Annotated in this window: 115 protein-coding genes, 1 other RNA gene and 1 riboswitch (1 of these 117 running past the window's edge); of the genes, 65 read left to right on the plus strand and 51 right to left on the minus strand. The window is 58.1% G+C overall.

The window, feature by feature from the left end:
* The first annotated feature begins 57 nt into the window (after positions 1-57).
* The 6 genes from QMP16_RS14410 (at position 58) to QMP16_RS14435 (ending at position 3,746) form a co-directional block, all read left to right on the plus strand.
* A complete protein-coding gene (locus tag QMP16_RS14410; RefSeq protein ID WP_282152944.1) occupies positions 58-339 on the plus strand; it encodes a rod-binding protein in 282 nt (93 codons plus the stop codon).
* Positions 323-682, plus strand: a complete 360-nt coding sequence (locus QMP16_RS14415) for a flagellar biosynthesis protein FlgN (protein ID WP_282152945.1) — start codon at positions 323-325, stop codon at positions 680-682. The genes QMP16_RS14410 and QMP16_RS14415 overlap by 17 nt, the downstream gene beginning before the upstream one ends.
* A gap of 211 nt (positions 683-893) precedes the next feature.
* Complete coding sequence (locus tag QMP16_RS14420; RefSeq protein WP_282152946.1) at positions 894-2,105, plus strand: flagellin; 1,212 nt, start codon at positions 894-896, stop codon at positions 2,103-2,105.
* A gap of 77 nt (positions 2,106-2,182) precedes the next feature.
* The gene (flaF, locus tag QMP16_RS14425; RefSeq protein ID WP_282120341.1) at positions 2,183-2,557 is read left to right on the plus strand and encodes a flagellar biosynthesis regulator FlaF; all 375 of its coding nucleotides are present in this window, start codon (positions 2,183-2,185) and stop codon (positions 2,555-2,557) included.
* Positions 2,557-2,955: a flagellar biosynthesis repressor FlbT gene (gene flbT / locus QMP16_RS14430; protein WP_109310643.1), complete on the plus strand. Its 399-nt coding sequence runs from the start codon at positions 2,557-2,559 to the stop codon at positions 2,953-2,955. The genes flaF and flbT overlap by 1 nt, the downstream gene beginning before the upstream one ends.
* Positions 2,955-3,746 (plus strand): DUF1217 domain-containing protein, encoded by a 792-nt coding sequence (locus tag QMP16_RS14435; RefSeq protein ID WP_282152947.1) that lies wholly within the window; start codon positions 2,955-2,957, stop codon positions 3,744-3,746. The genes flbT and QMP16_RS14435 overlap by 1 nt, the downstream gene beginning before the upstream one ends.
* An 86-nt stretch (positions 3,747-3,832) precedes the next feature.
* Here QMP16_RS14435 and QMP16_RS14440 read toward each other — a convergent pair whose 3' ends face one another.
* The 3 genes from QMP16_RS14440 to QMP16_RS14450 form a co-directional block, all read right to left on the minus strand.
* Complete coding sequence (locus QMP16_RS14440) at positions 3,833-5,404, minus strand: DUF427 domain-containing protein (protein ID WP_282152948.1); 1,572 nt, start codon at positions 5,402-5,404, stop codon at positions 3,833-3,835.
* A gap of 107 nt (positions 5,405-5,511) precedes the next feature.
* Positions 5,512-6,213 (minus strand): winged helix-turn-helix domain-containing protein, encoded by a 702-nt coding sequence (locus QMP16_RS14445; protein WP_282152949.1) that lies wholly within the window; start codon positions 6,211-6,213, stop codon positions 5,512-5,514.
* Positions 6,185-6,469, minus strand: coding sequence for a hypothetical protein (locus QMP16_RS14450; RefSeq protein ID WP_282152950.1), 285 nt, complete (start codon positions 6,467-6,469; stop codon positions 6,185-6,187). The genes QMP16_RS14445 and QMP16_RS14450 overlap by 29 nt, the downstream gene beginning before the upstream one ends.
* A gap of 177 nt (positions 6,470-6,646) precedes the next feature.
* On the opposite strand from QMP16_RS14450, the gene QMP16_RS14455 reads away from it, so the two are divergent.
* The 4 genes from QMP16_RS14455 to QMP16_RS14470 all read left to right on the plus strand — a co-directional run bounded on the left by QMP16_RS14455 (position 6,647) and on the right by QMP16_RS14470 (position 10,579).
* Entirely contained in the window at positions 6,647-7,114 is a 468-nt protein-coding gene (locus QMP16_RS14455; RefSeq protein WP_282152951.1) for a hypothetical protein, read from the plus strand.
* A 110-nt stretch (positions 7,115-7,224) separates the two neighbouring features.
* On the plus strand, positions 7,225-7,842 hold the full coding sequence (locus QMP16_RS14460; protein WP_282152952.1) for a ribonuclease HII: 618 nt from the start codon (positions 7,225-7,227) through the stop codon (positions 7,840-7,842).
* A gap of 106 nt (positions 7,843-7,948) precedes the next feature.
* Positions 7,949-9,052, plus strand: a complete 1,104-nt coding sequence (locus QMP16_RS14465; protein WP_282152953.1) for a site-specific DNA-methyltransferase — start codon at positions 7,949-7,951, stop codon at positions 9,050-9,052.
* A 144-nt stretch (positions 9,053-9,196) separates the two neighbouring features.
* Positions 9,197-10,579, plus strand: coding sequence for an adenylate/guanylate cyclase domain-containing protein (locus QMP16_RS14470; protein ID WP_282152954.1), 1,383 nt, complete (start codon positions 9,197-9,199; stop codon positions 10,577-10,579).
* 84 nt (positions 10,580-10,663) lie between these two features.
* Here the strand turns inward: QMP16_RS14470 and QMP16_RS14475 are convergent, their stop codons facing one another.
* Positions 10,664-11,800 carry an alkane 1-monooxygenase gene (locus QMP16_RS14475; protein ID WP_282152955.1) on the minus strand — a complete coding sequence of 379 codons (1,137 nt, stop codon included), beginning with the start codon at positions 11,798-11,800 and terminating at the stop codon, positions 10,664-10,666.
* Between the two features lie 59 nt (positions 11,801-11,859).
* A complete protein-coding gene (gene mutY / locus QMP16_RS14480) occupies positions 11,860-12,915 on the minus strand; it encodes an A/G-specific adenine glycosylase (RefSeq protein ID WP_282152956.1) in 1,056 nt (351 codons plus the stop codon).
* Positions 12,916-12,996: 81 nt separating this feature from the next.
* Here mutY and QMP16_RS14485 point away from each other — a divergent pair, with 81 nt between their 5' ends.
* Together QMP16_RS14485 and QMP16_RS14490 are read left to right on the plus strand one after the other, a co-directional pair.
* Positions 12,997-13,503, plus strand: a complete 507-nt coding sequence (locus tag QMP16_RS14485; protein WP_108861099.1) for a DUF721 domain-containing protein — start codon at positions 12,997-12,999, stop codon at positions 13,501-13,503.
* Between the two features lie 14 nt (positions 13,504-13,517).
* A complete protein-coding gene (locus tag QMP16_RS14490) occupies positions 13,518-14,180 on the plus strand; it encodes a DsbA family protein (protein ID WP_108861100.1) in 663 nt (220 codons plus the stop codon).
* A 38-nt stretch (positions 14,181-14,218) separates the two neighbouring features.
* On the opposite strand, the gene lpxK is transcribed toward QMP16_RS14490, so the two are convergent.
* From lpxK to QMP16_RS14515, 5 genes are all read right to left on the minus strand, one after another.
* Positions 14,219-15,217, minus strand: coding sequence for a tetraacyldisaccharide 4'-kinase (gene lpxK, locus QMP16_RS14495; RefSeq protein ID WP_282152957.1), 999 nt, complete (start codon positions 15,215-15,217; stop codon positions 14,219-14,221).
* Positions 15,204-16,439: a 3-deoxy-D-manno-octulosonic acid transferase gene (locus tag QMP16_RS14500; RefSeq protein ID WP_282152958.1), complete on the minus strand. Its 1,236-nt coding sequence runs from the start codon at positions 16,437-16,439 to the stop codon at positions 15,204-15,206. The genes lpxK and QMP16_RS14500 overlap by 14 nt, the downstream gene beginning before the upstream one ends.
* The gene (locus tag QMP16_RS14505) at positions 16,436-17,236 is read right to left on the minus strand and encodes a 3'(2'),5'-bisphosphate nucleotidase CysQ (protein WP_282152959.1); all 801 of its coding nucleotides are present in this window, start codon (positions 17,234-17,236) and stop codon (positions 16,436-16,438) included. The genes QMP16_RS14500 and QMP16_RS14505 overlap by 4 nt, the downstream gene beginning before the upstream one ends.
* Positions 17,223-18,569 (minus strand): TldD/PmbA family protein, encoded by a 1,347-nt coding sequence (locus tag QMP16_RS14510; protein ID WP_282152960.1) that lies wholly within the window; start codon positions 18,567-18,569, stop codon positions 17,223-17,225. Before QMP16_RS14510 ends, QMP16_RS14505 begins: the two co-directional genes overlap by 14 nt.
* 175 nt (positions 18,570-18,744) lie before the next feature.
* Positions 18,745-20,268, minus strand: a complete 1,524-nt coding sequence (locus tag QMP16_RS14515; RefSeq protein WP_282152961.1) for a DUF2125 domain-containing protein — start codon at positions 20,266-20,268, stop codon at positions 18,745-18,747.
* Between the two features lie 132 nt (positions 20,269-20,400).
* Between QMP16_RS14515 and QMP16_RS14520 the strand changes: the two genes are divergently transcribed.
* From QMP16_RS14520 to QMP16_RS14530, 3 genes are read left to right on the plus strand one after another with little or no spacing between them, the layout of a single operon-like run.
* Entirely contained in the window at positions 20,401-21,150 is a 750-nt protein-coding gene (locus tag QMP16_RS14520) for an SDR family oxidoreductase (RefSeq protein WP_282153046.1), read from the plus strand.
* Positions 21,147-21,755, plus strand: a complete 609-nt coding sequence (locus QMP16_RS14525) for an enoyl-CoA hydratase/isomerase family protein (RefSeq protein ID WP_282152962.1) — start codon at positions 21,147-21,149, stop codon at positions 21,753-21,755. The genes QMP16_RS14520 and QMP16_RS14525 overlap by 4 nt, the downstream gene beginning before the upstream one ends.
* Positions 21,752-22,489 (plus strand): VOC family protein, encoded by a 738-nt coding sequence (locus QMP16_RS14530; protein ID WP_282152963.1) that lies wholly within the window; start codon positions 21,752-21,754, stop codon positions 22,487-22,489. The genes QMP16_RS14525 and QMP16_RS14530 overlap by 4 nt, the downstream gene beginning before the upstream one ends.
* Here QMP16_RS14530 and QMP16_RS14535 read toward each other — a convergent pair whose 3' ends face one another.
* Positions 22,490-22,786 (minus strand): HNH endonuclease, encoded by a 297-nt coding sequence (locus tag QMP16_RS14535; protein WP_282152964.1) that lies wholly within the window; start codon positions 22,784-22,786, stop codon positions 22,490-22,492.
* Positions 22,787-22,834: 48 nt separating this feature from the next.
* On the opposite strand from QMP16_RS14535, the gene QMP16_RS14540 reads away from it, so the two are divergent.
* Positions 22,835-24,019: a TIGR03862 family flavoprotein gene (locus QMP16_RS14540; RefSeq protein ID WP_282152965.1), complete on the plus strand. Its 1,185-nt coding sequence runs from the start codon at positions 22,835-22,837 to the stop codon at positions 24,017-24,019.
* Here QMP16_RS14540 and holA read toward each other — a convergent pair.
* The 4 genes from holA to QMP16_RS14560 all read right to left on the minus strand — a co-directional run bounded on the left by holA (position 24,016) and on the right by QMP16_RS14560 (position 28,632).
* Positions 24,016-25,044, minus strand: a complete 1,029-nt coding sequence (gene holA / locus QMP16_RS14545; RefSeq protein ID WP_282152966.1) for a DNA polymerase III subunit delta — start codon at positions 25,042-25,044, stop codon at positions 24,016-24,018. The two genes, QMP16_RS14540 and holA, sit on opposite strands and share 4 nt — an antisense overlap.
* Positions 25,041-25,532, minus strand: coding sequence for an LPS assembly lipoprotein LptE (lptE, locus tag QMP16_RS14550; protein WP_282152967.1), 492 nt, complete (start codon positions 25,530-25,532; stop codon positions 25,041-25,043). The genes holA and lptE overlap by 4 nt, the downstream gene beginning before the upstream one ends.
* Positions 25,519-28,071 (minus strand): leucine--tRNA ligase, encoded by a 2,553-nt coding sequence (gene leuS, locus QMP16_RS14555; protein ID WP_282152968.1) that lies wholly within the window; start codon positions 28,069-28,071, stop codon positions 25,519-25,521. The genes lptE and leuS overlap by 14 nt, the downstream gene beginning before the upstream one ends.
* Positions 28,072-28,143: 72 nt before the next feature.
* The gene (locus tag QMP16_RS14560) at positions 28,144-28,632 is read right to left on the minus strand and encodes a DUF3576 domain-containing protein (protein WP_108861114.1); all 489 of its coding nucleotides are present in this window, start codon (positions 28,630-28,632) and stop codon (positions 28,144-28,146) included.
* Positions 28,633-28,915: 283 nt separating this feature from the next.
* Between QMP16_RS14560 and QMP16_RS14565 the strand changes: the two genes are divergently transcribed.
* A complete protein-coding gene (locus QMP16_RS14565) occupies positions 28,916-29,941 on the plus strand; it encodes a porin (protein WP_282152969.1) in 1,026 nt (341 codons plus the stop codon).
* Between the two features lie 101 nt (positions 29,942-30,042).
* Positions 30,043-30,702: a YggS family pyridoxal phosphate-dependent enzyme gene (locus QMP16_RS14570; RefSeq protein WP_282152970.1), complete on the plus strand. Its 660-nt coding sequence runs from the start codon at positions 30,043-30,045 to the stop codon at positions 30,700-30,702.
* On the opposite strand, the gene QMP16_RS14575 is transcribed toward QMP16_RS14570, so the two are convergent.
* A complete protein-coding gene (locus QMP16_RS14575) occupies positions 30,686-31,186 on the minus strand; it encodes a L,D-transpeptidase family protein (RefSeq protein WP_282152971.1) in 501 nt (166 codons plus the stop codon). The two genes, QMP16_RS14570 and QMP16_RS14575, sit on opposite strands and share 17 nt — an antisense overlap.
* Entirely contained in the window at positions 31,183-32,277 is a 1,095-nt protein-coding gene (gene ribA / locus QMP16_RS14580) for a GTP cyclohydrolase II (RefSeq protein WP_058272568.1), read from the minus strand. The genes QMP16_RS14575 and ribA overlap by 4 nt, the downstream gene beginning before the upstream one ends.
* A gap of 161 nt (positions 32,278-32,438) precedes the next feature.
* On the opposite strand from ribA, the gene QMP16_RS14585 reads away from it, so the two are divergent.
* The gene (locus QMP16_RS14585; RefSeq protein ID WP_058272567.1) at positions 32,439-33,125 is read left to right on the plus strand and encodes a response regulator transcription factor; all 687 of its coding nucleotides are present in this window, start codon (positions 32,439-32,441) and stop codon (positions 33,123-33,125) included.
* 321 nt (positions 33,126-33,446) lie between these two features.
* Here QMP16_RS14585 and QMP16_RS14590 read toward each other — a convergent pair whose 3' ends face one another.
* Positions 33,447-33,818, minus strand: a complete 372-nt coding sequence (locus QMP16_RS14590) for a hypothetical protein (protein ID WP_282152972.1) — start codon at positions 33,816-33,818, stop codon at positions 33,447-33,449.
* Here QMP16_RS14590 and QMP16_RS14595 point away from each other — a divergent pair.
* The 4 genes from QMP16_RS14595 to QMP16_RS14610 all read left to right on the plus strand — a co-directional run bounded on the left by QMP16_RS14595 (position 33,817) and on the right by QMP16_RS14610 (position 36,450).
* Positions 33,817-34,605: an exodeoxyribonuclease III gene (locus QMP16_RS14595; protein ID WP_282152973.1), complete on the plus strand. Its 789-nt coding sequence runs from the start codon at positions 33,817-33,819 to the stop codon at positions 34,603-34,605. The two genes, QMP16_RS14590 and QMP16_RS14595, sit on opposite strands and share 2 nt — an antisense overlap.
* A gap of 76 nt (positions 34,606-34,681) precedes the next feature.
* A complete protein-coding gene (trxA, locus tag QMP16_RS14600) occupies positions 34,682-35,599 on the plus strand; it encodes a thioredoxin (RefSeq protein ID WP_282152974.1) in 918 nt (305 codons plus the stop codon).
* 27 nt (positions 35,600-35,626) lie between these two features.
* A complete protein-coding gene (locus QMP16_RS14605) occupies positions 35,627-36,268 on the plus strand; it encodes an LON peptidase substrate-binding domain-containing protein (protein ID WP_282152975.1) in 642 nt (213 codons plus the stop codon).
* Positions 36,265-36,450 carry a Trm112 family protein gene (locus QMP16_RS14610; protein ID WP_282152976.1) on the plus strand — a complete coding sequence of 62 codons (186 nt, stop codon included), beginning with the start codon at positions 36,265-36,267 and terminating at the stop codon, positions 36,448-36,450. The genes QMP16_RS14605 and QMP16_RS14610 overlap by 4 nt, the downstream gene beginning before the upstream one ends.
* Here the strand turns inward: QMP16_RS14610 and QMP16_RS14615 are convergent.
* A complete protein-coding gene (locus QMP16_RS14615) occupies positions 36,447-37,709 on the minus strand; it encodes an FAD-dependent monooxygenase (protein ID WP_282152977.1) in 1,263 nt (420 codons plus the stop codon). The two genes, QMP16_RS14610 and QMP16_RS14615, sit on opposite strands and share 4 nt — an antisense overlap.
* Before the next feature lie 54 nt (positions 37,710-37,763).
* On the opposite strand from QMP16_RS14615, the gene QMP16_RS14620 reads away from it, so the two are divergent.
* The 4 genes from QMP16_RS14620 to QMP16_RS14635 all read left to right on the plus strand — a co-directional run bounded on the left by QMP16_RS14620 (position 37,764) and on the right by QMP16_RS14635 (position 43,931).
* The gene (locus QMP16_RS14620) at positions 37,764-39,092 is read left to right on the plus strand and encodes an amidase (protein ID WP_282152978.1); all 1,329 of its coding nucleotides are present in this window, start codon (positions 37,764-37,766) and stop codon (positions 39,090-39,092) included.
* A 108-nt stretch (positions 39,093-39,200) separates the two neighbouring features.
* Positions 39,201-40,382 carry an aminotransferase class I/II-fold pyridoxal phosphate-dependent enzyme gene (locus tag QMP16_RS14625; RefSeq protein WP_282152979.1) on the plus strand — a complete coding sequence of 394 codons (1,182 nt, stop codon included), beginning with the start codon at positions 39,201-39,203 and terminating at the stop codon, positions 40,380-40,382.
* Between the two features lie 14 nt (positions 40,383-40,396).
* Positions 40,397-43,294 carry a DNA translocase FtsK gene (locus QMP16_RS14630; RefSeq protein ID WP_282152980.1) on the plus strand — a complete coding sequence of 966 codons (2,898 nt, stop codon included), beginning with the start codon at positions 40,397-40,399 and terminating at the stop codon, positions 43,292-43,294.
* A 40-nt stretch (positions 43,295-43,334) separates the two neighbouring features.
* Complete coding sequence (locus tag QMP16_RS14635) at positions 43,335-43,931, plus strand: LolA family protein (RefSeq protein ID WP_282152981.1); 597 nt, start codon at positions 43,335-43,337, stop codon at positions 43,929-43,931.
* A gap of 12 nt (positions 43,932-43,943) precedes the next feature.
* Here QMP16_RS14635 and QMP16_RS14640 read toward each other — a convergent pair whose 3' ends face one another.
* Together QMP16_RS14640 and QMP16_RS14645 are read right to left on the minus strand one after the other, a co-directional pair.
* Entirely contained in the window at positions 43,944-44,525 is a 582-nt protein-coding gene (locus QMP16_RS14640) for a hypothetical protein (RefSeq protein ID WP_058272557.1), read from the minus strand.
* A 60-nt stretch (positions 44,526-44,585) separates the two neighbouring features.
* The gene (locus tag QMP16_RS14645) at positions 44,586-45,467 is read right to left on the minus strand and encodes an AEC family transporter (RefSeq protein ID WP_282120309.1); all 882 of its coding nucleotides are present in this window, start codon (positions 45,465-45,467) and stop codon (positions 44,586-44,588) included.
* Between the two features lie 80 nt (positions 45,468-45,547).
* On the opposite strand from QMP16_RS14645, the gene hspQ reads away from it, so the two are divergent.
* Complete coding sequence (gene hspQ, locus QMP16_RS14650) at positions 45,548-45,874, plus strand: heat shock protein HspQ (protein ID WP_058272652.1); 327 nt, start codon at positions 45,548-45,550, stop codon at positions 45,872-45,874.
* A 34-nt stretch (positions 45,875-45,908) separates the two neighbouring features.
* Here the strand turns inward: hspQ and QMP16_RS14655 are convergent, their stop codons facing one another.
* From QMP16_RS14655 to QMP16_RS14665, 3 genes are all read right to left on the minus strand, one after another.
* Entirely contained in the window at positions 45,909-47,486 is a 1,578-nt protein-coding gene (locus tag QMP16_RS14655) for a gamma-glutamyltransferase family protein (RefSeq protein WP_282152982.1), read from the minus strand.
* Positions 47,487-47,700: 214 nt separating this feature from the next.
* Positions 47,701-48,144, minus strand: coding sequence for an ATP-binding protein (locus tag QMP16_RS14660; RefSeq protein ID WP_282152983.1), 444 nt, complete (start codon positions 48,142-48,144; stop codon positions 47,701-47,703).
* A 28-nt stretch (positions 48,145-48,172) separates the two neighbouring features.
* Positions 48,173-48,511, minus strand: coding sequence for an STAS domain-containing protein (locus tag QMP16_RS14665; RefSeq protein WP_282152984.1), 339 nt, complete (start codon positions 48,509-48,511; stop codon positions 48,173-48,175).
* A 102-nt stretch (positions 48,512-48,613) separates the two neighbouring features.
* On the opposite strand from QMP16_RS14665, the gene QMP16_RS14670 reads away from it, so the two are divergent.
* Both QMP16_RS14670 and QMP16_RS14675 read left to right on the plus strand, forming a co-directional pair.
* The gene (locus tag QMP16_RS14670) at positions 48,614-49,786 is read left to right on the plus strand and encodes a thiolase family protein (RefSeq protein WP_282152985.1); all 1,173 of its coding nucleotides are present in this window, start codon (positions 48,614-48,616) and stop codon (positions 49,784-49,786) included.
* 53 nt (positions 49,787-49,839) lie between these two features.
* Positions 49,840-50,292 (plus strand): GAF domain-containing protein, encoded by a 453-nt coding sequence (locus QMP16_RS14675; protein WP_282152986.1) that lies wholly within the window; start codon positions 49,840-49,842, stop codon positions 50,290-50,292.
* Between the two features lie 50 nt (positions 50,293-50,342).
* Here QMP16_RS14675 and QMP16_RS14680 read toward each other — a convergent pair whose 3' ends face one another.
* Both QMP16_RS14680 and QMP16_RS14685 read right to left on the minus strand, forming a co-directional pair.
* Positions 50,343-50,732, minus strand: a complete 390-nt coding sequence (locus tag QMP16_RS14680) for an SHOCT domain-containing protein (protein ID WP_058279764.1) — start codon at positions 50,730-50,732, stop codon at positions 50,343-50,345.
* A 111-nt stretch (positions 50,733-50,843) separates the two neighbouring features.
* The gene (locus QMP16_RS14685; protein ID WP_282152987.1) at positions 50,844-51,125 is read right to left on the minus strand and encodes a DUF1294 domain-containing protein; all 282 of its coding nucleotides are present in this window, start codon (positions 51,123-51,125) and stop codon (positions 50,844-50,846) included.
* A gap of 117 nt (positions 51,126-51,242) precedes the next feature.
* Between QMP16_RS14685 and QMP16_RS14690 the strand changes: the two genes are divergently transcribed.
* From QMP16_RS14690 to rarD, 10 genes are all read left to right on the plus strand, one after another.
* A complete protein-coding gene (locus tag QMP16_RS14690; protein WP_282152988.1) occupies positions 51,243-51,812 on the plus strand; it encodes a helix-turn-helix domain-containing protein in 570 nt (189 codons plus the stop codon).
* On the plus strand, positions 51,812-52,435 hold the full coding sequence (locus QMP16_RS14695; RefSeq protein WP_282152989.1) for a LysE family translocator: 624 nt from the start codon (positions 51,812-51,814) through the stop codon (positions 52,433-52,435). The genes QMP16_RS14690 and QMP16_RS14695 overlap by 1 nt, the downstream gene beginning before the upstream one ends.
* Before the next feature lie 4 nt (positions 52,436-52,439).
* A complete protein-coding gene (locus QMP16_RS14700; protein WP_282152990.1) occupies positions 52,440-52,820 on the plus strand; it encodes a GFA family protein in 381 nt (126 codons plus the stop codon).
* A 15-nt stretch (positions 52,821-52,835) separates the two neighbouring features.
* Positions 52,836-55,286 carry a GcvT family protein gene (locus tag QMP16_RS14705; protein ID WP_282152991.1) on the plus strand — a complete coding sequence of 817 codons (2,451 nt, stop codon included), beginning with the start codon at positions 52,836-52,838 and terminating at the stop codon, positions 55,284-55,286.
* A gap of 18 nt (positions 55,287-55,304) precedes the next feature.
* On the plus strand, positions 55,305-55,781 hold the full coding sequence (locus QMP16_RS14710; protein ID WP_282152992.1) for a cupin domain-containing protein: 477 nt from the start codon (positions 55,305-55,307) through the stop codon (positions 55,779-55,781).
* Positions 55,782-55,783: 2 nt separating this feature from the next.
* A complete protein-coding gene (locus QMP16_RS14715; protein WP_282152993.1) occupies positions 55,784-56,836 on the plus strand; it encodes a zinc-binding dehydrogenase in 1,053 nt (350 codons plus the stop codon).
* Between the two features lie 12 nt (positions 56,837-56,848).
* The gene (locus QMP16_RS14720; RefSeq protein WP_282152994.1) at positions 56,849-57,742 is read left to right on the plus strand and encodes a homocysteine S-methyltransferase family protein; all 894 of its coding nucleotides are present in this window, start codon (positions 56,849-56,851) and stop codon (positions 57,740-57,742) included.
* Positions 57,743-57,752: 10 nt separating this feature from the next.
* The gene (locus QMP16_RS14725; RefSeq protein ID WP_282153047.1) at positions 57,753-58,727 is read left to right on the plus strand and encodes a GlxA family transcriptional regulator; all 975 of its coding nucleotides are present in this window, start codon (positions 57,753-57,755) and stop codon (positions 58,725-58,727) included.
* A gap of 89 nt (positions 58,728-58,816) precedes the next feature.
* Positions 58,817-61,270 (plus strand): GcvT family protein, encoded by a 2,454-nt coding sequence (locus QMP16_RS14730; RefSeq protein WP_282152995.1) that lies wholly within the window; start codon positions 58,817-58,819, stop codon positions 61,268-61,270.
* Between the two features lie 145 nt (positions 61,271-61,415).
* Positions 61,416-62,321 (plus strand): EamA family transporter RarD, encoded by a 906-nt coding sequence (rarD, locus tag QMP16_RS14735; RefSeq protein WP_108861142.1) that lies wholly within the window; start codon positions 61,416-61,418, stop codon positions 62,319-62,321.
* Here the strand turns inward: rarD and QMP16_RS14740 are convergent.
* Both QMP16_RS14740 and QMP16_RS14745 read right to left on the minus strand, forming a co-directional pair.
* Positions 62,312-63,022, minus strand: a complete 711-nt coding sequence (locus QMP16_RS14740; protein WP_282152996.1) for an SGNH/GDSL hydrolase family protein — start codon at positions 63,020-63,022, stop codon at positions 62,312-62,314. The genes rarD and QMP16_RS14740 overlap by 10 nt on opposite strands.
* Positions 63,023-63,024: 2 nt before the next feature.
* On the minus strand, positions 63,025-63,435 hold the full coding sequence (locus QMP16_RS14745; protein ID WP_108861144.1) for a nuclear transport factor 2 family protein: 411 nt from the start codon (positions 63,433-63,435) through the stop codon (positions 63,025-63,027).
* Positions 63,436-63,532: 97 nt separating this feature from the next.
* On the opposite strand from QMP16_RS14745, the gene QMP16_RS14750 reads away from it, so the two are divergent.
* A complete protein-coding gene (locus QMP16_RS14750; protein WP_282152997.1) occupies positions 63,533-64,180 on the plus strand; it encodes an RluA family pseudouridine synthase in 648 nt (215 codons plus the stop codon).
* A gap of 2 nt (positions 64,181-64,182) precedes the next feature.
* Here the strand turns inward: QMP16_RS14750 and QMP16_RS14755 are convergent, their stop codons facing one another.
* The gene (locus QMP16_RS14755) at positions 64,183-64,368 is read right to left on the minus strand and encodes a hypothetical protein (RefSeq protein WP_058272537.1); all 186 of its coding nucleotides are present in this window, start codon (positions 64,366-64,368) and stop codon (positions 64,183-64,185) included.
* Between the two features lie 103 nt (positions 64,369-64,471).
* On the opposite strand from QMP16_RS14755, the gene QMP16_RS14760 reads away from it, so the two are divergent.
* The 4 genes from QMP16_RS14760 (at position 64,472) to QMP16_RS14775 (ending at position 67,449) form a co-directional block, all read left to right on the plus strand.
* On the plus strand, positions 64,472-65,161 hold the full coding sequence (locus QMP16_RS14760) for a helix-turn-helix transcriptional regulator (protein ID WP_282152998.1): 690 nt from the start codon (positions 64,472-64,474) through the stop codon (positions 65,159-65,161).
* Positions 65,162-65,269: 108 nt separating this feature from the next.
* Positions 65,270-65,941, plus strand: coding sequence for an OmpA family protein (locus tag QMP16_RS14765; protein WP_282152999.1), 672 nt, complete (start codon positions 65,270-65,272; stop codon positions 65,939-65,941).
* 115 nt (positions 65,942-66,056) lie between these two features.
* Positions 66,057-66,599, plus strand: a complete 543-nt coding sequence (locus QMP16_RS14770; protein ID WP_108861149.1) for an NADPH-dependent FMN reductase — start codon at positions 66,057-66,059, stop codon at positions 66,597-66,599.
* 49 nt (positions 66,600-66,648) lie between these two features.
* Positions 66,649-67,449, plus strand: coding sequence for an FAS1-like dehydratase domain-containing protein (locus QMP16_RS14775; protein WP_282153000.1), 801 nt, complete (start codon positions 66,649-66,651; stop codon positions 67,447-67,449).
* Here the strand turns inward: QMP16_RS14775 and QMP16_RS14780 are convergent.
* Positions 67,441-68,481, minus strand: a complete 1,041-nt coding sequence (locus tag QMP16_RS14780) for an NAD(P)/FAD-dependent oxidoreductase (protein ID WP_282153001.1) — start codon at positions 68,479-68,481, stop codon at positions 67,441-67,443. The genes QMP16_RS14775 and QMP16_RS14780 overlap by 9 nt on opposite strands.
* Before the next feature lie 49 nt (positions 68,482-68,530).
* Here QMP16_RS14780 and mnmD point away from each other — a divergent pair, with 49 nt between their 5' ends.
* Together mnmD and QMP16_RS14790 are read left to right on the plus strand one after the other, a co-directional pair.
* On the plus strand, positions 68,531-69,196 hold the full coding sequence (gene mnmD / locus QMP16_RS14785; RefSeq protein WP_282153002.1) for a tRNA (5-methylaminomethyl-2-thiouridine)(34)-methyltransferase MnmD: 666 nt from the start codon (positions 68,531-68,533) through the stop codon (positions 69,194-69,196).
* A complete protein-coding gene (locus tag QMP16_RS14790; RefSeq protein ID WP_282153003.1) occupies positions 69,193-70,062 on the plus strand; it encodes a DMT family transporter in 870 nt (289 codons plus the stop codon). The genes mnmD and QMP16_RS14790 overlap by 4 nt, the downstream gene beginning before the upstream one ends.
* On the opposite strand, the gene QMP16_RS14795 is transcribed toward QMP16_RS14790, so the two are convergent.
* Positions 70,036-72,000, minus strand: a complete 1,965-nt coding sequence (locus tag QMP16_RS14795) for a lytic transglycosylase domain-containing protein (protein ID WP_282153048.1) — start codon at positions 71,998-72,000, stop codon at positions 70,036-70,038. The genes QMP16_RS14790 and QMP16_RS14795 overlap by 27 nt on opposite strands.
* Positions 72,001-72,133: 133 nt before the next feature.
* Here QMP16_RS14795 and dapA point away from each other — a divergent pair, with 133 nt between their 5' ends.
* The gene (gene dapA, locus QMP16_RS14800; protein WP_282153004.1) at positions 72,134-73,006 is read left to right on the plus strand and encodes a 4-hydroxy-tetrahydrodipicolinate synthase; all 873 of its coding nucleotides are present in this window, start codon (positions 72,134-72,136) and stop codon (positions 73,004-73,006) included.
* A gap of 126 nt (positions 73,007-73,132) precedes the next feature.
* Here dapA and QMP16_RS14805 read toward each other — a convergent pair whose 3' ends face one another.
* From QMP16_RS14805 to QMP16_RS14830, 6 genes are all read right to left on the minus strand, one after another.
* On the minus strand, positions 73,133-74,005 hold the full coding sequence (locus QMP16_RS14805) for a dimethyl sulfoxide reductase anchor subunit family protein (RefSeq protein WP_282153005.1): 873 nt from the start codon (positions 74,003-74,005) through the stop codon (positions 73,133-73,135).
* Positions 74,005-74,754, minus strand: coding sequence for a 4Fe-4S dicluster domain-containing protein (locus tag QMP16_RS14810; RefSeq protein ID WP_108861155.1), 750 nt, complete (start codon positions 74,752-74,754; stop codon positions 74,005-74,007). Before QMP16_RS14810 ends, QMP16_RS14805 begins: the two co-directional genes overlap by 1 nt.
* Before the next feature lie 91 nt (positions 74,755-74,845).
* A complete protein-coding gene (locus QMP16_RS14815) occupies positions 74,846-77,659 on the minus strand; it encodes a molybdopterin oxidoreductase family protein (RefSeq protein ID WP_282153006.1) in 2,814 nt (937 codons plus the stop codon).
* Positions 77,660-77,737: 78 nt separating this feature from the next.
* Positions 77,738-78,760, minus strand: coding sequence for a phosphate acetyltransferase (pta, locus tag QMP16_RS14820; protein ID WP_282153007.1), 1,023 nt, complete (start codon positions 78,758-78,760; stop codon positions 77,738-77,740).
* 4 nt (positions 78,761-78,764) lie between these two features.
* Positions 78,765-80,540 carry a sulfoacetaldehyde acetyltransferase gene (gene xsc / locus QMP16_RS14825; RefSeq protein ID WP_282153008.1) on the minus strand — a complete coding sequence of 592 codons (1,776 nt, stop codon included), beginning with the start codon at positions 80,538-80,540 and terminating at the stop codon, positions 78,765-78,767.
* Positions 80,541-80,664: 124 nt separating this feature from the next.
* Positions 80,665-82,125 carry a PLP-dependent aminotransferase family protein gene (locus QMP16_RS14830; protein ID WP_282153009.1) on the minus strand — a complete coding sequence of 487 codons (1,461 nt, stop codon included), beginning with the start codon at positions 82,123-82,125 and terminating at the stop codon, positions 80,665-80,667.
* A gap of 134 nt (positions 82,126-82,259) precedes the next feature.
* Between QMP16_RS14830 and QMP16_RS14835 the strand changes: the two genes are divergently transcribed.
* Both QMP16_RS14835 and QMP16_RS14840 read left to right on the plus strand, forming a co-directional pair.
* Positions 82,260-82,568, plus strand: a complete 309-nt coding sequence (locus tag QMP16_RS14835) for an ArsR/SmtB family transcription factor (protein WP_282153010.1) — start codon at positions 82,260-82,262, stop codon at positions 82,566-82,568.
* Positions 82,561-83,589, plus strand: a complete 1,029-nt coding sequence (locus tag QMP16_RS14840; RefSeq protein ID WP_282153011.1) for a permease — start codon at positions 82,561-82,563, stop codon at positions 83,587-83,589. Before QMP16_RS14835 ends, QMP16_RS14840 begins: the two co-directional genes overlap by 8 nt.
* 38 nt (positions 83,590-83,627) lie before the next feature.
* On the opposite strand, the gene QMP16_RS14845 is transcribed toward QMP16_RS14840, so the two are convergent.
* Both QMP16_RS14845 and QMP16_RS14850 read right to left on the minus strand, forming a co-directional pair.
* Complete coding sequence (locus QMP16_RS14845) at positions 83,628-84,017, minus strand: hypothetical protein (protein WP_108861162.1); 390 nt, start codon at positions 84,015-84,017, stop codon at positions 83,628-83,630.
* 51 nt (positions 84,018-84,068) lie between these two features.
* Positions 84,069-84,830 carry a DUF1013 domain-containing protein gene (locus QMP16_RS14850; RefSeq protein WP_058279793.1) on the minus strand — a complete coding sequence of 254 codons (762 nt, stop codon included), beginning with the start codon at positions 84,828-84,830 and terminating at the stop codon, positions 84,069-84,071.
* A 128-nt stretch (positions 84,831-84,958) separates the two neighbouring features.
* Between QMP16_RS14850 and QMP16_RS14855 the strand changes: the two genes are divergently transcribed.
* Positions 84,959-85,600 carry a ribonuclease T2 gene (locus QMP16_RS14855; RefSeq protein ID WP_282153012.1) on the plus strand — a complete coding sequence of 214 codons (642 nt, stop codon included), beginning with the start codon at positions 84,959-84,961 and terminating at the stop codon, positions 85,598-85,600.
* Here the strand turns inward: QMP16_RS14855 and QMP16_RS14860 are convergent.
* On the minus strand, positions 85,597-86,085 hold the full coding sequence (locus QMP16_RS14860) for a hypothetical protein (protein ID WP_282153013.1): 489 nt from the start codon (positions 86,083-86,085) through the stop codon (positions 85,597-85,599). The genes QMP16_RS14855 and QMP16_RS14860 overlap by 4 nt on opposite strands.
* A 103-nt stretch (positions 86,086-86,188) precedes the next feature.
* Here QMP16_RS14860 and QMP16_RS14865 point away from each other — a divergent pair, with 103 nt between their 5' ends.
* Positions 86,189-86,713: a hypothetical protein gene (locus tag QMP16_RS14865; protein WP_282153014.1), complete on the plus strand. Its 525-nt coding sequence runs from the start codon at positions 86,189-86,191 to the stop codon at positions 86,711-86,713.
* Between the two features lie 54 nt (positions 86,714-86,767).
* Here QMP16_RS14865 and recR read toward each other — a convergent pair whose 3' ends face one another.
* The 3 genes from recR to QMP16_RS14880 form a co-directional block, all read right to left on the minus strand.
* The gene (gene recR / locus QMP16_RS14870) at positions 86,768-87,361 is read right to left on the minus strand and encodes a recombination mediator RecR (RefSeq protein WP_282153015.1); all 594 of its coding nucleotides are present in this window, start codon (positions 87,359-87,361) and stop codon (positions 86,768-86,770) included.
* Positions 87,362-87,425: 64 nt separating this feature from the next.
* A complete protein-coding gene (locus QMP16_RS14875) occupies positions 87,426-87,770 on the minus strand; it encodes a YbaB/EbfC family nucleoid-associated protein (protein ID WP_108861168.1) in 345 nt (114 codons plus the stop codon).
* Positions 87,771-87,927: 157 nt separating this feature from the next.
* Positions 87,928-89,679, minus strand: a complete 1,752-nt coding sequence (locus QMP16_RS14880; protein ID WP_282153016.1) for a DNA polymerase III subunit gamma/tau — start codon at positions 89,677-89,679, stop codon at positions 87,928-87,930.
* A gap of 157 nt (positions 89,680-89,836) precedes the next feature.
* Here QMP16_RS14880 and QMP16_RS14885 point away from each other — a divergent pair, with 157 nt between their 5' ends.
* Positions 89,837-90,334, plus strand: a complete 498-nt coding sequence (locus QMP16_RS14885; RefSeq protein ID WP_282153017.1) for a protein-tyrosine phosphatase family protein — start codon at positions 89,837-89,839, stop codon at positions 90,332-90,334.
* A gap of 7 nt (positions 90,335-90,341) precedes the next feature.
* Here QMP16_RS14885 and QMP16_RS14890 read toward each other — a convergent pair whose 3' ends face one another.
* The gene (locus tag QMP16_RS14890; protein WP_282153018.1) at positions 90,342-90,749 is read right to left on the minus strand and encodes a hypothetical protein; all 408 of its coding nucleotides are present in this window, start codon (positions 90,747-90,749) and stop codon (positions 90,342-90,344) included.
* 84 nt (positions 90,750-90,833) lie between these two features.
* Positions 90,834-91,053: riboswitch (cobalamin riboswitch) on the minus strand.
* Positions 91,054-91,197: 144 nt separating this feature from the next.
* Here QMP16_RS14890 and QMP16_RS14895 point away from each other — a divergent pair.
* Positions 91,198-92,055 (plus strand): alpha/beta hydrolase family protein, encoded by an 858-nt coding sequence (locus QMP16_RS14895; protein ID WP_282153019.1) that lies wholly within the window; start codon positions 91,198-91,200, stop codon positions 92,053-92,055.
* Positions 92,056-92,063: 8 nt separating this feature from the next.
* On the opposite strand, the gene rsgA is transcribed toward QMP16_RS14895, so the two are convergent.
* The 3 genes from rsgA to QMP16_RS14910 form a co-directional block, all read right to left on the minus strand.
* Positions 92,064-93,074 carry a ribosome small subunit-dependent GTPase A gene (rsgA, locus tag QMP16_RS14900; protein ID WP_282153020.1) on the minus strand — a complete coding sequence of 337 codons (1,011 nt, stop codon included), beginning with the start codon at positions 93,072-93,074 and terminating at the stop codon, positions 92,064-92,066.
* Between the two features lie 158 nt (positions 93,075-93,232).
* An RNA gene (gene ffs / locus QMP16_RS14905) (signal recognition particle sRNA small type) lies at positions 93,233-93,331 on the minus strand.
* A 39-nt stretch (positions 93,332-93,370) separates the two neighbouring features.
* Positions 93,371-95,200, minus strand: coding sequence for a bifunctional 2',3'-cyclic-nucleotide 2'-phosphodiesterase/3'-nucleotidase (locus tag QMP16_RS14910; protein ID WP_282153021.1), 1,830 nt, complete (start codon positions 95,198-95,200; stop codon positions 93,371-93,373).
* A 207-nt stretch (positions 95,201-95,407) separates the two neighbouring features.
* Here QMP16_RS14910 and nudC point away from each other — a divergent pair, with 207 nt between their 5' ends.
* From nudC to QMP16_RS14925, 3 genes are read left to right on the plus strand one after another with little or no spacing between them, the layout of a single operon-like run.
* Entirely contained in the window at positions 95,408-96,388 is a 981-nt protein-coding gene (nudC, locus tag QMP16_RS14915) for an NAD(+) diphosphatase (RefSeq protein ID WP_282153022.1), read from the plus strand.
* Between the two features lie 40 nt (positions 96,389-96,428).
* Positions 96,429-96,896 (plus strand): SRPBCC family protein, encoded by a 468-nt coding sequence (locus tag QMP16_RS14920; RefSeq protein WP_282153023.1) that lies wholly within the window; start codon positions 96,429-96,431, stop codon positions 96,894-96,896.
* 26 nt (positions 96,897-96,922) lie between these two features.
* Complete coding sequence (locus QMP16_RS14925) at positions 96,923-97,390, plus strand: GNAT family N-acetyltransferase (RefSeq protein WP_282153024.1); 468 nt, start codon at positions 96,923-96,925, stop codon at positions 97,388-97,390.
* A 12-nt stretch (positions 97,391-97,402) separates the two neighbouring features.
* On the opposite strand, the gene QMP16_RS14930 is transcribed toward QMP16_RS14925, so the two are convergent.
* Positions 97,403-98,236, minus strand: coding sequence for a prephenate dehydratase (locus tag QMP16_RS14930; RefSeq protein WP_058279807.1), 834 nt, complete (start codon positions 98,234-98,236; stop codon positions 97,403-97,405).
* 119 nt (positions 98,237-98,355) lie between these two features.
* On the opposite strand from QMP16_RS14930, the gene QMP16_RS14935 reads away from it, so the two are divergent.
* From QMP16_RS14935 to QMP16_RS14955, 5 genes are all read left to right on the plus strand, one after another.
* Positions 98,356-98,862 (plus strand): c-type cytochrome, encoded by a 507-nt coding sequence (locus QMP16_RS14935; RefSeq protein ID WP_058272647.1) that lies wholly within the window; start codon positions 98,356-98,358, stop codon positions 98,860-98,862.
* Positions 98,863-99,036: 174 nt separating this feature from the next.
* Positions 99,037-100,941, plus strand: a complete 1,905-nt coding sequence (locus QMP16_RS14940; protein ID WP_282153025.1) for an extracellular solute-binding protein — start codon at positions 99,037-99,039, stop codon at positions 100,939-100,941.
* Positions 100,942-100,950: 9 nt separating this feature from the next.
* Positions 100,951-102,036: a microcin C ABC transporter permease YejB gene (locus QMP16_RS14945; RefSeq protein WP_058279808.1), complete on the plus strand. Its 1,086-nt coding sequence runs from the start codon at positions 100,951-100,953 to the stop codon at positions 102,034-102,036.
* Positions 102,037-103,143 (plus strand): ABC transporter permease, encoded by a 1,107-nt coding sequence (locus QMP16_RS14950; RefSeq protein ID WP_108861177.1) that lies wholly within the window; start codon positions 102,037-102,039, stop codon positions 103,141-103,143.
* Positions 103,140-104,717 (plus strand): ABC transporter ATP-binding protein, encoded by a 1,578-nt coding sequence (locus QMP16_RS14955; RefSeq protein ID WP_282153026.1) that lies wholly within the window; start codon positions 103,140-103,142, stop codon positions 104,715-104,717. The genes QMP16_RS14950 and QMP16_RS14955 overlap by 4 nt, the downstream gene beginning before the upstream one ends.
* Before the next feature lie 20 nt (positions 104,718-104,737).
* On the opposite strand, the gene QMP16_RS14960 is transcribed toward QMP16_RS14955, so the two are convergent.
* Both QMP16_RS14960 and hemN read right to left on the minus strand, forming a co-directional pair.
* Complete coding sequence (locus QMP16_RS14960; RefSeq protein WP_282153027.1) at positions 104,738-106,666, minus strand: elongation factor G; 1,929 nt, start codon at positions 106,664-106,666, stop codon at positions 104,738-104,740.
* A gap of 177 nt (positions 106,667-106,843) precedes the next feature.
* Entirely contained in the window at positions 106,844-108,199 is a 1,356-nt protein-coding gene (hemN, locus tag QMP16_RS14965; RefSeq protein WP_282153028.1) for an oxygen-independent coproporphyrinogen III oxidase, read from the minus strand.
* 64 nt (positions 108,200-108,263) lie between these two features.
* On the opposite strand from hemN, the gene fnrL reads away from it, so the two are divergent.
* Together fnrL and QMP16_RS14975 are read left to right on the plus strand one after the other, a co-directional pair.
* Complete coding sequence (gene fnrL, locus QMP16_RS14970; RefSeq protein ID WP_109310721.1) at positions 108,264-109,004, plus strand: transcriptional regulator FnrL; 741 nt, start codon at positions 108,264-108,266, stop codon at positions 109,002-109,004.
* 64 nt (positions 109,005-109,068) lie between these two features.
* Positions 109,069-109,323, plus strand: coding sequence for a GlsB/YeaQ/YmgE family stress response membrane protein (locus QMP16_RS14975; protein WP_058272498.1), 255 nt, complete (start codon positions 109,069-109,071; stop codon positions 109,321-109,323).
* Positions 109,324-109,369: 46 nt separating this feature from the next.
* Here the strand turns inward: QMP16_RS14975 and QMP16_RS14980 are convergent, their stop codons facing one another.
* Positions 109,370-110,209 carry a universal stress protein gene (locus tag QMP16_RS14980; protein ID WP_282153029.1) on the minus strand — a complete coding sequence of 280 codons (840 nt, stop codon included), beginning with the start codon at positions 110,207-110,209 and terminating at the stop codon, positions 109,370-109,372.
* A gap of 195 nt (positions 110,210-110,404) precedes the next feature.
* Between QMP16_RS14980 and ccoN the strand changes: the two genes are divergently transcribed.
* Positions 110,405-111,292: the 5' portion of a cytochrome-c oxidase, cbb3-type subunit I gene (gene ccoN / locus QMP16_RS14985; protein ID WP_108861216.1), read on the plus strand. Its footprint extends 720 nt past the window's final position; 888 of the gene's 1,608 nt are visible here — the first part of the coding sequence; its start codon is at positions 110,405-110,407; its stop codon lies off the right edge, out of view.

A 111,292-nucleotide genomic window follows, 5' to 3' on the forward strand; every position in this document is an offset into this window, starting at 1 on the left:
ATTTTAACTGCTTTCGCTTTTGATCGAAAAAGTTGGATGCAATTTTTGGAGAAAGCAATGAAGGTTTCCCCGCCTCTCTCCCCTTCTCAACCCCCCGCCTATTCCCAGAAATTGCGGGAGGCGGCCATAGAACTAGAGGCTGCGTTTCTGAGTGAGATGCTGAAATCGGCCGGGCTGGGCAAAGCGCGCCAATCCTTTGGCGGCGGTGCAGGCGAAGATCAGTTTGCCTCATTTCTTGTTCAGCATCAGGCCCGTGCGCTGGCCAGATCCGGTGGCATTGGCCTGTCCGAAATCCTGTTCCAATCCATGATGGAGAAAACCGATGCCAAAGACGCCTGAAACCGACCTAGTAAAATCACTCGAAGACGTTCTTGAGCTTGAGCGAAACGCGCTGGTGCAGGGCGATCTGGATTGCCTGCATCATACGGCTCCAGAAAAGGAAAAGCTGATCGGTGCGATTAATGATCTTGACGTCTTTGATAGTGATGAACTGATCCGCCTGCAAAGAAAGGTCGAGCGGAACCAAGCGTTACTAAACAGCGCCGCCGAAGGGATTCGCGCTGTGGCCAACCGCATGGCCGAGTTACGGCGCGTGCGGCAGGAATTCACCACCTATGGTGCGGACGGGCAGCGCAGCGAATTTGCCGTCCGCCATCAAGCCAAGCTGGAAAAACGGGCATAGATACGGGTTTGATTCAAATCCGAGGTTTCTGACCTTCTCGCTTTAGCACTCCGTTAGGGGATCGACGTCAAAGGTGTTCGGGCACCTGGACAAATCAGGTGGCGCGAACAGCCCGACGGCGGATCGCACCGATCAGAAAGACGTCAAAGCCCGCACCAGTGGCGGGGTGAGCATGGGCGCAAAGGGCCCGAACGGAAAAGGAAGAAAGCTAATGTCCAGCATTCTGACAAACAATGGCGCCATGGTTGCGCTGCAAACTCTCAAGTCGGTCAACAAAGATCTTGGGGCAACGCGGAACGCGATCTCGACCGGTAAAGACGTTGCGACTGCGAAAGACAACTCGGCCGTCTGGGCGATTTCCAAGGTCATGGAATCGGATGTCAAAGGCTTTAACGCGATCAAGGACAGCCTGGCCCTGGGTGAATCCACCGTGGCGGTTGCGCGCAACGCATCCGAAACGGTCACTGATCTGCTGTCTCAGATGAAAAGCAAGATCGTTGCGGCACAGGAAGACAATGTTGATCGCGACAAGATCAACGACGATGTCACCGCGTTGAAGGACCAGATCAACTCGGTGGTGAACGCCGCGCAATTCAACGGTCTCAACCTGGTTAACGGCTCAGCCGGATCCGCTTCGATCCTCGCGTCCCTTGACCGTGACAATGCAGGCAACGTAACCGCGTCTTCCATCACTGTTGCGGGTCAGGACCTTTCGACCGGAGGGTATACGGCAGCTCAGGTGTTCGACGGCTCGACCGGATCTTCCACCGGCAACGACCGTGTGGGTGCGACGATTGACAACGGCACAACTTCGGCAACTGCGCTGGTTACGGATGAATCCAGTGGTGCGTTTGCGGCAGGTGACAAGGTTGTGCTGGCGATCGACGATCAGGTCGTATCTTACACGGTTTCTGCAACGGATGCGGCTGCCGCGACCACGGGTGATATTGTTGCCATTGGCCTGAAGGCGAAGATTGAAGAGCTGGGTATCTCGGGTCTGACGGTCGACTACGACTCGGGCACGGCAGGCACCTTGTCCGTTGCCAATGCGACCGGCACAGACATCTCGTTCTCGGCTCAGTACGTGAACGCGGGTTCGGGTGGTCTTGGCGCGTTGACCGGCATTGACGTTTCGACCGGTGCAGGGGCAACGGCAGCGTTGGCCACAATCGAAACGCTGATCGACACATCGATCGAAGCATCGGCCGCTTTTGGTTCTTCGCAAGGTCGGATCGAGACGCAGAAAGAGTTCATTTCGAACCTGGCGGACTCGTTCAAATCCGGGATCGGCGCGTTGGTCGATGCGGATATGGAGGAGACCTCGGCACGCCTGCAGGCTCTTCAGGTTCAGCAGCAGCTGGCCACCCAGTCGCTGTCGATTGCCAATCAGGCACCGCAGTCGATTTTGTCTCTGTTCCGCTAAGTTCAGGACCATGGTCGGGGCGCGGCGACGCGCCCCGATACTAACCGCCAAATGGCGGATTACTGGAAGGATTTCACGTGACACCGCAAGCCCTTGCACAACGTGCATATGCACAGACCGCCGCGCCAACGCGTACCCCGCGCGACACTGAATACGAAGCGATTTCGAAAATCACACGCAGGCTCAAGGCCGCTGCAGCCGGTCAGCAGTCCGATTTTGGCGCATTTGTGCAGGCTCTGCATGAAAACCGGCGCCTGTGGACTGTATTGGCCAGTGGTGTCACCGACTCTGACAATGCTTTACCCAATGATCTGCGTGCGCGGATATTCTATCTGGCCGAGTTTACCGAACAGCACAGCAGTCAGGTACTAGGGAACAAAGCATCGGTTGAACCTTTGTTAGAGATCAACATGGCAGTCCTGCGCGGCCTTCGCCAAATGGGGGCGACCTGATGGCAGGATTGGTTTTGAAATTGGCGCCGAAAGAGCGGGTTTTGATCAACGGCGTAGTCGTTGAAAATGGCGACCGGCGCAGCCGGTTTTCGATCATGACGCCCGAGGCAAACGTATTGCGCCTGCGGGATGCGATTCACCCGGATCAGGTAAATACGCCGGTTCGACGCGTCTGCTACGCCGCTCAGTTGGTGCTGTCCGGCGATATGGAACCTGATCAGGCCCGCCAACAATTGTTGCGGCGCGTCGAAGAGCTGAGCCAGGTCTTTACCGACGCCGACAGTCGCCGAGTTCTGTCCGAGGCAACCCAAGCACTGCTGGACCAGCAATTTTACAAATGCCTCAAGGCCCTGCGCGCGCTGCTGCCGCGCGAAGAGCGCCTGATGGCATACCAGTAATGACGTTCCAGCCGGTCATACCTACGGGCGGGATTGTCGGTTGGCGATTTTTACAGCGCACCTATGATGCTCAGATCGACAGCTTTTCCTCATCCTCCGTCAACAAGAGGGACAGCGAGTACTTTCTGCAAAACATCAAAAAGGTCCAAACGGCAGAGGATTTGGTGTCCGACCGCCGGCTGTTGCAGGTCGCGCTTGGCGCCTTTGGGTTGGAGTCTGACCTGGATAATCGCTACTTCATCCAGAAAATCCTGTCCGACGGGACCAAGGCACAGGATGCGCTGTCCAACCGACTGTCCGACAAAAGGTATCGTCAGTTTTCCGAGGCGTTTGGGCTGGGGCCGGGCGATGTACGCAAAACCGGGCTGATCACCAACATGGAGGAGATTGCGCGCGACAATGTCGTGTCGCGTTTTGAAATCGCGGTGGGCGAGTCAGATGAAACGATGCGTATCGCTTTGTATGCCCAGCATGCGCTGGGTGATCTGGCGCAAAAGGCGGGCAGCAAAGATACCAAATGGTTCGATTTGATGAGCCTGCCACCGCTGCGGCGCATGATGGAGACGGCACTTGGGTTGCCGTCCAGCTTTGGTCAGTTGAACATCGACAGACAGTTGGAAGTATTCAAAGACAGGTTGTCAGGGTTGACCGGGTCCGACGACCTGACCCAGTTCAAGGATGAGGCCGCGGTCGGGCGGCTGACAGATCAGTTCCTTGCCCGCAGTCAGATTGCTCAGCTTGAAAGTATCATTTCCCCCGCGCAGACCGCACTTATATTGCTCGGCGGGTGAGGCATAGAACGATCTGAATGCGTGCTCGAAACGCAACCCGAAACGCAACACTCAGTGCTTTGAAACATGCAAACCGATCGCGCAAATCAAGCGTTCAGAACGGCATCCGCGGAAGTTCTGAGAGCATATGACTCGACCGGTTGCGACACGTTATGCAGCTTGACGTCGCCAAGCGGCAGAGCGTTGGCGCAGGCGGGCAAAATATCGGCTGACACGACAATCCTGTGGTTTTTGGTTTTTCCGTATTCACCCAGACGCGCAGCTATATTCGCGGCTTGTCCGATCACGGTAAAGTCCAGCCGTTCGCGCGAGCCGACATTGCCGTAGGTCACGCGCCCATAGGCAACGCCGATAGAGCAATCGCAATGCGCATCGGACCCTGACTGGCGCAACTCTCCCAGCTTTTCGACGATATCGATGGCGCTGCGTTGGGCATTGTCGCGGGCGGCTTTCGCATCCTCGCCCGCCGGAAACACGGCAAGGACAGCGTCGCCTATGAACTTCAGGACCTCGCCGCCGTTTTCATGCACGATGCCAGAAACGGTTTCGAAAAAGTCGTTCAACAGATTGATATACGCCTCGCGCCCAAGCTGTTCCTCAAGACTGGTCGAATTGCGGAGGTCGCAGAACATGATGGCAGCATCGATTTCATCGCCGTCACCACGCCGGATCTCACCCCCAAGAACGCGCGCGCCCGATCGTTTTCCGACATAGGTTTCCAGCAGGACCTGCGCGTTTTCGCGCTGCATGAAAACCTCATAGAACCGGGCGATGACCAGCGAACATTCGAAAACCAGCCCAAGGTTCTCGGTCGTGAAACCGTCCGGGTGATCACAGGTCAGGGTCAGAACGTTGGTCCGCCCATCCGAGAACGGCAACGGCATGGCGACATAGTCGGTTGCGCCTTTTTCCCGCAGGTCTTCCATGATCGGAAAGCTGTTGTGGGGGTTTTCTGCGTTCAGCCGCTGACGCACACCGCCCAGCCCGTTCGACACATGGCGCAACGGGCTGTTGATGTATGCCGGGTGGTCGTGGATTTCATAGGTCGGAACATTGGTCGAGATCTCAGCCTCGCCCTTTTGCCAAATATAGTGTTTGCCGGCGATCAAAGGGTGCAGGGACCATGTCAGAATGCTGAGGCGTTGAATGGCAATCCCGTGTTCCAGCATTTTCTCGGCCAGCGCTTTGGTGAACGCCTCAGGCGTGTTGTTTGCGGACGCCCCACGCATCAGCCAATCGATCAAAGGGCCGCTGATATTGCCGTCTTGGGGTTCCTGCAGTTGGTTGTCGCCCAAATCGATCCGGGAATAAGCATTGGGTAAAAACCCGATATGCCCCTGAATGGCAGCGCTTTCGGGCAGGGCTTCTTCATAGGCCCAAACGGAATTGGCGAGCCGTTCGCCGCCAAGAATGACGTCGTGATAGGTTGCGGTGCCCTTGAAGGGGCAAAAAGTCTGCAACTCGGTTTCGTCGCTGAGATCCACCAGCACGTCTTCGCGCGGGATGTAGATCGTCGGCGGCAGCCGTGTTTCGTACATGACTTTGGCGTTGCTGCTTTCGGCTAAAAGGGTCTGGTCCCGGTAAATCGCAATCTTACCATCTAACCGTTCGACCGAGATTCCATAGCCTTTTGGTCTTGCTGTGGCGTGGACGTTCATCTTCATCCTCCCTGGCGCGGGGTCCCTATAGGATGGGCCTTGTGAAGAGGTTTTCCAAGGGGCAGCCTCGGCATTTTTCTGCACGATAGCTGTGCGGTCCTACTGGATCAGACCATCTGGATCACGTCCTTTTCGATGGACAACATATAGCCTTTCTTGGCGATGTTCTTGACCAGCAATTCGCTGACCATCTGATTGCCCAAGGCGTCACGCAGCCGTTTTATCCGCGTCGCACCAGCGGCTTCGTCACAATCGGCGGTGCTTTTGCCCGAAATCACTGCTTCGATCTGAACGCCGGACAGGACCTCGTCATCCAGTCGGGATTCGGCAAGGACAGACAGGGTCTCCATCGCAGCCGGGGTCAGTTTGAAGTCCATGTTGTTCAGATAGACGGTGTTTTCCTCGCGACTGATCAGCAGCGAGGTCACCTGAATGCCAGTGCGTTCGATCTGTGCCATCCGGCGGTTCAGCATGACCAGCATCACCAAAAACACCAGCGCCGTCACAAGCATGGCGCTGGCAAAGACCAGCAATACGAAAATCACCATCCGATAGCTGGATAGGGTATCGGCAAAGGCGGTGCCGGATTGGGCCAAAATCTCCAACAGCCGGATTTCGGTCTGCGAGGTCAGATCGCTTTCGACAAACAGCCGTTCGACACGCGCGTTAAAGGCGTTGGCGTCCGGCAGTGTCCAGAACAGAAAGATGGCGGCTGTGACAAGAATCAGGATGATCGCCGCTATGCCTGCGCCGACCAGTCTGGTGCCAGATCGCCGGGTATCAGTAACGGAGATAGAATTGTCCGGCATTGGCCTTCCTTTTATCCAACCCTTCTGGCCCAAAGACAGACATGACATTCAACAATGTCCAGCCCGATGCGCTGAGGCGTTTTGAGGCTTCTTGCTTAGCCTGGCCTTTGTCACAGGCCGAAACCTGCATCACACCGTAATGCAGCCGCAGTGGATTATCCTGCTTGGCCTTGTAATCCGCATAGCACTCTGCCGACGCAGCAGTACCAAGCGATATCAGGGCCGCAACGGCCAGAGAAGAGAGGATTGGTTTCATAGGCTGCATCCTGCGCATGGGTTTGCACGATATTCAATAACATAAGGGGTTTGAGGGGGGTGATATCGGATAACACCCGCCCGTTATTGCTTGTCTGAAGGGAGCGGACCCAGTGTTGGGGCATCACGTTTGCGGTCTGTGCCGGATCGCCCCGAAACACCAGGAAGGACACGCATTATGCACCGGAAGTTCATCGCCCTTATCGTTGCCACCGCTATCACCATCACCGGCGTCTCAGCCTCGCAGGCGCGGGCGGCGGATGCCAAGGACATCCTTGGCGGGCTTGCTGCCATCGCGATCATCGGTGCCGGGGTCCACTACTACAACAAGGAAAAACGCAAGGACCGGACGACGCGTCATCAGACCTATACGCCTCAGCCTTATGTGGCCCAGCCCAGTTACCCAGTGCGCCCCTTGCCGCAACACGTCGCGCGGTATGATCTGCCGCAGAAATGCCTGCGCAAGTATAGCGCCTATTCGAACAATCACCCGCTTCTGGCTCCGAAATGCCTCAAGAAGCACTACAAACATGCCAATAGCCTGCCGCAAGAGTGCAAGGTCGGTTTCTGGAACGGCAATAAGGTGAACCGGGCATATGAACCCGCATGCCTGCGCCAGAAGGGATACCGCGTCGTTTACAAGTAATCACTTTCGAGCAGGAGCGGTGCCACAGAAGCGCCGCGCAGGAGAGGGTGGCACAAGCCGCCCTCTCTTTTTGTCTTGCGGTGGGGCGCGAAACGCGGTTTTCGGTTGGTATGACAACGCCAGATTATTCGATTGAACAGGCTGCAGTGGCGCAAGGGTATCTGCGCATTGCCGGTGTGGATGAAGTGGGCCGTGGGCCATTGGCCGGGCCAGTGGTTGCTGCCGCCGTTATCCTGAACCCCGAAGATATTCCCGAGGGGCTAAATGACTCCAAGAAACTGACGGCCAAACGGCGCGTTGCAATGGACGCTGCCGTTCGCGACCGGGCGGAATTCGCCATTGCCGACGCTTCGGTTGCCGAGATTGATGAACACAACATCTTGCGTGCCTCGCATCTGGCGATGGAACGTGCGGTTGCGGCCTTGGATCCGCCGCCTGACTATCTGCTGATCGACGGAAACATGATCCCTCGCGGCTTGACGATCCCAGCGCAGGCGGTGGTCAAAGGGGATGCGCATTCCGTGTCGATTGCGGCGGCTTCAATCGTTGCCAAAAACTGGCGCGATCAACTGATGGTGGATTTGGCGCAACAGCATCCAGGCTATGGATGGGAGAAGAACGCAGGCTATCCGTCAAAACAACACAGGGAAGCGCTGCAAAAACTTGGTGTGACCCCACATCATAGGCGTTCGTTCAAGCCGGTACACAATATCTTGTATCAAGAGTAAATCGTAAGCCGCTGATTCAAAAAAGAAATTGACGGCGAATCGACTTTGACTCATCCTTGTCTCAACCAAATGAGCGCAAAAGCGCCGTGGAACTTGAGGCAGAGATATGACAACGACAACCAAAAAGGGCGCAACAGCGCTCCCTTTAAACACGATTCTATCCGGGGACTGCATCGATGTGATGAACAGTCTGCCTGCGGAGTCGGTTGACCTGATTTTCGCGGATCCGCCGTATAATCTTCAACTCAAAGGCCAGTTGCACCGCCCCGATAACAGTCAGGTTGATGCGGTCGACGATCACTGGGATCAGTTTTCAAGCTTTGGCGTTTATGACCAGTTCACCCGCGAATGGCTGAAAGCGGCGCATCGTCTGCTCAAGCCCAATGGCGCGATTTGGGTGATTGGGTCCTACCACAATATCTTCCGCGTTGGCACAGCCCTGCAGGACGCCGGATACTGGATTTTGAACGACGTTGTCTGGCGCAAATCGAACCCGATGCCGAATTTCCGCGGCAAGCGGTTTACCAACGCGCATGAGACGATGATTTGGGCCTCAAAGCGCGAAGGTGCTAAGTATACTTTCAACTACGAAGCCCTGAAAGCGCTGAACGAAGGTGTGCAGATGCGCAGCGATTGGGTTCTGCCAATCTGCACCGGGCATGAGCGCCTCAAGGATGAAAACGGCGACAAGGCGCATCCGACGCAGAAACCGGAATCCCTGTTGCACCGCGTCCTGATCGGTTCGACCAACCCCGGTGATGTTATTTTGGATCCGTTCTTTGGCACGGGTACCACTGGTGCTGTCGCCAAGATGCTGGGCCGTGAATTCATCGGGATCGAACGCGAGGAAAGCTATCGCAAGGTCGCCGAGAAACGGATTTCCAAAGTCCGCAAGTTCGACCGTGAGGCGCTGGAAGTCAGCGCAAGCAAGCGCGCTGAGCCGCGCGTGCCCTTCGGTCAGCTGGTCGAACGTGGCATGCTGCGCCCGGGTGAAGAGCTTTATTCCATGAACCAACGCCACAAAGCCAAGGTTCGGGCTGACGGAACGCTGGTGGGCGACAACGTCAAAGGTTCGATCCATCAGGTCGGGGCACATCTGGAAAACGCTCCCTCTTGCAATGGCTGGACCTACTGGTGTTTCAAGCGCGATGGCAAAACGGTGCCGATCGACGTTTTGCGTCAGCAGATCAGGGCCGAGTTGCACAACTGATTTCAAGAATACCGCCGGTGCCTGTGGCCTGACACAAGGCACTACGCCTTGCCCCGCCGATCTCGGCGGGGTCTTTTGTTTTATTCTTCATTCAGTTCCGATATGAGATTCCTTGTCCTGCTGCTTACGGAAGGAACCTTGGCAATGTCGGATACCACAGCCAGCGAATCCCGATTTGGGCGGTTTTTTGTGACACAGCCAGACAAGTATGATCTGGACAACAAGTACACCGAGGCAGCGCTGGAACGGCACAAGCGCGAAGGGTTGGAACTTGCCGTCCGCGCCCGCTGGGTGGCGATGGGCCTTACCGGCGTTTTGTTGATCTACCTGAACCCCCATTGGGACGTTCTGTGGTATCACTTCATCCTGTTATTGATTTGCGCCAATGGTTGGTTGATCCGGCGGGCTGGCAGCGTGGGCCAGTCACGAGTCGAGCTTTTGCTGATCTTCGTCGACTTGCTGATTATGACTTTGGGGATGATCGTGCCGAACCCGTTCAGCGATGATGTTCGACCGCTGGCAATGCAATACCGGTTCGACAACTTCCAGTATTTCTTCATCATTCTGGCCGCGGGAACTCTGGCCTATTCGTGGCGCACAGTCGTGGCTATCGGCACGTGGACGGCGGCGATGTGGACGGTAGGCTGGATCATCGCCTGGTGGGTGGCTACGCCAATCCCGGGCATCAGTGAGCGCGTGTACGAGGCATTGGCCGGGTATCCGGATGTTGCGGAGTTGCTGGACCCCAACAGTTTCATGGTCCCTCAGCGTATTCAGCAGGTGATCGTATTCCTAATGGTCGCGGTTACGCTTGGTATCTCGATGCGGCGGCTCAATCGATTGTTGATGACAAATGCCGGGCTTGAGAGGGAGCGTGCAAACCTGTCGCGATATTTCTCTCCGAATGTCGTGGACGAACTCAGCCAGAATGATGAGCCGCTCAAGCAGGTTCGCAAAGAAGACATCGCCGTTTTGTTCATCGACATCGTGGGGTTTACCAAATTCGCGGCCGGGCGCGACCCGTATGAAGTCATCGAAGTTTTGCGTGGGTTTCACGCGCGAATGGAAACCGAAGTGTTTCGCCATCATGGCACGTTGGACAAATATCTTGGGGATGGTTTGATGGCCACATTCGGTACGCCGGTGACGACCCCATTGGATGCCAGTAACGCGGTGGCTTGCGCGCGCGATATGGTGGATGTGATTGATCGCTGGAACCTGGAGCGGCGACGGGCAGGTGAGCCGCAAATTCGTGTAGGAATTGGGGTTCACTATGGCTCGGTGGTATTGGGAGATATCGGAGCGAACCGACTGGAATTTGCGGTTATCGGGGATGCGGTGAATGTCTCCGCCAAGCTCGAAGCGATGACGCGTGACCTTGGTGTTCGCGTGGTGCTGAGTGACGCGGTCCGGGCACAGGTGATGCAGGAGGGCAATAACGCCGCTGACCTGACAGCAGGTTTTGTGAAGCATGAAAACCAGCCAGTCCGCGGGGTGCAGGGCACTTTGGATATCTGGGCGCAGTAGAACGGGCAGCTCCCGCCGATCTGACACGCATCAGAGATGCGCGTCATTCTGTTGGGCCGGGCAGCGCGCGGGCGCGCGCTGCGGTCACGAACGCGGCAACGGGTTGAGAGATCTGTTGTACGGTTTCCAATCGGTGACTTCGGGATAATATTGACGCCGCCAGGCCCGAACGCGGGGGTTCATGACGCGCCGCCAAAGCGGTGGGACCATCGCAGCGATGGTCATAACCGGATAGCCATAGGGCAGTTGCGGAGCCGCATCTTCCGAATGATGCTGCAGCAGCGGAAAGCGTCGGTTGGGTTTGTAGTGATGGTCCGAGTGACGCTGCAGGTTGATCAGCAGCCAGTTCGATGCTTTTTGCGAGGCGTTCCACGAATGGCGCGGCTGGACATGCTCGTACTTGCCATCGCCAAGGTGTTTGCGGGTCAGGCCGTAATGTTCGACGTAGTTCACCAGTTCCAGCTGCCATATGGCGACGCCCGCCTGCACCAGGAACAGGGCAACGCCCTGCCATCCCCCGACCACGAAAGCCAACGCCAGCATACCTGCCTGAAACGCCCAATAGCGCCAGAACGGGTTCGCCAGGTCGGTCCACGGACGTTGCTTGCGCGCCAGCTTGTCCCGTTCTGCGTGAAAGGCGGACGCAAGGCACTGCCACAGAACGCGTGGATAGAAGCGGTGAAACCCTTCATTGTACCGCGCAGTGACCGGATCGCGTGGTGTTCCGACGTAGCGGTGGTGGACCAGCAGGTGTTCGGACCGGAAATGAGAATACAGCACCATGGCCAGTAGAATATCACCCAGCCAACGTTCTGACTGCCCTTTCTGGTGCATCAGTTCATGGCTGTAGTTAATCCCGATGGTGCCCGAGATCACACCCATCCCGAAGAACAACCCAATCTTGCTAAGAACAGACAGGTGATCGGTATGAGTGGCGTACCAGAGCAACCCAAACAGCGTAAGAAACTGAACCGGGGCCCATGACTTGGTCAGCAGAATGTACCATTTGAGACCGCCGTCCGGCGTGGCCGGATCGGCATTTTCAAGGTTCAGCCCCGTTAACCGATCCAGAACTGCAAACGCCCACCAAGTCGAAAGAGGCACAAGCAAGACCCACCAGCCTCCGGCAACGGCGGTAAGCCAGATGACGGGGATCAGCAGGAAGGACACCCAGAAGGGCAATATCGCTTGCCAGCGTGACAAACTGTTTGATGCGATCATCGCTTCGCTCCGAGAAACTGTGGGCAGACTAGCCCCACCCGGCAATGCCACACAATGGGTTACGTCGAGCGCCAGAGATCATACGCTTTGCGCATAACAGTAGGTAGATCACTGGGGCGGAAAGCGTGTTTTTCCATGACAATCAGATCGTCATGCGACCAGCCGACCGGCAGCATGGTCGTCCAGATGCGCAGGATCAGGTGGAAGTGGGTAAATGTATGGCGTACCTCACCCGGCAGCACCTGCCATTCGCACGGAAAGGGCGGTGCCTCGGCCGGGCCGTCTGACCATTCTGACCCCGGCCAGCCCAGCATACCACCCAGCAGCCCCTTGTCGGGACGACGTTCCATCAGAAAGGCTCCGTTGTCGCCTTGGGCTATATAGACATGGCCGTATCGCGTGGGTTTGGGGTTTTTTGGAGTCTTGCGGGGCAAATCGGATTGCGTTCCAGCGGCGCGAGCGGCGCAGGGGGCTTGCACCGGGCAGATACCGCAGGCCGGAGATTTTGGTGTACAGATTGTTGCCCCTAGGTCCATGACCGCCTGCGCATAGTCTCCCGGTCGCGTGGCAGGCGTAAGTGCAGCCGCATGCTTTTTCAGTTGCGGTTTTGAACCGGGCAAAGGGTCGTGAATGTCGAAAAGTCGGGCCATAACCCGTTCCACGTTGCCGTCCAACACGGTTTCGGGTCGGTCGAAGGCGATGGCGGAAATTGCAGCGGCGGTGTAGGGACCTATTCCCGGCAAATTGAGGAGCGCGTCGTAGGTATCGGGGAACGTTCCACCATGTTGTTCGGCAACGACCCGGGCGCATTTCAGAAGGTTCCGCGCACGCGCGTAATAGCCAAGCCCTGCCCATTCCCCCATGACATGATCATCCGGGGCGGCGGCCAGTGCCTGAACTGTCGGCCAACGGGTTGTGAACCGCACGAAATAGTCGCGCACAGCCGCAACGGTGGTCTGCTGCAGCATGACCTCGGACAACCATATGCGGTAGGGGTCGGGCATCACACCCGCAGCCCGATCGGCGGGGGCTACGCGCCAAGGCATCTCGCGGGCATGGCGGTCGTACCAATCCAGCAGCGCACTGCTCACGTCAAATTCACCGGAGTCACGCAAGTTTTATCTATCTCCCTGTCGGGTTTCGCTGGCGCCTGTTGTCCTGCCCTTTACAATAGCGGCGCAGGAGTTGGAAACCAGATGCAGCGCAGACGTTCTTCGACCCGCGGGTTCAAACGCACCGCGACATTGCTGAACGACCAGATCAGGCGCGCCGGTGAAAGCCGGGGCTTTGCCGTATCACGCCTGCTGACCCATTGGTCCGAGATCGTTGGACAGGATATGGCCGCTATCGCGCGACCGGTAAAAGTGGGTTACGGGAAGGGTGGTATTGGTGCCACGCTAACGGTTCTGACCACCGGACCGCAGGCCCCGATGCTGGAGATGCAGAAGGAACAATTGCGTGGCAAGGTGAACGCGGTTTATGGCTATAATGCCATCAGCCGGGTGCGCATCACCCAGACCGCTCCGACAGGATTTGCCGAGGGGCAGGCCAGTTTCGACCACAAGCCGAAACAAGCGAAACCCAAGATCGAACCAGAAATAGAAGCCGAGGCAGACCGCGCTGCGCAGGAAGTTCACGATGGTGATCTGCGCGCAGCCCTTGAACGTCTGGGCCGTAACGTTTTATCCAAGCAAAAACGCTGAGAAAGGGCTGAGAAATGAGCCGTATTGCAACCGGAATTTGTGCGGCCGTCGCCGTGGCCGCTGGCGGTTATTGGCTGTCGCTGTCAAATTCCAACCCCGCCTATCCGCTGATTAGCAGCGCCGAGGCGCAAGAGGCCGATCTGGACACCTCGACCATCGTCGAGATGACTCTGGGCGCCGAAGACGCACCAGTCGAGATCATCGAATATGCGTCCTATACCTGCCCGCATTGTGCGAATTTCCACTCGGGAGCGTACAAGCAGCTCAAGAAGGATTTCATCGACACAGGTAAGGTGAAGTTCATCTATCGCGAGGTCTACTTTGACCGCTATGGCCTGTGGGCGTCGATGGTTGCACGCTGCGGCGGGCCCGAAAAGTTCTTTGGCATCTCCGACCTGATCTACGAAGGTCAGTCTGAGTGGACCAAAGCCGGTGGTCCTGCTGAAATCGTGGACGAGCTGCGCAAAATCGGGCGTCTGGCGGGTATCGACAATGATCAGCTTGAAGCCTGCCTGCAGGACGGCACCCGCGCGCAGACGCTGGTGGCCTGGTATCAGGAAAACGCAGAACGCGACGGTATTCAGGCGACCCCGTCCTTCATCGTGAATGGCAAGCCGGTCGAGAATCAGTCCTATGACGGCTTCAAAAAGCTGATCGAAGACGAACTGGGCAGCTAATTGCTTTTACGACCGGCTCAATCCGGGCCGGTCGTCCTTCAGGGCGACGGGGCGATCTGCAAAAGCATCTGCCTGATCTTGTCCGCCTCATCGACCTTCAGACGAACCGGAAGCGTGATGACCTTGCTGCGAAACGCAGCGGGCAGGCGAACGGCGTCTTTTTCCGTGGTGACCATTTGCGCGCGCAACAAGCGGGCTTCGTTTTCAAGACGGGTCATCAGGGCGGGTGTCAGCGGCTGGTGGTCATCCAGCGCTTCGGCCCGCAGCAAGGTCGCGCCTTGCTGGCGCAAAGTGGCAAAGAACTTCTCGGGGTGTCCGATGCCTGCAAAGGCAAGAACAGGCGTATCGCTCCAATCCATGCCGGTTTGCAGCGGCTCAACCGCGCCGGTCGCATGTGGGACGGACAGTTTTTTCCCCCAGCGTTCGGCAAACTCGATTTGGGCATCAGCTTCGCCAAGGGACAGCACCAGATCAGCGCGCCGTAATCCGACTTCCACCGGTTCCCTCAGCGGGCCAGCCGGTAAGCACTGTCCATTGCCGAACCCGCGTGCCGCGTTCACCACAATGACCGAGAAATCCTTCGCCACCGAGGGGTTTTGAAACCCGTCGTCAAGCACGATGACTGTGGCACCCGCCGCGGCGGCTGCTTTTGCGCCAGCGGCGCGGTCTTTGGCGACCCAGACATCGGCAAAAGCCGCCAGCAACAGGGGCTCATCCCCGACCTGCGCCGCGGTATGCTTGCCGGGGTCCACGCGCACCGGCCCTTCGAGCGAGCCGCCATGGCCGCGCGTGACCACATGTGTCTCATGCCAGGCATCGCGCAATTGCTCGATCATCCAGATCACAGTCGGGGTCTTGCCGGTGCCACCCGCGTTCAGGTTGCCAATGCAAATGACAGGAACACCCGGGTTAATGCCGGGTTCCGAGGCGACCCGACGCGCCGTAGCGCCAGCATAGAGCCGCCCAAGCGGTGCCAGTAGCCGTGCGCGCAGGTCGAGCCGATCTGGCGCGGTATTCCAGAAATCAGGTGCTCGCATCGTCTGCACTCCGCTGGTCCAGGTAGTCCTGAATCATGTCGATTAGGTGATCCGCTTGCGGCGCACCCTCGGTAACGATCTGCCACCCGGCCAGCGCCATATTGGCGGCCTGATCCGGTGCCAACAGTTCCACCACTGCATCGCCCAGTTCGGTGGCGGACCTGACCGTGCGCGCGGCCCCGGCCCGGTCAAGCTGATCGTAAAGCTGTTGTTGGCTGTGCACAAACGAGCCGTGGATCACAGCTGATCCCAGCGCCGTGGCGATCAGCGGATCCGCGCCCCCGGCGCCGCGTTCCAGAGAGCTGCCCATGAAGGTCACGGGCGATACCCGCTGCCAAAGGCCCAGATCCTCGGGCACGGCGGAGAGGATCACCTGAGTCATATCCTCGATCGTCCCGCTTTCATCCCAGTTGGTACAGCGCAGATCCATCGCTTCAAGCCGCCGATGCAGCGGTCCGGCTTCGGTAACATCGGCCACTTGCAATACCAACGCCAAACGCGGCAGCATGCGCATTGCCTGTCTATGGGCGCTGAGGACCGAGATGAATTCTTTGTCCTGGACCCACGCCGCTAACCAGACCGGTCGGCCAGACAGCGCATGGTTCACCTCGATCAGCTCGTCCTCGGGCCATGGGCGCGGATTTGGGCTGATATGAAGGGGCGGTGCCTCTTGCACCTTGTTCGAAGCGACGCCTAGCCGCCGAATTTGACGGGCAATTTCCGGTGTCGTGCACAGGATCGTCTGAAAACAGTCAATCGTGTATCTTGTGATATCGGGCAACCAACGGCCGCCCCGTGCGATTTTTACGTCCGCCTGTGCTTCGATCAACATCAAGGGAATCCCGCGTTCCTCGGCGCGCGTGATCACGTTGGGCATCAGGCCGCCCCCGACCCATATTCCGATATCCGGCTGCCAATGGTCCAGAAACGCGCGCGCGGCCCCGGTTTGTTCGGCGGGCAGGTTGACCAAAGGGTATCCGCTGCTGGCCCATCTTGTCAGATCTGCATCAGGTGGCGCGGTCAGAACCACCGACAGATTGGGGCGCGTCTGCTGCAACCGCTGGCAAAAATCAACAATAGCGCGGTGACGTTCCCACGCATTTATGTGCAACCACAGAACCTCGCCCTCGGGGCGCGCAATATCGCCGTTGCTGGCGGTATTCTGCATACCCCACGACAGCACGCGATAGGCGGCAAGGCTTAACGAGCGTGACTTGCTCATGGTTCGATTCCAGGGCTTTCCGGTTCGAGTTGTTCCGACAGTAGCCCATAAACACCTGAACCCGCAGCGATTACACCGTTCAGACGCGGAATTGCATTGTTGAATCGCAGAGGCAGCCCCGCGCGGTCCGAACACCGGCCGAGGGCTTCGCGTATAATCAAATCACCTGCGGCGATGTCCCATTCCCAACTGGGTCTGAGGGTCATCATCCCGTCAAATCGACCCTGTGCAACAAGGGCCATGCGATAAGCCAGCGACGGCCTGTAGTTCCGCTTGAACTCGGGCACCTGCCCCTGACGCCAGTGTTGCGGCTGCATGTTGGGTTTCGCGGCCAGAACCTGGGCGCTTTCCAACACACCGAGTTCGCTGACCCGGATATTTTCGGTGTTGAGCGTAGCACCCTGACCTTTTGCTGCGGCATATAGCAGGTTTCGCAGTGGCAGGTAGATTACAGCGGCCGTCACCTCGCCCTGTTCGGCGATGGCCAATGAATGGGCCCATGTCCGCGAGCCTTCGGCAAAGCTGCGGGTGCCGTCGATGGGATCAATGACGAAAACACGGTCTTTCGACAGCCTGTCAGCTGAATCCTCGGTCTCTTCGCTAAGCCAGCCATATCCCGGACGCGCTGCGGGCAGCATTTGCTCAAGCATCGCGTTCACGGCCAGATCAGCTTCGGTCACCGGGCCGGCGTCGTCGGGTTTATCCCAGCGTTGCGCCGTGGTCCCCGAAAACCGAGTGGCGATCTTTCCGGCCTCTAATGCGGCGTCAATCAGCAGTTGCAGGTCAGGTGCCGGCAAGTGTCATTCCTTCGATCAGGATCGATGGCACCACGCGGGATAAATACGTGCGTGCGTCATTTGCCGGAATAATCCGTTTCAGCATGTCACGCAGATTGCCAGCGATCGTGCATTCGTTGACGGGGTGAGTGATTTCCCCGTTTTCGACCCAAAAGCCTGATGCCCCACGTGAGTAGTCGCCGGTATTGGGGTTGATCGTCGATCCGATCATCGAGGTCACCAGCAGGCCGGTTCCCATGTCACGCAGCAGATCGTCCCGGCTGTGCGTGCCCTGGGTCAGGCTCAGGTTCCAGTTGCTGGGCGACGGGGGGCCAGACACGCCACGCGCCGCATTCCCGGTCGAGGTCATGCCCAGCTTCCGCGCGCTGGCCAAATCCAGTGTCCAACCAGTCAGCACTCCGTTTTCAACAACGGCCCTTCGCTGTGTTGGCAATCCTTCGGCGTCAAAGGGTCGAGAGCCTGAAATACGTGGGCGGTGCGGGTCTTCGATCAGTGACAGGTGTTCAGGCAGGACCTGCTCTCCCAGACTGTCCTTCAACCATGACGCACCACGGGCAATGGCGGCACCGTTGCTGGCGGCCAACAGATGACCGATCAGCGAAGACGAAATCCGCTCGTCAAACAGGACAGGGAATGTGCCTGTCGCGGGTTTTTGTGCCCCAATCAGCGCAACGGCGCGTTCACCTGCCGAGCGGCCAATCTCATCAGGGCTGCGCAGGTCACTTTGGAACGTGCGGCTGTCGCCGTCATAGTCGCGTTCCATCCCTGTGCCTTCGCCCGAGATGGCAACGCAAGAGGTCGAGCGGCTGCTCCGGGAATACCCGCCGGAAAAGCCATTTGTGGCAGCCAGATGCACGCGGTGGGTGCCATAGGCAGCCGCAGCGTCCGATACCTGGGACACACCCTGAATTGCCAAAGCGGCAGCTTCGGCAGCCAGCGCATCCTGCAAAAGCGCATCTGCCGACGGTTCCGGTGTCGGGTCGAATTGTTCCAGCGCCGCGATATCCCAGTCTTTTGCAAGTTGGTCGGGCGTGGCCAACCCTGTAAAAGGATCTTCCGGAGCTTCGCTCGCCATGGCCACTGCACGTTGCGCCATCGCCGTCAGCGTTTCGGGGCGGCTGTCCGAACTTGAGACGATCGCCTGCCGCTTGCCCAGAAACACACGCAGTCCCAGGTCGGTGCCTTCGGACCGTTCCGCGTGCTCCAGCGCGCCACTGCGGACTTCAACCGATACCGATGAGCCATCCAGAACGATGGCATCCGCCGCTTCGGCCCCGGCTTTGCGGGCCGCGTCCAGCAGGTTATGGCTGATTTCTTCGGGTGTGCGGGTCATGAGGCCTCCGGTCTGTGTGCATTCGACCTAGCCTTGGACCGCCGGTCTCGCAAGGCCTGCGGCTATTTTAGGTTGAGCAAACTATTGAAATGGAATTCGGCACGATCCGCCCGGTGCCGGAGTTCGCACCACGGGCGAAGGATTGGGAAGGCAGCGGTGCTGCCTTCCCGAAGTGTTACTTGATACGTTGGCCGTTCGCCAAGATCTGACCATCCGCAGTGAATTCGATTTCCGAATTCAGCGTGTCGGGCTCGTCACCCGGTACGGCCATCAGACCCATCATCATCCGCGCGCCCATTGCATCGTTGTCCGACACCAGCCCCATCTCGATCAGCTTGTCGATCAGGGCATTGGCACCATTCAGTTTAAGCTTGGCAACGCCGGTCGGCGTGGGCATTCCGTCGAACTCTGAGACGTTGGAGTTGTCGAAGGTGAAATCGCCTTCACCGGCCAGCTTGGCTCCGACCAGAGACACCAGCAGTTCGTTGATCTTCAGCGAGTGCAACTCGCCCGGTGCTGCGTCAGATGTATCCAGGTTTTCGACTGCGGTAGGATCAAAGATGTTCAACAGAACCTTGGCGGTTCCGGTGGCGTCCAGCGCAATCGTCGCCGGATCGCGCGGCAGGGCGCCTGCTGGATCGAACATGCTCCACAGGATATCCGACATGGTGAAGTCGGTCAGGTTCATCGCGAATCCAAACGGTTGGATTTCCTCGGATTTCTGCACCGGGATTTCAAACTTGAATCCGGCATTCTCCATCGCGATTTCGATCGGGAAGGGCAGGTCGGCCGTGGTCACTGCAACTTTCGCGCTATTCTGCTCGATGTCATAGGCAAGACGCTCGGCGTCGATGCTGGCGCCAAATTTGCCACCCTGAGACTCGCTTCCGACCGAGAATGCCTCGCCTTCGCTGGTGCCTGCAATCGCGTTCTGGCCGGATCCGTAGGTGAACAGCCCTGAGAACGAGAAGCCCGCCTTATAAAAGGCCTGCGGGTCCGAGATGTCGAATTCAGACGGGATAACGTTTGTGCCCTCAAACGCCAGCTGGCTCATCGAGCCGTCAATCTTGGCGGTATCGCCGCTGTCCGGGTCCTGAAATGCCATATCATAGGTCATCCCGCCCGCAGTGAACTTCTGATCAATGTCACGGTTTTCACCGATTTTCATGACCGAGCTGCCAGCCAGATCTGTCATGTTCAGGCTGAGCGCCAGCGCATCAGCGGGCATCTTTTCGCCGTCAACATTCAGACCATCCAGCTTGATGCCTATCGTGTCGGCCGAATAGTCGTAAGTCATTTCGTCGGGCGAGCCTGAAACGACCAGGTTCATCTCGCTCTGCGAATAATCGACATTGACCGAGAACTTTTCGCCGTCCCCCTCTCCGGAAATCGTCATCGGAAAATTCTCGGGGAAACCAATACTGACCGTACCGTCGCCATTTTCCGTCAGGGTCATTTCTGGAACGACCATCTGAAAAGTTGCCTCTTCTTCCGGTAAGTCCATGGACATGGCCATGTTGGCAATCGTCGTGACATTTCCTGCAACGGTCTGGTCGCCCGAAACGGTGTACCCCATCTGACCCAGATAGGTTTTCCAGTCATTCCAGACATCCTGTGAGGTCAGGTCGGCAAGTGCACCTTGTGTGATAACGGCATAAGCCAAAATAGCACCGCAACTGCGGCGAAGGAAAACGGACATTACAGTACCCTTCTAGATAATTTTGCCGGCATCGTCGTGTTTGTGACGTCGGGCGTCAAGGGGCAAGGACTGGACCCTTTACCCTTTCGCGCGGTAAGCATTCACACAATTTCAAACCGATGGAGGTAGAGGATCCAAATGCAGGGAAAAACCGTACTGATAACCGGGGCCAGCCGCGGCATCGGAGCAGAGGCAGGGCGCGTTTTTGCCGCAGCGGGCGCGAACGTGGCGCTGGTCGCGCGCAGCCGCGATCGGATCGCCGCATTGGCATCTGCGCTGGGCGAAAACGCTATCGCACTGGAATGTGACGTCAGTGATTTTGCGCAGGTCGAACAGGCGGTGGCAGATTGCGTCGACCGTTTTGGCGGTTTGGATGTCCTGATCGGGAATGCCGGTGTCATTGATCCGATCTTCCATCTTTCGAACGCGGATGTTGGGGCTTGGGACAAGGCGATCGATATCAACCTCAAAGGTGTTTTCTACGGAATGCGCGCGGCTTTGCCCATTATGCGGGCGGCGGGCGGCGGCACCGTGTTGACCGTATCATCCGGCGCGGCCTCGAACCCGATCGAAGCCTGGAGCCATTACTGCGCGTCCAAGGCCGGAGCGAAGATGCTGACGGAATGCCTGCATCTTGAGGAATCGATACACGGCATCCGCGCCATGGGTCTGTCACCGGGCACCGTGGCGACCGACATGCAGCGGGTCATCAAGACCAGCGGCATCAACGCTGTCAGCCAGTTGGATTGGAGCGATCATATCCCGGCCGATTGGCCAGCGAAGGCGCTGCTGTGGATGTGCACGTCCGATGCGGAAGAATTTTTGGGAACCGAAATCTCCTTGCGGCGTGAAGATATTCGACAAAGGGTTGGGCTGACGTGATCGAACTGAACAAAGAAGACGGGTTGTGGATCGTCACTCTGAACAACCCCGACAAAGCTAACGCGTTGACCGGGGCGATGTTGACCGAATTGGCCGAGATTGCCGAAGCCGCTACCGAGGCGCGCGCGTTTATCCTGACCGGAGCGGGCAGCGTGTTCAGCGCCGGCGCCGATCTGGATGAGGCGCGCGCCGGGCTTGCAACCTCGGACGTATGGGAGCGTTTGTCGGGTGCGATCGCTGCCCTGCCATGCCTGACCGTTGCCGCTTTGAATGGCACTTTGGCCGGCGGCGCGAACGGGATGGTGCTCGCCTGTGACATTCGAATTGCGGTCCCGTCCGCCAAGTTTTTTTATCCTGTGATGAAGCTGGGCTTTCTGCCGCAACCGTCCGATCCTGTGCGCATGTCGGCGCTGATAGGGCCGTCACGCACCAAGTTGGTCCTGATGGCCGGGCAAAAGATCACCGCGGATGAGGCTTATACCTTTGGTCTGGTGGACCGGGTGGTGGCACCGGATGCGCTGATGCAGACAGCGCGTGAACTGGTCGCTGATAGCACCGCCGCCGACCCCAAGATCGCTGCCGGTATTGCCGGGCTGTGCGGATGAGGCTGTCTGGCCTGCGACTACGCGTCGCCGATCCTGAACAACTGGCCAAATTCTATACGGATGTCCTTGGGATGTCGGTTCAGGCCCAGGGGGTGAGCCTGCGCATCGGCTATCCGGGGCAGGACGCCGATTTGCTGCTGATGCCTGGCGGCGGCGGATACACCCATGACACAGGACAACGCTATTGGAAGATCGGCATCACCGTTCCGGATGTCGATCTGGCGGCCGCTTTCCTGCGCGAAAAGGGAATTGAGGTTTCGGACCCGAAGCAGTTTCTGGACATCGGGTATATGTGCCATCTCAAAGACCCCGAAGGGTTCGTGATCGAGCTGCTTCAGCATGATTTCGAAGGCAACCGGCCGCTAAACGCAGCAGATCCGAGCGATCCGTTTGCGCAGGCTTGTATCGGCCAGATCACCCTGCGAACCGGAAATATAGCAGCAGAGGATGCATTTTGCCGCGCCAACGGTATGCGTTTGCTTTCGGTGCAAGACATTGATCAATACGGCTTTGATCTGCATTTTTACGCGTTTACGGACGATGTTCCGCCACACGCTGACTTGTGGGCAGTGGAAAATCGCGAATGGCTGTGGAAACGCCCCTACACAACGTTGGAGTTCCAACACGTCAAAGGCGTCAGGTTTGCCAATGTACCCGATTATCGCGGGTTGGAGTTTCAGGGGCTTGCCGCGCCGACGCGGGACGCGTTTGGCGACCCGGTTAATCCCGGCTGATCAACGCCCGCGCCGCTTGCCCGGAACTTTCGAGCGAAAGCCGGGCGGGCGTTTGCGAACCCAATTCAGGAATTTCTCCAGCCTCGGATGGGCGCGCAGAGCCTCGACGCTGTTAAATTCACGGGCCAATTCCGCCTCGGTCAGGGTCGCATGCACCTCTTTATGGCAGATCTGGTGCAGCAGGACAGTGGGTCCGCCCTTGCCCCCTTTGAGTTTTGGGATCAGATGGTGCAGGCTGCCGGCCCCATCCGGGATCGGGCGGTTGCAGAGCGGGCAGATCGGATCGCTGTTCGTCATGGCGAGGGTAAGGTTGCGTCAGGTGGCGCGGAAGGCAAGAGGGCAGGGATGGCACAGGCACTGGTGATCGGCGGTGGACCCGCAGGCCTGATGGCAGCCGAGGAACTGGCCAAAGCCGGGCACTCTGTTGTTGTGGCAGAGGCCAAGCCTTCGGTTGCGCGAAAGTTCCTGATGGCGGGAAAGTCCGGGCTGAACCTGACCAAGGACGAGCCGCTTGAGACTTTGCTGAGGTCTTATGGTGAGGCCGCGACCTGGTTGCGACCATTGATTGCCGAATTCGATGCGTCGGACGTGCAAACATGGGCGCAAGGGCTGGGGCAAGAGTTGTTCACGGGGACGACCGGTCGGGTGTTTCCGACGTCGATGAAGGCCTCTCCGCTGTTGCGGGCGTGGCTGGCACGGCTGACAGAGGCTGGCGTTCAGATCAGAACACGTTGGCGGTGGGTTGGCTGGGATGGTGCCCAAGCCGTTTTCGACACGGCGGATGGCAGGCAGAACCTGTGCCCCGAGGTGACAGTTCTTGCGCTGGGCGGGGCAAGCTGGTCGCGGTTGGGATCAGACGGAGCTTGGGCATCGGTGCTGACGGGTAAAGGCGTGCCCCTCACACCTTTTGCTCCCGCAAACTCAGCCGTTTCCGTAGATTGGAGCCCCCATATGCAGCCGCATTTTGGCGCGGCTTTGAAATCGGTGCGGTGGAGGACTGGAGAGTTGGAAAGTCGCGGCGAGGCTGCGGTGTCGGCGAAAGGGTTGGAAGGGGGCGGACTGTACTCACTGACCCCGGCCTTGCGTGACAGAGCACCGCTTTTTGTCGATTTGGTTCCGGATTTGGATGCCGATACGTTGCGCAATCGTTTTGCGTCAAAGAAATCGAAAACGACTCTGTCCCAGTGGCTGAAGAAATCTCTTCACCTGTCTCCGCAAAAGGTTGCCCTGTTTCATGAAATGTCCAAGCGCGACGGCCAGACGCAGTCGCTAGACGTGAGCGAGATCAAGCATCTGCAGATCAAACACTCTGGCCTGCGCCCGATGGACGAGGCCATCTCCACGGCAGGCGGCGTACCACGTGCGACGCTTAATGAGGGGCTCATGCTGGCTGCATGTCCCGGAGTGTTTTGCGCGGGCGAGATGCTGGATTGGGAGGCCCCAACCGGGGGGTACCTTCTGACAGCCTGCCTGGCGACCGGCCGTTGGGCTGGGCGTTCGGCGGCATATTGGTTGGATCAAAGCGGTTAGCGGGTTCGCGCCAGCATCGCCAGACGGATCATGGCACGTTCGACCAATGCCATGGCCGGTGCCGTTTGCCCTGCCGAGCGCAGCGACAGGTCCGTATCTGTCAGAACCGTCAACGCAGTTTGCAATTTTGGCGCACCCCACCCTTGGGCCTGACGCAGAATTCGGTCGCGCCGTTTCCCATAAACCGGGGGGCGAAGCTTTCCGATGCCTTGTGCTGCTCCGCCCGGATCGGATGCGCAGGCGTACAAAGTGCGGAAGTGCCTTGTCGCGCCGATGCACAGGCTGACCGCATTGGTTCCCTGTGATTGCAAACGTCGGATCAGCGGGCCGATTTCACCCGCGCGACCATCGGCAACCACGTTGAGCACATCATCCAGGGCGGCCTCAGTCGAACGAGGCGCGCAGGCTTCGACGTCTTCAATGGTCAGTTCAGAGCTGTCACCGCGTTTGTAAAGCGACAGTTTCTCAATCGTTTGGGTAAAGTCACCGGGGCTTATACCGGTTGCCAGCTCAGCAATCGCGGCCATCGAATCGCGCGGGATGTTCTGCAAACCGGCCTCAGAGAGTATTCGTTCGACTTCGGCCCGGGATGGTGGGTCGTCATAGATACCTACCGCATAGGCCGAGCGGTGCGATTCGAACGCTTTGCGAATCTTGGAACTGGCTTTGAGCTGCCCGGCGGTGACGATGATCTGGGCATCGCCAGCCACCCAATCCTCCAGTGCGGCAAGGATTGCTGGGGCGGCCGTGTCGGTTGTGTCTTCGACGAATACAGCGCGTGGCCCGGGAAAGAACCCGACCGCCTTGACCGCGTCCAGCAACAAGGCCGGATCGCCACGCAGATCGCTTCCGGGCAGGCGGGTCAACCGCATCTCTTCTTCGGCATTGGCGCCCAGCAGAGCGGCCAAAACCTGTTGCCGCTTTAGCGCCACGCGCATCGCATCCGCACCGTAGATCAACAGCCCGGTCTTGTCCGCGTCGGGTCTCGAGAAATATCCCTCGGACTCGCGCGGGCTCAGCTTCATGCGGACAGGTCCGGCGTGGCGTACAGCCGACTGATGATCTGATCGGACAGAATCACCATCAGGCGCTGCGTTGCATCCCGCTCATCAGCCAGGGTGGATACGGTGGAACCGGCAGCCGAATACCCCACGAAGTCCGTCACCGAGCCCGAGGCAAGAACTTGCCCCGTCGCTTTCGATCTAAGCGAATAGTTTGCGGTTCCGTTGATGGTAAGGCGGTTGGTTTCGTTCGTTGAGGTGATCGATGCCGCCACTGTCCGGGTCCGGACGGACACGTCCAGACTGTATTCACCGACGGATGTCGCGCTACGGCCAAGCTTTTGTTCCAGATCTTCGACCAGAAGAAAGCTGGTAACCGTGTTTGGTGCAGACACTTCGACGCGACCAAAAAGAGCCGAGCCCGATCCGCCTGGAGCGTACACAGGTTCGAAACCGCAGGCGGCAAGGGCCAGCGGCATCAGCAACAAGGTTCTTCGGTTAAACGACGACATTCACGATCCGGCCCGGCACAACGATTACTTTCTTGGGTGTGGCGCCATCCAGCGCCTTTTGCACAGCTTCGGTGCTCAGCGCGACTTTTTCAACCTCGTCCTTGGGCATATCTTTGGCCACGCTGATTTCCGCGCGGCGCTTGCCGTTGATCTGGATCGGCAGGGTGACGGTGTCGTCCACCAGCATAGCTGCATCCGCAATTGGCCATGGCGCCGTGGCAACCAGCCCTTTGCCACCCAGCAGCTGCCAAAGCTCCTCGGACAGGTGTGGGGTCATCGGCGACATCAGCTGTGCCAGCGTTTTGGCGGCCTCGCGTTTGGCTGCGGTGCCCGCCTTGGATTTGGCTAGCGTGTTGGTGAAAGCATAAAGCTTGGCGATTGAGGCGTTGAAGCCGAAAGACTCGACTCCGCTTGTGACGTCATGGATGGCTTTGTGCATCTCGCGCAGCAGGGTTTCATCCTCGGCATTGGCCGGAACATCCGATTCGGCGATTTCCGAGGCGATCCGATGCACACGGCTGAGGTGCTTGAACGCAGCCTCGGCCCCGGATGCGGTCCATTCGACATCCCGTTCAGGCGGCGAATCGGACAGGACGAACCAACGCGCGGTATCCGCGCCGAAGGCCGAGATGATGCTGACCGGGTCGACCACGTTTTTCTTTGATTTCGACATTTTGGCCGAGGGGATAATCTCAACGTCGGTGCCGTCGGCCAGTTTTCCGTCGGTCACATCTTCGGGCAGGTGATAAACCGGACGGCCATTGGCGTCGCGTGTCTGATAGATCTCATGCGTGACCATGCCTTGCGTGAACAACGCATTGAACGGCTCGATGGCTTTCTTAGGCAGGTGACCCGTGATGTTCATCGCCCGCGCGAAGAAGCGCGAATAGAGCAGGTGCAGAATCGCGTGCTCGATACCGCCGATATACTGGTCGACATTCATCCAGTATTCGGCCTCGGCCAGATCGGTGGGTGTGTCAGCGCGTGGCGCGGTGAAACGGGCGAAATACCACGACGAATCGACGAAGGTGTCCATCGTGTCGGTTTCGCGTTTGGCAGGCGCGCCGCAAGACGGGCAAGGGGTGTCACGCCAATTGGCATGGCGGTCCAGCGGGTTGCCGGGGATCGAGAAGTCGATGGGTTTGCCGTTGCCATCGTCGTAAGGCAATTCGATCGGTAGATTCTCTTTCTTCTCGGGCACGGTGCCACATTTGTCGCAATGCACGACCGGAATCGGGCAACCCCAATAGCGTTGACGGCTGAGCCCCCAATCGCGCAGGCGATATTTGGTGACGCCTTCACCCCAACCTGCTTTTTCCGCGAAATCGACGGTGGCGTTGATCGCCTCATCCCCCGTGGCCTCGGTCAGGCCTGCGAAGTGGTCCACCCAGCGGACTTTTTCAGTTTTCGGCGGCACAAAGGCGATCTTGTCGACCGGCTTATCGTCATCCAGTGCAAAGAAGGTGTCGATGACCGGCAGGCCATACTTGCGGCAGAAATCAAGATCACGCTGGTCATGCGCGGGGCAGGCAAAGATCGCGCCAGTTCCATAATCCATCAGGATGAAATTGGCGATCCAGACCGACAGTTCCCAATTCGGGTCCAGCGGGTGACGCACGCGAATGCCAGTGTCGTAACCCAGCTTTTCGGCCGTCTCGATGGCCTCTTCCGTGGTGCCACCCTTGCGGCATTCGGCAACAAACTCAGCAACTTCGGGGTTTTCGGCCTCAAGCTGCTTGGCAATCGGGTGATCCGGCGAAATACCAACAAAGGACGCGCCCAACAGCGTATCGGGCCGAGTCGTATAGACGGTGATGGGCTCACCACCATCAGTACGTTCGAAGCCAAATTGCAGGCCGCGCGACTTGCCGATCCAGTTTTCCTGCATCAGCCGCACTTTGGCAGGCCAGTTCTCTAGCGTATCAAGCGCATCCAGCAATTCTTCCGAATAGTCCGAGATTTTGAAGAACCACTGTGTCAGCTCGCGCCGTTCCACCAGCGCGCCCGAGCGCCAGCCACGTCCATTTTCCACCTGTTCATTGGCCAGAACGGTCATGTCGACCGGGTCCCAGTTCACCACGGCGTTCTTGCGGTAAACCAACCCAGTATCGAGCATATCGAGGAACAGAGCCTGCTGCTGGCCATAATATTCGGGGTCACAGGTGGCGAATTCGCGGGACCAGTCAATCGACAGGCCCAGTGGCTTCATCTGTCCGCGCATGTCGGCGATGTTGCTATAGGTCCAGTCTTTCGGGTGGCCGCCAATGGCCATGGCGGCGTTCTCTGCGGGCATCCCGAAGGCATCCCAGCCCATCGGGTGCAGCACGTTATGCCCCGTCGCGAGCTTGTGACGCGCAATGACGTCGCCCATGGTATAGTTGCGCACATGCCCCATATGGATTCGCCCTGACGGGTAGGGGAACATCTCAAGCACATAATATTTCGGCTTGTCCGCCTTATGGTCGGCGGTGAAGATCCCGGCCTTGTCCCAGGCCTCTTGCCATTTTGCTTCGATTTCGGTGGCCGAGTAGCGCGACATTGTGCGGTCCTTCGTGAATGAAAACGCCGGGCGTGAACCCGGCGTGGTAATATTGTGATTTTCAGCGGGTGGCTAGAGTTTGTTGTCCGCAATGCGCAACTGGCGTGCGCGATTCAGGATCGCATCCTCGACCGCCCGGGCCGTTGCAGCGCTGACCGGAGCGCCTCCGCTGCTTTGCAGTGCTACCGAAAGGGACCGCGCCGCCAGGGCCGGGTCACTTATATGCACGGTCGCGCGATAAGAGCGTCCGCCACCAGGAGGCGTGCCGTAACCTGTTACGATCACGCCGGTAAATGGATCAACTTCCTGAATTGGGAGGAAATTCAGCACATCCAGAGAGGCCGCCCACAAATACCGGTTCACATTGACGATCTGTTCGGCATTCCCGCGGTTGAACACGTCCCAGATTGTCGTACGTTCTGGATCGTTCAGCTCTCGTTCTTCTGTGCGTGTGCTATCTGTATACAGCAACGCGGGATTCGGAGCCGCACTCTGATTCTGTCCGCAGGCCGACACGGCAGCAGTCATTATGATCAAACCGAAAATCGTCTGCAGGCGCATTGTCGACTGGTCCTGTTTCACTTGGTCTACTTTATTACGTGTTACTCCTAGACAAGGTCCAGTTCAGCAACAACCCTATTCTTGTTACACATGTCAGTGTGGACGGCAGATTAGCGCCCGAATATCGACTGTGGCATCCTTGCACCAATTTGGGGCCAATGCACCCTTCACATTTAAGGCGAGCTTGCGTGAAGGGGGTAATTCGAGCGAAACGGTTCCCGTGCTGAGACATGTGCTGAGGCATGTGTCGAGTAGAAAAACTTTTGAAACCGAGGGAAACAAGATGAAAAAAGTTCTCTTCGCATCGACCGCTCTGATCGCAACCGCAAGTGTTGCAGCGGCCGACGTTAAATTCAGCGGCTATGGCCGTTTTGGTATTGGCTACTATGAAGACCGTACCGGTGACGTTCCTAACTTCACCACAGACGCAAACGGCGATATCGTTGCCGATGGCACCGCGAACGTCGAAACCGACAGCACCATCCTGGTCTCGCGCTTCCGCCTGAACATCGACGGCACCGCAGAAACCGACGGCGGCGTTGAGTTCTCGGCTCGTGTTCGTCTGCAGGCTGACGAAAACGCCGACAACGGCGAAGCCAACTCGGCTGGTCTGAACGGCGCACGCTTCTCGGTCATCTACGGTGGTCTGCGTGTTGACGCCGGCAACGTTGCGGGTGCCTTCGACAACCTGGCAAACTACTACGGTAACGAGCCTGGCCTGGAAGCCTTCATCGGTCAGTACTCGGGCGTTGACTATAGCTTCCTGGGCTATTCGTCGACCGGTTCGGGTTCGAACGCTGTGTTCTTCCAGTACGCAGTTGGCGATTTCGCATTCGGCGCGTCATATGACCAAGCAACTATTGCTTTTGACGGTGTTGCGCAGGACGCAGACCGCTGGGACATCAGCGCAACCTACAACTTCAACAACATCACCGCTGCACTGGCCTATGGTCAGACCAAGGCGAACGTGAACAGCGCGAGCGAAAAGCAGTCGCTGACCGTTCTGACCCTGGGTGCAGAATTCGGTGACTTCTCGGGTACTCTGTTTGTAGCTGACGATGACGTTGTAAACGACGATCGCAACGGCACCGCATACGGTCTGTCGCTGGCCTACAACCTGGGCGCGGCAACCACTCTGACCGCTGCTTACGGTGACGGTTCGGCGGATGACGACCTGCAGCAGTATGGTATCGGCGTTAAGTACGACCTGGGCGGCGGTGCATCGCTGCGCGGTGGTCTCGGCCAAGAGAAGCGCGGCGACGGCGACAGCCGTGTACGTGCCGACTTCGGTGCTCAGTTCAACTTCTAAGTTGAGCTAAACCACAAAGTTTAAGGGCAGGTCTTCGGACCTGCCCTTTTCTTTTGCGCGGACTTGGTGTTTTCCTGCCCCAAAGCAGAGAGAGGAAATCCATGTCGCTGCACGACATCACTGCCCGCATCGCCAAGGCCGAATCCGCCGCCGGACGACTTGCGGAATCGACAAAGCTGATCGCGGTTTCAAAGGTTCAGCCCAATGAACGTGTTGAGGCTGTGCTGAGCCAGGGCCACCGCTGTTTCGGGGAAAACCGCGTGCAGGAAGCGGCCGAAAAATGGCCGGGCTTTAAAGAGAAATTCTCGGGGATAGACCTGCATCTGATCGGACCGCTGCAAACCAACAAGGCCCGGCAGGCAATGGAGCTGTTCAACGCGATTCACTCGGTGGATCGGCCCAAGCTGGCCAAAACACTGGCACGGTTGGCGCAAGAGCTTGGCCAGTGCCCGGATTTGTTTATCCAGGTCAATACCGGAGAAGAAGAGCAGAAAGCAGGGATCATGCCGGGTGATGCGGACGCCTTCATCGCCGAGTGCCGCGAACTTGATTTGCCGGTTCAGGGTCTGATGGCAATCCCGCCGGTTGAAGAAGAACCCTCGCTGCATTTTGCGTTGCTGGCCAAAATCGCCGAACGCAACGGGTTGCCGGGCTTATCGATGGGGATGAGCGGTGATTTCGAGCAGGCGATTGCGTTGGGCGCCACCCACGTGCGCGTGGGGTCCGCCATCTTTGGCGAGCGGGTCAAACCTGCGGGATAATCAGACGCGTTCCGGGGGAAGTTTTACGCGCGATCCAATGCAAATGGTCGCGGCGAAACGCGACACAGCCTTCGGTCGGGTAGCCGGGGCGTCTCCACTGGTGAAGGAAAATAGCTGAACCGCGGTCCGGCACAGAATTCGGCCAGTTCCAGTCCGTGATCAGAACAAGATCATACAAAGGATCCGCGCGCCGCAGCTTTTCGTGGCTGGGGGCATAGGGCGCGCTGACCATCTGATTGTACTGGCGGTCCGCGCTGTCATCAGACCAAAGGTCGCCGGGGCCTATTGGGATAGCCCATGAGGCCGGGGCTGCGATTCTATCTGGTCGAAACAGCATACCGACAATGTGGTGTACCCCAATTGGGGTTGCCCCATCGCCTTCGTGCTTGTCATCTGTCAGACCGCCTTTTCCGACCGAACAGGGAAAGAGTCGACCGGCAAACCGGACACCGCGTGGCGTAAGCACCAGATCGTCCGGGGTCACAGCAAATGGCCTGATTTCGCGGCTTTGGTGGCCAGATACCCCCGGTTGTGGGCTGTTTCACCCACTTTCAGCGGCACCCTTTCGGTCACTGCGATGCCTGTTTTTTCCATCATCGCAATTTTCGCCGGGTTGTTTGTCAGCAATCGAACCGACGAAAAACCAAGTTCTTTGAGGATGTCCGAGCCTAGTCTGAAATCGCGTTCATCGTCTTCGAACCCCAATCGGTGATTGGCCTCGACCGTATCAAAACCCTGATCCTGTAGGAAATAGGCCCGCATCTTGTTGGCAAGGCCGATACCGCGCCCCTCCTGATTGAGATACAGCAATACGCCCGCACCTTCGGAGCCCATCTGGGCAAGCGCTCCGCGCAGTTGGGGCCCGCAATCGCATTTCAAGCTGCCCATCAAGTCGCCCGTAAAACAAGCCGAATGCAAACGGGCCAGCACAGGTTTGCTTCTGTCCGGGCGACCGATTTCCACGGCATAGTGCTCTTCTCCGCCATCTTCGGGGCGGAAAACGTGCAGCCGCCCGGCCTCGGACACTTCCATCGGCAGGCGCGCGGCGGCAATCGCGTGCAGGGCGCTTCGATCTGCCAGATGCGGTGCAGCACGGGTATGGTCGATGCAGGTCAGGCCGTGTGCCACCGCAAAATCGCGACCGTCATCAATGGGAACCACCACGGCGGCCGGCAAGAGGCGTGCGGACTTCGTCAAAGCGATGGCAATTCGGTGCAGGTTGGCGCTACCCTGACGCTCGGACATCAGGGGGCCTTTCATCGGGGTATTTAGATCATCCGAGGGGTCGGCGACCGCCTGAACCCATGCGATGTCCGTGTCCGATGGGATGATTACCCGTGCGAGGTCGCCATCATAGGCACGTGCCTTCAGCGTTTCTGCGCGTCTTACGGTGATCGCGACCACAGGCTGACCTTCGAAGTTCCGTAGGTCGGCCAGCCGTTGCGCGCTTAATGTCTCGGACGCTATCGCTATGACGCTGAACCCGCTGTCATCTGTCAATACGACGGGAACGCCCATACGCAGATCCGCGCGGGCCCGTGCCAGCAATTCCGAGATATCGGGGATAAGACTCATCTATGTTACCCTATAACGTGTTGGTCTTCGTCTAACCCGAACAGAAGAAAAAGTGAAACAATTCCTCTGCGTCAGACACGAGGGCGTGAGACCATTGCAGTAAATCTTGTTGATTGCATCTTCCGCACGCAAATGGTGGAAAAGGCTTAGGAGGACCGGACATGGCTCAGCTCAAGAAAATCCTGCTGGTGGATGACGATGAAGATCTGCGCGAGGCGCTCAGCGAGCAACTCGTGATGACCGAGGATTTCGACGTGTTCGAAGCGGCAGACGGTCAATCCGCCATGGAGCGCGCACGCGAGGCGATCTACGATCTGGTCATTCTGGACGTCGGTCTGCCGGATACGGACGGTCGTGAGCTGTGCCGTCTGATGCGCAAACAAGGCGTCAAAAGCCCGATCCTGATGCTGACCGGCCATGACAGCGACGCAGATACCATTCTGGGTTTGGATGCCGGTGCCAATGATTACGTCTCTAAGCCGTTCAAATTTCCGGTCCTGCTAGCCCGCATCCGCGCGCAGTTGCGCCAGCATGAGCAATCTGAGGACGCGGTCTTTGTGTTGGGGCCATACACCTTCAAGCCGGCAATGAAGATGTTGATCACCGAAGAGGATCGCAAGATCCGCCTGACCGAGAAAGAGACCAACATTCTCAAGTTCCTGTACCGCTCGGCAGATGGCGTGGTCGCCCGCGACGTCCTGCTGCACGAGGTCTGGGGTTATAACGCCGGTGTCACCACACATACGCTGGAAACCCACATCTATCGTCTGCGCCAAAAGATCGAACCCGACCCATCGAACGCGCGCCTTTTGGTCACAGAATCGGGCGGATATCGCTTGGTTTCGTAACTCCGGGTGGATTGACGTGGATCAAAGTGATACTCTGGATGTGTAATTAGATTACTCCCAACCCGCGCATGTCCGGGTTATGACATGCACCTCCCTGTTGGACTGCCGGGCCTTATGGCCCGGCTTTTTTTTTAGACGGTGGGGATTTGAAGTCCGCTTTGAGCCCAATTCTACCATTTTGCGGCGGTCCAGACCTGTGCGTTAATCTACGGTCTATTCGTCGGGGCTAATGAACTTCCTTGTCTGCATCGCAAAGTGGAGGGTCAAGAACCCTCCGAACCCAAAAAAACCGAGCTCCCAAATTATATTTCCACCGAGATTTCATACAATAATAGACGCAATTGTCGTCCCAAGACCTAAGAAAAATACCATAAAAACAAACCTTAAGGACTCGCCGATGACCCAAAGATAAGTATTCTTTGCTTGCCGCAGCACCGTTGCGAGCAATGCCGAAATTTGAAAGTACATACGGTCTCCCCAACTAACTAGGACTTCAGTTCTGGCATTTGATGGGTTTGGTTCAATGTGAATCTGTTTGGCTCCGTAGTCCAGATGTAGAAGATTGGAACCAACGGCAACAAAGTCCCGCTTAACAGCCACCAAATATTCCACGCCCTTCGGTGATCTTTTTCCATGGCACCCCAATCCACACCACGCTAACCTCCGCCCAACCGCGATAGAGGAATCCCCCATGCCCTTTACTCTTGCTACCTGGAACATCAACTCGGTCCGCCTGCGCGAGCCTATCGTGCTGAAATTACTGCAAGAAGAAGCTCCCGATGTATTGTGTTTGCAGGAGTGCAAGTCGCCGGTTGAGAAGATCCCAACCGACGGATTTGCCGAACTGGGGTACACCCACATGGTTGCAAGGGGCCAGAAGGGGTATAACGGCGTCGCCATCCTGTCGCGCCTGCCGATGGAAGAAGTCGGTGACAAGGATTTTGCAGGTCTCGGCCACGCGCGCCACATCGCTGGGCGGTTGGAAAATGGTGTCACCATTCACAATTTCTACGTCCCGGCCGGTGGCGACATTCCGGACCGCGAAAAGAACGAGAAGTTCGGGCAGAAGCTCGACTATCTCACGGATATGCGCGACTGGTTCCATGCCGAAAAGCCCGAAAAGTCCATTCTGGTTGGCGATCTGAATATCGCACCGCGCGAGGATGACGTCTGGTCGCATAAGCAACTTCTCAAGGTTGTCTCACACACGCCGATCGAGGTTGAGGCGCTGGCCGAAACGCAGGACGCAGGCGGATGGGTGGACATTACCCGTCAGGACATCCCCGACGGGCAGCTATACAGTTGGTGGTCCTACCGGGCCCGCGATTGGGACGCAGCCGACAAGGGGCGGCGTCTGGACCATGTCTGGGCCACGCAGGATATCTCGAACGCAGGGCACTCCAGCCGCGTTCTGCGCGATGCGCGCGGGTGGGAAAAACCCAGCGACCACGCACCAGTCTTTGCGACATTCGACCTTTGACCCTGCAACTCTCCCCTTGGTTTCTGCCCTTTGCAGTTGCATATAGGGGCCAAATTCGAACGAAAGAGTGAATGCCATGGACCTTCTGAACGCCGCAGCCGGACCCGATACCGCCGATCTGATCAAGGACGGATCCGAGGCCACCTTTATGGCCGATGTTGTCGAGGCCTCGCAGGAAACCCCTGTGATCGTGGATTTCTGGGCCCCATGGTGTGGTCCGTGCAAAACGCTTGGGCCGCTGTTGGAAGAGGCTGTGACCGCCGCCAAAGGGGCGGTGAAGATGGTTAAGATCAATGTGGATGAGGCACAGATGATCGCCTCGCAAATGCGCGTTCAGTCGATCCCGACGGTATACGCGTTTTACAAAGGTCAACCGGTCGACGGGTTTCAGGGTGCTGTTCCAGGGTCCGAGATCAAGGCGTTTGTGGACCGAGTGATTGAGGCCGCCGGTGGTGAAAGCCCAGGGGGTCAGTTGGATGACGCTGTTCTGGCTGCCGAAGAAATGCTGGCCGATGGCGCAGCTGTGGATGCCGCGCAGACCTTTTCCGCCATTCTGGGGGAAGATCCAAACCACGCCGCGGCTTATAGCGGTCTGGTGCGCGCCCATATTGCAGCTGGCGATCTGGAGCAGGCCGAGGCCATTTTGAACGGCGCACCCGCAGAGATTTCAACCTCGGCCGAGGTTGAAGCAGCCCATGCCCAACTTGAGCTGGCGAAACAAGCGGCCGATGCAGGCCCGGTGGGTGAGCTGAAGGCGGCGGTCGAGGCGGATGCCGACAATCATCAGGCGCGGTTCGATCTTGCGCAGGCGCTGCACGCCAATGGTGAAGTTGAAGAGGCGGTTGCGCAATTGCTGGAACTGTTCCGCCGCGACCGCGAATGGAATGATGGCGCGGCAAAGGCACAGTTGTTCACCATTTTCGACGCGCTGAAGCCCAATGATCCGATTGTTCTGAACGGGCGGCGCAAGCTCAGCTCGATGATATTTGCCTAATTCCTGATCAGGGCTACACTCGGGTACATGATGCATCCCGCTGACCTGCCGGAGACGGTATCCGTTTTCCCATTGCCCGGGGCGCTTTTGCTGCCCCGGTCTCGCTTGCCGTTGCATATTTTTGAGCCGCGCTACCTGCAAATGCTGGACGACGCGCTGAAAACACCTGAACGGCTGATCGGTATGATCCAGCCGAACCCATGTCAGTCCAACGAAAGCAAACTGCATCAAATCGGCTGTGCCGGGCGCGTGACGCAGTTCTCTGAAACCGAAGACGGCCGGTACCTGATTACACTGTCCGGTGTCTCGCGGTTTCGGATCAAGTCCGAGTTGGATGCGTTTACGCCTTATCGCCGCTGTGCAGTTTCATGGGGCGGGTTTGACCGCGATCTCGGCAAGGCCGAAGCAGACAATGCGTTCGATCGCTCGCGATTCTTAGATCTTCTTGAACGGTTTTTTTCTTCGCGCCAGCTGTCGACCGACTGGGACACGTTGAAGGATGCCGATGACGAGCTGCTGGTGAACTCCTTGTCGATGCTGCTGGATTTTGATCCCGAAGAGAAACAGGCGCTGCTTGAAGCGCCTTGCCTTCGCACGCGCCGCGAGACATTGGTGACATTGATTGAATTCGCCATGCGCGGCGGATCGAGCGAGGAAAAACTTCAATGACCGAAGCTGAACACCCCTTTGATCGCCACATGCTTGAGGCGCTGATCTGTCCGCAGACGCACACTACTTTGCACTACGACGCCGAAAAGCAGGAACTGGTTTCCAAAGCTGCCAACCTGGCCTTTCCGATCCGCAACGGTATCCCGGTGATGCTGGTGGATGAAGCCCGGCACCTTGACTAAATCGCGCGCCCTTGCAGAAGTTTCGGCAGATCTCCGGTCAGCCCGGCGGCCTCACGGACAAAGCCGCGACGTAGTCCGGGGATCGAGCCCACGATCTCCATCCCGATGTCGCGCCCGAAGCGCAGAATCGGGTTGTCGTTCGAAAACAGCTTGTTGAACACATCGGTCGCCATGGCCAGCGCCGCCGTGTCGAACCGTCTCCATTCCTGGTAACGTACCAAAACCAATACCGAACTGATATCTTCGCCACGCCGTCCGGCCAGTGTCAGAACTTCCGCCAAGGCACCCACGTCCCGAAGACCTGCGTTCAAACCCTGACCTGCAATTGGATGCATGCCGTGGGCGGCGTCCCCGACCAAAGCCATGCGGTCACCGATAAAGGAATTGGCGATCGTCAGGTTTAGCGGATAGGTGAATCGGTCGCCCTGAAGGCGGATGTCACCCAGAAAATCACCAAAGCGCGGGCGCAATACCTGCAGATAATCCGCCTCGGGCATGGCGTTGATGCGTTTGGCCATTTCGGAGCGTTCGCTCCAGACGATCGAGCTGCGGTTGCCGGTCAGCGGCAGAATCGCCAAGGGGCCGGGGGGCATGAAGAACTGATGCGCCACGCCGTTATGGGGCAGGTCGTGCTCAATGGCACAGACCAGCGCGGTCTGGCCGTAGTCCCAACCGGTGCGCTTGATCCCGGCGCGCGAAGCCGTGCCGCTGCGGCGTCCGTCACATCCAACCAACAATCTGCCGGTCAGGGTCGTGCCATCATCCAGCGTCAGCGTCACGCCGGTGTCGTCGGTGGCTTGGGCAATAACCGTTTTACCGCTGATCTGTGTGATACCGCTTTGCTCGGCCATTGCGTCCAAAAACGCGCGGCGCAGGTGGCGGTCTTCGACCATGTAGCCCATCGGGCCTTCTTCAATCTCGGCATGGTCAAAATGCAGGAAAAACGGGGACGGGCCTGCACCAGAATGCCCATCGGTGACCTTGATCTCAAGCATGGGCTGGGCATGGTCTGCCACTTTGTCCCAGACGCCAACCGCATCCAACAACCGCTGCGAGGCCAGCGCCAGCGCATAGGCGCGCCCGTCAAAAGCCGCGTTTTTCCGTGCTTTTTCGGCCAATGCGTCGATGACGGTGACAGAATGCCCAGTCTGGGCCAGCGCCAGTGCCAGGGCCGGGCCGTTCAGGCCGCCGCCGACGATCAGGATATCCGAGTTGTGTTCCATGGCCTGCAATATGCGCGCCCTTTCGGGATTGTCCATGTGCGGTCCTGTCGCTACCGTCCCTCAAAGTGCTTTTTTTGCAAGGGGGCAGGGATGCAGGACTGGCTGACCATGACAGCGTGTGATCTGGGTCGGGGTATCGGCATGGGACAGATCGATCCGGTTGAATTGACCGAGACTTATCTGGCCGCCATCGATGCGCATCCGCACCGTGATAGGATCTATGCCCGCGTTACGCATGATCGTGCTAGGGCCGAGGCACAGGCTGCGCAGGAGCGCGCCAAAATGGGCCTGCGGCGGTCCCTGCTGGATGGTGTGCCGATCAGCTGGAAAGATCTGTTCGACACCGCCGGCACCGCGACTGAGGCAGGCTCGGCGTTGCTGAAAGGCCGGGTTCCCGAAATGGACGCGGTCGTTGTGCGTAACGCCACCGCCATGGGCACAGTCTGTCTGGGCAAGACGCATATGAGCGAGCTGGCCTTCTCAGGCCTTGGCCTGAACCCGACCACTGGAACGCCCCCATGCATCGACGATGAAGACGCCGTATCCGGAGGCTCTTCCTCCGGCGCGGCGGCATCGGTGGCCTGGGGGCTTGCCGCCTGTGGGATCGGTTCGGATACGGGCGGGTCGGTGCGCATTCCAGCGGCCTGGAACAATCTGGTCGGGCTGAAAACCACCGCCGGGCGCGTCAGCCTTGAGGGTACAGTGCCCTTGTGTCTGCGGTTCGACACTGTTGGTCCACTGACCCGCTCAGTCGAGGACGCGGCTCAGATGCTGGCCTTGCTCGAGGGGCGCTCTCCACCGGATCTTCGCGGTGCCAGCCTGATAGGCCGCCGCTTTGCCAATCTTCAGACTGTGGCGCAGGACGACCTGAGGGATGAACCGCGTAAGGCCTTTGAGGATGGGTTGCAAAAACTCACCGAGGCAGGCGCCGAGATCGTTCCGCTGGACGTCCCTGAGCTGCACGACGCCATGGCGCTGTCCGGCATTCTGTACACGACCGAAGCTTATGGGTTGTGGCGCGATGTGATCGAAGCCAACCCTAACGCCATGTACCCCGAGATTCTGGAACGGTTTCGGTCGGGTCAAAACGCGACCGGTGCCGATTACATCGCGGCCTGGTCCAGGCTGAAAGCCTGTCGGGCTGCTTGGGATGCCGCCACATCCGGGTTTGATGCGGTGCTTGCGCCGACAGCGCCCATTTTGCCGCCGAATCTGGATCGGTTGATGAATGACCACGACTACTATGTCACGGAAAATCTGTTGGCGCTGCGCAACACCCGTATTGGCAATCTGATGGGACTTGCTGCACTGACACTGCCGACCGGAATACCCGGGTGTGGCGTGATGATGATGGGATATCCCGGCTCGGAAGAGGCCCTGCTAAGGCTGGGATCAGCCGTCGAGACGGCGTTGGCCTGAATGCCACAATCCCCTGATTCGCCACCTCTTTGTCTGGACGAAACCGGGTGCGATCTGTAGTCTGCCTGTAAAACGGGGCGAAATGATCCCGGTATTGAGGCAGTAGTTATGAATTTCCCCGAACGGTTTTCGGACCTACCGGAATATGCATTCCCGCGTTTGCGCACCCTGTTGGATCACCACCAGCCGGGCGGTGAAGTGATTCACATGACCATTGGTGCGCCGATGCATGATTTTCCGGCGTGGGTCACCGATGTGATCACAGAAAACGCGGCCGGGTTTAAGGGATACCCTCCAAACGAAGGGTCGCCCGAGTTGCGGTCGGCGATTACTGACTGGATTGATCGCCGCTATGGCGTTTCGATGGACCCTGACACCAACGTGATGGCGTTGAATGGCACGCGCGAAGGATTGTACAACGCCGCGATGGCGCTGTGCCCCGAGCAGAAAAACGGTGAAAAGCCCGTTATTCTGTGCCCGAATCCATTCTACCAGGTCTATATGGTGGCCTCGCTGTCTGTTCGTGCCGAGCCTGTATTCGTATCCGCAAATGCTGCCACAGGTCACTTGCCGAACTATTCGGGGCTACCGAAGGACGTTCTGAACCGCACCGTGGCGGCCTATATCTGTTCTCCCGCCAATCCGCAGGGCGCAGTCGCCTCGCGCGACTATTGGGTCCAACTGATCCAACTGGCCGAAACCTATGATTTCCGCATCTTCGCGGATGAATGTTATTCCGAGATTTACCGCGACACGGCACCAACAGGTGTACTGACCGTCGCGCAGGAACTTGGGGCCGATCCGGAGCGGATCACCTTGTTCAATTCACTGTCGAAGCGGTCCAATCTGGCTGGTCTGCGCTCGGGCTTGATCGCCGGTGGTCCCGAGACCATCAAGAGGGTCAAGCAGTTACGCAACTACGCAGGTGCGCCTTTACCGCTACCTTTGCAGGCTGCCGCCGCAAAAGTTTGGGCAGATGAGGCGCATGTTGTAGAGAACCGCGCGCTGTATCAGGAAAAATACACGATCGCGGATGAGGTTTTCGCGGGCGTGCAGGGCTATATGGCGCCTGAAGCCGGGTTTTTCCTATGGCTGCCAGTCGAAAATGGCGAGGAAACCACATTAAGGCTGTGGCAGGAAACCGGTGTTCGGGTGCTGCCTGGTGCATATCTTTCTCAAGGTGATCCGGGGCAAAACCCGGGCGAACAGTTTATCCGGGTCGCAATGGTGGCCCCAAAAACAGAGTTGCGGCAGGGGCTGATTACGCTCCGTGACTGCATCTATTCGTGAGGTACGAGGGCAAAATGGCATCATATAACGCGCGCAACCGCGATCCATTGCTGGACAGTACGACCCAAGCCGCCATCGAAAGGCGTAGCAAGGAACTGATCGGGATCGCCCTGATCCTGCTGGGGCTGGCTTCAGCCGCGATGATCTGGTCCTACACGCCGGATGATCCGAACTGGATGGTGTCGACAGACGCGCCAGTGCAGAACTGGATGGGGCGGATTGGGGCGTCGATCGCCGCGCCGCTGTTCATGATCGTCGGATGGGGCAGTTGGAGCATCGCGCTGGTGCTGATTGGCTGGGGCATACGCTTTGCCGGGCACTTCGGCGAGGAACGCGCAGTGGCCCGCCTTATCTTTGCTCCGATCTGGATTGCCATCGTTTCCGTTTATGCCGCGACTTTGGTGCCGGGTGAGGCATGGCGCACGACCCACAGCTTTGGTCTGGGGGGCTTGTTCGGTGATACCGTCATGGGTGCGTTGCTGACACTGCTGCCTATATCGTCACATTTCATGGTCAAACTGATGTCGCTGGCGATGGCAGCTGGCATGCTGGTGCTGGGTACATTTGTCCTTGGATTCACAAAAGCCGACGTGCGCAAAGGCACGCGTGCCTTCTTGCTGGGCCTTGTGATGTCCTATGACATGTTGATGAACCTCTTGGGTCGCAGTGCGTCGGTTACCGCACAGGCGGCACGAGATCGCCGGGCACAGTGGGAAGAGCGCAAGGCCATCCGCGCAGAGGCCAACGACGCGGTGTTTGACGACGATATGGCGTATGCCGATCCGATGTTCGAAGAGCCGGATTTCGAAGAGCCCGAACCCGCAAAACCCGGTCTGCTGGCGCGGATGCCAAGCCTGATCCGCCGCGCCGATCCCATGCCGGAACCTGAACTGGTCGCCCGCGAACCGGTTGCCGGATTCGATGAAATGCCGGGTGAAGATCGTATCAAGTCCAAGATTTCCGCAGCCGTGCGCAATCGCAAAGTGGCCGCGGGTGAAGTGGCGCCAGAGGTCGATCCAACCCTGCCTTTGACCAAAGGGCGTGGCCGGGGGCCGGACCCGTTGATTTTGAACGCCAGAGGCGGAGAGGAGCTTCCCCCCGAGCCGCCGATGACATTGGACGGTCTGCCGCCTGAGCCGATGCTGACAGCAGAGCCTGAACCCGAGTGGCATCAGGAACCCCTGCATCATGATTTTGCGCCCGAGCCCGTCTTTGAGGATGAGGCCGTATTTGAAGACGCACCCGAACCCGAACCGGCCCCGCTTCCTGCGATGAAAATTCCAGTGGCCGAGCCGCGCAAACCCGTAGTGGCACAGCCTGTTCGCCGCACCCCTGCGCCGTCGCGTCGTGCACAGGCCGAAGCACAGCCTGGGTTGTCCTTTGAAGACCGGCATTCGGACTTTGAGCTGCCGCCTCTGAGCTTGCTGTCCAACCCTTCCAGCATTCAGCGCCATCACCTCAGCGATGAGGCATTGGAAGAAAACGCGCGCATGTTGGAAAACGTGCTGGACGACTATGGCGTCAAGGGTGAGATCACCAGTGTCCGCCCCGGCCCGGTTGTTACCATGTACGAACTAGAGCCTGCTCCGGGCCTGAAAGCGAGCCGGGTTATCGGTCTGGCCGACGATATCGCGCGCTCGATGTCGGCACTGTCGGCACGTGTTTCGACCCTGCCGGGTCGCTCGGTGATCGGGATCGAATTGCCCAATGAAAACCGCGAGATGGTGGTTTTGCGCGAAATCCTTGCCAGCCGTGATTTTGGTGATGGTAACCACGCGCTGCCACTGGCGCTGGGCAAGGATATCGGCGGCGAATCCATGGTCGCAAACCTGGCCAAGATGCCCCACTTGTTGATTGCGGGGACAACCGGTTCCGGTAAGTCGGTTGCGATCAACACCATGATCCTATCGCTGCTATATAAGCTGACACCGGACGAATGTCGCCTGATCATGATCGACCCCAAGATGCTGGAACTGTCCGTCTATGATGGCATTCCGCATCTGCTGTCGCCCGTTGTGACCGACCCGAAAAAGGCGGTTGTCGCCCTGAAATGGGTCGTGGGCGAGATGGAAGACCGCTATCGTAAAATGTCCAAGATGGGCGTGCGTAACATCGCGGGCTACAATGGCCGCGTGAAGGACGCGTTGGCCAAAGGCGAGATGTTCAGCCGCACCGTGCAGACCGGGTTCGACGATGAAACCGGCGAGCCAACGTTCGAGACAGAAGAGTTCGCGCCCGAAGCGATGCCCTACATCGTCGTGATTGTTGATGAGATGGCCGACCTGATGATGGTCGCGGGCAAAGAGATCGAGGCCTGTATCCAGCGACTGGCGCAGATGGCAAGGGCCTCGGGTATTCACCTGATCATGGCCACGCAGCGCCCCTCGGTCGATGTGATTACCGGTACGATCAAGGCGAACTTCCCAACCCGGATTTCGTTCCAGGTGACCTCGAAAGTCGACAGCCGCACTATTCTGGGCGAGATGGGGGCCGAGCAACTGCTGGGGCAGGGCGACATGCTGTACATGGCAGGTGGCGCCAAGATCACTCGTTGCCACGGCCCGTTTGTTTCGGACGAGGAAGTCGAGGAAATCGTCAACCACCTGAAACAGTTCGGCCCACCGGACTATGTGAACACCGTGCTGGACGGTCCATCTGAGGACAAAGCCGACAACATCGACGCGGTTCTGGGCCTGAACACGGGCGGCAATACGAATGGCGAGGATGCTTTGTACGATCAGGCGGTAGGGATTGTGATCAAGGATCGCAAATGCTCGACGTCGTACATTCAGCGGAAACTTGCCATTGGCTATAACAAAGCTGCGCGACTTGTTGAGCAAATGGAGGATGAAGGCGTTGTTTCGTCGGCAAATCACGTCGGGAAACGCGAAATCCTCGTCCCTGAGCAATAGGATATTTAATAACAAGGGCAGAGCGCTTATCTGGGGACTTATGAAACAGATTGCCTTTGCCCTTGCTTTGACACTCGCCGCGCCTGCGGCCTGGGCGGCTGATAAGCTGCCGTTGTCCCAAATCTCAAACTACCTCAATGGCCTCAAAACCGTCGAGACCACGTTTACGCAAGTTAACGATGACGGTTCGCTGAGCACCGGAAAGCTGTGGCTAGAGCGCCCCGGTAAGATGCGGTTCGAATATGACCCGCCCAACAGCGCTGTGGTTCTGGCACGTGCGGGTACGGTACAGATCTTTGACCCTAAATCGAACCAGCCGCCGGAACAGTACCCGCTAAAACGTACCCCGTTGTCGCTGGTACTGGCGCGCAACGTCAATCTGGGGCAGGCGAATATGGTAGTTGCCCATGATTTTGACGGGACGGCCACGGTTGTTACCGCTCGGGACCCAAAGAACCCCGATTCCGGCCGGATTGAACTGATGTTCACGGGGGACCCGATCGAGCTGCGCAAATGGGTCATTCACGACAATGCTGGCAGTCAGACGACCGTGTTGCTGGGTCAGTTGACCACTGGTGGCAACCTCAGCAACGATTTGTTTTCCAGATCAAAAAGAAGCGGGTCAGGCAATCGCTGACCCGCACTCCTGTCAGTAGCGGCAATTGGCCAGCTGCGCCTGATAAAGTTTGGCGCGTGCGTCGACGTCATTGGCGACGTTCAACAGCCAGGATTTGCTGTTATGGCTGCCTCGGGCAAAGCCGGTGTGCCCCTCGTGATACGCCAGATACTGGTTGCGCGTATCTGTAGGGTGAATACCGTTCCGCTGATGGCTTTTGTTCATGTACCAGCCGATGAAATCTGACGCATCGCGGATGCGGTCCCGCTTGGCGCGGCGTTTGCCGGTCTCTTTGCGGTATTCATCCCAAGTGCCGTCCAGGGCCTGGCTGAAACCGTAGGCGCTGCTTTGACGGCCCATCGGGATCACACCCAGAACGTATTGGTGCGGCGTACGTGCGTCGTGCTTATAGCGGCTTTCCTGATAGATCGTCGCCATCTGAACGTGAATTGGGACGCCCCATTTCCGTTCGGTGCTTTTGAACGCCTTGATAAAATCAGGCCGTTCGCGCGCAATGCTGCACGCGTCATTCAATCTGCTCGGTGGCTGTTTGGACCCGCCACCGCAGGATGCCAAAAGCAGCACCCCGAAGAGTACGAAAAGAATTCTGCTCATGTGCCTCGTGCCTTTTTTCTTTATTCTAGCGCAAATTGAGCGATTAGGAAATCACAATCGTTATAGAACAATGGCTAGAATTATAGGCAAAGCGCCCACGCTAAGCACAGTTGATACCATGACCATCCCTGCAACCGCGTCCGAATCCGCGTCAAACCGCTCGGCCAGCAGGTACGATGTAACCGCGACTGGAGTGCACATCTGCAGGACCAATACCCCAAAAGCGGTTGCGTCCAGATCAAAGAATCGAGCTATTGCCCAGCCGAGCGCAAAGCAGACCAGCAGCTTCAGGACGGACAGCCAGATCGCCTGACCCAATTTGCGCGTCGTCAGCCTTGCAATTGCTACGCCGACTGTAATCAACATCATAGGGATGGCCATTTGGCCCAGCAGCTCTAGCGTATTGGTCAGGAACAGTGGCGTTTCCCAGTCTTGCCATAGGAATAAGGCCCCAAGCAGGGTTGCCCAAACCATCGGTTCGCGCGCAACTTTGCCGAATGCACCCTTTCCAGCGACGAGGTAAATTCCATAGGTGAAGGAAAACAGGGCGGTAATTGCCAGGAAAATGACTGCAAAACCAAGGCCTGCCTGGCCAAACGCAAAAATGCACAACGGCAGGCCCAGATTTCCGGTATTGCCAAAAATCAGTGGCGACAGGTAAGTCCGACGGTCCAGGTTTGAAAGTCGAACGAAAACGCCAAAGGCCACGGCAAGGCCAATATGACCCGCAATTGCGGCCAGCGTGAAGCGGGTCAACTCTCCTGCCGGGATCTCGGTTTGCATCAGCGCCACAAAGATCAGGCTGGGCACGGCAAGCGTCACGGCAAGGCGCGTCACAAACTCCAAACGGTACTCAAAACCAAGTTTGACCCAGGTGAATCCAATGCCCGCCAGCAGAAAAACCGGCGCCACAATTTCGAACACTGTCAGTAAGATGTTCACAGACTGTTTCCTTTAATTTCCGATCAATGATTGGCATTCCGGCCCGGAAAGAGGTAGTAAGATCTCTGGGGGCTGAGATAATGCTGAAGACAAATGCCAAGTATCGCCTGGGACAGGTGGTCCGCCATAAAAAGCATCCCTTCCGAGGGGTGATTTTTGACGTGGACCCGGAATTTTCCAACACAGAAGAGTGGTATCAGGCCATTCCCGAGGACAGCCGCCCCATCAAGGATCAGCCGTTTTACCATCTGCTCGCAGAAAACGACCAATCCTTCTATGTGGCTTATGTTTCAGAACAAAATCTGATTGCGGACCAATCCGGGGAACCGGTGGAGCATCCTGATATTCCTGACATGTTCGGTCCTTTCGAGAATGGCGCGTACCCGCTGCACTTTAATTTGAACTAAGTGATTTGGTGCGCCAGATTGCGCGCCTAGGTGGTCAATAACCTAACGCACAACCGTCTTTTCTGGGGTCACTTGCGCCTTCCAGAACACCATCTGTGCGGATTCGGATTGCTTGCGCTCCGCCAAGGGGCGTTTCTGGAACCTGAACGTTGTGCCCAAAATCGCTCAATTGTTGAGATGTGCTGGGCGGAATTCCGCGTTCAAGTTTCAGAACGCCGCCGTCTGCAAAGGCGCGCGGGGCGTCCACAGAGGCCTGCAAACCCAACCCATGATCCGTGAGGTTGGACAATAGGCGTGCGTGGCCTGTTGGCTGAAAAGCTCCGCCCATCACGCCAAACGGCATCAGTACCCGGCCATCCTGTTTGAGCATACCGGGAATGATCGTGTGCATCGGGCGTTTGCCCGGGCCAAGCTCGTTTGGGTGACCAGCGCTCAGGTTGAAGCCTGAGCCGCGGTTTTGCAGCAAAATCCCGTATTTTTCAGATGCGATGCCAGACCCAAAGCTGTGAAATATGGAATAGATCAGCGAAACGGCCATCCGATCCCGGTCAACAACCGTAATATAGACCGTGTCCTTGTGAATGGACTCGGTTAGTGGGGCCGCCGCTGGCATGGCGCGCTTGGGGTCAATCAACGCGGCCAGCTTATTCGCCCCGCTCTGGTCGAGGAATCGTTCAGCGTGGGTTGTGTGATCGGGGTCCGCAATGAACCGATTGCGCGCGTCATAAGCGAGTTTCGAGGCCTCGGCCTCAAGATGGATGAGTTCTGGGCCAAATGGGTCAAGACCGGTCAGATCGAAGTTCTTTAGGATGTTCAAAAGCAGGATTGCAGTCGCACCTTGGCCGTTTGGCGGGTGTTCGACAAGATCGATGCCGTTGTAGTTTCCGCTGACAGGCTGGGATTTTGTGCATTGCGTGGCTAGAAAATCCTCGGCCGTGTGAACACCACCCAATGCTGTTAGGGCGTCAATCATATCCTGTGCAATTTCACCGGCATAAAAGGCGTCACGACCATTGCGTGCAATCTGGCGCAGAACCTCGGCTTGCCCTGGCGCGCGAAAGACCTGACCTGTTTTTGGCGCTTCGCCGTCAGCCAGGTAATGCCTGCGCGCTGCCCCCTGCAGCGTGTCAGCCCCCGTTTTCCAATCATAGGCGACCCGGGGTGCGACCGGGACACCGGCCTCGGCATAGTGAATGGCAGGTGCCAGTATCTCATCCAGCCCAAGCCTGCCCTCGGTTTCTGCCAGATGGCAAAAGGCATCAATCGCACCGGGAATGGTCACCGCATCGGGTGTGTTCAACGGCACTGTATCCAGCCCCTCAGCCCGCAACTTGTCCGCATTGGCAGCCGCCGGCGCGCGCCCGGATCCGTTCAGGGCGCGTATCTGATCTTCGCCTGCGCGGTTGAACAGGACAAAGCAATCGCCGCCGATGCCCGTCATCTGCGGCTCGCAAATGCTCAGCAGCACAGCGCCTGCGATGGCAGCGTCCATGGCATTGCCGCCTTGCTGCAGGATATTTACGGCAACCTGCGCGGCCAGAGGATGCGATGTGGCGCACATTCCCTCGGTTGCCAGAACTTCGGACCGACCTGGAGTGTGAAAATCCCGCATAGCTTTGCCTTCCCCTTTTGAACACGCCGAACGTAAAGCGCGGTCAGGGATTGTCTAGTCACATCAGCGGGAAGGGAGATCCTCGGCGCCGTTCACTGGGTGGGGGCTGTGACACGAGGCGCCGAGGGAAGCTATCTGAGCTACAGATATCTTTTTGCCCTTTGTTTGCGGCGCGCCAATGGTGCGATCTGGGCCATTATGTGACGATTTTGGGTCAGGTGGTCGGGTTTGGAAAGTCAAACCGCAGGGACAACCGGTTGCAGCCATTGCGATGTTCATAGCGAATGTCGCTGGTCAGTTCGTGGATCAGGAACCAGCCAAACCCGCCTTCGGGCAACTCGTCGAGTGTCGATCCCAAAGGCGCGGGCAAACCATCGGGCACGCGAAATCCCGGCAAAGGAGTCCCGGTGTCAGAGATCAATATATACAGCCAATTTTGGTGCAGCCGACAATGCACCCGGACCTTGGCCGGGGTGACGTCCGAATAAGCATGCTCCACCACATTGTTGATCGCCTCGGCCAGAGCGATTTTCACGTCGCTCGCCTTGTGTGGCGGTAGACCCTGCGCATCCAGCCCTTTGCTTAGCTGGGCGATACCAACACTGGCTTCGGCTTCGGTTGCAGCAAAGCTCAGATCCAAGCAGTTCCCGTTCCCCATCGACATCGCGCCTATTCAATCCGTGAAGTCATTCCACCGGTGGTGCCAGAGCGTCGGTCAGGGTAGGATAGAGGTTGAAAACCGTATCCATGCGGGTCAGCCGAAACACCTTTTCGACAAATGGGTGCAACCCGGCCAAATCCAACCTGCGGTCACTGCCCAGTTGTTTCATCGACGCGACGATAGCCCCAAGGCCACTTGAGTCGATGAATTCGACCCCCGTTAAATCCAGGACCACACGCGGCGCGCCGCTTTCGGCCTCATTGCGCATGTCTTCCTTGAACTGAATGGCCATTGCGGCATCAATTCGGTCAGAATGCACCGTTATGATCTGCGTTGTGTCTGTTGTCTTACTGGTTAGGGCCATGCGCTCGGGCTCTCTAAACTGAAAATCACTCGTAGAAATACGCTAGACGGCAATTCTTACCATTTTGTATCCATCTCTGTAGAAAAGCGAAGGAGCATCCAGATGAAGCAAGTCGTTATCGCCGGCGCGGCGCGGACCCCGATGGGTGGGTTTCAGGGGATGTTCGATACCGTGACAGCGGTCGATCTGGGCGGCGACGCCATCAGGGCAGCGTTGCAAGGGGCCGGTACTGAAACCGTTGGCGAAGTCCTTATGGGATGTGTTTTGCCGGCCGGGCAGGGGCAGGCGCCCGCGCGCCAGGCCGGTTTTGCGGCAGGGTTGGGCGAAGACGTTCCCGCCACAACGCTGAACAAAATGTGCGGATCGGGCATGAAAGCGGCCATGATGGCCTATGACCAGATCGCTTTAGGGCATGCCGATAAAATGATCGCAGGCGGGATGGAGAGCATGACGAACGCGCCATACCTTTTACCCAAAATGCGCGAAGGCGCGCGATTGGGTCATACGCAGGCAATGGATCATATGTTCCTGGACGGGCTCGAGGACGCTTACGACAAAGGTCGCCTGATGGGCACATTCGCCGAAGACTGTGCCGAGGCCTATCAGTTCACGCGCGAAGCGCAGGACGAATATGCGCTGCGTTCATTGTCAAATGCGCTGGCCGCACAGGAAAACGGCGCATTCGCGGATGAAATCACGCCGGTTACGGTCCGCACCCGCAAGGGTGAGGTCACGCAGGCCACGGATGAACAGCCGCTTTCGGCGCGGCCCGAGAAGATCCCGACGCTCAAGCCGGCGTTTCGTAAGGACGGTACTGTCACCGCAGCAAACTCCTCTTCGATATCGGATGGCGCGGCTGCATTGGTTCTGGCATCCGAGGACGCAGCCCAAGCGCAGGGTCTGACCGTTCGTGCCCGTATCGTCGGCCACGCTAGCCATGCGCAGGCACCGGGGCTGTTTACGACGGCACCTGTTCCGGCCGCGCAGAAACTTCTGACAAACATCGGCTGGTCGAAAGAAGATGTCGATCTGTGGGAGGTTAACGAAGCCTTTGCGGTCGTGCCGATGGCCTTCATGCACGAGATGGGTCTGCCCCGCGAAATCGTCAACGTGAACGGCGGGGCTTGCGCACTTGGGCATCCGATCGGCGCGTCGGGTGCGCGGATTATGGTCACGCTGCTGAACGCGTTGGAAAAGCGAAACCTGAAACGCGGGGTGGCGGCGATCTGCATCGGCGGCGGTGAAGGCACGGCGATAGCCATCGAACGCGTTTGACGCTTCCTCTTTTTCCAAATACTCCGGCGCAAACTTCTGCCACGAGTTCCGACATGACAGCTGATTACGACACACTTGCCAAAACCATCGCCGCCCTGACCGAAGGCGAAACCGACAGCGTGGCTCTGATGGCTACAATTGCGTGCGAGGTGCACCATTCCGATGATCGGTTTGACTGGACAGGTTTCTACCGTGCCACTGAGCCCGGGCTTTTGAAGATCGGACCTTATCAGGGTGGGCACGGTTGTCTGGTTATCCCGTTCGACCGCGGTGTCTGTGGCGCTGCGGCCCGAACGGGGATGGTACAATTGGTGCCGGATGTGGAAGCATTTCCGGGCCATATCGCCTGCGCGTCTTCGACCCGGTCCGAATTGGTGCTACCCGTGCTCAATGCCGCCGGTGACGTCATTGCTGTGTTCGATATCGACAGTGATCAACCCAACGCGTTCAATGAACAAGACGCAAGGCAACTGAGCGGAATTCTGTCCAGCGTATTCGCCAAGTAAAAATGGCCGGGGGCGTACCCCCGGCCATTTTGATTAGTGTGTGCTTCCTATCAGGTGCTCAGAAGCTTGGCTTTCTGCGCCGCAAATTCCTCATCCGTCAGAACGCCTTTTTCCTTGAGCGCAGCAAGCCGCTCCAGCTCATCCGCGGCAGATACTGTTGCTACCGACCGGATATAGTCCTTTTGCGCCTGTTCGATCTGGCTCATGGCTTCGGCATTGTGCTGGTGCATCTTGTCGCCGCGAACGATCAGGTAAGCCAGAACGCCCATCCACGGAATCAGGATGACAAAGGCGATCCAGACTGCCTTTCCACCGCCGCTTAGGTCCTTGGAGCGGAAGACATCGGCCACAACCGAAATCATCACCCAGAACCAGGCCACCATCAGAAACAGCCAGAAGATTGACCAGACTATGTCGAAGAAACCGATGCCGTTGTCCATTTGTCATTCAACCCTTTGCGAATGCGTAAGAATAATCATATTCAGATAGAATGGGAGTGTAGCAGACAGTTTCCCAATTGTTAGCACCTAATCCCTGATGAAATTTTCGCGCTAGACCAGACTGGGCAATTCCAAGGCCGCCAGAAGATAGACCAGCACAGCCTGAGCGCCGAAGATCCCAAAGATGTAGTATGAAAACAGCCGCTTGTGGGTTTTGTGTCTGAAAATCCACCGCCCCAGCAATGCGCCTGGACTGCCGCCCAACGCCGCCCACCACAATAGTTTTCGTTCCGGGATACGCCTTTTCCGCTGTCTTGCCCGCAGCTTATCCCAGCCAAAGGTAAGCAAAGTCAGGGTGTTGACGACCCACAGATAAATCACCGCAATCCACATGATTGACGGATATCCAAACAATGTCGTGGACCCAAGTGAAAAAATTATTGGTTTTTTCACAGAATCACTGCATCGTGAAAAACAAGGAGAAAATTTCACCAAACTTCGGAGCGTTCAGTGAACAGCCAAGCCCCGCACAGCGCCACACTCGGAGCCGATCTTCGCGCATTGCGTAAAGCGCGCGGGCTGACGCTGAGCGAGATTTCAGTGCGCCTTGGCCGCTCGGTCGGTTGGTTGAGTCAGGTCGAGCGTGACATGTCGGATCCATCAATTTCGGACCTTCGCGAGATCGCCGAATGCTTGGGCGTTCCGATGTCTATGCTGTTCGCGCACTCTTCAGCACCTGCGGACGAACAGGGTTATGTTGTGCGTGCCGGATCTCGCCGCCCGATGGGCTCGGGCGAGGAAGGGTTGATCGAAGAGTTGCTTTCGCCCGACCTGACCGATGATTTCGAGATGGTGCACTCGACGTTCAAGCCACGCTCAAAAATGCAAACGCCCGCCAACCGACCCACGCAGGAGGTTGGGTACATGGTGTCCGGTCGGTTGGATTTGACGATCGGAGACCGCCGATTCCTCGTGGGTCCCGGCGACAGCTTCCGCATCAAAAACCAACCCTACCAATGGTCGAACCCTTATGATGAACTCGCCGTGGCCATCTGGGTGATTGCCCCGCCGGTGTACTGATGAGTTTCGAGGCCTGGACCATATTCGCATTGTTCTGGGTGGTGTTCGTCACCACGCCGGGTCCGAATGCGGTAAACTGCATCTCGAACGGAATGAGCCTGCCGTTTCCCAAGGCGATGCTAGGTGTTTTGGCGATTCTGACGCAGGCCAGCACGTTTTTGATTCTGTCAGCACTAGGTGTGACCGCGTTGATCGCAGCCTCCCCAACCGGGTTTTTCATCGCCAAACTGGTTGGTGCAGGGTTCCTGATCTGGGTTGGGGTTCGCGGATGGATGAATGCCACGCGCCCGGCACCAGTTACCGAACGCCCTGCGCGTCACGTGTATCTACACGCACTGGCGGTTGCGACGATCAATCCCAAAAGCGTGGCAGGGTATCTCGCCGCCTTTTCGCAATTTGTGCAACCGGATGTGCCGATTTGGCAGCAGATGGTCGTCATCATGCCCACGGCGCTGGTCATTACCACGCTCAGCTACACCGGGTTCACCATGATGGGCACATTGATGGGCAAAGCGGCGCTGGGCGCTGTGTTCAACACATGGGTGCGCCGTGTCATGGCCGCCTGTTTCATCATCTATGGCGTGTTGCTGGGGGCCAGCTCCACGCCCACAGCAAGGGGGTAGTCACATGCAAACTGGTTCTTGCCTCTGCGGCGCTGTCGCGTTCACGATTGACGGAGAGCTTTCACCGCCTTCGGCCTGCCATTGCGGTCAATGCCGCAAGCAGTCCGGCCATGTTTGGTCTTCGACCTGGACACATCAGGATAACTTGAGCTTCACCGCCAGCGATACGCCTACGTGGTTCCGCGCTTCGGACACCGCCCGCCGCGGTTTCTGCCGTTCCTGCGGTTCGTTCCTCTTCTGGCAGCACAATGACGAGGACACGATTTCGATTTCCATGGGGGCTTTCGATACGCCCACCGGATTACAGCTCGCCCGGCACATCTTTGTGGCCGACAAGGGCGATTATTACGACATCACAGACGATCTGCCCCAACGGGCACAGTAACAAGGATCAAGACCAATGAGCGATTTTCCGACAAAAGCCCGCGTGGTTGTTATCGGTGGCGGTGTGGTGGGGGCCTCCTCGCTGTATCATCTGGCCAAGAAGGGCTGGACCGACTGTGTCCTGCTGGAAAAGAACGAATTGACCGCAGGCTCGACCTGGCACGCGGCGGGTAACGTTCCGACGTTCTCGAATTCATGGGCGATCATGAACATGCAGCGGTACTCGACCGAGCTGTATTCGCGTCTGGGCGAAGAGGTCGACTATCCGATGAACTACCACGTTTCAGGCTCGATCCGTCTGGCGCACAGCAAGGAGCGGATGCAAGAGTTCGAACACGCCATGGCGATGGGACGCTATCAAGGCATCCCGATGGAGATGTGGACCCCGGAAGAAGCGAAAGAGCGCTATCCTTTCCTGGAGACGCACGATCTTGAAGGCGTTTTGTACGATCCCACCGATGGTGATATTGATCCGGCGCAGCTGACACAGGCACTGGCCAAGGGTGCCCGTGATATGGGCCAGAAGATCATCCGCTTTTGCCCGGCAACTGGCGTCACCCAGCACGACGACGGAACCTGGACCGTTCACACGGACAAGGGTGACATCGACTGTGACTACGTGGTGAACGCGGCCGGCTACTACGCACAGCGAGTGGGGGAGTGGTTCAAGCCCTTCGGCGGTCGTACCGTTCCCGCAATGGTCATGAGCCACCAGTACCTGCTGACGGACGAAGTTCCAGAAATTGAAGAATGGTCCAAAGCGAACGGTGGTAAGAAACTGCCACTGCTGCGCGACGTGGATATCTCGTACTACCTGCGGCAGGAAAAGAATGGCTTCAACCTTGGTCCGTATGAGCCCAACTGCAAGGGCCACTGGATGACCGAAGACGACGCTATGCCCGAGGATTTCTCGTTCCAGCTGTGGAACGATGACCTGGACCGCATCGAGGATATCGTCACCGACGCGATGGAGCGGGTTCCGCTGATGGCAACCTCGGGCGTTGGCCGTGTCATCAATGGCCCGATCCCTTATGCACCGGATGGCCTGCCGCTGATCGGCCCAATGCCCGGTGTGAAAAACGCGTTCGAGGCACACACATTCACCTTCGGCATCGCTCAGGGCGGTGGTGCAGGCAAGGTGCTGGCCGAATGGATCGTCGATGGCGCGACCGAGTGGGACATGTGGGCCGTCGATCCGCGCCGCTACACCGATTACACAGATCAGGACTACTGCAATCAGAAAGGTCTGGAAGTTTATGGCAACGAATACGCCATGCACTTCCCCCATCACGAATGGCCCGCGGCGCGCGACAAGAAGCTGTCGCCGGTACATGACAAGGTCAAAGCGCTGGGCGGCGTGATGGGTGCCTATAATGGATGGGAGCGGGCCAACTGGTTCGCAAAGCCGGGCGACGACACGTCGCTTGATGCCACCCATACCTGGGGCCGATCCGGCCCATGGGAGCAGCGGATCCAAGAAGAATGCGAGGCCGTGCGAGATGATTGTGGAGTGCTGGATCTGCCAGGCTTCTCGCGCTTCATGGTCAAGGGAGAGGGCGCCGCAGAGGCGTTGCGCGGTCTCGCAACCGGAGGACTGCCAAAGGTCGGCCGGATGAACCTCATTTATGTCTCTGACGACCGTGGCCGCATTCTGACCGAGATGTCATGTATCCGTCTGGGTGAGGATGAGTTTATCATGATCACCGCCGCAACTGCACAGTGGCATGATCGGGACATCCTGATGAACGCAATGCCTGCCAGTGTGTCGATCGAGGACGTGACCACAACACGCGACACTCTGATCGTCACGGGCCCGAAATCGCGCGAAACCCTGTCGAACCTGACAGATGCCGATCTGACCACTGGTTGGCTGACCCACCAGTCCGCCACCGTTGCTGGCCAGCCCGCCTACCTGATCCGCGTCTCCTTTGCCGGTGAACTGGGATGGGAAGTGCACGCCCTGAACGAGCATATGCCTGCGATCTATGACGCAATCGTCGACGCTGGTGCTAAGCCGTTCGGGATGTATGCCCTGAACTCACTGCGTATCGAAAAAGGCTATCGGGCATGGAAGGGTGACCTGTCGACCGACTACTCTCTGCTGGAAGGCGGGCTGGAGCGGTTCGTCAAACTCGACAAGCCGCAGGATTTCCCCGGCAAGGCCGCGATCCTGAACGAAAAGCAGCAGGGCGTAAAAAAGGCCTTTGTCACCATTACCGTGGACGCCGGCGACTGCGATGCGCCCTACATGTCCTGCATCTGGCAGAACGGCGAGATCGTGGGCGAGACCACTTCGGGCGCTTGGGGTTACCGAGTCGGCAAGTCCATCGCGCTGGGCATGGTCAAGGCCGAGCTTGCCAACCCCGGCACCGAGCTTGAAGTCGAAATCTACGGCCAAAAGTGCCGCGCCGTGGTAGAGCAGGATCAGCCGCTGTGGGATCCCGAGAACGAGCGGTTGCGCGCTTAACTTCTCACGGAGACCGCCATGAGCAAACGATACGCCAAACTGGGACCCGGTGAGGGTCCCAACTATGACTGGGAAAATGACCACACCTTTGTGAAGGTGTCTGGTCAGGATACCGATGGCGCATACACTCTTATGGAAGACAATCTGAAGGCCAGCTTCGCGCTTGGCCTTCATCGCCATGATACCCACGCCGAGACCTTCTACTTTCTGGAAGGCGCGGTGGATTTCTACGTTGATGGCGGCTGGCATCGCTGTACTCCGGGCACAACCATGCATGTCCCGCCCGGAGTACCCCATGCGTGTCGCGTCGCCGATGGCGAGCCCGCCAGAATGCTGATGATCTTTCAACCCTCGGGGTTCGACGGGTTTCTGGCCGAACTGGCAACAATGACCGAGGCTGACTTTGCAGATGAGGCGAAAATGGCCGAGCTGAACGCGCGTTACGACATTGTGCCGATGGGGCCGGTTCCAGCCCATCCGAAAGACAGGGCCTAAAGATGACCACGCCCACCAAAATGTCTGGCGTTTACTTGACGCGCCACGGCGGCCCCGAGGCGCAAGAATGGCGCGAGGACATTCCGGTTCCAACGCCCGGACCGGGGCAGGTCCTGGTTCGGGTCGCGGCCGCAGGGGTAAACAACACCGACATCAATACACGGGTCGGCTGGTATTCCTCGGACGTGACCGGGGCAACGGACGCCGTTGATCAGGATGTTGATGCCGGAGGCTGGGGAGGTGCGTTGGCGTTTCCGCGCATTCAGGGTGGCGATCTATGTGGGATAGTCGAATTGGCAGGGCAAGAGACCGGGTTTCAATCCGGGCAACGGGTGACCTGCCCGATCAACTTGCCGCGCCCACGCCCCGGCAATCCGACTGGCTTTATCGCATTAGGCTCTGAAATCGACGGAGCATTTGCGCAATATTGTCTGGTTCAGGCCGACGACCTGTACGACGTGACGACCTCACCTCTGTCAGATGTCGAAATCGCCGCCATCCCCTGTGCATTTGGCACAGCCGAAAATCTATTGACCCGCGCTGGCGTGACTGCCGGGCATAAGGTGCTGGTTACCGGTGCCTCGGGTGGCGTGGGCCTTGCCGCCGTGCAACTGGCGGCGCTACGTGGGGCGACGGTTTGGGGCGTTACGGGTTCAGCCAAGGCCGAGGTGGTCAAAGCGCAGGGTTCCGTGGACACCTTTGACCGCAACGCGACGCTGCCCAAGGACCTGTTCGACGTCGTGATCGACGTTGTCGGAGGCCCGGCCTGGCCCGGCCTGATCCTGGCCCTGAAACCCGGCGGTCATTATGCCGTTTCCGGGGCAATTGCAGGGCCGATAGTGAAGGCTGACCTGCGTGAGATCTACCTGCGCGACATCACGATTCACGGCTGCACACATCAGGCATTTGAAGTCTTTGGCCGCCTTGTCGAGATGATGAATGCGGGCCGCATCAAGCCTTTGGTTTCCAAGACCTATCCACTAAGAGACATCGCCAAGGCGCAGGAGGACTTTCAGTCCAAGGCGCTGCCGGGAAAACTCGTTCTAATTCCGTAGGAAGGTTGGCAAATGGCGGATATCACGCTTCTGGATGGCTCGATCGGGCAGGAACTGGTCAAACGCAGCGGGGACAAACCCACGCCGCTGTGGTCGACGCGCGTGATGATCGACCATCCTGAATTGGTGGAGGAGGTCCATGCCGAGTACTTCCGCCGTGGCGCGACGGTTGCAACGACTAACACCTACGCGGTCCATCGTTCTCGGCTGGAGCGTCTGGATATGGAGGATCAACTGCCCGATCTGGTCCGTGCTGCGGTTACCCAGGCGAACCTCGCACGCACGGGCGGTTCCGGGCGCGTCGCCGGGGCGCTGGGTCCTTTGCTGGCGTCTTATCGCCCTGATCTGAACCCTGATGTGGAAGACGCCGCCAAAAAGTTTGCCGAGTTGGTTACCCTCATGTCCGATGACGTCGACCTTTTCCTGATCGAAACCGTTTCCTCGGTGCAAGAGGCCGAAGGGGCCCTGCGTGGTACGGCTGAGGCAGGCAAACCGGTCTGGCTGGCGCTTTCTGTGATGGATGATGACGGAACACGGCTGCGGTCCGGTGAACCGCTTGCCGATATTGCGCCTCTTGTGGATCGGTTTAACCCTGACGCTGTTCTGATAAACTGTTCGCGCCCCGAGGCTATTCCCGCTGCGCTCAAGGTCATAGCCACGATGAGGCGACCATTTGGGGCCTATGCAAACGGGTTCACAGGGATTGCACAGGATTTCCTGAAAGACGCGCCGACTGTCGACGTGTTGACACAACGCCACGATCTTGGACCCGAGGCTTATGCCGATCATGCCATGGAATGGGTAGCGCAGGGGGCAACGATTGTTGGCGGATGCTGCGAAGTCGGGCCGGATCACATAGAGGTCCTTGCCGATCGATTGCGGTCCGCTGGGCACCGGATTGTCTGAGAGGAACGTGATGCCATCGCCGTCGAACATCCCGGCTTCTAACGCGCAGCGACATTTCGACATCGTTGTCGCACCGGGCTATGTGCTGCTGGAACTGGCGTCATTGGTTGAGGTGCTGCGGCTGGCCAACCGCGTTTGTCCGAGCCCGCCATTCACCTATGCCTATCGCTCTCTGAGGGGTGGCCCGGTCGCCAGCAGCAGCGAGGCGACGATCCAGACCGACCGCATTCCGTCGCAGCCCAACGCGGACTATTTGTTCGTCATCGGAAATTCCGACCCCGATCATCCTGATCTGTCGCTGGGGCGTGTTGTGTCGGATTATACTTTCCGCGACGCACAGGTCTTTTTGCTGTCCGAAGCTGCAAGCCGCTATATCGACGAGCAGGGGACAGAGGACATGTCGACCCACTGGGAAAACGCGTCCTTCTTGCGTGAACGTCGCGCCCAGTTCGAGGCCAAACTGTCGATTGCCACAGAACAGGGCGCCGTGGTGACCTGCGCCGGGATGGAGGCCACTACCGATGTCGCGCTGGCCGTGATCGGGCGTTACATTTCCGGGCCAACAAGAATGACCGTGGCCGACATCATGCTGCACGAAAACATTCGGGATTTCTCGTCTCTCCAGCCATTTTCCGGATCAAAGACCACCGCTACAGGTGATGCCAAACTGGACCAGTGCATCAAGGTGATGCAGGCCAATATCGAAGACCCGCTGCCGATTAACGAAATCGTCGAAGCGCTAAAGCTTTCGAACCGATCGCTGGAACGGAAGTTCAAGAACTATTTCGGAACCACACCAAACGGCTTTTACCGCGAAATGCGGCTGGCCAAGGCCAATAACCTGCTGCTGAACACAACGATGAGTGTTCGCGAAATTGGTCTTGCCTGCGGGTTTCCCAACGGTTTCTCGTCAGTCTACAAGAGCTTTTTCGGCGTAACCCCCTTTGTGCTGAGACGCGAAAAACGGCAAGTCAAACAACGTTGATTTTTGCAAATGGGCTGACGTTTTTCGTGCATTCTGTGTCGCTCTTCCGTGTCATTTTGGGTGGAAACTCATAAAGCGGAATCATGAGAATGGCTGATCTTCCAAACAAGGCCCGTGTTGTCATCATCGGTGGTGGTGTCATCGGATGTTCGGTGGCGTATCACCTGACCAAGAAAGGCTGGAAAGACGTTGTCCTGCTGGAGCGTAAGCAGCTGACCAGCGGCACGACCTGGCATGCGGCGGGTCTGATCGCTCAGCTGCGCGCAACGGCGAACATGACAAAGCTGGCGAAATACAGCCAGGAACTCTATGGCTCGCTCGAAGAAGAAACCGGTGTGGCTACAGGCTTTAAACGCTGTGGGTCAATCACTGTTGCGCTAACCGAAGAGCGCAAAGAAGAGATCTACCGTCAGGCGGCCATGGCGCGCGCTTTCGGCGTCGAGGTCGAAGAAATCGAGAATGAACGTGTTCAGGAGCTGTATCCCCACATCAACCTCGAAGGCGTGAAGGGTGCTGTTTACTTACCGCTGGACGGTCAGGGTGACCCGGCCAACATCGCCTTGGCATTGGCCAAGGGCGCCCGTCAGCGTGGCGGTATCGTCAAAGAACGTGTGAAAGTCACTGACATCGTCAAGCAGGGCCGCAAGGTGACCGGTGTAGACTGGGTCGCGGATGACGGCAGCGCATCTGGTCATCTCGAATGCGACATGGTGGTGAACTGCGCCGGTATGTGGGGGCATCAGGTCGGCCAGATGGTTGGTGTGAACGTGCCGTTGCACGCCTGCGAACACTTCTACATCGTCACCGAAAGTATCGAGGGCCTGACGCAGCTGCCGGTTCTGCGCGTTCCTGATGAGTGCGCGTATTACAAAGAGGACGCTGGCAAAATCCTGTTGGGTGCATTTGAACCGAATGCCAAGCCCTGGGCGATGAACGGTATTCCTGACACCTTTGAATTCGACCAGTTGCCCGAGGATTTCGACCATTTCGAGCCGATCCTCGAAGCTGCGTGTGAACGTATGCCGATGCTGGCCGAAGCGGGTATTCACACCTTCTTCAACGGGCCCGAGTCGTTTACTCCCGATGACGCCTATCATCTGGGCCTCGCGCCTGAGATGGACAATGTCTGGGTCGCGGCGGGCTTCAACTCGATCGGCATCCAGTCCGCCGGTGGCGCTGGCATGGCGCTGGCCGAATGGATGGACAGCGGTGAAAAACCGTTCGATCTGGGAGACGTGGACATCAGCCGGATGCAGCCGTTCCAGGGAAATAAGCAGTACCTGTTTGAGCGCTCGAAAGAGACGCTAGGCTTGCTCTACGCTGACCATTATCCCTATCGCCAAAAGGCCACTGCGCGCGGCGTGCGTCGGACCCCATTCCACCACCACCTGCTAGAACAGGGCGCGGTCATGGGCGAGTTGGCGGGTTGGGAACGTGCCAACTGGTTCGCGAATGAAGGGCAGGAGCGCGAGTATCAGTACAGCTGGAAACGCCAGAACTGGTTCGAGAACTCGGCTGCCGAGCATAAAGCCGTGCGCGAGAATGTCGGCATGTATGACATGTCGTCCTTTGGCAAAATCCGCGTTGACGGCCCCGATGCAGAGAAGTTCTTGAACTATATCGGGGGCGGCGATTACTCGGTCCCGAATGGCAAGATCGTCTATACCCAGTTCCTTAACCGCACAGGCGGGATTGAGGCGGACGTGACCGTCACCCGCCTGACCGAGACCGCTTATTTGGTGGTGACCCCGGCAGCGACCCGTTTGGCCGACCAGACCTGGATGCAGCGCCATGCGGGCAACTTCAACGTCGTTGTCACCGATGTTACTGCGGGTGAGGGCGTTCTGGCCATTATGGGTCCAAATGCGCGTACGCTGCTTGAAAAGGTCTCGCCCAACGATTTCACCAACGCGACCTACCCGTTCGGCACCGCACAAGAAATCGAGATCGGCATGGGCCTGGCCCGCGCCCACCGTGTTACCTACGTGGGAGAGCTTGGCTGGGAAATCTATGTCTCGTCCGACATGGCAGGTCACGTGTTCGAAACCTTGCACGAAGCAGGTCAGGATATGGGGTTGAAACTGTGCGGCATGCACATGATGGATAGCGCCCGGATCGAAAAAGGCTTCCGCCACTTCGGCCACGACATCACTTGCGAGGACCACGTCGTCGATGCCGGTCTTGGTTTTGCGGTCAAGGTCGACAAGGGCAGCGATTTCATCGGGCGCGAAGCGGTGATTGCGCGCAAGGAAAGCGGACCGCATAACCGCTTGGTTCAGTTCAAGCTGACCGATCCGGAACCGCTGTTGTTCCATAACGAACCGATCATCCGGGACGGCGAGTATGTGGGCTATCTGTCCTCAGGCAACTACGGCCACACGCTAGGCGGTGCGATCGGTCTGGGTTATGTGCCCTGCGAAGGCGAAAAAGCCGCTGACGTTTTGGCTTCGACCTACGAGATCGATGTGTGCGGCGTCAAAGTCAAAGCCGAGGCGTCGCTCAAGCCGATGTACGATCCAAAATCCGAGCGCGTTAAAGTTTAACGCCAAGGTTCGACACACGGGGCGCTGCGGCGCCCCGTTTTCTTGGTACAAATCAATTTTCTTGATGCGACCGTTCACGGTTTTCGCAGTTTCCAAACCCTCCGGAACAGCCGTATAGACAAACGGTATCACCCGGAGATCCATGATGGCGGACGTCGCAACATCACCCCAGAATGAGGACACGCCAAAAGGATTGGCTCTGGCGGTGACCGCCTACGTTCTTTGGGGTTTCCTGCCGCTTTACATGAAAGCTCTGGCGCATATCGGGCCGGTCGAGATCGTGGCGCATCGGATTGTATGGTCGGTGCCTGTGGCCGGGCTGTTGCTGGTGGCGCTAGGGCGAACCGGGGATTTGAAGGCTGCCTTGCAAAACCCGAAAATGCTGGGCATGGCCTGTCTGACAGCGGCTTTGATCTCGGTGAATTGGGCCATTTACGTCTGGGCGATTGCCAGCGGTAACGCATTGGACGCAGCGTTGGGCTATTACATCAACCCGCTGTTCAGCATTGCGCTAGGGGCAATCCTGTTACGTGAGCCTTTGAATCGTACGCAATTGGCGGCAGTGGGGTTAGCTGCTTTGGGTGTTTTGGTATTGATCGTCGAAGCGGGTCGGTTGCCGTGGGCCGCGCTGGCCCTGACGGTCAGTTGGGGTTTTTATGCTTTCTTCAAACGCTCGCTACCCATCGGCCCCAATCAGGGCTTTCTGCTAGAGGTTCTGATCCTGCTGATCCCAGCCTTGGTCTACATCACTTGGTTGGGCGCAAAAGGAACCGGCCACTTTGGCGCTGCCGCTGGGGACACCATGCTGCTGGCCTGTGCCGGCATCGTCACCGCTGTTCCGCTGCTGGTCTATGCCAACGGGGCCAAATTGGTGCGATTGTCCACAATGGGAATCCTGCAGTACATCGCGCCGACGATGATCTTTATCACTGCGATTACCGTGTTCGGGGAACAGATCGATCGGGGCCGTATGATCGCCTTCCCGCTGATCTGGGCGGCTTTGGTGGTCTATACGATCCCGATGATCCGTCAGATGCGGGGTCAGCGCTGATGCAATAAGTCGGCCGCGGCCTCTGCCCACAAGCGATAGGCTTTGGGGCTTGGGTGATATCCGTCCGGAGCAGCCAGTGCCGGGTCATCCGGAAACTCCAATGACAGGTGCCGGGCTTGCGGGAATGTCGCAGCGGCCTTTTGCAATCCCCGATCCAGCCGGGCCGCCTGTCGCCCCAGTGCCCAGGCCAGCGGCTGGGGCAGAGCCGGAAAACGGTTCATTTGTGGCACGGCAGTAACCACGACACGTCGAACACCCAGGTTGCTCGTCAGATGATCCAGAAGTTGGGTCTGCAAAGCCGTGAACTTTTGCCGGGATACTCCACGCGTGACGTCGTTTACACCCAAGGCTGTGACGGCGGCGTCATAGCTGCCTTCAAGGCGGTTCAATCGTTCCAGCGTATCCTGTGTTGTGTGACCCGTCGTCGCCTCCAGTCGCCACTCCACGCTGTAATGGCGGGCCAACCGCGCCACCAGAAACCCCGAAAGCGCCTGTTGCTGTCGCCCCGCTCCCACACCCGCTGCCGAGCTGTCACCAGCGATGAGCAGCCGCAACCGGGGGCCGCGCCCTTCGCGCCCTTGGCGCGGGCCGGACGGTTCGGGCAGCAGCTGAGCGTTACGACGCACGGAAATCGCCTGTGCTGCCAGAACCGGCAACAGTGGGACACGCAATATCTGATCGGCGGCAATCGGGGCAGTCATGGTTAGCTGAGCGCGTTTTTGTATTCGAGGAAGCGGGCGTCCGTCATAACCCGAGCCATCATCGCCTCGCGCAGGGCACCAATGGTTTTGTAGGGGCGCATGACCACTTCGAAGTTTTGGATCAAACCCTCATCGTTCAACGTGATCAGATCGACGCCGACCGCGTCCAGATCCCCGACCTTGCATTGAAATTCCAACGCCCAATCTTTGCCTTCACCCATAATCCGGCGATAGCGGAAGTCGGAAAACACCTGTCCCACGTGACCCAGAACCGCTGCCACCGGTTCGCGTCCGGTCCAGGTGCTGTAGTACGTTGGCGGGGAAAACCGTACGTCTTCGGCCAGCAATTCGTGGATCAGGGTTTCATCGCCCTTGGCGACAACGTCTTGCATGCGCTCGATTGTGGGGTGCATGGTCTCTCCTCTGCTTTGGGTCTGAGAGTTGCTGAACCGATCCGTTCAGGCAAGGACGACGTTGCGGGAACCTACGCCGTGCGATAGGCAGGCGCGCATGAGCGAGACCTATGATCCCCCGAATACGCCGTTGGATGTGCTGCATGAGGATGCACAGCTGATCGTGGTGAATAAGCCCTCGGGTCTGTTGTCCGTGCCGGGGCGTGGCGCGCATCTGGCGGATTGCTTATTGACCCGCGTGCAAGCGGCGTTTCCACAGGCTTTGCTGGTGCATCGGTTGGATCGGGATACCTCGGGTGTCATGGTGTTTGCCCAGTCACCGCACGCTCAGCGTCATCTGAGCATGCAGTTTGAAAAACGCCAGACCCGCAAAGCCTATGTTGCGCGCGTTTGGGGGCGTGTCGAGCAAAAGACCGGAACCGTCGATCTGCCGTTAATTGTGGATTGGCCCAATCGCCCGCTCCAGATGGTCTGTCACGAGACTGGAAAATCCGCCGTCACGGATTGGCGGTTTGTGAAATTCGAAGGTGAGACAACGCGCGTCCGGTTGTTTCCCAAAACGGGCAGGTCGCATCAGCTGCGCGTTCATATGCTGGCGCTGGGCCACCCGATTCTGGGCGATCCATTCTACGCCGAGGGCGAAGCGCGCGATTTCCCGCGTCTGATGCTGCATTCTGAGGAATTGCGCCTGAAAAGCCCCGAGGGCGGAGTTTCGATGAAATTCCGCGCCCCGGCTGATTTCTGACCTCAGGCCGTGCTTGTCCACAGCATCTTGAGGTTGCCCAGCGAGAACCGCTTGGTCCGTTTGCGCGGTGCGCAGGGCTGACGGGCAGCCATAATTTCACGTTCGATCTCGAACGCACGCAAAGTGTGATCCTGCGCCCAGCGGTCCAGTTTCAATGTCATCATCACGTGATTGTCGAGGTATGGCATGGTCGACCTCCCTTGGTTTGTTTTCCAAAGATCGCAGATCACTCCTGACACCACCCTGTCAGTGGGGTGTGCTAGGATGTCAGCAGACCGCCCGGAGAACCTTATGCGCCGCTCAACCCGACTTTTTGAAATCATCCAGATCCTGCGTTCGGCCGAAATGCCTGTGACAGCGGAGGCGCTTGCAGAAAAACTGGAAGTGTCTGCGCGTACCGTCTATCGCGATATCGCCGCTTTGCAGGCACAGCGAACCCCGATCGAGGGTGAAGCCGGCGTGGGATACTTGATGCGGCGGGGATATGACCTGCCACCGTTGAATTTCGACGCTGAAGAGGTCGAGGCGCTGTGGGTCGGGTTGTCGATGCTGGCGCGCACCGGGGATAGCACCCTGCAACAAGCTGCGGACCGTGTTTGCCGCAAGATCGACGCTTTGCGCGCGCCTGCAGATTGGCTGCAAGTCGCCCCATGGGGTGCACCGATGGATGATCCGGCCAAGGGGTGCGTGCCTGTCGTGAACTATCGCGAGGCCATTCGCTCTGAACGCAAAATTCGCATCACCTATGTGAATGCCGAAGGCGAGCGAACCGAGCGGATCGTCAGGCCCGTCGCCCTGATCTACCACATTGAATGCACGATGTTGGCGGCGTGGTGTGAGCTGAGGAATGGTTTTCGCCATTTTCGTACGGATCGCATTTGGGCTTGCGACGTTACAGACGATCATTTCTGCGGGCAGGGGGAGCCTCTGCGAGCGATCTGGCAAGACCAGAACCAATTGGATCCTGTTGAACGGCGGTAATTTGCCGACTTCACCCGATTGTTGCTTGAGCCTAAGATAAGGTAACGCGATATACTGCGCCAAACAAAGCGGGTTCGGTGAACGGGCCCCAGAGCAGAAGGTGATTTCATGACGATTTCCAAGAGTGTTCTTGCCGCAGGGCTGTGTTCGGCCATGTTTTTGGGGGCCTGTACGGACCCCGGCACGTTGAACCTGCCCTCGGACCCGAACCAGAACGCCAAGCAGGGTGCACTCCTTGGCGGTCTGATCGGCGCAGGTGTCGGCGCGATTGCCAATGGATCTGATCCGCTTTTGGGTGCGGTGGCAGGCGGTGCGATTGGTGCGGCAGGAGGTGGCCTGATCGGCAACCAACTGGATAGACAAGCCACAGAACTGCGTCAGCAACTGGCCAATCAGGGCATCATCGTTACCAACGCGGGCGACCGGCTGATTGTGACCGTCCCGAATGATATCACCTTTGACACCGACAGCGCGACCGTGCGCCCGGCACTGCGGGCCGATCTGGTCCGGGTGGGGCAGAATCTGGTGAATTACCCCAACTCGAACGTGCAGGTCATCGGCAATACCGACAGCGACGGCGACGCCGCGTATAATCAGGGTCTGTCTGAACGCCGCGCGCGGTCTGTCGCCGATATTCTTCAAGCCAATGGCGTAAGTGGTGCACGTATCTCGACCATTGGTCAGGGAGAAAATCGCCCGATTGCCTCTAACCTGACGCCCGAGGGGAAGGCCCAGAACCGCCGGGTCGACATCGAGATCATTCCGAACGGAAACACATAATGACATGGGCACTTTCGGGTGCCCATTTTTCGCACATTGACTGCGCGTCATCCGGTCTTTGGTGCGTGCGAAAGTTACGCTAGCTATTGGGAAACACCCGAACCGGAGTTTCCCAATGTCTGACCCCATACTTCTGAGCCTGTCCGGCTCATTGCGCCAAAGCGCGACCAACCGCAAATTGCTGCGCGAAGCGGCACGGTTGTTCGAGCCGGGAACGCATATCGAAGCTGATCTGAACCTGCCGCTTTATGATGGTGATCTTGAGGATGGCGAGGGTATTCCTGCCGCAGTGCAAACCTTGTCCGATCAGATCGCGCAGGCTGATGCCGTGATCATTTCGACCCCGGAATATAACAAAGGCCCGTCGGGTGTTCTGAAAAACGCTTTGGACTGGGTCAGTCGAACCGATGGCCGTCCCTGGGCCGACAAACCGGTTGCCGTGATGTCAGCTGCCGCAGGACGCGCAGGTGGCGAGCGGGCGCAGATGGTTCTGCGCGGCTATATGGTTCCGTTCCAGCCTCGTATCCTGCAGGGGCCAGAAATTCATCTGGCCAGCAGCTCGAACGAGTTTGATGAGCAGGGGAAATTGTTGAGCGACCGTTACGAAAGCTCTCTGCGGACACTCATGCAGAAACTGCGTGCTGAGGCTGGGTTCTAAGATCGAGAGGCTGCTTGCCGGGTCTGGTCCGACTGCATAGTCTGCCGCCATGACTGACGAAATACAGACCGATGTGATGGACCCGGCCCGCGCCTCTGCGCTGCTGGCTGCGCTTGGATCCAACGACAGGGTCGCAGAAGGCGATCAACTGCCGCCGTTCTTTCACCATCTGTATTTCTGGTCGCCTCAGCTGCCTGCCAGTTTGGGTCGGGACGGGCATCCAAAGGTTGGGGGCGGTCTGATCCCCGATATGGGCTTGCAACGTCGGATGTGGGCCGGGGGACGGTTGCAGTTTCACGGGCCGCTGGTCGCGGGCTCAAAAGCCGTGCGCCGGTCTGTTCTTGAAAGTGCGGCGACAAAAACCGGACGGACGGGACCGCTGGGGTTTGTTACCCTGCGACACGAGATTTCTCAGGACGGTCAATTGTGTCTGAGCGAATGGCAGGATCTGGTTTATCGGCCTGACCCTTCGGATACTGACATCAAGCCCAAGGCACCCGTGGCCCGTACCGATGAAACCCACAGGCGAGACGTCACCTTCGACAGCACATTGCTGTTCCGATACTCGGCGCTGACCTTCAATGGACACCGTATCCATTACGATCTGGACTACGCGCGGGATGTCGAAGGCTATGACGGCCTGGTCGTTCATGGCCCTTTGCTGGCACAATTATTGATGCTGTTTGCCGAGGATCTGGCAGGTCCCTTGGCTCAGTTCTCATTTCGCGCGTCATCGCCGCTAATGCACTCTGAGACGGCGACCTTGTGCCGGAATGGCCAAGCGATGTGGGTGCGCGGACCAGATGGGCGGCAATGCATGTCCGCCGAGTTTGTCCCGCGATCAGAGTGATGCTTCGGGTCTGAAATCACTTGGGATCGCGTCCCGGTTCTCAAGAACCAGATCCGCCACGACCTCAGCTACTTTCGGGGCCATGCCAAAGCCGATCTTGAAACCACCATTGGCGATGAATTGACCTTTGTGTACCGGGTGCGCGCCCAGCATCGGTGCGCGGCTTTTGCTGCGCGGCCGTACACCCGCCCATCGTTCGATGACCTCTGCGCCATGCAGGACGGGAACGGCCCGCATCGCCCGGTCCAAAACGTCATCCAGAGCTGCATCCGTGCTGGTCGGGTCGTCATAGTCACGCTCCGAGGTCGAACCAATTGCCAACGTCCCGTCCGCATGCGGTATGAAGTGGATTGTGTCCGCAAACAGTTGTGGAACCTCTCCCGCATCAAACCGCAGAAGTGCGGCTTGACCCTTGACGCCGTTGCCTACTGTTTTGCCAAAAGCCTCGGTCAGTTCCTGCAGACCGGCAAGGCCGGTGGCATGGACAACCTGTCCGCGATCTGATGCGTCGGCTACGACCTCGACGCCCATCACCGCCAGTGCGGCAACCAAGGCAGCACAGGCCCGGCGCGGATGCGTGCGAGCGCTGAGTGTATCATGGATGACAAACCCTGTGGGGCTGGGCGGGCACCATGCGCCAACTTCTGCAGTTTCGACGACCCGCCATTCAGCCCGACCCTGCCACAGCTCGGCCGCCGTTTCCGCGCGCGCATGGGCAAGATCCAGTGTTCGGGTGTCGGCGATGGGTTGCAGCCGTCCCAGCCGCGCATATCCGGGTGAGACGCCGCCTGTGGCCTCGACCTGTTTCCAGAATGGTTCGGCCATGATCAGGCTGTCGAACTGAAACGCCTTCTTGGCATTCCAGTTTTCGGGCACATGCGGCGCCAGTGCACCAACCAGGCCACCGCTGGATCCGGCTCCGGGACCAAAAGGGTCGACGATCTGCACTTTTGCGCCTCGCCGTGCGCAAGTCCAGGCGATTGACAGGCCGAAAATCCCTGCACCGCGCACCGTCACATCGACCATTGCCATTCCCCTTTACCTTGTTCAGTGTCGCGCCGCTTAGCTACAGGATTCCCCGATGGCAGACCAGCGCGCCGAACTGACATGGACTGAGGATCAGATCCCGGTCTCGGATCGTTTCGACGATCCGTATTACTCGTTGCAAAACGGGCTGGAAGAGACGCGGCATGTGTTTCTGGCGGGCAATGAGCTGCCTGCGCGGTTCGCACCTGGCTTCCACATTGCTGAATTGGGCTTTGGCACCGGGTTGAACATGCTGACTGTCTGGTCAGAGTGGGAGAGATCGGGCGAGACCACGCCCCTGTCCTTTACCAGTTTTGAGGCCTATCCGATGGGCCCCGCGGACATGTCCCGAGCGCTGGTGGCCTTTCCTGAACTTGCGCCTTGGTCTGACCGGTTCCTTGCGCAATGGGAGGGCGGCACATGTGATTTGGGCACCCTGCGGCTGGAGGTTGTTGAAGGCGATGCGCGTCAAACCCTGCAAGCATGGGTAGGTGCCGCCGATGCGTGGTTTTTGGATGGGTTCTCTCCGGCTAAAAACCCCGAATTATGGGGTGCAGACCTGATGCAGCAAGTCGCCGACCACACGGCCACTGGCGGAACGGCGGCGACGTATACCGCCGCCGGGTTCGTGCGGCGGGGGCTTGAGGATGCCGGTTTCACCGTTACGCGCGCGCCCGGTTATGGCCGCAAGCGCCATATGACCCGGGCAATCAAATCATGACGCAGCAGAACAATTCGCGCGCCGGGATTGCGTTGATGGTCGGGGCGACCATCGTCTTTGCGCTGCAGGACGGTATTTCGCGCCATCTAGCGGGAACATACAACACATACATGGTCGTGATGATCCGCTATTGGTTCTTCGCCGCCTTTGTCATCGCTTTGGCCGCACGTGCGCCCGGCGGATTGAAGACCACCACCCAGACGAGCCAGCTCAAGCTGCAGATATTTCGTGGCCTGCTGTTGGCGGCCGAGATCTGCGTCGCGGTGTTCAGTTTCACTGTGCTGGGCCTGATCGACACGATGGCCGTATTCATCTGCTACCCGTTGTTGATCGCCGCGCTTAGCGGGCCGGTATTGGGCGAACAGGTCGGCTGGCGACGCTGGGCCGCAATCGGCGTTGGGTGCATCGGTGTTCTGATCATCCTCCAGCCCGGTGTGGGTGTCTTTAACCCTTGGGCCATTGTACCGCTGATCTCGGCATTCATGTTTGCAGTCTATGGTCTGTTAACCCGTTACGTGTCCCGCCGGGACAATTCCGCCACCAGCTTTTTCTGGACAGGCGTCAGTGGTGCCGTCGCCATGACGCTAGTGGGAATGTGGTTCTGGGAGCCGATGGCCCAGACGGATTGGGCCTGGATGGCGCTGCTATGCGTGAGCGGCGTTCTGGGACACTGGTTGCTGATCAAATGCTATGAGATGGCCGAGGCCAGCGCGGTGCAGCCCTTCGCCTATTTCCACTTGGTCTGGAGCGCGATCCTGGGAATCTCGGTCTTTGGTGAAACGCTGCGCCCCGAAGTGGTCATAGGCGCAGCGCTGGTTGTCGCCGCCGGGCTGTTCACCCTATGGCGCGAAAGACGCCAGCGTTGACCCGATTAGTTCCTGCGAGAACGGGATCGGCAAGGCAGGTTGGCCAAGACGGGCGCGATAGACCGGTAGGCTTTCCGACACACGCATCACGTAGTTGCGGGTTTCACTGAACGGGATCGCCTCAATCCAGTCGACCACGTCGATTTCACCTGCGCGCGGGTCGCCATAGCGATCCATCCACGACATCGGCCGACGCGGACCTGCGTTATATCCGGCTGCCATCATCACGACGTTTCCGTTGAAATCAGCGGCCAGACCGGACAGGTAATTGGCACCCAGCTTGGCATTATATTGCCAATCCGAAGTCAGCTTGACCGTCTTGTGGCCGCTTAGGATACCCAATTCCTTGGCAACAAGCTTTGCCGTGGCCGGCATGACCTGCATCAGCCCGCGCGCGCCGGCTCCACTGATCACAACGGGGTCAAACTCGCTTTCCCGACGGGCAATGGCCAGCGTCATTTCCTTGGCCATGGGCAAACCCATGTCGGCCACCGGATGCACCGGGTAATAGGCGGCTGGCAAAACCAGGCCGACTGTTGCAGCGCGTTTGGCGATCATCACGGCCAGATGCGGCTGCTTCAACTCGATCACCAAATCGCCCAGCTGATTGGCCTGAACTGGGTCCAACCCTTCAACCAGATGGGTCAGGAACCGTTCAGACAGGGTGTCTTCGTCAGCCTTCAGCAGCAGTAGCCCCGCCTCCAGCACACTTGAATTGGCGAACTCAGCTTGCTTCCAGTGTGGCGCCCGGCGGGGGGTGGCCAGTTCACTATCGAAAGGACGCCCGATCTGCTCCGCCGCCAGCAAGCCGTAGAAAGAGGATTGATAATCTGCACCCATCGCATAGGCGTCATAGGCTTTTTCGGCGTCACCATGGGCCGCATAGGCACGACCCAACCAATACCCGGCGCGTCCTTTCGAGATCGGCGATTTCACCGCGTCCGAGAAGTTCTGGAAATGCCGGATCGCGGTCGCAGGATCATTCAGCTTCCGCAAGGCCAGAAACCCGGAAAGCCACTCCAGATCCGCATAGCCATAGCCCATTTCTGGCGTCATGTGGTGATTGGCAGCAATCTGATACGCGCGGTTCTGATCCCCATTTCGCATCTCAAGTCGGGCCAACCGGCGGCGGCCTTCGGCCCATTTGTCAGGTTCTCCCAACGCATCAGGGCCGGAAGAACGCTCCAGCATCAAGTCAATCGCGCTGTCGTCCAACTCTTTCTTGTCACGCCAGACGAACCTGTCAAAAGCCAAGCCCGGTGAATCACCCAGCGATTTCGGAACTGCCGCCACCTTGCCGTCGACGCCGGGTTGCCGTTTCTGAAGGCCGATCCGCGCCTCAGCCAGTTTACGCTGATCAGCGCTGACCAGCGGCAGCATCTGACCTGCGCTGACAAGGTGGTTGTCCCATAGCATCCGATCCAGACGGGCAGCGTGATGGGGTTTCAGAAGTTTTCCAAAGTTCTCAAGATAGTCTTTTTGCAGACCCGAGCCCATTGGCATCGTCCGCCAGGCCGCGACGATATCGGCTTCAGCATCTCCCTGACGCCCCTTTGCCTTCAATGCGACTGCATAGTTCAATGCACCCTCTGCGGTTTGCGGCGGCTGTTCGGCATAGAATTTAAGAACGCGGTCCGGATCAGCACCAGTAAAGGCGGGCTCACTTTTGCGCCGCAACCAGGCGAGACCCGGCCAGTCTGGACGACGATCCAAAAACACCAGAACGTCACCCGAACTGCCAAACCCTTCGCGAAGCCAGTGCCAGACGATGATGTCCCGAGACACTGAGCCCCGCGCACCAGAAACACGCAGGGCTTCATTCCAGTCCCCCTTGCGCATTTCATTCATACCGGCCCGCAGATCACCTGCGGCGTCGGCCCGCACTTGTGTGCCCGAAATCAGAATTACGACCGTCAAAAACGCCAGAAAGCGTGTCATCCCTTGCATTTCCCAACCAACCAAGGATACAGCCATTCAGGATAAAGCTTGCGCCGTCGGGTTCAACTCAAGAAAGATAGATTTCTGGCAAACCGAGGCGTAAAAATTACAAACTGCACCTAAGGAGCGTGTCATGTTCAAAGGCTCTATGCCAGCCCTCGTCACACCGTTTAGCAACGGCGAGTTGGACCTGAAGACGCTCAAACACTTGGTGGAATGGCAGATTCAGGAAGGCTCCACCGGACTGGTTCCCGTTGGCACCACCGGCGAAAGCCCCACCTTGAGCCACGAAGAACATGAAACTGTTGTGGATGAGGTTGTAAGGGCTTCAGCTGGCCGTGTTCCCGTGATCGCAGGTGCTGGGTCAAACAACACTGTCGAGGCCATCCGGTTTGTGCGATTCGCGCAGAAAGTGGGTGCGGATGCAGCTCTGGTCGTGACGCCTTATTACAACAAGCCCACGCAAAAGGGTCTGCTGATGCATTTCCGCGCGCTGCATGATTGCGCGGATATTCCGATCATCATCTACAACATTCCCGGCCGTTCGATCATCGACATGACCCCTGAAACCATGGGTGAGTTGGCGAAACTGCCACGCATCGTCGGTGTAAAGGACGCAACCGGAGATCTGGCCCGCGTCAGCCAACAGCGCGCGTCCTGCGGCCCGGACTTTTGCCAGTTGTCAGGCGAGGACGCGACGGCGCTTGGTTTCAACGCGCATGGCGGTGTGGGCTGTATTTCGGTCACCGCGAACGTCGCACCCAAACTGTGTGCCGAATTCCAGCAGGCGACGCTGAACGGCGACTATGCCAAAGCGTTGGAGTATCAGGACCGCCTGATGCCCCTGCACGAAGCGATCTTTATCGAGCCCGGCCTCGTGGGTGCCAAATACGCGCTCAGCAAATTGGGTCTGTGCAGCGAAGAAGTCCGCTCGCCCCTGTCCGGGCTGGAAAGCAGCACCAAATCCGCGATCGACGCGGCGCTCCAACACGCCGGCCTTATCTAAGGCGAATTCAAAAAAACAGGCGGCCTCGAACCTCGAGCGCCGCCTTTTTTTGTTCCGGATCCAGACTTCATCTGGCTAAAAATATCCCCGGGGGAGTCGCGGCTAACCGCGACGGGGGCAGAGCCCCTATCGTTTTCCGTAATACAGTCCAACGACATGCTCGGCCTGCGCAAAGAAAAGCCAGCGCGATGTGGCAACGCCGGCAAGGTGCGACGCCACGGCCAGCAGTGCAAAGAAGTGGCCGAACGGCAGTAGCAGCAGGATAACCGGCAGGACAAACGCCAACACAAACGAGATGATGCGCAGCTTTTCAGCATGCTTGCGGCCAACGACGTGAACGAATTCACGAAGCAAATAGTTGGTGCCGGTATGAGGAGGCTCAAATGCGCGCACGGTGCCGCGATCGCCCAATCCGGTAGCCGTGCCCAGATTTGTGCCAGACTCCTCCAGCGCTTTGTCGCCCTTTTTCCAATACAATATCTGCACCAGCGCCGCGATCAGCAGCAGCGGCAGCGCTACCCGGACCTGCCCGGCCAGCAGGGCACCGCCTGCCAGGCTGAAGCTGAGGAACATGGCCGGAGTCAGGTTCATATTCCAGCGGGGAATGGTTTTGAGCTGCGTGTAGATCATCGACGTGGTGAAGACGGTCAGTAGCGAGAACAGCGCACCGATCCAGCCAAGAAGGCTCCAGCGTTGGTCCAGGAAGATCACGCCAATCGCATAAAGCCCCATGACGATCAGAGCGATGACCGCGCACCAGCCTTCGCGACTGAGCCAGCTGGTCTTCCATTGCGTAAACGCTTTCCAGGCCCGCTCGGGGTGGCCAAGGTGAAAGGTGGACGCCATCAGGCCGCCAACGGACAGGGCGTAGGCGATGGCGAAAAAGACAAAAGCGACCCAGCCAGAGACGTCTGGTAGACCGAGGCTCAAAAAGAACAACAGTCCAAAGCCAAGACCCGACAGGGTGGTGAAAATGATGACGGAAGGTGCTGGATGCATCAGAGCTTCTCCAAGGTCTTGTCCAGCCAGCTAAGGAACCCTTTGGGCTCTTCAGCGACCGGGGCCAGCAACGGGGCCAGGATGTCGATCTGATCTTCGACGTTATCCTTGGGCCTTGGCGGCAGGTATTTGTTGACGGGTTTGGTGCCCATTTCCGGCATCAGGTCCATGCCCCCGCGTTCGGCGACCAGTTTGCTGACATCGCTGTCCGCATCGCCCAGATCACCGAAGTGGCGCGCGCCTGCGGGACAGGTACGCACGCAGGACGGAACACGGTCCACTTCAGGCAGGTTCTCGTTGTAGATACGGTCAACACAGAGGGTGCATTTCTTCATCACCCCTTCGGCCTGATCCAGTTCACGTGCGCCGTAGGGGCAGGACCACGCGCACAGGCCACAGCCGATGCAGTCGCTTTCATTGACCAGCACGATGCCGTCCTCGACCCGCTTGTAGCTGGCCCCTGTGGGGCAAACGGTGACGCAGGGCGCGTCCTCGCAGTGCAAGCAGGATTTGGGGAAGTGGATCAGCTGGGCGTGACCTTCCGCCGGTTGCACCTCATAGGAATGCACCCGGTTCAGGAATGTGCCGGATGGGTTGGCACCATAAGCGTCCTGATCGGATAGCGGCGCGCCGTAGTTTTCCGTGTTCCAGCCTTTGCATGAGATGACGCAGGCGTGGCAGCCAACGCAGGTGTCCAGGTCGATGACCAGACCCATCTTGCGGTCGGTGGATGTGGGGAGCTGGGTCATGACTACCTTGCCTCCGCTTTTGTGGTGAGGGCGGGCTGGGGCGCTGCCCCAGACCCCGGGATATTTTTAGCCAGATGAAGCAGGGATCGGATCATTTGCCTACCTTCCATGCCAAATCCTTCGGTCCAGTTCCGACCGGAGATTCAATCGGTGGGAACTCCGGTTGGCTTTCCGCATCCGTTGGTGCGTCAGCTTTTTCGATCTTCACTTTCAGGTCGAACCATGCGGCCTGACCGGTGATCGGATCAGAGTTTGCCCACCGCAGACCATCGCCCTTGGGCGGCAGCAGCTCGTGGATCAGGTGGTTTAGCAGGAACCCTTTGGTGGCCTCGGGCGCGTCTTCTTGCAGAGCCCATGCGCCTTTGCGTTTGCCAATGGCGTTCCAAGTCCAGACGGTGTTTTCGTTCAGGGCCGCCATTTCCATGACCGGAACCGTGATCTCTCCATGCGGCGAGGTCACCTTGGCCCAATCACCGTCGCTCAGGCCATTCTCGCGCATCAGCTTGGTCGGAACATAAAGTGGGTTGCGGCCGTGCAACTGGCGCAGCCATGCGTTCTGGGTTCCCCAGCTGTGATACATTGCCATGGGGCGCTGGGTCAGAGCGTTGACAGTAAAGCCTTCGTTGCCGGTCTGGTCGGTCTCGTACCAGATGGGCATCGGGTCCAATGTCTCTTTGATGCGTTCCCGCAGGTGTTCCGGGGGCTGACGTTCGCCATGGCCTTCGGCGGCAAGCTGGAACTTGCGCATCGGCTCGGAATAGAGCTGGAACAGGTATGGCTGCGGGCTGTCATAGATGCCCATGCCGACAGCCCAATCTTGATAGGCTGTGTTCCATGGTTTGTAGTAATCCGCTCCTTCGGGGATATGGGCCACGTAGAAGCCGCCGTTTTCAATATAGCGGTTCAACTGATCGGGGTTGATCTCACCCCGGCCTTCCTTATCGCCGTTTTCACCACGGAATCCGGCAAGCGGGCCGATGCCGGGCTTGCGTTCGTGATTGACGATATAGTCGGCGTAATCTGTCCATTTGGCGCTGCCGTCTTCATTGGTGAACCCTGGCAGGCCCAAGCGGTTGGCCAGTTCGACCAGCGCTGATTGGAAGCCTTTGACATCCCGGTCAGGCTCAATCACCGGCCAGCGGATTGCGTCGGCTGCAGCATCCGCTTCGCAGATCGGGCGATCGAGCAGCGAGATACAGTCGTGGCGTTCCAGATAGGTGGTATCCGGCAGGATCAGGTCGGCATAGGCCACCATTTCCGACGAATAGGCGTCGGAGTAGATGATATGCGGGATCACATAATCGCCGTTTTCATCCTTGTCCGTCAGCATGTCCATGACACCCTTGGTGTTCATGGATGAGTTCCAGGACATGTTGGCCATGTACATGAACAGCGTGTCGATCTTGTAGGGATCGCCAGCATGTGCGTTCGAGATTACCATATGCATCAGCCCGTGGCTGGACATCGGGTTGTCCCACGTAAATGCCTTGTCGATCCGCGCCGGGCTGCCGTCTGCTTTCAGCGCCAGATCCTCTGGCCCTTGAACAAAGCCCAGATGCGGGCCGTCCAGCGGTGTATTCGGGGTCACCTTGCAGTGCGGTCTCGGGTGCGCCTCGACCGGTTTGGGATAGGGTGGCTTGAAGCGGAAGCCACCGGGGACTTCGACTGTGCCAAGGATAATCTGCAACACGTGCAGTGCGCGGCAAGTCTGGAAGCCATTGGCATGAGCCGAGACACCGCGCATCGAGTGCATGGCAACCGGGCGGCCGATCATCTTGGTGTGTTTTTCGCCGCGGAAATCGGTCCATTCGCGCTCCAGCTCGAACGCCTCGTCAAAGGCAACGCGGGCCAACTCTCCCGCGATGGCGCGGATACGGGTGGCGGGGATGCCGCACTGCTCGGCGATGTTCTCGGGCGCGTATTCGTCGTTGAGGTAGCGTTCTGCCATCAGATGGAACACAGGGCGGTGGGTGACGCCATCCTTTTCAAAGGTGGCCGACAGGTCGGGGCGGACGCCCGGTTTGTCAAACGCCGTCAGCTCGCCCGTGTTGCGGTCAACAACCAGTGGTTTGCCGTCCTCATCGCGCAGGAACAGACCCTTGGTGGGGCCTTCGGACGCGTCGACCAGAACCGGCGCGTTGGTGTAACGGCTGAGATAGTCCAGATCGATCTTGCCGGCCTTCATCAGCACGTGGATCATCGACAGGATGAACAAACCGTCGGTGCCAGGAGTGATCCCGACCCAGTCGTCAGCAACCGCGTTATAACCCGAGCGGATCGGGTTGACGCCGATCACCCGTGCGCCACGGGCCTTGATCTTGCCGATGCCCATCTTGATTGGGTTGCTGTCGTGATCTTCGGCAACACCGAACAACATGAACAGCTTGGTGTGATCCCAGTCGGGCTGGCCAAATTCCCAGAACGCACCGCCCATCGTGTAGATGCCGCCTGCGGCCATATTGACCGAGCAAAATCCACCATGGGCTGCATAGTTGCATGTGCCGAAGTTCTGCGCCCAGAAGCTGGTAAAGCTTTGGCTCTGGTCCCGGCCGGTGAAGAAGGCCAGCTTCTCGGGGTTGTCCTCGCGGATCGGCTTGAGCCAGCCAACGGCGATGTCCAGCGCCTCGTCCCAGCTGATCTCTTCGAACTTGCCCGAACCACGTGGACCGACGCGTTTCAGTGGCGCGCGCAGACGCGAGGGTGCATTGACCTGCATGATCCCTGCCGAGCCCTTGGCGCACAGAACGCCCTTGTTAACCGGGTGATCGCGGTTGCCTTCGATATAGGCAACCTTGCCGTCTTTCATGTGTACGTTGATGCCGCAGCGGCAGGCGCACATGTAGCACGTTGTTTTTCTGACCTCGTCAGAGACCTTGGGAGAGGTATTAATGATTGGCTGGTTCATTTCTGGTCCCTGTGGCTTTTGATCCGATTATTCTCATGAGCAGAGATCAATCGGAACAGTATTTCGCTTTAGCCGGATTTACGAGGCGTCTGTCCGGGTTTTGGATGTTTCTGCTTGCACGGCCGTAACCGCGATCATGTGCAGAACGTCCTCGGCGGAGCATCCGCGTGAAAGGTCGTTGGCCGGCTTCGCCAGTCCCTGAAGGACCGGGCCGATTGCTTCGGCACCCCCAATACGCTGCGCGATCTTATAGCCAAGGTTGCCTGCGTCGAGGTTCGGGAACACAAAGACATTTGCCTCGCCGCGCAGGGGCGAATCCTTGGCTTTCTTTGCAGCCACCTCGGGGACGAATGCGGCGTCAAACTGCAGCTCGCCGTCGATCAACAGATCGGGGTCAGCCGATTTTGCAATCTGCGTGGCCTCGCTGACCTTCGTGACTTTCGGATGATTGGCGCTGCCGCCGGTTGAAAAGGACAGCATTGCAACGCGGGGCGTCTCGTGCGTCAGCGCCTTGAAAGACGCGGCAGATGCCCGGGCGATTTCAGCCAGTTCCTGTTCGTTCGGATCAACAACCAGGCCGCAATCGGCAAAGATGTGCGCACCGCGAACCGTGTGGTGATCGCGGCAGTAGAGCATCAGGAAAAAGCTGGAAACCATGGCCGCGTCGGGCGCTTTGCCGATGATCTGCAAAGCGGCGCGCACTGTGGCCGACGTGGTCTCAACAGCTCCGCCGACAGTTCCGTCGGCATGACCGGTATGAACCAGCATCGCGGCATAGTTCAGGCGGTGTTTGATTTCTTCAGCGGCCTTTTCAGGCGTCATGCCCTTGTGCTTGCGCCGCTCGAAAAGCTCAGCTGCAAACGCTTCGGCATGGGGAGAGTCCGATGGATCGTGGATTTCGATGCCGTCGACATCCTGACCAGCCTGTTCGGCCAGCAGGGCAGTTACTTTGGCTTTGTCGCCAACCAGAATGATGCGCGCGACACCTTCCTTGCGGGCCTTCAAAGCACCTTCAACAACACGTGGATCATCGCCCTCAGCGAGGGCGATGATCTTGTCGGAGCTGCTAGCAGCTCCGAGAATTGTGCGCAATGGCTTCACGCGATTATGCCCCGGCCGACGTATTCATGTCAGCCGCGTCGATACCGGCAACACGGACCGGCTTTTTCATGGCGTCGCGACGGAAGGGATCGCCCAGTTCCTGGTTGATCATGGCTTCGATCAGAGTGGTGATGCCATTTTTCTGGTCGATGATCGCCTGGTTCAGGGCTGCGGTCAGCTCGTCCTGGGTGCGTGCAACGACGCCTTTCAGACCACATGCGGTTGCGATACCGGCATAGGAGACCTGTTGGTCCAGTTCGGTGCCAACAAAGTTGTCGTCGAACCACAGGGTCGAGTTACGCTTTTCAGCGCCCCACTGGTAGTTGCGGAAAACGATCTGGGTCACAGCTGGCCATTCTTCGCGGCCAATCGCGGTCAGTTCGTTCACAGCGATACCAAATGCGCCGTCACCCGAGAAACCGACAACCGGAACGTCCGGGCAACCAATTTTCGCGCCAACAACGGCAGGCAGGCCGTAACCACAGGGGCCAAACAGGCCAGGTGCCAGGTACTTGCGGCCTTCTTCGAAGGACGGGTACGCGTTACCGATGGCGCAGTTGTTGCCGATATCGGACGAGATGATTGCCTCGGTCGGCAGCGCCGCCTGAATTGCGCGCCATGCCATGCGGGGGCTCATCCAGTCGGGCTTAGCTGCACGTGCACGCTCGTTCCAGGTGGTGCCCGGATCGTCGTTCTCGTGGGTCAGCGAGCTCAGTTCTTGCGCCCAAGCCGATTTGGTGGTGGCGATCAGGTTCTTGCGGTCTTCGCGACCTGCTTCACCGGCGTTGTCGCCCAGGCGTTCCAGCAGACCTTCGGCCACTTTCTTGGCGTCGCCGACGATGCCAACGGTCACGTCTTTGGTCAGGCCGATACGATCCGGGTTCAGGTCAACCTGAATGATCTTGGCATCGGTCGGCCAGTAGTTGATGCCGTAGCCGGGCAAGGTCGAGAATGGGTTCAGACGAGTGCCCAGAGCCAGAACAACGTCCGCTTTAGCGATCAGTTCCATACCGGCTTTTGAACCGTTATAGCCCAACGGGCCAGCGAACAGCGGGTGCGAGCCGGGGAAGGCGTCGTTGTGCTGATAGCCAACGCAGACCGGTGCGGTCAGACGTTCGGCCAGATCGGCGGATGCGGGGATCGCGCCGGACAGAACAACACCGGCACCGTTCAGGATGACCGGGAATTTGGCGTCGGACAGCAGGGCTGCCGCTTCGTCCAGCGCTTCGTCGCCGCCAGCAGTTGCGGCAAATTCGACGATCTTAGGCAATTCGATGTCGACAACCTGGGTCCACATGTCGCGCGGGATGTTCATCTGAGCAGGTGCCGAGGCACGCTTGGCTTGCAGGATGACGCGGTTCAGAACTTCGGCGACACGGCTGGGGTCACGCAGTTCTTCCTGGTAGGCAACACAGTCCGCAAACATGCGCATCTGTTCCATTTCCTGGAAGCCACCCTGACCGATGGTCTTGTTGGCTGCCTGCGGAGTGATCAGCAGAACCGGGGTGTGGTTCCAGTATGCGGTTTTAACGGCAGTCACAAAGTTGGTGATGCCGGGGCCGTTCTGCGCGATCATCATCGACATCTTGCCGGTGGCACGGGTGTAGCCGTCCGCCATCATGCCGCCCGAACCTTCGTGGGCGCAGTCCCAGAAATTGATGCCTGCGGCCGGGAAGATATCCGAAATCGGCATCATGGCCGAACCGATGATACCGAACGCATGTTCGATACCGTGCATTTGCAGAACCTTAACAAAGGCCTCTTCAGTGGTCATTTTCATCTGAGTGTTCTCCGCACAATTGAAGAAAGGTTCGGGCACAGCACCCGCCTTTGATACGGTTTTGGCGCAAGGGGCGAAGCGGCGTTAGGGCCAGAACGTTAGGCGGGATATGTCCAGAGTCGTGCTAGGCGGACCGGATGGCGTCGGCGATCAGTTTCACGCCCGGCCCGATGCGGTCTCGGCCAATGGACGAGTATCCAAGGCGATAGAAGTTGTGCGGTCGGTGCAACCCATTGAAGAACGGGGCGCCTGGTTCGATATGGACGCCCTGGCTCTGCAGCTTTTGGGCAAGTTTGGTCGTGTCCACACGCTCGGGGGCCGACATCCAAAGCGACGACCCGCCCATGATTCCGCGTCCGGCAGCGGTAAGCCCGTACTGTTCGACTGCAGCATCCAACGCTTCGCGTCGCCGGGCAAGGGTTTTGGACATACGCCGAATCTGAGCATCATAATGGCCTAGGGACAGGAAATAGGCCGCAGTACGCTGGATATGGCCCGGCGGATGGCGCAGTACCAAAGAACGCAAGGCGCGGGCCTCGCGGATAAAGGGCTCGGACCCGACAATGTAGCCAAGGCGCAATCCGGGAAACAGCGACTTCGAGAAGCTGCCCACATAGATCACCCGTCCGTCGCGATCCATTGACTTGAGGGCCGGGGACGGGGATCCCAGAAAGGCCATTTCAAACTCGTAATCGTCCTCGACCACCATGGCGTCCAGTTCGCGGGCGCGTTTCAGCAACTCGTGGCGGCGATCAACGGGCATGGTTGCGGTTGTCGGGCTCTGATGGCTGGGTGTGGTGAAAATCACATCTGTTTCATCCGGCAACGCATCCGGGGTCAGTCCGTCACGGTCAACGGCCAGTGGTGAAACTTTGCAATCAGAGTGGTTAAGCAAATCCCGCAGCGCATAATAGCATGGGTCTTCGATAACGGCCGTGCGGTTGCGGTTCAACAGGATGCGCGAGGCCAGCCACAGCGCGTTTTGCGCCCCCATAGTGATCAAGATCTCTTCGGGGCGGGCGGCGATCCCGCGGCGCGGCAACGTGTGACGGGCGATGAATTCAATCAGCAGCGGATCATCCTGATCCATGTAGTCCCCAGTCAGAGATGCAAAATCCTTGTGACCCAGCGCACGGACCGCGCAGAGACGCCAGTTGGCGTGGTCGAACAATTTCCGATCTGCCTGACCATAGATGAAAGGGTATTTGTAATCGCGCCAATTACTGGGCTTGGGCAGCACGTCCCCATCCGAGAACCTGCGTGCCAAGGCCGTGTCCCAGTCGACATTTTCATCGCGTTTTTGAACAGGCGAATACTTGGGTGGCACGGGCGCGTTTTGCGACACGAAATACCCCGACCGGCCTTTGGCAGTCAGGTAGTCATTGGCCAGTAGTTCCGTATACGCCAGTGTCACCGTGATCCGGCTAACACCCAGATGCGCCGCCAATTTGCGAGACGAGGGCAGCTTTTCCCCAACGTGGAACCGGCCAGACAAGATGCCTTCGGCAATCATCTGCTGGATCTGCGCCTGCAGCGTGCCCTGTCCGTTCAGTTCCAGAAAGAATGTGTCGACCGATATTCCCATAGCGCCTTATAGGGTGGACTTAAGGTGAGGGCAATCTGGACTTAATCTCGTCTCGAGAATTCGTGAACAAGGCGCTTGACGAAAAAGAACGACTCACCTAAATAACTAGAAATCTAGTTTAATGGAGAAGTCAGATGTGGGAAACAGCTGCAGCAGGATTCTCGGCCATGGGCTCTGAAGCGCGACTGAAGGTTCTCAAGACATTGGTTCGGGCTGGTGAGGCTGGGTTGACCGTTGGGGAAATCCAGAACCGCACAGGCATTGCGCCTTCGACATTGGCCCATCACCTGCGGTTCCTCGCGGCCGGCGGAGTCGTCGAGCAAGAGAAAATCGGGCGCGCCACCATCAACTGCGCAAATTACGAAGAATTGAGAGGCCTCGCGCAGTTCATTCTTAGCGAATGCTGCGCGGACGAAGTGGGAAAGGCTGCGAACGATGGCTGAGCTGACACAAAACCCAAAGGCACCGGCAAAGGTGGCCGTTGATCTGATCAAAACCCCATGGGCAGTGATCGTAGCCATTCTGGCGCTTGTGGCCGTCCTTGACCCCAGCAACTGGGGAGAGGTCGTGACTTTTGCGGGCAAAGCCCTTGCACATACCGGCCAGTATATTCTGTTTGCCGTCTTGCTTCTGTCTTACCTCAAGGCGACAGGTGCCGAGGTGATGGTCGCGCGCGCCTTTGAGGGGCGCGAGACGCGGATGATCTTTCTCGCAGCGGTCTTCGGTGGCCTCGCACCGTTCTGTTCTTGCGAAGTCATTCCGTTCATTGCCGGACTGCTGGCGCTTGGTGCGCCTTTGTCGGCTGTTATGGCATTCTGGCTCAGCTCGCCCTTGATTGACCCACCTACCTTATTGATCACGGCAGGCGCATTGGGTTGGCCATTTGCAATCGGCAAGGCCATTGCAGCGGTCGCACTCGGTCTGTTTGGTGGCTTTGCCGTCCGTGCCCTGATGCGAGGTGGTGCGTTCGCCCAGCCTCTGCGCGAATACAAACCAGCTGGCTGCGGTTGCGGACCTAAAACAGAGGACAAACCTGTCTGGAAGTTCTGGCAGGAACCCGAGCGCCGTCAGCGCTTCAGGTCCGAGTTCGTTCACAACAGCCTGTTCCTGCTGAAATGGTTGGCTCTGGCCTATGTGCTCGAGGCGCTGTTGGTTAGCTATGTTCCCGCTGACCTGATCGCGCGCGTTGTTGGCGGTGAAGGTGTTGTACCCATTGTCATTGCCGCGTTGGTCGGGATGCCTGCTTACCTGAACTCCTATGTCGCGCCGCCGCTGCTGGCTGGCTTGATGGAACAGGGGATGAGCGCAGGGGCCGCGATGTCATTCATGGTCGCGGGTGCCGTCAGTTCGATCCCGGCAATGGCCGCCGTCTGGTCATTGGTCAAACCACGGGTTTTTGCGACCTATCTGGGGCTGGGGATCACCGGGGCCATCACCGCTGGCATTCTGTTCCAGATGATCTGAAACCAAAGCCACCCGGTGTTCTTACCGGGCGGCTTTACTTATCCTGCTTCGCAGTGGCGCGGCAGTTTGAACCGATACCGAGCCTCGCCACTGTCCACGTACACACGTTTTTCGATGCAGGCCGTGGTGCCAACGGTTTGTGAGACCGGAGCGTCGGTCGAAGTGACCGAGGTCGCAGACCCGTCCGGCAGTCGGACCGAAGCAATGACGCCGTTCTTGAGGTCCCCGTTGATGGGTGTCGCTGACAAGACGTTGACGGTCATAAATGCCTCATGCTCGTGCTCGCCGCTGTCGTTGAAGATCAGCAAACCAGCAGCGACGGCAACAAGACCAACACCGCCTGCCACGGGCAAACCCCAGGTCTTCAGGAAGGCATAGATCGAAACGGCGCGATGCGGTCCAAATAGTTTGGAAAGAACGTTCAGCATGGTTTTCTCGTAAAAAAGCCCCGGTCCGTTCAGGCCGGGGCTGTCTGTGCTTTAGGGGCGCGGATCGTCTTCGTCTTCGTCGTCGGCACCGCCTTTGGGCAGGTTGAAGAAGCTGTCCGCGTCGAGGATCGGTTCTTCTTCTTTCTCTTCCGCAGGTTCATCCGACAGCGAGAAGGTTTCCAGACCTTCGATGGCGGTCGGAATCTTCGGCGCCGCGTCCATTTCCAGCGACTGTTCGGTCGAAACCAGCTTGCGGCGCTCGTCATCGCTCATGACGCCACCTTCGGCTGCTTTCTTGGCTGCGGCTTTCTGCACGATCGCGTCCAACTCGGACTGTTTGCACAGACCCAGCGCAACGGGGTCGATCGGCTGCATGTTGGAAATGTTCCAATGGGTCCGTTCACGGATCGACTGGATGGTTGGCTTGGTGGTGCCCACCAGTTTGGCAATCTGACCGTCGCTGAGTTCCGGGTGGAACTTGACCAGCCACAGGATCGAATTTGGACGGTCCTGACGCTTGGACAGCGGGGTATAGCGCGGACCGCGCCGCTTTTCCTCGCCGCTTGCAGCGGGGTTGAACTTGAGCTTCAGCTTGTGCAGCGTGTTGTTCTGCGCGGTGTCGATCTCGTCCTGGGTCAGCTGGTTGTTGGCGATGGGGTCAAAGCCTTTCACGCCAGCGGCCACATCGCCGTCTGCGATGCCCTGCACTTCCAACTCGTGCATGCCTACGAAATCCGCGATCTGCTTGAAGCTGATCGTGGTGTTGTCCACCAGCCATACGGCTGTTGCCTTGGCCATAAGCGGTTTTGCCATCAGCCCGTCTCCTATAAATACATCTTTCCCGTCGCCGGAATTCGGCGGCCCCTTTTTTGGGACAGGTTTCCGTTGTCGGGGAACTTGGTCCGTATATAGTCGCGCCAAGGCAAGAAGGGAAGAGGCGAATGCGCTGGGTTATTTTGGGGCTGGTTTCGTGGATTTTCGGTGCAATGGCGGCGCTGAGCGATGGCGAAAAGGCAGGCGAGTTTGACTACTATGTCCTGTCGCTTAGCTGGTCGCCAAACTGGTGCGCCCGCGAAGGCGACGCACGCGGATCGGATCAATGCGACACCCGGCATGACCATGGCTGGATCCTGCATGGTCTTTGGCCTCAGTACCATCAGGGTTGGCCCGCCTTCTGCCGCACGCCCGAGGCGCCGCCATCGCGCGCTATGTCACGCAAAATGACCGATATTCAGGGCAGTTCCGGTCTGGCGTGGCATCAGTGGAAAAAGCACGGCACCTGCTCGGGTCTCAGTGCGTCCGACTATTATGCGCTGTCTCGGCAGGCGTATGAGGCGGTTGAGCGTCCTCAGGTATTCCGCAAGCTGGATGCCTCGGTCAAATTACCTGCATCGGTCGTGGAAGAAGCCTTTCTGAAAGCCAACCCCGGCCTTGAGCGCGACATGATCACTGTGACCTGCAAGCAGGGCTATATAGAAGAGGTCCGCCTGTGCCTGTCGCGCGACCTTGAACCCGCGCCTTGTGGGCGAGACGTGATCCGAGATTGCACCGCCAAAGACGCCCTGTTTGATCCGATTCGTTAGAGTTTCTTATTCTGACAGTCGCGGGCATATTCCAACGCTTTGGCCGTGCCTTTCAGATCAATCGCCATCACCGTCTCACCCGCGGGGTTATAGACGGTCATGGTTTTGTTCTGCGCAATCGCATCCACGAAGCTGCGGTCGGTGAAAAACACGGTCGCGCCTGGCACATCGCGCTGATTGAAGCCGATGGCAGTGGCATCATAGCTTTTGCCGTCCAGATCGAACCGGATCGGATAACTCTCACCCTGTTTGATGTCGCCCCACGCCTTGTTGTAGACGGCGAAATACCCGCGATTGTCCAGCGCGTCATAGCCCAGCCGCACGACTGAGAGGTCCTGATAGATCGTCTGGATTAGGCACCCGTTGCCAAGCGCGGGGTCCATCATGATGTTCCAACCTTCGACAAATCCCTTGTCGATGAGTTGTTGGGCGAGCGAAGCGGTGGCAGTGAAGGTGGCGAAGAATAGGGCGAGAAGGCGGGTCATCTAATTTGTTCCAAAGGTGGATTTTGACGTTGATATCGATGTGAAAATCTTAAACCAATCAGGCGTAAGAAAATAGACAAAATACATGCAAGGCCCTCATACTATGAAGAATTCGCAAATTATTCTGATCGGCCTATCTACTTACATCGCAATGGCCTGGTTGTTGACCGGAAACGTGTTTCGTCCAATTTTCTTTCTCACTTTTTGGATTGACCGACTGGGCGCTCCTTATTGGCCTGCTCTTTTGCTCGTAGGCATCGGACTGAGCCTCATTATTGCTAAAGGAATGGGGCGAATTGGTTTTGACAAACAAACTACATTCGGTTTGTTTGTCTTTTTTTCAATGTGTTTATCCACTGGATTGATCGCAGCTTATGCAAGCTATCTGCGTTTAAAGGAAAGTGCTGCGTTTCAAGCAGATCGCGAATTCAGAAACTCCTTTTTTGCCAGCCTCAGAAATGCTCCCGCTGATTTCCAGTTTTTTTTGCATGGCGCCGCATTGAAGGACTGCGTGCCCTATACTTGGAGCTATAGTTACATGGCCTACGGTGAGCTATCTAAAAACATTGCAATCAATGTTCTGCCATACGAATGGTTGGATGAGTGTGCGATTGAAGCTGATCGTTAACAGTTTTCCAGAGTAACCATTTAATATTAAATAGAAAAAGTATCAATGATCTCGTCAAATTTCCTTCCGCGCCCTCAGCGCCGCCGTAATCGTCCCGTCGTCCAGATAATCAAGCTCGCCCCCAATCGGAACACCCTGCGCCAGTGAGGTCAGGCGGACCTGTCCCTCGAGCTGATCGGCGATGTAGTGGGCGGTGGTCTGGCCATCGACGGTTGCGTTCAGGGCCAGAATGACCTCAGAAATCCCTTCGGCCATCACCCGATCCTTGAGTCGGGGAATGCGCAGTTCGTCCGGTCCGACCCCATCCAGAGCCGACAATGTGCCGCCCAAAACGTGATAGCGACCCTTGAAAACTGCAGCGCGTTCCATCGCCCAGAGATCAGCCACATCTTCGACCACGCACAACTCTCCGGTCGCGCGATCCTCGCTATCGCAGATGTCGCAGATATCGGTGGTGCCCACGTTGCCGCAATTCAGGCATTCGCGGGCGGTGGCGGCCACCTGCTGCATTACGTCCGACAAGGGCGTCAGCAGCAGGGCGCGCTTTCGGATCAGGTGCAGCACCGCGCGGCGAGCCGAGCGAGGCCCGAGGCCCGGCAATTTGGCCATCAGATCGATCAGATTGTCGATATCGCTGTTCGAACTCACGGCGTGCGCTCCTGCAAAAGGGCCGGGCAGTTGTGCCCGGCCTTTGGGTCGTCAGGAGTGTCTATCAGAACGGCAGCTTGATGTCTGCGGGCAGACCCATGCTTTCGGTCAGCCTTGCCATCTCTGCCTGAGAGCGCTCGGCCGCTTTGGTTTGCGCGTCCTTGATAGCGGCCAGAATCAGATCTTCGACAACTTCCTTATCGTCGCCATTGAAAATCGACGGATCGATGTCCAGACCCTTCAGCTCGCCTTTTGCGGTGGCGGTGGCCTTCACCAGCCCTGCACCGGATTCGCCTACAACCATCAGGTTGTTCAGCTCTTCTTGCATGTCCGTCATTTTGGTCTGCAAATCCTGTGCGGATTTCATCATCTTGGCCATATCGCCCAGACCGCCGAGTCCTTTGAGCATTGCTTTTCTCCTGCAAATCGGTTTGCCGCCTAAATACGGATGCTGCCGGTAGGGTACAAGGGGAGAGCTTCTCTCGCTTGTCGTCAAGGTCTTTGGCAAGACCTTTCCTCCCGTTGGGCCCGGCAACGCAGGAGTGTTTCCACTTTGGTCGCTCGGATCAATCCTCCTCGAACGGGTCCCATTCGTCTTCGACCTCCGGTAGGGCTTCGGTTTCGACCTTGGCGGCGCGTTCTTCCGGGGTTTCGATCCGCTTGATGCGCGCTTTTGGAAACTGCATCAGAACGGCTTGAACCAGTGGGTGTTGTTCGGCCTGCGCTTTCAACGCCAGATCAGCCGCGTCTCGAACCTCGGCGATTGTTGCCGCGTCCCCGTCGGCCACGATTGAGACGGCCCATCGGTTTCCGGTCCAGCGTTGCAAGGCCGAACCAAGCCTTTGCGCCAGATCGGTCGGCGCTTTGTCCGTGGGCGTGAACTCGATCCGTCCCGGGGAATACGAGACGAGACGCACGCTGTTTTCGACCTCAACCAACAGTTTTACGTCCCGGTTGGTGCGGATCAGTTCGACCACGTATTCGAAGGTTGGATAGCGTGCCAGCGCGGTCTGGACGTCCTGGGCAAGCGCTGCGGTGGGTGCCCCTGCAGGCCCGCGTTGTGCCGAGAGATGCGCAGAGGACGTCGCCTGTGCAGGTGCATGAGTTGGCACAGCCACACCACCGCCAGGTCCCCCGCTTGGTGGGGGGGGAGGTGCATCCTGTAGTCGTTTGATAAGTTCTTCGGGGCTGGGCAAATCGGCCACATGGGTCAGACGAATGATTGCCATTTCGGCGGCCATCATCGCGTTGGGTGCTGCAGAAACCTCTTCCAGCGCCTTCAGCAACATCTGCCACATGCGCGTCAACACCCGCATTGGCAGCGCCTCGGCCATCTGTTGACCACGCGCGCGTTCATCCGGTGAGACGGTGGGGTCATCGGCGGCATCGGGCGTGATTTTGACCACGGAAACCCAATGGGTGATCTCGGCCAGATCGCGCAGAACGGCCAGCGGATCGGCCCCTTCGGCATACTGGCCGCTCAACTCGGTCAATGCTCCAGCCGCATCACCGCGCAGGATCATCTCCATCAGATCCAGCACGCGCCCGCGATCTGCAAGGCCCAGCATTGCCCGAACCTGATCGGCGCTGGTTTCCCCGGCTCCATGTGAAATCGCTTGATCCAACAGCGATGTTGCATCGCGGGCAGACCCTTCGGCCGCGCGCGTGATCAAAGCAAGCGCGTCTTCTGCGATCTGCGCATTCTCAGCCGCTGCGATCTTGTTGAGAAGGCCAATCATGTCTTCGGGTTCGATCCGGCGCAGGTCAAACCGCTGGCATCGTGACAGCACTGTCACTGGAACTTTGCGAATCTCGGTCGTCGCAAAGATGAATTTTACGTGCTCGGGCGGTTCTTCAAGCGTTTTGAGCAGGGCATTGAAGGCGCTGGTCGACAGCATGTGAACTTCGTCGATGATATAGATCTTGTAGCGCGCACTGGCGGCACGATATCGGACACTGTCGATAATCTCGCGAATGTCGTTCACACCGGTCCGGCTGGCGGCGTCCATCTCCATCACGTCGACATGGCGTCCTTCCATGATGGCCACACAATGCTCGCACTGGCCGCAAGGTTCGGTCGTTGGCTTGCCTTCGCCATCGGGGCCGATGCAGTTCATGCCTTTGGCGATAATCCGGGCAGTGGTGGTTTTGCCGGTGCCGCGAATACCGGTCATGATAAAGGCCTGCGCGATCCGATCCGCTTCGAACGCATTTTTCAGCGTGCGCACCATTGCGTCCTGTCCAACCAGATCTGCAAAGGTTTCAGGGCGGTACTTGCGGGCAAGAACCTGATAGGCGGGGCTGGGCGTTTCGGTCATGTCTGCTCTGTCAGATTCGTGTCAGAAATGCAGCGTAGAGACCCGGGCCGCCCGCGTCCACAGCAGGCTTTGTGGAATTTCGGTTTGGACAGCGTCTGTAAGCGGGATAAATAGGCTGTCAAAATCTGGTGGGCCGGTGGCAGTAGGAGCATAAGCTTTGGCAAAATTTGCGATCTACGCGCTGCCTGTTGGCTCAGGCACCTTGGCGCTGTCCCCCTTGCCTGGCGGCGGCGGTGGGTATGTGGACGATCTGAGGGTCATACAGGACTGGAACCCCGATCTGCTGATTTCAATGACCACCGAGGCCGAGATGCAGCAGGTCGGCGCAGGCGGTTTTGGTCGAGACGTTCAAAGCAGGTCCGCGACCTGGGTGCATCTTCCGGTCGAGGATTTTGGCACGCCGCCCCTGCCAATCGAAACTCTTTGGCCTCAAGCCAGCGCAGCCGCCCGGCAGGTGCTGTCCGACGGTGGACGCGTGCTGGTGCATTGCCGGGGCGGTTGCGGGCGGTCGGGGATGGTCGCGCTGAGGCTCATGGTGGAATGCGGCGAAGATCCAAACCACGCGCTAAACCGGCTGCGCTTGGCCCGACCATGCGCGGTGGAAACGGATCAGCAGATGGCCTGGGCCATGAAACCGGCCCAGAGCGATTGGTGAACTAGGATCAGGCCGTGGCTTGTTGAACAACCTGATGCGATGGACGCGGTGCAAGGGCCGATGCCTGAAGCATGGCGCAAGGCAAGGTCGCCAAAACACCAGCAGGCAGAGTGGAAAAGTCAGGGCCGAACATCATATCGGCGTATTCGTCCAGCGTGTCGGCTGAGTCGCTCGTGTTTGCCCCGCAATAGACCCTGATCCGGGCCGGGCTGGCGCGAAACCGTGCGGTGCAACCCTCATCGCAATGAGTCAGTTCGCTGGAGCCGTCCACCTCAAATTCGCTGGTCGTCATCGGTTGTGCTGTTGCCATCGCCTCGGCCAGGGCCCGAGCCATTTGGGCCAATGCGGGGCAGGTTTTCCCCGTTTTCTGGCACAGGGTGGCGGTGAACTCGTGGGTCGTTGTCTTCCAGATCATAATGCGCCCTCCGCGCGGTGAACGGGGGACGTGGAACAGGGAACTCAGCGTACTGAAGACCTGCCCGGACACCCCGCCCGAGTTTCGGTTTTTACTTTGATGGCAGGTCTCCTGACTTGCGGGTCATTGCTTAGCCGACCTTCCCAGCCTTTCGGCCAGTGGTATTTCGGCATTGCTTACCGCTTACAGTTGCGGGGGCAGTCGCGGCCTTGGTCCATTCCGGCATTGCCGGGCTGGACCGCACCGAGTTCCCTTTTCATCCCGCCCCAATATAAGGACGAGAACCATCACCTCATCGCTAGCGGTTGTAGGTGGCTTGAGTCAAGCGGGCTGTTTTCCATCGTTCAAGTGGACGCTTGGTCACTTTGAAAATCTGTTGACTCTAGTCGCGCAAAAGCGCCGATATGCCATATGTGAACCGAATAGTTCAGATGCTTGCGAGGGCACCATGTTGGACAACACTCCGGTCGTTTTGACCGAAGATTTCACGTTTTCTGCCGGAGAGGCCGAACTGTCGGCACGGCTGTATATGCCTGCCTCGGCACCTGATGTGGCGGTTGTAGTCCATGCAGCCACAGGCGTACCGCGCGACTATTACCAGCATTTTGCGCGGTGGTTGGTGGAAGAACAGGGTATGGCCTGTCTGACCTATGACTATCGCGATTTTGGCCACTCTCTACGCGGGCGCCTGCGCGATTCGCAGGCCACGATGGCTGACTGGGCGTTGATCGACATGCCCGCTGCCCGCGCTGAAATGCGGCGCAGATTTCCCGCGGCCCAGCAGTGGAGCATTGGCCATTCGGTTGGTGGAATGCTGGGGCCAATTCAGCCCGATATTGAACAGATCGACCGAATGATCTGTGTCTGTTCAGGTTTGGTGACGGTATCCGACCACCCCTGGCCGTATCGCGCACTGGCGACAATGTTCTGGTATGCCCACCCGCCATTGCTGGTTAAGGCATTGGGATACCTGCCGGGCAAGGCGCTTGGGTTCGGCTCGGACCTTCCGGCACGTGTCTACTGGCAGTGGCGCAAATGGTGCACCGCTGCACTGAGCTACGTGCCGGATATCGGCAACAGCCTTCCAGACGCCCGTTGGGCTGCGTCGGAAACACCCGTCGATCTGTTCACAATGGACGATGATCAGGTGGTGCCCCCGAACGCGGTTTGGCGCCTGGCCGAACTTTACGGTCCCAAAGCCCGCCGGCATCAGTTGTCGCCGAAAGACTTTGGATTGGCCGAGGTCGGTCACATCGGCGCTTTTGCGCGCCGAAATGCGGCCATATGGCCCCGGTTGATCGCCTGAGCCTGTACTTACAGCTTTTTGCGGGATTTCTTGTCCTGCATCACCGATCGTACCATCTTACCAAAGGCCTTGTCGCGCGCACGAGACTGCGCCACGGTTTCCGAGTTTCTCTCATCCTCGCGCCGCAGTTTTCGCCAACGCTCTAGCCGCTCTGTGTCAAGGGATCCGGTGGAAATCGCATCCTGCACAGCGCATCCCGGCTCGGCCTGATGCTGACAATCGGAAAAGCGGCAGGTTTGGGCCAATTCCAGAATGTCGGAAAAGACCTCATCGACGCCATCCTGAGCATCAAGCAACCGCAAAGCCCGCATACCCGGTGTATCGACCAACCAGCCTCCGTTCTGCATTGGATGCAACGCGCGGGCAGTTGTTGTGTGCCGCCCGCGCGCGTCGTCCTCGCGAATGCCGGACGTTGCCTCATCCAGACCAGTCATGGCGTTGACCAATGTTGTCTTGCCGACACCGGATGAGCCGACCAGTGCAGCGGTCTGCCCGGTGGAGCACCAGGACAGTACTTGCTGCACGTCCAGGGCATCCAAAGCATTGATTGGCAGTACGGTCAGAAAAGGCGCCAGCGACTCGGCTGCTTTGGAGTATTTATCAGGATCGGCGCAGGTATCGGCCTTGGTCAGAACGATCACCGGATAGCACCCGGCCTGGTGTGCCAAAGCCAGATACCGTTCCAGCCGGGCCAGATTGAAGTCGGCATTGCAGGAACTGACGATGAACAGCACATCCACGTTGGCGGCGATCAACTGGGCCTCGGCCCCGGTTCCGGCGGCGCGGCGTTCCAGCAGGTGTTGAACCCGGTTTTGATCATCCGCCAATACCCAATCTCCGACGGCAAAGTCGCCCGTCGGGTGGTTCAGGGTGAGCAGAGGTGTTTCACCGTTGATGTTTGCACCGATCAGACGATCACGGTGAACGGCTGTGATGCGAAAGGGAACGCATTTTGGATTGGCCGCATGTTGTGCGGCAAAGTGTGAGGACCATCCCAGGTCCGAAAGTGTAAAGGACATTGTTCTGCCTGTGTTCAGGTACAGCAAGCCGTCTGCATGGCGGTCGCGCATCCAGCGGTAATGTGTTCAGGCAGGTTTGAGGGTCGGCCTCAGAAACGCTCTGCCCAAAGGGTTTTTGCTACAATCATAAAAGCCCTCCTGCGGCTAACGATTCAAGTAAGTGAGAGGTTGGACATCGACCCAAGCGGGGCTCGTTGTGGCTGCTTCCTTCCGGACCTGACCAGGTTGGCGAGGCGCTCGCCCGCGCCAACCTCTCGAAAATCGATATAGGGAAGACACGCAGAAATGACAACCCGTCACAGTGAGAGTTGAATGCGCAAAAACCCTTCGGCATCCGTTCCAGCCAGCGTTGGGCTGAACTCTGCGATGTCTGCGAGGTGACGTTGTGCCTGTTGGCCGGTCTTCAACAGGACAGAGGATCCCGGCATGGGCGCAAAACGGAATGGGCAGGGGCCCTGTTCCAGCGATTCAGCGGGCATTGCACCGGTCAGGTAATCCTTTAGCGCGTGTTGGATCGGCAAAGCCGGAACGTTCATGATTTCGGCGTCCCGTATGATCGGAAAATGCCCGCCGCCGCTGGCCCGATAATTGTTCAGTGCAACGACAAAGCGTTGTTCGGCCGTCACCGCGTGGCCTTGGAAACGAAGATCTGAGATGCGCTGGTATGCCGGATTTACCAGTCGCCCTTCCGCATCGAACCGAGGCGGAGCGCTCAGGTCGATCACGTAGCTTAGCCCGAACAGAACATCGAAATTGTGTCCGGCTCGATCAGGATTGACCAATTCAGTTTGCACGCCGGGTTTCACCTGATTGAATACGCCCGCAGACATTTCAAGCCAATCTCTGATGTGCTCTCCTGTCACCGCGACCGAACGAAGTTCGTTTGGAAAGATGTTCAGATCAGCCACGTGCCGCATACGCATGACGCCCGCAGGAATGTCCGAGTAAAAGCGAGGCCCGGCGCGACCACCGAACTTCGAAGGTGCCACGGCAGACAGCAATGGTGTCGCTTCATGGGGTGTGCCCTTCAGGATCTGGCGCACGGCCGAAGCCTGTGCTGCGGCCACCATCGCAAGCCCGCGATCCTTGGCGCAAAAGCTGAAATAGCTGTGCAGGCTCTGATCCGTATGCCCAATCGGTTCCGCGGCCCGTTTTCGTGTTGCGGAATGCACATCTGAAAACAGCGCCACCAACAGCCGGTCTTCGGCCGCCGGGTCAGCACCTGAGACCGGGCGCAGTTCAGTGCGATGAGCCGCGACCGACCAGCCCTTTTCTGCCGAGGCAACCAGCGTCAGATCAATCACGCCAAGATGAGATCCGGCAGATCCCGGCATGACAACAGGTGTGCCATGCACCATACCGCCAGTGGCATCGACGTGTTCCAGCCCAGCGTGTGACTTCCCAGGCAGGGTCAGATGCGTGTGCCCGGCGATGATGGCGTCAATGCCCTCAATCGCGGCAAGGGGGATTATCGCGTTTTCAAGATCGGGCGCGGGGTCGACGGACCCCAGCCCCGTATGGGCAAGCGCGATGATCACGTCGCAGCCGTGGGATCGAAGCTCTGACACTTTAGTGCGCGCGCAGGTCAGAATGTCGTCTATCCGGACGTCATTACCCAGCCGATGAGATTCCCAATTCCGGGTCTGCGGCGGAACGACCGAGAAGACGCCGACGGTTAGCGAGGCTTGGTGCCCCGCGACCTCAACCCGGCGGGTTAGAACTGCCTGATCCTGCCAGACCTCGTTGGCACCCGGGCGATGAACATTGCTGCAAACCACTGGACAGGGGGCCTGCGAAAGGATGCTGTCCAGTATATCTTGACCGAACCCGAAATCATGATTTCCCAACCCGATCGCATCATACTCTAACGCGCCAAACGCCTGCATCAGCGCATGCGGCTTGTCAGCTTGCTCGGCGGCCATATCCCCAACGGGAGTTCCCTGCAGCGAATCGCCATTGTCAAAAAGCAGCACGGTTGAGCCTTCCGCCTGCGCCTCAGTTCTGGCTTCGCGGATCAGACTGGCGGTTCGGGTCAGGCCAATTGTGGGTTCAGGGGTGTCAGAATAGTAGTCAAAACTCCTCAAGTTCATATGAAGATCCGTGGTGCCCAGTATTCGGATCTGCACGGTCTGCGGAGGCAGAGAAGGGGAAGGTTTCAAATTTCTACTTTTGGCAGTTTTGTCTTAGTCATTTTCAACAAAAAGATTAATCACAGTGAATTGCAAGGCTTAGCTGTGTTCATTCGATGGCGACCTGTGGTTTTGGGGGTGAAATACCGTTGCAACCGATGGGCCGACATGGCAGCCCTGTGCGGGCAAGTCTAAGGATAACTTATGAAAAATGCGGAATATGTGACGTTTGGTAGCTCGGGGCTGGATCGTGCGGCGCATATTCGCGGGGATGCCGATGCGGTCGCGGGGGCGCGGGGGCATCCCAATGCAAAATGCCTGCTCTTGTGGCGCGGTAAGGTTTTGGTTCAGGGCGAGGCGCTGGATCAGTTGGGACTGATCGCCATGTCACATAAGCTGGTCGAAACCGGGCCGGGAGGTTTTGTCGAGCAGCCTGTATTCTTGGGGCTGTCAGACGATGCGCCGGTGTTTGCCTTTGATATTTCGGACTGGACGGCTGATGGGTTGGACCTGTCCGGTGTCGGAGGCTTTATTGACAAGTCAGAGCAACAGCACCCGGACTTGCCCCACGGCCATGTCTTTGCCGAACTGCGCCGGATCATGACCCGTTTGTCGACGCGTGACGCCGAACTCGCGGCCTCGGCCAAGGCGGTGACCGCATGGCACGAAACGCATCGGTTTTGCGCCCGGTGTGGCGCAGCCAGCGAACTCGCGCAGGCGGGGTGGCAGCGCAGTTGCTCGTCCTGCGGTGGGCAGCACTTTCCGCGTACTGATCCGGTCGTCATCATGTTGATTACGCAAGGTGATTCAGTGCTGATGGGACGTTCACCGGGCTGGCCAGAAGGGATGTATTCGCTGTTGGCAGGGTTTGTTGAACCGGGCGAAACGCTTGAGGCCGCAGTCCGTCGGGAAGTGATGGAAGAGGCCGGAGTGCCCGTAGGTGAGGTCCGTTACCTGTCCAGCCAACCCTGGCCGTTTCCGGCCTCGTTGATGTTCGGCTGCGCGGGTGAGGCGTTGTCGCGCGACATCACCATCGACCCGGTCGAAATTGAAGATGCGATGTGGGTTACCAAATCCGAGATGATGCAGGCCTTTGCCGGCGAACACCCCGTTTTGCTGCCAGCCCGCAAGGGAGCGATTGCGCATTTTCTTTTACAAAACTGGCTTGCGGATACATTGGACTGACAAAATACTGTTCTGAAAAGCGAGAGAACCCCGAACCACAATGCAGTTTACAGTGCGCGAAGATATCGAAGCTCCCATCAACTCGGTGTTCGAAATGGTGGCCGACTTTGACCGATTCGAACGGATCGCGATGCGGCGCGGGATCGAGGTCCGGCGGATTTCGGGCGAATTGGGCGTTGTACCGGGCACCAGTTGGGAGACAGAATTCAGGTTGCGCGGAAAGCCACGTCAGATTTCCGTGCAGATGGCCGAATGCGACCCGCCGTCTCTGATGCGGTTCGAAGCCGCCAGCAAAGGGATGAACGGCATCACCACGATCGAGCTTTTAGCCTTGTCGCAGCGCCGCACACGTTTAAGCGTTGATATGTCCCTGTCGGCCAAATCCCTGCCTGCGCGGCTGCTGTTACAATCTCTCCGGCTTGGGCAATCCCGGTTTCGCAGACAGTTTCAGTTGCGCCTGACCGAGTTCGCACGGGAAATGGAACAACGCCACATTCATGGTGGCTGATTACCCAATGCTTTGGTGGGAACGAGATGGATAGCTTTATTGTTCGTGAGGCGGTGTTGACGGATGCCCAAGGTATCTCAGAGGTGCTGCGGGACATCGCAGCGACCGGAAAGCGTAACAAGCGCTGCGACGTTGATTTTGCCCGCGAGCATTACGTGGCCGATCCCGACCGGATCAGATGCTCTGTTGCTTTTCAGGAGGAGCAGGTCCTGGGATTTCAATCGTTGAAATGGGCGGTCGAAAACAACCCATATGGCGCTCCGGTCGGGTGGGGCGTCATTGGAACGCATATTCGCCCGTTTGCCGCACGGCGCGGTGTCGGGCGTGCCTTGTTTCGTGCGACGCTCTTGGCGGCACGGGAAAGTGGCCTACCGGCCATTGATGCGACCATTTCGGCCACAAACGCCGAAGGATTGGCCTATTATTCGGCGATGGGCTTTGTGGATTATCGGGAGCACGAGGGTGCCCAGTGCAAAAGCTTTTCCGTGATTTGAGCCGAAGTGGCTTCAGCCGCGCGGTTGAGCCGCTGGGTAGACGCCCAAAATCTCGACATTCGTGGTGAAGTGTTCCAGTTCTTCCATCGCCAACTGTACGTTCCGGTCGTCCGGGTGGCCCACGATATCGGCATAAAACTGGGTCGCAGTGAACGACCCATCGACCATGTAGCTTTCCAGCTTGGTCATGTTGATGCCGTTGGTCGCAAACCCACCCATCGCCTTGTAAAGCGCAGCCGGAATGTTGCGCACCTGAAAAACAAAACTGGTGATCATGCCATGTTCTCCGCGGCGTGACATGTCGGCCTGCTGTGACATCACCAGAAAGCGCGTGGTGTTGTTGTCGCGGTCTTCAATGTGCCGGGCAAGAACGTTCAAGCCGTAGATTTCGCCGGCCAACTCGCTGGCCAATGCTGCTGAATGCACCTCGCCTTGTTCCGAGACCTCGCGGGCCGCACGCGCGTTGTCGGGGCTGACACGTCCCTTGATGTTGTGTTCTTTCAAAAACCCGGCGCATTGCGGTAGCAGAACCAGGTGCGAGTGTGCCTCGGTGACATCCTCTATTTTGGCCCCTGGAACGGCAAGAAGGTTGATGTGAACGCGCACGAACGCTTCTTCGATGATGTGCAGCCCGCTGTGGGGAAGCAAACGGTGGATATCGGCGACCCGGCCATACGTGGTGTTTTCGACCGGCAGCATTGCCAATTCAGCCTCACCTGCGCGCACCGATTCGATCACATCTTCGAAAGTCCGGCAGGGCAGGGCCTCCATATCGGGGCGGGCATTACGGCAGGCCTCGTGGCTGTAGGCGCCGGGTTCTCCCTGAAATGCAATACGTTTGGTCATTTGGTCGATTCCGTGCAACAAGTTCGATAATTGGGCGTTTAGTCGCGGTGTCTATACCTTGCCTCTTGTAAGGGGAAGCCTTAGACACCCCGCAGACAGCTGAAATGGACTCGCGATCAATGTTCGACACGATGACAGTTACCAAGGCCGCAGCAGGCCTGTTTGGCACCTTCCTGGTGCTGCTTTTGGCCAAATGGGGTGCCGAAGTGCTTTACCATGCGGATGGGCATGGTGAGACGGCCTCGTATATTATCGAAACCGAAAGCTCCGGTGAAAGCGCTGACGGCGAAGAAGTGGTGTTCGAAGACATGCTGGCCGCCGCAGACCCAGATAAGGGCGCGCGGGTTTTCCGTAAATGTACTGCCTGCCACAAGCTGGAAGACGGCGCCAACGGCACTGGCCCCTACCTGTTTGCAATCGTGGATCGCCCGGTTGCTTCAGCCAAAGGTTTCACTGGCTACTCAGCTTCGATGCAAGCCCATGGCGGCAATTGGACACCCGAAGCGCTGGATGCGTTCCTGACCCGCCCCAGTGCCTATATTTCAGGTACATCCATGAGCTTTGCGGGTCTGAAAAAACCGCAGGAACGGGCCGACCTGATTGCCTACCTGCAGACCATCAACTGATCTTTCGCTCAGTTTTGACGCATTCAAAAGCCGCTGCCCCGTGCAGCGGCTTTATTTTTTGTCTAAGTAAATCTTCACAAAGTGTTCACGCACTCTAAACTTGAAACTGGCAGTGCTGGTCTTTTAGCTGCCGCAAACAATATTAAAGACGTCAACGAGCAGGGGATGAACCACATGAAATCCAATCGAGTTACCGCTTTAGCGCGAACAAGGGATTTCGGACGCTTAGTTCACATTCTGGCTTTGGGGGCATTGCTCTGTGCAGCCGCTGCAACTCAGCTTTTTGCTGAGGAAAAGATCATCAAATCACACGGGTTCTCGGAATTCGGTGATTTGAAGTATCCGGACGGTTTTGCGCATTTCGACTATGTGAACCCGGATGCGCCACGTGGTGGAGAACTCTCCTATGCGGCGCAAGGCACGTTCGACAGCTTTAATCCCTATACCAGGCAGGGCCGGGCTGGTGCGAGGTCGGCAGATCACTACGAAAGCCTGCTGGTTCCATCCTATGACGAACCAGCGGCCTATTATGGCCTACTCGCCGAAAGCCTGGAGTACCCCGAAAGCTATGATTGGGTGATCTTCAACATCCGCCCCGAGGCGCGGTTTTCCGACGGCACACCGGTGACGGCCGAAGATGTGGTGTTTTCCCATAATCTGCTGCTGGACCAAGGGCTGAAATCTTATGCCGACGCAATTCGCCAGCGGATCCCCAAGGCCGAGGCGCTGGATACCCATCGTGTAAAGTTCTACTTCTCGCCAGATTTCCCCCGCCGAGGCCGGATTTCTCAAGTTGGGGCCACGTCGATTTTCTCTAAGAAATGGTTCGAGGAAGACCCTGAAAACCGCCGATTGGACAAGTCGCGGCTCGATCCGGGTATCGGCTCGGGGCCATATGTTCTGGATGATTATGATATCAACCGGCGCATCGTCTATAAGCGCAACCCCGATTATTGGGGCAACGATGTCAACGTCAACGTGGGCCGCAACAACTTTGACACCATCCGCGTCGAGTATTTCGCCGATTCCATTGCTGCGATGGAGGGGTTCAAGGCGGGCACGTTTACCCTTCGGCAGGAAAACAACTCGAAAAGCTGGGCAACGGCCTATGATTTCCCGGCAATTGCGAATGGTTCTGTCGTGCGGGCTGAACTGGCAGACGGAAATGTGCCGTCGGCGTCGGGCTTCATCATGAACCTTGACCGGCCAAAGTTTCAGGACCCCCGCGTTCGCGAAGCTATCCAGCTGGCATATAATTTCGAATGGACAAATGAGAGTCTGCAATATGGATTATTCCAGCAGCGCAGCTCTTTCTGGGAAGGAACGCATCTTGAGGCGACCGGCCTGCCCGAAGGGCGCGAGCTTGAGGTGTTGCAGGAGTTGGGTGACGCGCTGGACCCGGCCATCCTGACCGAAGAACCGGTCTCGGCGCATGAATCCCGGGCCGCCCGCCAAAATGACCGTGGCAACTTGCGCAAGGCGATGAAACTGCTGGACGAAGCTGGCTGGCTTGTTGGGGATGACGGCATTCGTCGCAACGACAAGGGCGAAGTGCTGTCTGTTGCATTTCTGTCCGACCAGCCAACGCTGGACAGGCTTATTCAACCCTTCGTCGCCAATTTGCGGGCAATGGGGATTGATGCGAGCTACAACCGCGTGGACAACGCCCAGTTCACCTTGCGCCGCCGGGACCGTGATTTCGACATGATTGTTGGCGGGTACCCGAGGTCGTTGCAGCCGTCGACAGGGTTGTATCAGCAGTTCGGAACCGAAGCGGCCTCTTACTCGGTCTTCAACCCGTCGGGTGTGCATGGCCCGGATATCGAACCGCTGATCGATAACATTGCCTCTGCCGAAGACAGCGAAGAGCTGTTTGCAAATGTCCGCGCATTGGACCGCGTCCTGCGCGCCAAGCGGATCATGGTTCCCACGTGGTATCTGGGCAAGCACTGGGTTGCCTACTGGGACATGTACGAATACCCGGAAAATCTGCCGCCTTACGCATTGGGTGTTGAAGACCTCTGGTGGATCAACGAAGAGAAAGAAGCCGAGTTGAAATCCTCCGGCGCCTTGAGGTAATCCGCCCCCATGGGAGCATATATTCTTAGACGACTGTTGCTGGTCATCCCAACCCTGCTTGGGATCATGATCGTCAACTTCACGCTGGTTCAGTTCGTTCCTGGCGGACCGATTGAACAGATCATCGCCCAGTTGGAAGGTGGCGGCGATGTGTTCGAAGGGATCGCCGGCGGCGGCAGTGACATCGAGCAACAGACTGGCGGCACGAATGACCGCTACATTGGTGCGCGTGGACTTCCGCCCGAGTTTATCGAAGAGCTGGAAAAGGAATTCGGGTTCGACAAACCGCCGGTTGAGCGGTTCCTCAACATGATGGGCAACTACCTGACGCTGGATTTTGGCGAAAGCTATTTTCGGTCCATCAGCGTAACCGACCTGGTGTTGGAGAAGATGCCGGTGTCGATCTCGCTGGGTCTGTGGTCCACGCTGATCGCATATCTGGTGTCGATCCCGCTGGGCATTCGCAAGGCGATTAAGGACGGGTCACAGTTTGATACCTGGACCAGTGGCGCGATCATCGTAGCCTATGCTATTCCCGGCTTCTTGTTTGCCATCCTGCTGTTGGTTCTGTTTGCCGGGGGATCTTATTGGCAGATATTCCCGCTCCGGGGGCTGACCTCGGACAATTGGGACAGCCTCAGCCTGTTTGGCAAGATCGTCGACTACTTCTGGCACATTGCCCTGCCGATTATCGCGCTGACGATTTCTGCCTTTGCGACGCTGACTCTGCTGACTAAGAACTCGTTTCTGGACGAGATCAAAAAACAATATGTAATGACCGCCCGCGCCAAGGGTCTGAGCGAAAGTCAGGTTTTGTACGGCCATGTTTTCCGCAACGCGATGCTGATCGTAATCGCCGGATTCCCTGCGGTTTTCATCGGCGTCTTCTTCGGGGGGTCGATCATCATCGAAACGATCTTCTCGCTTGACGGTCTCGGCCGTCTGGGGTTCGAGGCAGCCGTTGCGCGGGACTATCCGGTGATCTTCGGCACTCTGTTCATCTTTGGCCTGATGGGGTTGGTTGTCGGCATCATCAGTGACCTGATGTATGTGCTGGTCGACCCGCGCATCGATTTCGAAAAGCGGGAGGGGTAAATGGCACTTTCCCCTCTCAACCAGCGTCGCTGGCGCAATTTTCGTCGTAATGGGCGTGCATTCTGGTCGCTGATGGTCTTTTCCGTCCTTTTCGGCCTATCGCTATTCGCCGAGTTCATCGCCAATGACAAACCAATCCTCGTAAAATACCGGGGTGAATTTTACACACCGATCTTCAATTTCTACGCGGAAACCGAATTCGGCGGTGATTTCCAGACCGAGGCGATCTATCGCGACCCCGAGGTTCAGTGTTTGATCGACAGCGGTGGCATCGAAGACTGTTTTGACGATCCCGAGGGGATTATCGACGAAATCAAGGCCGGTACATTCCAGGCAGAAGGGTACGAGCGTGGCTGGGCCGTCTGGCCGTTGATTCCGTATTCCTTCAACACCAGCGTTGATCGCCCTGGTGCAGCGCCGCTACCGCCCAACGGGCAAAACCTGCTGGGCACGGATGACACCAAGCGCGACGTGTTGGCCCGTGTAATTTATGGCTTCCGACTGTCGATTTTGTTCACGCTTATGGTCACGGGTGTGGCCAGTCTTGTGGGAATTTTTGCCGGGGCTATTCAAGGCTTTTTTGGCGGCTGGCTGGACCTGATCTTCCAACGGATCATCGAGATCTGGTCAGCGACGCCTTCGCTTTACGTCATCATCATCATGTTCGCCATTCTGGGTCGAAGTTTCTGGCTGCTTGTCGCGCTAATGATCCTGTTCAGCTGGACCGGGCTTGTGGGTGTTGTCCGGGCTGAGTTCCTGCGGGCGCGAAATCTGGAATATGTGCGCGCCGCACGGGCGCTGGGTGTGGGCAACATGACGATCATGTTCCGCCATATGCTGCCCAATGCGATGGTCGCTACGCTGACCTTCATGCCCTTTATCGTGACGGGCACCATCGGCGGCCTGGCTTCACTGGATTTTCTGGGCTTCGGCCTGCCGTCTTCCGCCCCGTCTTTGGGTGAGTTGACCTTGCAGGCTAAGCAGAACCTCCAGGCACCCTGGCTGGCCTTCACCGCCTTTTTTACCTTTGCCATCATGCTGTCGCTACTGGTCTTCATCTTCGAAGGCGTGCGCGATGCATTTGATCCCAGAAAGACCTTTTCATGAGCCTGCTGGATGTGAACAACCTCAAGGTCTCGTTCCGTCAAGACGGGCAGGTGAGCGCAGCAGTCAAGGGCGTGTCCTTTACTGTGGATCGGGGTGAAACGGTTGCGCTGGTGGGCGAATCCGGATCCGGCAAATCAGTCACTGCGCTGTCGACAGTGTCTTTGCTGGGTGACAGTGCAATTGTTGAAGGCTCGGTCACCTATGAAGGGCAAGAGATGATCGGCGCGTCTGACCAGCACCTGATGGATGTACGCGGCAACGATATCAGCTTCATTTTTCAGGAGCCGATGACCTCGCTCAACCCGCTGCACACGATCCAGAAACAAATGGTCGAGTCACTGGCCCTGCACCAGGGTCTGACAGGTGATGCTGCACGGGCCCGGATTGTCGAACTGCTGACTAAGGTTGGCATCCGCGATCCCGAGGAGCGCCTGGACAGCTATCCGCATCAGTTGTCAGGTGGCCAACGCCAGCGCGTCATGATCGCCCTGGCACTTGCCAACAAGCCCGATATCCTGATCGCGGATGAGCCGACAACGGCCCTGGATGTGACCATTCAGGCGCAGATTCTCGAATTGCTGGCCGAGCTTCAGAAATCTGAGAATATGGGGATGCTTTTCATCACCCACGACCTTGGGATCGTGCGCCGTATCGCCGACCGGGTCTGTGTGATGAAGGACGGCGAGATTGTCGAGACCGGCGTGACCCAGGAGATATTCGACAACCCCCAACATCCTTACACCCACAAGCTGCTGGCGGCGGAACCATCCGGTCATCCCGATCCTGTAGCCCCCGACGCCGAAGAAGTGGCGCGCACCGACCATCTTAAGGTCTGGTTCCCGATCCAGCGCGGGTTCCTGAAACGCACAGTTGGCCATGTGAAGGCGGTGAACGATGCAACGCTCAGCGTACGCGCCGGTGAAACCCTAGGGATTGTGGGCGAAAGCGGCTCAGGTAAGACAACGCTGGCGTTGGCGATCATGCGGTTGATTGCGTCCGAAGGGGCGATAACCTTCCGCGATCAGGATGTACGCCGCTGGTCGACGCGAGAGTTGCGGCGCTTGCGCAAGGACATGCAGATTGTGTTTCAGGACCCATTCGGAAGCCTCAGTCCCCGGATGACCTGCCAGCAGATTATTGCCGAGGGGCTGGCGATCCACAAGGTCGACCCGCACCGCTCGCCACGGGAGCTGGTGACCGAAGTGATGACCGAAGTGGGCTTGGACCCGGCTGCGATGGACCGCTATCCGCACGAATTCTCGGGCGGGCAGCGTCAGCGTATTGCCATTGCACGAGCCATGGTCCTCAGGCCCAAATTGCTGGTTCTGGATGAACCGACCAGCGCCCTGGATATGACTGTGCAGGTTCAGATCGTCGACCTGTTGCGCGATTTGCAGCGTAAATACGGACTGGCCTACCTATTTATCAGCCACGATCTGAAAGTCGTGCGTGCGATGTCCCACAATGTGATTGTCATGCGAAACGGTGACGTGATCGAAATGGGGTCAGCCGAAGATCTGTTCGAAAACGCCCAGACAGACTATACCCGCGAACTGATTGCGGCGGCGGGCTGAAACCAGCCCGCCCGGGGCTTTCAGGCATTCGCTGTTTCGCGTGCCGCGGATTTTGGAACCGGGCCGCGAAGCTCTTCGTAATGATCGAATTGCAGTTTTACCCACCCGGTGCCGCGTGTCGCGCTTGCGAGGGTGCGGTGTAACTCGTCTTCGGCCACAGCAGGCAGTTGGGCATTGAAAATCTCCCATCCAGACGCGTTGGGGTTGCCTTCAAAGCCCAGAACCTGACCCTGCAGCGAACTGATCGTAGGCACCAGGTCGCCCACGAAATCCGAGGGCAAGTGGATTTCGGCGTTCAGGATGGGTTGCAGGACCACCGGTTTCGCCTGCGGCAAAGCCTCTCGCACCGCGTTCTTGCCCGCAGTGCGGAACGCATAGTCGGAACTGTCGACGTTGTGATGCTTGCCGTCGCTGAGCGTGACTTTGACATCCACAACCGGGAACCCTTCAGGCCCTTGAACCAGCGCATCCTTGGCCCCGTGTTCGACCGATGGGATATAGTTTCTGGGCACAGCGCCCCCTTTGACGATCTCTTCGAATTCGAACCCGGCCCCACGTGGGGTCGGTGCGATCGAGATCACCACATCGGCAAATTGTCCTGCGCCGCCGGATTGTTTGCGGTGGCGATGACGATGTTCGATCGGTGCGCGGATGGTCTCGCGATAGGCAGTCTCAACCGTCTGGGTCTCAATCTCGATACCGAAGTCTTCAGCCAGTTTGGCACTGACCCGGCGCATATGCTGAGGCCCTTGCGATCCCAGAACCGCATGGCCGCTCAGTTCATCGTGCTGCAGGTGCAGTCCGGGGTCGATCTCGACCAGTCGGGATAACGCGTTGGACAGGCGTACATCGTCACGCTCATGTGCCGGCGACACAATTTGCCGGTGGGCGGCCGGATGGGCCTCGGCCCACTCCGGTAACGGTGTGGCTCCGGTACTGTCATACAGGTTGCCGGGGTTGAGGTGGTCGGATTTCACAGCCAGCCCTATCTGACCAGCTTCCAATTCCGAAATTTGGGTTTTGGCATCCAGTGTCGTCAGGTTGCCAACCGTTTCGCCGCCTAAAGCTTCATGCGCTTTGACGCCCTTGCCCAGACCGCGCAGCACGATGATTTTTCCGATGTGCTTTTTGACATCCGCGAACCCGGCAATTGCACGCGCGTCTTCGGCTGCTTCGTCCCGCCCGGCGGCGATATTGAATTCTGGGGCTTCGTGACGCAGCGCTTTCATCAAACGGGTCAGCCCGTTGCCGTGGCTGGCAGACCCCAGGCAGGCCGGGATCAACTGGTGGCTTTGCAGAACCTGCGCGGCCAGATCATAGATTTCTGCGCTGGGCGGCTGTTTGTCTTCGATCAGTTGTTCCAGCAGATGATCATCGAAATCTGAAAGCGTCTCCAGCAATTCGGTTCGGGCTTCCTGTTCCCGGTCTTCAACGGACTGCGGAAGTTCGATCAGGGCCGAGGGTTGCCCTTCCTGATACTTCCATGCCCGTTCCGAGATCAGGTCGACCGCGCCGATGATCGCCTCGCCATCGCGGATTGGAACCTGCCGCAATGCGATGTGGTGTGTGCAGTAGGTTTGCAGAGCGGCGATGATATCGCGGATACGTCCGTTTGGGGTGTCCATGCGATTGATGAACAGAAAGCAGGGAATACCCGCCTCTTCGACCAGCCGCAGATAAGGGGCGCAAAGCACGGCGGCGTCCGGGTCGGGCGGTACGACGACGACAGCAGCATCCGAGATCGCCATGGCAGGGCCTACATAAGCCATGGTGTCGCTGCCACCATTCACGTCGATGGCACACCAGGGTTCGTCCAAGTAAGAAAAACCGTGCAAATGCACGGTTCCGGAAACGTCGAATGTGGTTGGCCGGCTATCAAGGCGGCTGATGGCCTCGACCAGTGTTGTTTTGCCCGAGTGGCTGGGGCCGAGGACAGAAAAAACGCGCATAGATGCAGTCCCTCTTTCAAGTTGCAGAACGGCTGCACGAAAAAGGCGGTCGAGCGCGAACGCGTCGGCACATACTGTCTGGTACTCTGCCTGCCTCAGGCACGGGGCGGATTTCCACCCGCCCTACAAGTGTGGGGAAAACCCACCCTCCGCGTCAAGTCCTGTCCTGCGTCGGTATCAGATCGCCGAACTGTGTCCCGCCTTGCTGAGATCATAGGCGTCAAAGGTGCGGGCGATCATTCGGGTTAGCGCGCGCGCCTCGGGCGGGATGAACAGGCCGTCTTCAGAGACGCTTAGCAACCCATCGAAGGTTGTGTTTGCGGTCTGGTACATCCCCTGCAATTCCGCGGCGGTGATGTCGTGGTCGCGCAAAATCTCGGCGGTATCTATACGGAAATCGCACATCAACGCTTCGATCAATCGGGCGCGCAAGACGTCTTGGCCTTTGAACAAGTGCCCACGGGATATTGAGAAGCGGCCTTCGCGGATCGCTTTGGTATGCGCCGACGTCGCGGGTGCGTTCTGGGCGTATCCTTGCGGGAATCGCGAGATCGAGCTTGCACCAATCCCGATCAAAACGTCGGACTGATCGTCGGTGTAGCCCTGAAAGTTGCGCTTTAGCCTTCCCGTGTTCAGTGCGTGCGTCAGCCCGTCATCCTGCGTGGCAAAGTGGTCAATGCCGATTTCGGTATACTTGTCCCACAGGAACAGGCGCCGGGCCGTATCGAACAGATCCAGGCGGTCTTCGGGCGTTGGCAGGGCATCCGTCGGGATCAGCTGTTGCCGCTTGGCCATCCAAGGCACATGCGCATACCCGTACAACGCCACCCGGTCCGGGCTGAGCGACAGCAATTTCTGCACGCTTTCAGTCATCCGCGCCTTGGTCTGGTGCGGCAGGCCATACAGAATATCGGCATTCAGGCTGGCGATGCCGCGCGCGCGGATCATTTCTATAGCCTTGCGGGTGGTGTCGTAACTCTGGATGCGCCCGATGGTTTTCTGGATTTCGTCGTCGAAATCCTGCACTCCGATAGACGCACGGTTCATGCCGGCTTCGGCCAATGCATCGAGCCGACCCTCGTCAATCTCGTTCGGGTCGATTTCGACCGAGAACTCTGCATCCGGCCCCAACGGGACAATCTCAAGAATCCGGGCGGCCAGATCGCGCATCAGATCGGGGTTCAGCAGGGTGGGTGTACCACCGCCCCAATGCAGGCGCGAAAGGGTTACCCCCGCAGGAAGGTGGGCGGCCAGTAGGTCCAGCTCGGCCTTGAGGACATCCACATAGGCGATCACCGGGTGGTCGGTCTGAGTGCCTTGCGTCCGGCAGGCGCAGAACCAGCACAGCCTGCGGCAGAACGGGACGTGGACGTATAGCGACACAGAACTGCCGGGCTTGATCCCGGAAATCCAATCACCAAAAAGACTTGGCCCCACATCGTTGCTGAAATGTGGGGCGGTGGGATAGCTTGTGTAACGCGGGACTTTCGCGTCAAATAGTCCAAGCTTTGACAATTGCGGTTTCACTATCATAGCGATACCGTTAAGGCACGGCCGTCTACGAAACCTTGACTGAGATCAAGTGGAACCGCGAACGATGTTAAAAGCGCAATTTGACCATACCAACTGTTCGGACTGCCCCATTCGGCACCGAGCCGTCTGTGCACATTGTGATGTCGATGAATTGGAAGAGCTTGAAGGCATTAAGTATTATCGGACCTTTGAGGCGGGCCAAACGGTCATCTGGTCGGGGGACCAGATGAACTTTGTGGGCTCTGTCGTGTCGGGCATCGCCTCGTTGACCCAAACGATGGAAGATGGTCGAACGCAAATGGTTGGCCTGCTTTTGCCCAGTGACTTTGTAGGCAGGCCCGGACGGGAATCAGCGCCTTATGACGTCCTGGCCACAACTGATTTGGTCATGTGCTGTTTTCGCAAGAAACCGTTCGAAGCCTTGATGAGCAGCACGCCACATATCGCGCATCGTCTTCTGCAGATGACACTGGATGAGCTGGACGCGGCGCGTGAATGGATGTTGGTTCTGGGGCGCAAGACCGCGCGCGAAAAGATTGCAAGCCTGTTGTCAATCATTGCCCGGCGAGACGCTTCAATTACGCCCAAGCAAAAACCTGGCCCGATTGTCTTTGACCTGCCGCTGACGCGTGAGGCTATGGCAGATTATCTGGGATTGACGCTTGAAACCGTAAGTCGCCAGATTTCGGCCCTGAAGAAAGAGGGGGTTATCGAGTTGGAAGGCAAACGCCACGTGACAATCCCCGACATGCGGCGCTTGATGGATGAGGCCGGCGACGACTCGGATGGCGGCTTTCTGATTTAAGCCTATCCTGCTGCTCGCTGCCGTGATTTACTGAATGCGTGAATGAACCGCGCAGGAGTAAGGCATGGAATTCAGTAGCATTTTGGCAATGCTGGTCATCGGTGCGATCGCCGGGTGGCTTTCGGGAAAAATTATGGAAGGCCGTGGGTTCGGCCTGATCGGAAACATAATAGTAGGGATCGTGGGCGCCTTTCTTGCAGGTCTGATTTTCCCGGCGCTGGGTTTTTCGGTCGGTGGTGGTGTGTTTTCGGCGATACTCTTCGCAACCATCGGCGCGGTCATACTGTTGTTTGTGATCGGTCTCATAAAACGCGTTTAGGCCATCCGTTCGAACGGATGGCCCCCCGAATCGGAAACACTTACAGTCAGTGTGCCAGAAACACTGGGACCGAGGCTTGTTCCAGCATGTTTCGGGTTGCCCCGCCCAGGATGGCTTCGCGGAACCTTGAATGGCCGTAAGCGCCCATGACGATCATGTCCGCTTCGCTGTCGGCGGCGTGCCTGTTCAGGATGTCTGAAACACGGGTCATAGTTTTGCTGAGCACGTCAATCTCACACTTGGTCCCGTGCCGGGCCAGCATCTGAGACAGCAGCCCGCCGGGATCAGAGCGGTCCGGACCGTGGCGCGGCGGGTCGATAACGACAATCCGAACCAGATCGGCTTGCGTCAGAAAAGGCAGGGCGCATCGGATGGCGCGCATGGCTTCGACACTTTCATTCCACCCGATCATGATGGTGCCGGGGCGTTCAAATGGCGTTGTGTTATCCGGCGTGACCAGAATGGGTGCGTGACCTTCGAACATGGCGGCTTCGACAATAGGCTCAGCCTCGGCGCTGCGGTCTTTGCCATAGGGTTGCGGGAGGACGACCAGATCCGAGAACCTGGCACGATGCGCCACGTGCCGACCAATATCGGCGATCTGTGCGACCCCGCTTTCTGCAGACCAGCGAATACCGGATTTGCCCAGATATTCCTGTGTGTGCGTCAGCAGTTCTTCGGCGTCTGCGTTGGCCCGGCTCAGCGTTTCTTGCAGGACCAGCGCATTGGCACCTGCATAGTAATAGCCCGCCTGGCTTCGATCTACGCCAAGGCACAGTGCTTCGGCATGCGCATCCTGTGCATTTGCCAGTGCAACCATTTGCGCCAACGCTGATTGTGATTGTCCCGAGTCCGTTACGACTGTGAGAAGAGATTTGTAAGCCATTTTGACCTCTTGTCTTCAGGGCTAAGTGGCATGCGGCCATGCAACTCAGTCTAAGGCTTAGGATTGTCACAGATTTCGGGCTATTGTCTTGATACAGATCAAAGCGAGACTGGCCGCTGTCCGACAAAACAACGGCCAGTCAAAAGGGTTCCGCGACAAATAAGAATCGCGCGGGGCATGGCAAAGGGACGCAATATGTCAAATTACATCAAGCTGATCGTGCTTGGTCTGATCGCGATATTCGCGGCGATCGGAACCAATTACGCACGCGATTTGGCGTATCAGGTGCATGCAATTCTGGTGATGCTGATCGCCGGTGGATTGTTCATCTGGACGCTGCGAAATACGGATGAGCCAGATATCCTCGTCGACCGTTCGGCCGAGTACATGGATGACGTGATCCGCTATGGCGTGATCGCAACTGCCTTCTGGGGGGTGGTCGGGTTCCTTGCGGGGACTTTTATCGCCTTTCAGCTCGCTTTTCCGGTGCTGAACTTCGAATGGGCGCAAGGTTATCTAAACTTTGGCCGTTTGCGCCCGCTGCACACCTCGGCGGTGATTTTTGCCTTTGGCGGCAACGCGCTGATCGCGACATCGTTCTACGTCGTGCAGCGTACCAGCGCCGCGCGCCTGTGGGGCGGAAATCTGGCATGGTTTGTATTTTGGGGCTATCAGCTGTTCATCGTGCTCGCCGCAACCGGTTACGTTCTGGGCGGGACCCAGTCCAAGGAATACGCTGAACCCGAATGGTATGTTGACCTGTGGCTGACCATCGTCTGGGTGGCCTATCTGGCCGTCTATCTGGGGACGATCGTCAAACGGAAAGAGCCGCACATTTACGTGGCAAACTGGTTCTATCTGGCTTTCATCGTCACAGTCGCCATGCTGCACCTGGTAAATAACATGACCGTCCCCGTCAGTATTTGGGGTTCGAAATCGGTCATCGTCTGGTCGGGTGTACAAGACGCCATGATCCAGTGGTGGTACGGCCACAACGCCGTGGGCTTCTTCCTGACCGCGGGCTTCCTGGGCATGATGTATTACTTCATCCCAAAACAGGCCGAGCGTCCGGTGTTCAGTTAC

Origin of the sequence: Ruegeria atlantica, from assembly GCF_947495585.1 — a bacterium.
GTDB classification, from domain to species: domain Bacteria; phylum Pseudomonadota; class Alphaproteobacteria; order Rhodobacterales; family Rhodobacteraceae; genus Ruegeria; species Ruegeria atlantica_G.

Excerpts from the sequence above, each read along its gene's own strand:
- QMP16_RS14410 (WP_282152944.1), top strand. The coding sequence starts at position 58 with ATGAAGGTTTCCCCGCCTCTCTCCCCTTCTCAACCCCCCGCCTATTCC.
- QMP16_RS14415 (WP_282152945.1), top strand. The coding sequence starts at position 323 with ATGCCAAAGACGCCTGAAACCGACCTAGTAAAATCACTCGAAGACGTT.
- QMP16_RS14420 (WP_282152946.1), top strand. The coding sequence starts at position 894 with ATGTCCAGCATTCTGACAAACAATGGCGCCATGGTTGCGCTGCAAACT.
- flbT (WP_109310643.1), top strand. The coding sequence starts at position 2,557 with ATGGCAGGATTGGTTTTGAAATTGGCGCCGAAAGAGCGGGTTTTGATC.
- QMP16_RS14435 (WP_282152947.1), top strand. The coding sequence starts at position 2,955 with ATGACGTTCCAGCCGGTCATACCTACGGGCGGGATTGTCGGTTGGCGA.
- QMP16_RS14440 (WP_282152948.1), bottom strand. The coding sequence starts at position 5,404 with ATGAACGTCCACGCCACAGCAAGACCAAAAGGCTATGGAATCTCGGTC.
- QMP16_RS14445 (WP_282152949.1), bottom strand. The coding sequence starts at position 6,213 with ATGCCGGACAATTCTATCTCCGTTACTGATACCCGGCGATCTGGCACC.
- QMP16_RS14450 (WP_282152950.1), bottom strand. The coding sequence starts at position 6,469 with ATGAAACCAATCCTCTCTTCTCTGGCCGTTGCGGCCCTGATATCGCTT.
- QMP16_RS14455 (WP_282152951.1), top strand. The coding sequence starts at position 6,647 with ATGCACCGGAAGTTCATCGCCCTTATCGTTGCCACCGCTATCACCATC.
- QMP16_RS14460 (WP_282152952.1), top strand. The coding sequence starts at position 7,225 with ATGACAACGCCAGATTATTCGATTGAACAGGCTGCAGTGGCGCAAGGG.
- QMP16_RS14465 (WP_282152953.1), top strand. The coding sequence starts at position 7,949 with ATGACAACGACAACCAAAAAGGGCGCAACAGCGCTCCCTTTAAACACG.
- QMP16_RS14470 (WP_282152954.1), top strand. The coding sequence starts at position 9,197 with ATGTCGGATACCACAGCCAGCGAATCCCGATTTGGGCGGTTTTTTGTG.
- QMP16_RS14475 (WP_282152955.1), bottom strand. The coding sequence starts at position 11,800 with ATGATCGCATCAAACAGTTTGTCACGCTGGCAAGCGATATTGCCCTTC.
- QMP16_RS14485 (WP_108861099.1), top strand. The coding sequence starts at position 12,997 with ATGCAGCGCAGACGTTCTTCGACCCGCGGGTTCAAACGCACCGCGACA.
- QMP16_RS14490 (WP_108861100.1), top strand. The coding sequence starts at position 13,518 with ATGAGCCGTATTGCAACCGGAATTTGTGCGGCCGTCGCCGTGGCCGCT.
- lpxK (WP_282152957.1), bottom strand. The coding sequence starts at position 15,217 with ATGCGAGCACCTGATTTCTGGAATACCGCGCCAGATCGGCTCGACCTG.
- QMP16_RS14500 (WP_282152958.1), bottom strand. The coding sequence starts at position 16,439 with ATGAGCAAGTCACGCTCGTTAAGCCTTGCCGCCTATCGCGTGCTGTCG.
- QMP16_RS14510 (WP_282152960.1), bottom strand. The coding sequence starts at position 18,569 with ATGACCCGCACACCCGAAGAAATCAGCCATAACCTGCTGGACGCGGCC.
- QMP16_RS14515 (WP_282152961.1), bottom strand. The coding sequence starts at position 20,268 with ATGTCCGTTTTCCTTCGCCGCAGTTGCGGTGCTATTTTGGCTTATGCC.
- QMP16_RS14530 (WP_282152963.1), top strand. The coding sequence starts at position 21,752 with ATGAGGCTGTCTGGCCTGCGACTACGCGTCGCCGATCCTGAACAACTG.
- QMP16_RS14535 (WP_282152964.1), bottom strand. The coding sequence starts at position 22,786 with ATGACGAACAGCGATCCGATCTGCCCGCTCTGCAACCGCCCGATCCCG.
- QMP16_RS14540 (WP_282152965.1), top strand. The coding sequence starts at position 22,835 with ATGGCACAGGCACTGGTGATCGGCGGTGGACCCGCAGGCCTGATGGCA.
- holA (WP_282152966.1), bottom strand. The coding sequence starts at position 25,044 with ATGAAGCTGAGCCCGCGCGAGTCCGAGGGATATTTCTCGAGACCCGAC.
- lptE (WP_282152967.1), bottom strand. The coding sequence starts at position 25,532 with ATGTCGTCGTTTAACCGAAGAACCTTGTTGCTGATGCCGCTGGCCCTT.
- leuS (WP_282152968.1), bottom strand. The coding sequence starts at position 28,071 with ATGTCGCGCTACTCGGCCACCGAAATCGAAGCAAAATGGCAAGAGGCC.
- QMP16_RS14560 (WP_108861114.1), bottom strand. The coding sequence starts at position 28,632 with ATGCGCCTGCAGACGATTTTCGGTTTGATCATAATGACTGCTGCCGTG.
- QMP16_RS14565 (WP_282152969.1), top strand. The coding sequence starts at position 28,916 with ATGAAAAAAGTTCTCTTCGCATCGACCGCTCTGATCGCAACCGCAAGT.
- QMP16_RS14570 (WP_282152970.1), top strand. The coding sequence starts at position 30,043 with ATGTCGCTGCACGACATCACTGCCCGCATCGCCAAGGCCGAATCCGCC.
- ribA (WP_058272568.1), bottom strand. The coding sequence starts at position 32,277 with ATGAGTCTTATCCCCGATATCTCGGAATTGCTGGCACGGGCCCGCGCG.
- QMP16_RS14585 (WP_058272567.1), top strand. The coding sequence starts at position 32,439 with ATGGCTCAGCTCAAGAAAATCCTGCTGGTGGATGACGATGAAGATCTG.
- QMP16_RS14595 (WP_282152973.1), top strand. The coding sequence starts at position 33,817 with ATGCCCTTTACTCTTGCTACCTGGAACATCAACTCGGTCCGCCTGCGC.
- QMP16_RS14590 (WP_282152972.1), bottom strand. The coding sequence starts at position 33,818 with ATGGGGGATTCCTCTATCGCGGTTGGGCGGAGGTTAGCGTGGTGTGGA.
- trxA (WP_282152974.1), top strand. The coding sequence starts at position 34,682 with ATGGACCTTCTGAACGCCGCAGCCGGACCCGATACCGCCGATCTGATC.
- QMP16_RS14605 (WP_282152975.1), top strand. The coding sequence starts at position 35,627 with ATGATGCATCCCGCTGACCTGCCGGAGACGGTATCCGTTTTCCCATTG.
- QMP16_RS14610 (WP_282152976.1), top strand. The coding sequence starts at position 36,265 with ATGACCGAAGCTGAACACCCCTTTGATCGCCACATGCTTGAGGCGCTG.
- QMP16_RS14615 (WP_282152977.1), bottom strand. The coding sequence starts at position 37,709 with ATGGACAATCCCGAAAGGGCGCGCATATTGCAGGCCATGGAACACAAC.
- QMP16_RS14620 (WP_282152978.1), top strand. The coding sequence starts at position 37,764 with ATGCAGGACTGGCTGACCATGACAGCGTGTGATCTGGGTCGGGGTATC.
- QMP16_RS14625 (WP_282152979.1), top strand. The coding sequence starts at position 39,201 with ATGAATTTCCCCGAACGGTTTTCGGACCTACCGGAATATGCATTCCCG.
- QMP16_RS14630 (WP_282152980.1), top strand. The coding sequence starts at position 40,397 with ATGGCATCATATAACGCGCGCAACCGCGATCCATTGCTGGACAGTACG.
- QMP16_RS14635 (WP_282152981.1), top strand. The coding sequence starts at position 43,335 with ATGAAACAGATTGCCTTTGCCCTTGCTTTGACACTCGCCGCGCCTGCG.
- QMP16_RS14640 (WP_058272557.1), bottom strand. The coding sequence starts at position 44,525 with ATGAGCAGAATTCTTTTCGTACTCTTCGGGGTGCTGCTTTTGGCATCC.
- hspQ (WP_058272652.1), top strand. The coding sequence starts at position 45,548 with ATGCTGAAGACAAATGCCAAGTATCGCCTGGGACAGGTGGTCCGCCAT.
- QMP16_RS14655 (WP_282152982.1), bottom strand. The coding sequence starts at position 47,486 with ATGCGGGATTTTCACACTCCAGGTCGGTCCGAAGTTCTGGCAACCGAG.
- QMP16_RS14660 (WP_282152983.1), bottom strand. The coding sequence starts at position 48,144 with ATGGGGAACGGGAACTGCTTGGATCTGAGCTTTGCTGCAACCGAAGCC.
- QMP16_RS14665 (WP_282152984.1), bottom strand. The coding sequence starts at position 48,511 with ATGGCCCTAACCAGTAAGACAACAGACACAACGCAGATCATAACGGTG.
- QMP16_RS14670 (WP_282152985.1), top strand. The coding sequence starts at position 48,614 with ATGAAGCAAGTCGTTATCGCCGGCGCGGCGCGGACCCCGATGGGTGGG.
- QMP16_RS14675 (WP_282152986.1), top strand. The coding sequence starts at position 49,840 with ATGACAGCTGATTACGACACACTTGCCAAAACCATCGCCGCCCTGACC.
- QMP16_RS14680 (WP_058279764.1), bottom strand. The coding sequence starts at position 50,732 with ATGGACAACGGCATCGGTTTCTTCGACATAGTCTGGTCAATCTTCTGG.
- QMP16_RS14685 (WP_282152987.1), bottom strand. The coding sequence starts at position 51,125 with ATGTGGATTGCGGTGATTTATCTGTGGGTCGTCAACACCCTGACTTTG.
- QMP16_RS14695 (WP_282152989.1), top strand. The coding sequence starts at position 51,812 with ATGAGTTTCGAGGCCTGGACCATATTCGCATTGTTCTGGGTGGTGTTC.
- QMP16_RS14700 (WP_282152990.1), top strand. The coding sequence starts at position 52,440 with ATGCAAACTGGTTCTTGCCTCTGCGGCGCTGTCGCGTTCACGATTGAC.
- QMP16_RS14705 (WP_282152991.1), top strand. The coding sequence starts at position 52,836 with ATGAGCGATTTTCCGACAAAAGCCCGCGTGGTTGTTATCGGTGGCGGT.
- QMP16_RS14710 (WP_282152992.1), top strand. The coding sequence starts at position 55,305 with ATGAGCAAACGATACGCCAAACTGGGACCCGGTGAGGGTCCCAACTAT.
- QMP16_RS14715 (WP_282152993.1), top strand. The coding sequence starts at position 55,784 with ATGACCACGCCCACCAAAATGTCTGGCGTTTACTTGACGCGCCACGGC.
- QMP16_RS14720 (WP_282152994.1), top strand. The coding sequence starts at position 56,849 with ATGGCGGATATCACGCTTCTGGATGGCTCGATCGGGCAGGAACTGGTC.
- QMP16_RS14725 (WP_282153047.1), top strand. The coding sequence starts at position 57,753 with ATGCCATCGCCGTCGAACATCCCGGCTTCTAACGCGCAGCGACATTTC.
- QMP16_RS14730 (WP_282152995.1), top strand. The coding sequence starts at position 58,817 with ATGGCTGATCTTCCAAACAAGGCCCGTGTTGTCATCATCGGTGGTGGT.
- rarD (WP_108861142.1), top strand. The coding sequence starts at position 61,416 with ATGGCGGACGTCGCAACATCACCCCAGAATGAGGACACGCCAAAAGGA.
- QMP16_RS14740 (WP_282152996.1), bottom strand. The coding sequence starts at position 63,022 with ATGACTGCCCCGATTGCCGCCGATCAGATATTGCGTGTCCCACTGTTG.
- QMP16_RS14745 (WP_108861144.1), bottom strand. The coding sequence starts at position 63,435 with ATGCACCCCACAATCGAGCGCATGCAAGACGTTGTCGCCAAGGGCGAT.
- QMP16_RS14750 (WP_282152997.1), top strand. The coding sequence starts at position 63,533 with ATGAGCGAGACCTATGATCCCCCGAATACGCCGTTGGATGTGCTGCAT.
- QMP16_RS14755 (WP_058272537.1), bottom strand. The coding sequence starts at position 64,368 with ATGCCATACCTCGACAATCACGTGATGATGACATTGAAACTGGACCGC.
- QMP16_RS14760 (WP_282152998.1), top strand. The coding sequence starts at position 64,472 with ATGCGCCGCTCAACCCGACTTTTTGAAATCATCCAGATCCTGCGTTCG.
- QMP16_RS14765 (WP_282152999.1), top strand. The coding sequence starts at position 65,270 with ATGACGATTTCCAAGAGTGTTCTTGCCGCAGGGCTGTGTTCGGCCATG.
- QMP16_RS14770 (WP_108861149.1), top strand. The coding sequence starts at position 66,057 with ATGTCTGACCCCATACTTCTGAGCCTGTCCGGCTCATTGCGCCAAAGC.
- QMP16_RS14775 (WP_282153000.1), top strand. The coding sequence starts at position 66,649 with ATGACTGACGAAATACAGACCGATGTGATGGACCCGGCCCGCGCCTCT.
- QMP16_RS14780 (WP_282153001.1), bottom strand. The coding sequence starts at position 68,481 with ATGGCAATGGTCGATGTGACGGTGCGCGGTGCAGGGATTTTCGGCCTG.
- mnmD (WP_282153002.1), top strand. The coding sequence starts at position 68,531 with ATGGCAGACCAGCGCGCCGAACTGACATGGACTGAGGATCAGATCCCG.
- QMP16_RS14790 (WP_282153003.1), top strand. The coding sequence starts at position 69,193 with ATGACGCAGCAGAACAATTCGCGCGCCGGGATTGCGTTGATGGTCGGG.
- QMP16_RS14795 (WP_282153048.1), bottom strand. The coding sequence starts at position 72,000 with ATGACACGCTTTCTGGCGTTTTTGACGGTCGTAATTCTGATTTCGGGC.
- dapA (WP_282153004.1), top strand. The coding sequence starts at position 72,134 with ATGTTCAAAGGCTCTATGCCAGCCCTCGTCACACCGTTTAGCAACGGC.
- QMP16_RS14805 (WP_282153005.1), bottom strand. The coding sequence starts at position 74,005 with ATGCATCCAGCACCTTCCGTCATCATTTTCACCACCCTGTCGGGTCTT.
- QMP16_RS14810 (WP_108861155.1), bottom strand. The coding sequence starts at position 74,754 with ATGACCCAGCTCCCCACATCCACCGACCGCAAGATGGGTCTGGTCATC.
- QMP16_RS14815 (WP_282153006.1), bottom strand. The coding sequence starts at position 77,659 with ATGAACCAGCCAATCATTAATACCTCTCCCAAGGTCTCTGACGAGGTC.
- xsc (WP_282153008.1), bottom strand. The coding sequence starts at position 80,540 with ATGAAAATGACCACTGAAGAGGCCTTTGTTAAGGTTCTGCAAATGCAC.
- QMP16_RS14830 (WP_282153009.1), bottom strand. The coding sequence starts at position 82,125 with ATGGGAATATCGGTCGACACATTCTTTCTGGAACTGAACGGACAGGGC.
- QMP16_RS14835 (WP_282153010.1), top strand. The coding sequence starts at position 82,260 with ATGTGGGAAACAGCTGCAGCAGGATTCTCGGCCATGGGCTCTGAAGCG.
- QMP16_RS14840 (WP_282153011.1), top strand. The coding sequence starts at position 82,561 with ATGGCTGAGCTGACACAAAACCCAAAGGCACCGGCAAAGGTGGCCGTT.
- QMP16_RS14845 (WP_108861162.1), bottom strand. The coding sequence starts at position 84,017 with ATGCTGAACGTTCTTTCCAAACTATTTGGACCGCATCGCGCCGTTTCG.
- QMP16_RS14850 (WP_058279793.1), bottom strand. The coding sequence starts at position 84,830 with ATGGCAAAACCGCTTATGGCCAAGGCAACAGCCGTATGGCTGGTGGAC.
- QMP16_RS14855 (WP_282153012.1), top strand. The coding sequence starts at position 84,959 with ATGCGCTGGGTTATTTTGGGGCTGGTTTCGTGGATTTTCGGTGCAATG.
- QMP16_RS14860 (WP_282153013.1), bottom strand. The coding sequence starts at position 86,085 with ATGACCCGCCTTCTCGCCCTATTCTTCGCCACCTTCACTGCCACCGCT.
- QMP16_RS14865 (WP_282153014.1), top strand. The coding sequence starts at position 86,189 with ATGAAGAATTCGCAAATTATTCTGATCGGCCTATCTACTTACATCGCA.
- QMP16_RS14875 (WP_108861168.1), bottom strand. The coding sequence starts at position 87,770 with ATGCTCAAAGGACTCGGCGGTCTGGGCGATATGGCCAAGATGATGAAA.
- QMP16_RS14880 (WP_282153016.1), bottom strand. The coding sequence starts at position 89,679 with ATGACCGAAACGCCCAGCCCCGCCTATCAGGTTCTTGCCCGCAAGTAC.
- QMP16_RS14890 (WP_282153018.1), bottom strand. The coding sequence starts at position 90,749 with ATGATCTGGAAGACAACGACCCACGAGTTCACCGCCACCCTGTGCCAG.
- QMP16_RS14895 (WP_282153019.1), top strand. The coding sequence starts at position 91,198 with ATGTTGGACAACACTCCGGTCGTTTTGACCGAAGATTTCACGTTTTCT.
- rsgA (WP_282153020.1), bottom strand. The coding sequence starts at position 93,074 with ATGTCCTTTACACTTTCGGACCTGGGATGGTCCTCACACTTTGCCGCA.
- nudC (WP_282153022.1), top strand. The coding sequence starts at position 95,408 with ATGAAAAATGCGGAATATGTGACGTTTGGTAGCTCGGGGCTGGATCGT.
- QMP16_RS14920 (WP_282153023.1), top strand. The coding sequence starts at position 96,429 with ATGCAGTTTACAGTGCGCGAAGATATCGAAGCTCCCATCAACTCGGTG.
- QMP16_RS14925 (WP_282153024.1), top strand. The coding sequence starts at position 96,923 with ATGGATAGCTTTATTGTTCGTGAGGCGGTGTTGACGGATGCCCAAGGT.
- QMP16_RS14930 (WP_058279807.1), bottom strand. The coding sequence starts at position 98,236 with ATGACCAAACGTATTGCATTTCAGGGAGAACCCGGCGCCTACAGCCAC.
- QMP16_RS14935 (WP_058272647.1), top strand. The coding sequence starts at position 98,356 with ATGTTCGACACGATGACAGTTACCAAGGCCGCAGCAGGCCTGTTTGGC.
- QMP16_RS14940 (WP_282153025.1), top strand. The coding sequence starts at position 99,037 with ATGAAATCCAATCGAGTTACCGCTTTAGCGCGAACAAGGGATTTCGGA.
- QMP16_RS14945 (WP_058279808.1), top strand. The coding sequence starts at position 100,951 with ATGGGAGCATATATTCTTAGACGACTGTTGCTGGTCATCCCAACCCTG.
- QMP16_RS14950 (WP_108861177.1), top strand. The coding sequence starts at position 102,037 with ATGGCACTTTCCCCTCTCAACCAGCGTCGCTGGCGCAATTTTCGTCGT.
- QMP16_RS14955 (WP_282153026.1), top strand. The coding sequence starts at position 103,140 with ATGAGCCTGCTGGATGTGAACAACCTCAAGGTCTCGTTCCGTCAAGAC.
- QMP16_RS14960 (WP_282153027.1), bottom strand. The coding sequence starts at position 106,666 with ATGCGCGTTTTTTCTGTCCTCGGCCCCAGCCACTCGGGCAAAACAACA.
- hemN (WP_282153028.1), bottom strand. The coding sequence starts at position 108,199 with ATGATAGTGAAACCGCAATTGTCAAAGCTTGGACTATTTGACGCGAAA.
- fnrL (WP_109310721.1), top strand. The coding sequence starts at position 108,264 with ATGTTAAAAGCGCAATTTGACCATACCAACTGTTCGGACTGCCCCATT.
- QMP16_RS14975 (WP_058272498.1), top strand. The coding sequence starts at position 109,069 with ATGGAATTCAGTAGCATTTTGGCAATGCTGGTCATCGGTGCGATCGCC.
- QMP16_RS14980 (WP_282153029.1), bottom strand. The coding sequence starts at position 110,209 with ATGGCTTACAAATCTCTTCTCACAGTCGTAACGGACTCGGGACAATCA.